The organism is Vibrio sp. 2017_1457_13 (assembly GCF_030851525.1).
Taxonomy (GTDB): Bacteria; Pseudomonadota; Gammaproteobacteria; order Enterobacterales; family Vibrionaceae; genus Vibrio; species Vibrio metschnikovii.
The window spans coordinates 1-115343 of the sequence record NZ_VHTA01000008.1 but is presented as its reverse complement, the minus strand read 5'-3'; the positions used below and the strand labels follow the sequence as shown (position 1 = coordinate 115343).

The 115343-nt window shown below is 46.2% G+C and carries 104 protein-coding genes, 1 tRNA gene and 1 rRNA gene (1 of these 106 running past the window's edge); 55 read left to right on the top strand and 51 right to left on the bottom strand.

Going from position 1 to position 115343, the window contains the following annotated elements:
• The 4 genes from gpsA to epmA all read right to left on the bottom strand — a co-directional run.
• Positions 1-705: the 5' portion of an NAD(P)H-dependent glycerol-3-phosphate dehydrogenase gene (gene gpsA, locus FKN88_RS12685; protein WP_158138968.1), read on the bottom strand. It extends 330 nt beyond the left edge of the window; only the first 705 of its 1035 coding nucleotides appear in the window; the start codon lies at positions 703-705; the stop codon falls past the left edge of the window.
• Between the two features lie 182 nt (positions 706-887).
• Complete coding sequence (gene secB / locus FKN88_RS12680) at positions 888-1355, bottom strand: protein-export chaperone SecB (RefSeq protein ID WP_004394468.1); 468 nt, start codon at positions 1353-1355, stop codon at positions 888-890.
• A 167-nt stretch (positions 1356-1522) separates the two neighbouring features.
• The gene (locus FKN88_RS12675; RefSeq protein WP_158138969.1) at positions 1523-1957 is read right to left on the bottom strand and encodes a rhodanese-like domain-containing protein; all 435 of its coding nucleotides are present in this window, start codon (positions 1955-1957) and stop codon (positions 1523-1525) included.
• 71 nt (positions 1958-2028) lie between these two features.
• Positions 2029-3003: an elongation factor P--(R)-beta-lysine ligase gene (epmA, locus tag FKN88_RS12670; protein WP_161426210.1), complete on the bottom strand. Its 975-nt coding sequence runs from the start codon at positions 3001-3003 to the stop codon at positions 2029-2031.
• 315 nt (positions 3004-3318) lie between these two features.
• On the opposite strand from epmA, the gene frdA reads away from it, so the two are divergent.
• From frdA to frdD, 4 genes are read left to right on the top strand one after another with little or no spacing between them, the layout of a single operon-like run.
• Positions 3319-5130 carry a fumarate reductase (quinol) flavoprotein subunit gene (gene frdA, locus FKN88_RS12665; protein ID WP_158144626.1) on the top strand — a complete coding sequence of 604 codons (1812 nt, stop codon included), beginning with the start codon at positions 3319-3321 and terminating at the stop codon, positions 5128-5130.
• Positions 5130-5888 carry a succinate dehydrogenase/fumarate reductase iron-sulfur subunit gene (locus FKN88_RS12660; RefSeq protein ID WP_004394462.1) on the top strand — a complete coding sequence of 253 codons (759 nt, stop codon included), beginning with the start codon at positions 5130-5132 and terminating at the stop codon, positions 5886-5888. The genes frdA and FKN88_RS12660 overlap by 1 nt, the downstream gene beginning before the upstream one ends.
• A 1-nt stretch (position 5889) precedes the next feature.
• Positions 5890-6273: a fumarate reductase subunit FrdC gene (frdC, locus tag FKN88_RS12655; protein ID WP_004394461.1), complete on the top strand. Its 384-nt coding sequence runs from the start codon at positions 5890-5892 to the stop codon at positions 6271-6273.
• Between the two features lie 10 nt (positions 6274-6283).
• Complete coding sequence (frdD, locus tag FKN88_RS12650; RefSeq protein ID WP_158144625.1) at positions 6284-6646, top strand: fumarate reductase subunit FrdD; 363 nt, start codon at positions 6284-6286, stop codon at positions 6644-6646.
• Positions 6647-6893: 247 nt separating this feature from the next.
• Here the strand turns inward: frdD and efp are convergent, their stop codons facing one another.
• Positions 6894-7460, bottom strand: coding sequence for an elongation factor P (gene efp / locus FKN88_RS12645; protein WP_004394459.1), 567 nt, complete (start codon positions 7458-7460; stop codon positions 6894-6896).
• A 32-nt stretch (positions 7461-7492) separates the two neighbouring features.
• Between efp and epmB the strand changes: the two genes are divergently transcribed.
• Both epmB and FKN88_RS12635 read left to right on the top strand, forming a co-directional pair.
• The gene (gene epmB, locus FKN88_RS12640) at positions 7493-8515 is read left to right on the top strand and encodes an EF-P beta-lysylation protein EpmB (protein WP_158138972.1); all 1023 of its coding nucleotides are present in this window, start codon (positions 7493-7495) and stop codon (positions 8513-8515) included.
• Between the two features lie 180 nt (positions 8516-8695).
• A complete protein-coding gene (locus FKN88_RS12635; RefSeq protein WP_158138973.1) occupies positions 8696-9166 on the top strand; it encodes an MgtC/SapB family protein in 471 nt (156 codons plus the stop codon).
• An 82-nt stretch (positions 9167-9248) separates the two neighbouring features.
• Here FKN88_RS12635 and groL read toward each other — a convergent pair whose 3' ends face one another.
• Positions 9249-10886 (bottom strand): chaperonin GroEL, encoded by a 1638-nt coding sequence (groL, locus tag FKN88_RS12630; RefSeq protein WP_170904274.1) that lies wholly within the window; start codon positions 10884-10886, stop codon positions 9249-9251.
• Between the two features lie 75 nt (positions 10887-10961).
• On the bottom strand, positions 10962-11252 hold the full coding sequence (locus FKN88_RS12625) for a co-chaperone GroES (RefSeq protein ID WP_004394454.1): 291 nt from the start codon (positions 11250-11252) through the stop codon (positions 10962-10964).
• A 321-nt stretch (positions 11253-11573) separates the two neighbouring features.
• Between FKN88_RS12625 and FKN88_RS12620 the strand changes: the two genes are divergently transcribed.
• Both FKN88_RS12620 and FKN88_RS12615 read left to right on the top strand, forming a co-directional pair.
• Positions 11574-12203 carry a metalloregulator ArsR/SmtB family transcription factor gene (locus tag FKN88_RS12620; RefSeq protein ID WP_187985278.1) on the top strand — a complete coding sequence of 210 codons (630 nt, stop codon included), beginning with the start codon at positions 11574-11576 and terminating at the stop codon, positions 12201-12203.
• A 237-nt stretch (positions 12204-12440) separates the two neighbouring features.
• Positions 12441-12782 carry a DUF3135 domain-containing protein gene (locus FKN88_RS12615; RefSeq protein ID WP_154169973.1) on the top strand — a complete coding sequence of 114 codons (342 nt, stop codon included), beginning with the start codon at positions 12441-12443 and terminating at the stop codon, positions 12780-12782.
• Here FKN88_RS12615 and FKN88_RS12610 read toward each other — a convergent pair.
• Both FKN88_RS12610 and FKN88_RS12605 read right to left on the bottom strand, forming a co-directional pair.
• Positions 12779-13216: a DUF805 domain-containing protein gene (locus FKN88_RS12610; protein ID WP_158138977.1), complete on the bottom strand. Its 438-nt coding sequence runs from the start codon at positions 13214-13216 to the stop codon at positions 12779-12781. The two genes, FKN88_RS12615 and FKN88_RS12610, sit on opposite strands and share 4 nt — an antisense overlap.
• Before the next feature lie 11 nt (positions 13217-13227).
• Positions 13228-13575: a 5-carboxymethyl-2-hydroxymuconate Delta-isomerase gene (locus tag FKN88_RS12605; protein WP_154169969.1), complete on the bottom strand. Its 348-nt coding sequence runs from the start codon at positions 13573-13575 to the stop codon at positions 13228-13230.
• A gap of 212 nt (positions 13576-13787) precedes the next feature.
• On the opposite strand from FKN88_RS12605, the gene tpiA reads away from it, so the two are divergent.
• On the top strand, positions 13788-14561 hold the full coding sequence (gene tpiA / locus FKN88_RS12600) for a triose-phosphate isomerase (protein ID WP_004394450.1): 774 nt from the start codon (positions 13788-13790) through the stop codon (positions 14559-14561).
• 128 nt (positions 14562-14689) lie between these two features.
• Entirely contained in the window at positions 14690-16033 is a 1344-nt protein-coding gene (locus tag FKN88_RS12595; RefSeq protein WP_154169968.1) for an MATE family efflux transporter, read from the top strand.
• Positions 16034-16117: 84 nt separating this feature from the next.
• On the opposite strand, the gene rraA is transcribed toward FKN88_RS12595, so the two are convergent.
• The 7 genes from rraA to priA all read right to left on the bottom strand — a co-directional run bounded on the left by rraA (position 16118) and on the right by priA (position 24007).
• On the bottom strand, positions 16118-16636 hold the full coding sequence (rraA, locus tag FKN88_RS12590; protein WP_154169966.1) for a ribonuclease E activity regulator RraA: 519 nt from the start codon (positions 16634-16636) through the stop codon (positions 16118-16120).
• 75 nt (positions 16637-16711) lie between these two features.
• Positions 16712-17629, bottom strand: coding sequence for a 1,4-dihydroxy-2-naphthoate polyprenyltransferase (locus FKN88_RS12585; RefSeq protein WP_154169964.1), 918 nt, complete (start codon positions 17627-17629; stop codon positions 16712-16714).
• An 86-nt stretch (positions 17630-17715) separates the two neighbouring features.
• A complete protein-coding gene (gene hslU, locus FKN88_RS12580) occupies positions 17716-19047 on the bottom strand; it encodes an HslU--HslV peptidase ATPase subunit (protein WP_154170728.1) in 1332 nt (443 codons plus the stop codon).
• A 38-nt stretch (positions 19048-19085) separates the two neighbouring features.
• Complete coding sequence (hslV, locus tag FKN88_RS12575; protein WP_004394445.1) at positions 19086-19640, bottom strand: ATP-dependent protease subunit HslV; 555 nt, start codon at positions 19638-19640, stop codon at positions 19086-19088.
• A 188-nt stretch (positions 19641-19828) separates the two neighbouring features.
• Positions 19829-20371 (bottom strand): SPOR domain-containing protein, encoded by a 543-nt coding sequence (locus FKN88_RS12570; protein ID WP_040903920.1) that lies wholly within the window; start codon positions 20369-20371, stop codon positions 19829-19831.
• Positions 20372-20491: 120 nt separating this feature from the next.
• Complete coding sequence (gene cytR, locus FKN88_RS12565; protein WP_004394443.1) at positions 20492-21493, bottom strand: DNA-binding transcriptional regulator CytR; 1002 nt, start codon at positions 21491-21493, stop codon at positions 20492-20494.
• 312 nt (positions 21494-21805) lie between these two features.
• Positions 21806-24007 carry a primosomal protein N' gene (gene priA / locus FKN88_RS12560; RefSeq protein ID WP_306687525.1) on the bottom strand — a complete coding sequence of 734 codons (2202 nt, stop codon included), beginning with the start codon at positions 24005-24007 and terminating at the stop codon, positions 21806-21808.
• A gap of 245 nt (positions 24008-24252) precedes the next feature.
• Here priA and rpmE point away from each other — a divergent pair, with 245 nt between their 5' ends.
• Both rpmE and FKN88_RS12550 read left to right on the top strand, forming a co-directional pair.
• The gene (gene rpmE, locus FKN88_RS12555) at positions 24253-24471 is read left to right on the top strand and encodes a 50S ribosomal protein L31 (protein WP_004394441.1); all 219 of its coding nucleotides are present in this window, start codon (positions 24253-24255) and stop codon (positions 24469-24471) included.
• Positions 24472-24694: 223 nt separating this feature from the next.
• Positions 24695-25981: a malic enzyme-like NAD(P)-binding protein gene (locus FKN88_RS12550; protein ID WP_004394440.1), complete on the top strand. Its 1287-nt coding sequence runs from the start codon at positions 24695-24697 to the stop codon at positions 25979-25981.
• Between the two features lie 67 nt (positions 25982-26048).
• Here the strand turns inward: FKN88_RS12550 and metJ are convergent, their stop codons facing one another.
• On the bottom strand, positions 26049-26366 hold the full coding sequence (gene metJ / locus FKN88_RS12545) for a met regulon transcriptional regulator MetJ (protein ID WP_040903918.1): 318 nt from the start codon (positions 26364-26366) through the stop codon (positions 26049-26051).
• A gap of 198 nt (positions 26367-26564) precedes the next feature.
• Between metJ and FKN88_RS12540 the strand changes: the two genes are divergently transcribed.
• The 3 genes from FKN88_RS12540 to metF all read left to right on the top strand — a co-directional run bounded on the left by FKN88_RS12540 (position 26565) and on the right by metF (position 31288).
• Complete coding sequence (locus FKN88_RS12540; protein WP_154169960.1) at positions 26565-27731, top strand: O-succinylhomoserine (thiol)-lyase; 1167 nt, start codon at positions 26565-26567, stop codon at positions 27729-27731.
• Positions 27731-30136 carry a bifunctional aspartate kinase/homoserine dehydrogenase II gene (locus tag FKN88_RS12535; protein WP_158138982.1) on the top strand — a complete coding sequence of 802 codons (2406 nt, stop codon included), beginning with the start codon at positions 27731-27733 and terminating at the stop codon, positions 30134-30136. Before FKN88_RS12540 ends, FKN88_RS12535 begins: the two co-directional genes overlap by 1 nt.
• A 258-nt stretch (positions 30137-30394) precedes the next feature.
• Positions 30395-31288 carry a methylenetetrahydrofolate reductase gene (gene metF, locus FKN88_RS12530; RefSeq protein WP_154169958.1) on the top strand — a complete coding sequence of 298 codons (894 nt, stop codon included), beginning with the start codon at positions 30395-30397 and terminating at the stop codon, positions 31286-31288.
• A gap of 64 nt (positions 31289-31352) precedes the next feature.
• On the opposite strand, the gene zapB is transcribed toward metF, so the two are convergent.
• Positions 31353-31595 (bottom strand): cell division protein ZapB, encoded by a 243-nt coding sequence (gene zapB, locus FKN88_RS12525; RefSeq protein WP_154169956.1) that lies wholly within the window; start codon positions 31593-31595, stop codon positions 31353-31355.
• Between the two features lie 286 nt (positions 31596-31881).
• Between zapB and glpX the strand changes: the two genes are divergently transcribed.
• The gene (glpX, locus tag FKN88_RS12520; RefSeq protein ID WP_154169954.1) at positions 31882-32889 is read left to right on the top strand and encodes a class II fructose-bisphosphatase; all 1008 of its coding nucleotides are present in this window, start codon (positions 31882-31884) and stop codon (positions 32887-32889) included.
• Positions 32890-32989: 100 nt separating this feature from the next.
• On the opposite strand, the gene pfkA is transcribed toward glpX, so the two are convergent.
• The 3 genes from pfkA to FKN88_RS12505 form a co-directional block, all read right to left on the bottom strand.
• Positions 32990-33952 (bottom strand): 6-phosphofructokinase, encoded by a 963-nt coding sequence (gene pfkA / locus FKN88_RS12515; RefSeq protein WP_004394430.1) that lies wholly within the window; start codon positions 33950-33952, stop codon positions 32990-32992.
• 251 nt (positions 33953-34203) lie between these two features.
• On the bottom strand, positions 34204-35112 hold the full coding sequence (fieF, locus tag FKN88_RS12510; protein ID WP_154169952.1) for a CDF family cation-efflux transporter FieF: 909 nt from the start codon (positions 35110-35112) through the stop codon (positions 34204-34206).
• A gap of 172 nt (positions 35113-35284) precedes the next feature.
• Positions 35285-35806: a CpxP family protein gene (locus FKN88_RS12505; RefSeq protein ID WP_154170727.1), complete on the bottom strand. Its 522-nt coding sequence runs from the start codon at positions 35804-35806 to the stop codon at positions 35285-35287.
• A 230-nt stretch (positions 35807-36036) separates the two neighbouring features.
• On the opposite strand from FKN88_RS12505, the gene FKN88_RS12500 reads away from it, so the two are divergent.
• The 3 genes from FKN88_RS12500 (at position 36037) to FKN88_RS12490 (ending at position 38665) form a co-directional block, all read left to right on the top strand.
• A complete protein-coding gene (locus tag FKN88_RS12500) occupies positions 36037-36723 on the top strand; it encodes a response regulator (RefSeq protein ID WP_004394427.1) in 687 nt (228 codons plus the stop codon).
• Positions 36723-38102 carry an envelope stress sensor histidine kinase CpxA gene (gene cpxA, locus FKN88_RS12495; protein WP_154169950.1) on the top strand — a complete coding sequence of 460 codons (1380 nt, stop codon included), beginning with the start codon at positions 36723-36725 and terminating at the stop codon, positions 38100-38102. Before FKN88_RS12500 ends, cpxA begins: the two co-directional genes overlap by 1 nt.
• 89 nt (positions 38103-38191) lie before the next feature.
• Positions 38192-38665 (top strand): tRNA (cytidine(34)-2'-O)-methyltransferase, encoded by a 474-nt coding sequence (locus tag FKN88_RS12490; RefSeq protein WP_040903916.1) that lies wholly within the window; start codon positions 38192-38194, stop codon positions 38663-38665.
• Positions 38666-39008: 343 nt separating this feature from the next.
• Here the strand turns inward: FKN88_RS12490 and FKN88_RS12485 are convergent, their stop codons facing one another.
• Positions 39009-39221 (bottom strand): cold-shock protein, encoded by a 213-nt coding sequence (locus tag FKN88_RS12485; protein WP_004394424.1) that lies wholly within the window; start codon positions 39219-39221, stop codon positions 39009-39011.
• Positions 39222-39484: 263 nt separating this feature from the next.
• Entirely contained in the window at positions 39485-39976 is a 492-nt protein-coding gene (locus FKN88_RS12480) for an FxsA family protein (RefSeq protein ID WP_040903914.1), read from the bottom strand.
• A gap of 517 nt (positions 39977-40493) precedes the next feature.
• On the opposite strand from FKN88_RS12480, the gene aspA reads away from it, so the two are divergent.
• The 10 genes from aspA (at position 40494) to FKN88_RS12430 (ending at position 56892) form a co-directional block, all read left to right on the top strand.
• On the top strand, positions 40494-41942 hold the full coding sequence (gene aspA / locus FKN88_RS12475; protein WP_004394423.1) for an aspartate ammonia-lyase: 1449 nt from the start codon (positions 40494-40496) through the stop codon (positions 41940-41942).
• 219 nt (positions 41943-42161) lie between these two features.
• Complete coding sequence (locus tag FKN88_RS12470; protein ID WP_154169948.1) at positions 42162-43475, top strand: anaerobic C4-dicarboxylate transporter family protein; 1314 nt, start codon at positions 42162-42164, stop codon at positions 43473-43475.
• 496 nt (positions 43476-43971) lie between these two features.
• A complete protein-coding gene (locus FKN88_RS12465) occupies positions 43972-45417 on the top strand; it encodes a YfcC family protein (RefSeq protein ID WP_154169946.1) in 1446 nt (481 codons plus the stop codon).
• Positions 45418-46247: 830 nt separating this feature from the next.
• Positions 46248-47468: an arginine deiminase gene (arcA, locus tag FKN88_RS12460; protein WP_004394419.1), complete on the top strand. Its 1221-nt coding sequence runs from the start codon at positions 46248-46250 to the stop codon at positions 47466-47468.
• A gap of 60 nt (positions 47469-47528) precedes the next feature.
• Positions 47529-48443, top strand: a complete 915-nt coding sequence (arcC, locus tag FKN88_RS12455; protein WP_154169944.1) for a carbamate kinase — start codon at positions 47529-47531, stop codon at positions 48441-48443.
• Positions 48444-48560: 117 nt separating this feature from the next.
• Positions 48561-49571 (top strand): ornithine carbamoyltransferase, encoded by a 1011-nt coding sequence (locus FKN88_RS12450; RefSeq protein ID WP_004394417.1) that lies wholly within the window; start codon positions 48561-48563, stop codon positions 49569-49571.
• 210 nt (positions 49572-49781) lie between these two features.
• Positions 49782-50261 (top strand): arginine repressor, encoded by a 480-nt coding sequence (locus tag FKN88_RS12445; protein WP_004394416.1) that lies wholly within the window; start codon positions 49782-49784, stop codon positions 50259-50261.
• Positions 50262-50337: 76 nt separating this feature from the next.
• A complete protein-coding gene (locus FKN88_RS12440) occupies positions 50338-52101 on the top strand; it encodes a protein-disulfide reductase DsbD (RefSeq protein ID WP_373567182.1) in 1764 nt (587 codons plus the stop codon).
• A 414-nt stretch (positions 52102-52515) separates the two neighbouring features.
• Positions 52516-56076, top strand: coding sequence for a pullulanase-type alpha-1,6-glucosidase (pulA, locus tag FKN88_RS12435; protein ID WP_306687523.1), 3561 nt, complete (start codon positions 52516-52518; stop codon positions 56074-56076).
• A gap of 186 nt (positions 56077-56262) precedes the next feature.
• Positions 56263-56892: a response regulator transcription factor gene (locus FKN88_RS12430; protein ID WP_154169939.1), complete on the top strand. Its 630-nt coding sequence runs from the start codon at positions 56263-56265 to the stop codon at positions 56890-56892.
• 71 nt (positions 56893-56963) lie between these two features.
• Here FKN88_RS12430 and FKN88_RS12425 read toward each other — a convergent pair whose 3' ends face one another.
• Positions 56964-58703, bottom strand: coding sequence for a potassium/proton antiporter (locus tag FKN88_RS12425; protein WP_158137463.1), 1740 nt, complete (start codon positions 58701-58703; stop codon positions 56964-56966).
• 348 nt (positions 58704-59051) lie between these two features.
• Between FKN88_RS12425 and FKN88_RS12420 the strand changes: the two genes are divergently transcribed.
• The 3 genes from FKN88_RS12420 (at position 59052) to FKN88_RS12410 (ending at position 61732) form a co-directional block, all read left to right on the top strand.
• Complete coding sequence (locus FKN88_RS12420; RefSeq protein WP_154169935.1) at positions 59052-59312, top strand: DUF4212 domain-containing protein; 261 nt, start codon at positions 59052-59054, stop codon at positions 59310-59312.
• A 5-nt stretch (positions 59313-59317) separates the two neighbouring features.
• Positions 59318-61099: a sodium:solute symporter family protein gene (locus tag FKN88_RS12415; RefSeq protein WP_306687522.1), complete on the top strand. Its 1782-nt coding sequence runs from the start codon at positions 59318-59320 to the stop codon at positions 61097-61099.
• A gap of 111 nt (positions 61100-61210) precedes the next feature.
• Positions 61211-61732, top strand: coding sequence for a hypothetical protein (locus FKN88_RS12410; RefSeq protein ID WP_306687521.1), 522 nt, complete (start codon positions 61211-61213; stop codon positions 61730-61732).
• Between the two features lie 127 nt (positions 61733-61859).
• Here the strand turns inward: FKN88_RS12410 and FKN88_RS12405 are convergent, their stop codons facing one another.
• Positions 61860-62531, bottom strand: coding sequence for a 7-cyano-7-deazaguanine/7-aminomethyl-7-deazaguanine transporter (locus FKN88_RS12405; protein ID WP_004394408.1), 672 nt, complete (start codon positions 62529-62531; stop codon positions 61860-61862).
• Between the two features lie 395 nt (positions 62532-62926).
• Here FKN88_RS12405 and gmk point away from each other — a divergent pair, with 395 nt between their 5' ends.
• The 6 genes from gmk to FKN88_RS12375 all read left to right on the top strand — a co-directional run bounded on the left by gmk (position 62927) and on the right by FKN88_RS12375 (position 70758).
• Positions 62927-63550 (top strand): guanylate kinase, encoded by a 624-nt coding sequence (gene gmk / locus FKN88_RS12400; protein WP_040903908.1) that lies wholly within the window; start codon positions 62927-62929, stop codon positions 63548-63550.
• A gap of 156 nt (positions 63551-63706) precedes the next feature.
• Positions 63707-63979: a DNA-directed RNA polymerase subunit omega gene (gene rpoZ, locus FKN88_RS12395; protein WP_004394406.1), complete on the top strand. Its 273-nt coding sequence runs from the start codon at positions 63707-63709 to the stop codon at positions 63977-63979.
• Between the two features lie 38 nt (positions 63980-64017).
• Positions 64018-66138, top strand: coding sequence for a bifunctional GTP diphosphokinase/guanosine-3',5'-bis pyrophosphate 3'-pyrophosphohydrolase (spoT, locus tag FKN88_RS12390; protein ID WP_115152787.1), 2121 nt, complete (start codon positions 64018-64020; stop codon positions 66136-66138).
• A gap of 99 nt (positions 66139-66237) precedes the next feature.
• Positions 66238-66924, top strand: a complete 687-nt coding sequence (trmH, locus tag FKN88_RS12385) for a tRNA (guanosine(18)-2'-O)-methyltransferase TrmH (protein WP_154169929.1) — start codon at positions 66238-66240, stop codon at positions 66922-66924.
• A 69-nt stretch (positions 66925-66993) separates the two neighbouring features.
• Entirely contained in the window at positions 66994-69075 is a 2082-nt protein-coding gene (gene recG, locus FKN88_RS12380) for an ATP-dependent DNA helicase RecG (RefSeq protein ID WP_154169927.1), read from the top strand.
• Between the two features lie 288 nt (positions 69076-69363).
• Positions 69364-70758, top strand: coding sequence for a uracil-xanthine permease family protein (locus FKN88_RS12375; protein ID WP_004394402.1), 1395 nt, complete (start codon positions 69364-69366; stop codon positions 70756-70758).
• Between the two features lie 70 nt (positions 70759-70828).
• Here the strand turns inward: FKN88_RS12375 and envZ are convergent, their stop codons facing one another.
• The 4 genes from envZ to FKN88_RS12355 form a co-directional block, all read right to left on the bottom strand.
• Positions 70829-72130: a two-component system sensor histidine kinase EnvZ gene (gene envZ, locus FKN88_RS12370; RefSeq protein WP_154169925.1), complete on the bottom strand. Its 1302-nt coding sequence runs from the start codon at positions 72128-72130 to the stop codon at positions 70829-70831.
• Positions 72131-72214: 84 nt separating this feature from the next.
• Positions 72215-72937, bottom strand: coding sequence for a two-component system response regulator OmpR (ompR, locus tag FKN88_RS12365; RefSeq protein WP_072670575.1), 723 nt, complete (start codon positions 72935-72937; stop codon positions 72215-72217).
• Positions 72938-73224: 287 nt separating this feature from the next.
• Positions 73225-73830: a bifunctional 4-hydroxy-2-oxoglutarate aldolase/2-dehydro-3-deoxy-phosphogluconate aldolase gene (locus FKN88_RS12360; protein WP_170904288.1), complete on the bottom strand. Its 606-nt coding sequence runs from the start codon at positions 73828-73830 to the stop codon at positions 73225-73227.
• Between the two features lie 12 nt (positions 73831-73842).
• Positions 73843-75216 carry a GntP family permease gene (locus tag FKN88_RS12355; RefSeq protein WP_004394396.1) on the bottom strand — a complete coding sequence of 458 codons (1374 nt, stop codon included), beginning with the start codon at positions 75214-75216 and terminating at the stop codon, positions 73843-73845.
• Positions 75217-75374: 158 nt separating this feature from the next.
• On the opposite strand from FKN88_RS12355, the gene FKN88_RS12350 reads away from it, so the two are divergent.
• Both FKN88_RS12350 and edd read left to right on the top strand, forming a co-directional pair.
• Entirely contained in the window at positions 75375-75890 is a 516-nt protein-coding gene (locus FKN88_RS12350) for a gluconokinase (RefSeq protein WP_004394395.1), read from the top strand.
• A 2-nt stretch (positions 75891-75892) separates the two neighbouring features.
• Positions 75893-77695 carry a phosphogluconate dehydratase gene (edd, locus tag FKN88_RS12345; RefSeq protein ID WP_154169923.1) on the top strand — a complete coding sequence of 601 codons (1803 nt, stop codon included), beginning with the start codon at positions 75893-75895 and terminating at the stop codon, positions 77693-77695.
• 20 nt (positions 77696-77715) lie between these two features.
• On the opposite strand, the gene FKN88_RS12340 is transcribed toward edd, so the two are convergent.
• Positions 77716-78714, bottom strand: coding sequence for a LacI family DNA-binding transcriptional regulator (locus FKN88_RS12340; RefSeq protein ID WP_154169921.1), 999 nt, complete (start codon positions 78712-78714; stop codon positions 77716-77718).
• Positions 78715-78752: 38 nt separating this feature from the next.
• Positions 78753-79229 (bottom strand): transcription elongation factor GreB, encoded by a 477-nt coding sequence (greB, locus tag FKN88_RS12335; RefSeq protein WP_154169919.1) that lies wholly within the window; start codon positions 79227-79229, stop codon positions 78753-78755.
• Positions 79230-79364: 135 nt separating this feature from the next.
• Between greB and FKN88_RS12330 the strand changes: the two genes are divergently transcribed.
• Positions 79365-79982: a hypothetical protein gene (locus FKN88_RS12330; protein WP_170906651.1), complete on the top strand. Its 618-nt coding sequence runs from the start codon at positions 79365-79367 to the stop codon at positions 79980-79982.
• An 84-nt stretch (positions 79983-80066) separates the two neighbouring features.
• Complete coding sequence (locus tag FKN88_RS12325; RefSeq protein WP_154169915.1) at positions 80067-82388, top strand: Tex family protein; 2322 nt, start codon at positions 80067-80069, stop codon at positions 82386-82388.
• 294 nt (positions 82389-82682) lie between these two features.
• Here the strand turns inward: FKN88_RS12325 and FKN88_RS12320 are convergent, their stop codons facing one another.
• Positions 82683-83153, bottom strand: a complete 471-nt coding sequence (locus tag FKN88_RS12320; RefSeq protein ID WP_154169913.1) for an ATP-dependent Lon protease — start codon at positions 83151-83153, stop codon at positions 82683-82685.
• A gap of 121 nt (positions 83154-83274) precedes the next feature.
• Complete coding sequence (gene bioH / locus FKN88_RS12315; protein WP_154169911.1) at positions 83275-84051, bottom strand: pimeloyl-ACP methyl ester esterase BioH; 777 nt, start codon at positions 84049-84051, stop codon at positions 83275-83277.
• Positions 84052-84143: 92 nt separating this feature from the next.
• Here bioH and FKN88_RS12310 point away from each other — a divergent pair, with 92 nt between their 5' ends.
• From FKN88_RS12310 to cysQ, 4 genes are all read left to right on the top strand, one after another.
• Positions 84144-84863, top strand: a complete 720-nt coding sequence (locus FKN88_RS12310; protein ID WP_306687520.1) for a ComF family protein — start codon at positions 84144-84146, stop codon at positions 84861-84863.
• An 84-nt stretch (positions 84864-84947) separates the two neighbouring features.
• Positions 84948-85538 (top strand): Fe-S biogenesis protein NfuA, encoded by a 591-nt coding sequence (nfuA, locus tag FKN88_RS12305; RefSeq protein WP_170905304.1) that lies wholly within the window; start codon positions 84948-84950, stop codon positions 85536-85538.
• Positions 85539-85728: 190 nt separating this feature from the next.
• Positions 85729-86289, top strand: a complete 561-nt coding sequence (gene nudE, locus FKN88_RS12300; RefSeq protein WP_154169909.1) for an ADP compounds hydrolase NudE — start codon at positions 85729-85731, stop codon at positions 86287-86289.
• Positions 86290-86297: 8 nt separating this feature from the next.
• On the top strand, positions 86298-87125 hold the full coding sequence (cysQ, locus tag FKN88_RS12295) for a 3'(2'),5'-bisphosphate nucleotidase CysQ (RefSeq protein ID WP_004394385.1): 828 nt from the start codon (positions 86298-86300) through the stop codon (positions 87123-87125).
• A 50-nt stretch (positions 87126-87175) separates the two neighbouring features.
• Here cysQ and FKN88_RS12290 read toward each other — a convergent pair whose 3' ends face one another.
• The 12 genes from FKN88_RS12290 to gspC are packed head-to-tail and all read right to left on the bottom strand — an operon-like array spanning position 87176 to position 98379.
• A complete protein-coding gene (locus FKN88_RS12290) occupies positions 87176-87934 on the bottom strand; it encodes a type II secretion system protein N (RefSeq protein ID WP_154169907.1) in 759 nt (252 codons plus the stop codon).
• A gap of 1 nt (position 87935) precedes the next feature.
• Positions 87936-88430, bottom strand: a complete 495-nt coding sequence (locus FKN88_RS12285; RefSeq protein WP_040903895.1) for a type II secretion system protein M — start codon at positions 88428-88430, stop codon at positions 87936-87938.
• Positions 88430-89656, bottom strand: coding sequence for a type II secretion system protein GspL (gene gspL, locus FKN88_RS12280; protein WP_199244778.1), 1227 nt, complete (start codon positions 89654-89656; stop codon positions 88430-88432). The genes FKN88_RS12285 and gspL overlap by 1 nt, the downstream gene beginning before the upstream one ends.
• Positions 89625-90638, bottom strand: a complete 1014-nt coding sequence (gspK, locus tag FKN88_RS12275) for a type II secretion system minor pseudopilin GspK (protein ID WP_154169903.1) — start codon at positions 90636-90638, stop codon at positions 89625-89627. Before gspK ends, gspL begins: the two co-directional genes overlap by 32 nt.
• A complete protein-coding gene (gspJ, locus tag FKN88_RS12270; RefSeq protein WP_154169901.1) occupies positions 90625-91257 on the bottom strand; it encodes a type II secretion system minor pseudopilin GspJ in 633 nt (210 codons plus the stop codon). The genes gspK and gspJ overlap by 14 nt, the downstream gene beginning before the upstream one ends.
• On the bottom strand, positions 91244-91600 hold the full coding sequence (gene gspI / locus FKN88_RS12265; protein ID WP_154169899.1) for a type II secretion system minor pseudopilin GspI: 357 nt from the start codon (positions 91598-91600) through the stop codon (positions 91244-91246). Before gspI ends, gspJ begins: the two co-directional genes overlap by 14 nt.
• A complete protein-coding gene (gene gspH / locus FKN88_RS12260) occupies positions 91593-92168 on the bottom strand; it encodes a type II secretion system minor pseudopilin GspH (protein WP_040903887.1) in 576 nt (191 codons plus the stop codon). Before gspH ends, gspI begins: the two co-directional genes overlap by 8 nt.
• A gap of 52 nt (positions 92169-92220) precedes the next feature.
• Positions 92221-92664 (bottom strand): type II secretion system major pseudopilin GspG, encoded by a 444-nt coding sequence (gene gspG, locus FKN88_RS12255; RefSeq protein ID WP_040903885.1) that lies wholly within the window; start codon positions 92662-92664, stop codon positions 92221-92223.
• A gap of 35 nt (positions 92665-92699) precedes the next feature.
• Entirely contained in the window at positions 92700-93920 is a 1221-nt protein-coding gene (gene gspF / locus FKN88_RS12250) for a type II secretion system inner membrane protein GspF (protein WP_154169897.1), read from the bottom strand.
• Complete coding sequence (gene gspE, locus FKN88_RS12245; RefSeq protein WP_004394378.1) at positions 93921-95432, bottom strand: type II secretion system ATPase GspE; 1512 nt, start codon at positions 95430-95432, stop codon at positions 93921-93923.
• The gene (gspD, locus tag FKN88_RS12240; RefSeq protein ID WP_154169895.1) at positions 95432-97459 is read right to left on the bottom strand and encodes a type II secretion system secretin GspD; all 2028 of its coding nucleotides are present in this window, start codon (positions 97457-97459) and stop codon (positions 95432-95434) included. The genes gspE and gspD overlap by 1 nt, the downstream gene beginning before the upstream one ends.
• Before the next feature lie 35 nt (positions 97460-97494).
• The gene (gspC, locus tag FKN88_RS12235; RefSeq protein WP_154169893.1) at positions 97495-98379 is read right to left on the bottom strand and encodes a type II secretion system protein GspC; all 885 of its coding nucleotides are present in this window, start codon (positions 98377-98379) and stop codon (positions 97495-97497) included.
• A 264-nt stretch (positions 98380-98643) separates the two neighbouring features.
• Between gspC and hslR the strand changes: the two genes are divergently transcribed.
• The 4 genes from hslR (at position 98644) to FKN88_RS12215 (ending at position 103924) form a co-directional block, all read left to right on the top strand.
• Positions 98644-99030 (top strand): ribosome-associated heat shock protein Hsp15, encoded by a 387-nt coding sequence (hslR, locus tag FKN88_RS12230; protein WP_154169891.1) that lies wholly within the window; start codon positions 98644-98646, stop codon positions 99028-99030.
• Between the two features lie 19 nt (positions 99031-99049).
• Positions 99050-99940, top strand: a complete 891-nt coding sequence (hslO, locus tag FKN88_RS12225; protein ID WP_154169889.1) for an Hsp33 family molecular chaperone HslO — start codon at positions 99050-99052, stop codon at positions 99938-99940.
• Positions 99941-100279: 339 nt separating this feature from the next.
• Entirely contained in the window at positions 100280-101908 is a 1629-nt protein-coding gene (pckA, locus tag FKN88_RS12220) for a phosphoenolpyruvate carboxykinase (ATP) (RefSeq protein WP_154169888.1), read from the top strand.
• 105 nt (positions 101909-102013) lie between these two features.
• Positions 102014-103924 carry an AsmA family protein gene (locus tag FKN88_RS12215; RefSeq protein ID WP_233268187.1) on the top strand — a complete coding sequence of 637 codons (1911 nt, stop codon included), beginning with the start codon at positions 102014-102016 and terminating at the stop codon, positions 103922-103924.
• A 47-nt stretch (positions 103925-103971) separates the two neighbouring features.
• Here the strand turns inward: FKN88_RS12215 and FKN88_RS12210 are convergent, their stop codons facing one another.
• The 4 genes from FKN88_RS12210 to typA form a co-directional block, all read right to left on the bottom strand.
• On the bottom strand, positions 103972-104898 hold the full coding sequence (locus FKN88_RS12210) for a bifunctional GNAT family N-acetyltransferase/hotdog fold thioesterase (protein ID WP_004394369.1): 927 nt from the start codon (positions 104896-104898) through the stop codon (positions 103972-103974).
• Between the two features lie 33 nt (positions 104899-104931).
• A complete protein-coding gene (gene dtd, locus FKN88_RS12205; protein ID WP_154169886.1) occupies positions 104932-105366 on the bottom strand; it encodes a D-aminoacyl-tRNA deacylase in 435 nt (144 codons plus the stop codon).
• Positions 105338-106222, bottom strand: coding sequence for a virulence factor BrkB family protein (locus tag FKN88_RS12200; protein ID WP_233268215.1), 885 nt, complete (start codon positions 106220-106222; stop codon positions 105338-105340). Before FKN88_RS12200 ends, dtd begins: the two co-directional genes overlap by 29 nt.
• A 265-nt stretch (positions 106223-106487) precedes the next feature.
• Positions 106488-108311: a translational GTPase TypA gene (gene typA / locus FKN88_RS12195; protein ID WP_004394366.1), complete on the bottom strand. Its 1824-nt coding sequence runs from the start codon at positions 108309-108311 to the stop codon at positions 106488-106490.
• A 503-nt stretch (positions 108312-108814) separates the two neighbouring features.
• Between typA and glnA the strand changes: the two genes are divergently transcribed.
• The 5 genes from glnA to add all read left to right on the top strand — a co-directional run bounded on the left by glnA (position 108815) and on the right by add (position 114847).
• Positions 108815-110224, top strand: coding sequence for a glutamate--ammonia ligase (gene glnA, locus FKN88_RS12190; RefSeq protein ID WP_154169882.1), 1410 nt, complete (start codon positions 108815-108817; stop codon positions 110222-110224).
• A gap of 218 nt (positions 110225-110442) precedes the next feature.
• Positions 110443-110988, top strand: coding sequence for a DUF4124 domain-containing protein (locus tag FKN88_RS12185; protein WP_170905292.1), 546 nt, complete (start codon positions 110443-110445; stop codon positions 110986-110988).
• 236 nt (positions 110989-111224) lie between these two features.
• Positions 111225-112271 (top strand): nitrogen regulation protein NR(II), encoded by a 1047-nt coding sequence (gene glnL / locus FKN88_RS12180; RefSeq protein WP_004394361.1) that lies wholly within the window; start codon positions 111225-111227, stop codon positions 112269-112271.
• A gap of 38 nt (positions 112272-112309) precedes the next feature.
• A complete protein-coding gene (gene glnG, locus FKN88_RS12175) occupies positions 112310-113716 on the top strand; it encodes a nitrogen regulation protein NR(I) (RefSeq protein WP_004394360.1) in 1407 nt (468 codons plus the stop codon).
• A 126-nt stretch (positions 113717-113842) separates the two neighbouring features.
• Positions 113843-114847: an adenosine deaminase gene (gene add / locus FKN88_RS12170; protein WP_154169878.1), complete on the top strand. Its 1005-nt coding sequence runs from the start codon at positions 113843-113845 to the stop codon at positions 114845-114847.
• A 126-nt stretch (positions 114848-114973) separates the two neighbouring features.
• Here the strand turns inward: add and FKN88_RS12165 are convergent.
• Both FKN88_RS12165 and rrf read right to left on the bottom strand, forming a co-directional pair.
• Positions 114974-115064: transfer RNA gene (locus FKN88_RS12165), tRNA-Ser, on the bottom strand.
• 68 nt (positions 115065-115132) lie between these two features.
• Positions 115133-115248 (bottom strand): 5S ribosomal RNA (gene rrf / locus FKN88_RS12160).
• Positions 115249-115343: the final 95 nt, after the last annotated feature.

Sequence of the window (115343 nt, the reverse complement as noted above, 5' to 3'; positions counted from 1 at the left end):
AGACATCTCCGCTAAACCTCGAGTAATTAACGCCGTACGTGCATTAGCACCAAAACCAATCCCATCGGACATGCCTGCACCAATCGCAATCACGTTTTTCACTGCACCGCCCAGTTGCATGCCGATAAAATCATGGTTGGCATACACTCGAAAGGTTTTGTTGCAATGGATTTTTTCCTGCAAGTCGGCAACAAACTGAGCATCAGGCGAAGCCACCGCTATTGCCGTTGGCATACCCATAGCAAGCTCTTTTGCAAAGGTAGGGCCAGACAGTACCGCTAATGGCACACGACTGCCGAGAATGTCGAGGGCGACGTCTTGCAATAAACGTCCCGTTTCAGGTTCAAGACCTTTGGTTGCCCAGCAAAGACGACTGTCTTGACGCAGATGAGGTTGTAAGCTGCGTAATACTACCCCGAAGACATGGCTCGGAACGACAACCAGTAAATCTTGGCTGGCCTGCACCGCTTTCGACAAATCAGATTCAATAATTAAACTGTCTGGAAAGGCAATCCCGGGAAGAAACTCTTGGTTGGCACGATCAGACTGTAAACGAGCCATATGCTGAGGATCATGCCCCCATAGCACAATATTTGCTCCATTACGTGCTAGCGAAATAGCCAGAGAAGTACCGTAAGAACCAGCACCAATCACGGTCATGGTTATCGGTTTGGTACTGACATGCTGTGCTTTCGAATCGGTCATTTTTTTACCTAATGAATAGCGAATGAATGAATGGGTAACCTGAACGGCTCGTAACCGCTTATTAGATCGAGACTAAAAACAAAAATGCACATCGCTTAGCTCAATGAGCGGCTCTGTGCATTTTTCTACCTATTCCTAAGCGAGGTCAAGCAGTAAGGAATATAGACAGCCATTAAATCAAATTAAGCTTGCGCAGTTTCACCGGCAGCTTGCTGTTGTAGGTAGTTCATAAATAGAGCGTCGAAGTTGACTGGCGCTAGGTTTAACTGCGGGAAAGTACCTTTAACTACTAAGCTCGAAATAGTTTCACGCGCATAAGGGAAAAGAATATTTGGGCAGAATGCACCCAAACAATGAGCCAGTTGGCCCGCTTCCATTTGCTCTGCAGTAAAAATACCCGCTTGCTGAACTTCACACAGGAAGGCCGTTTCTTCAGCATTTTTTACCGTTACTGTCAAACGAAGCACGACTTCATAGACACCCTCACCCAACTCACGACTTTGCGTGTCTAGATCCAATTTAACATCTGGATTCCACTCTTTTTGAAACATCGTCGGAGAGTTTGGTGCTTCAAATGAAACGTCTTTGAGGAAGATACGTTGAATTGCGAAATTTTGTTGTGGTGCTTCTTGTTGTGCGGCTTCAGCCATGATTAAAATCCTTAATATCAAAAATAGTGGTCAGTCAACTGTCTTGAGACTAAACGAGTACCGATAAATCATCCAGAGGGCGTTGCCAATCAATGGCAACGATCACAACTCGAATCATTCAGCGCAGCTTGTGGCAAGCAACATTACTCAAAACGACACAGCAACGATTACTTTTTGCCACGAACCAAAGGTAACTTCGCTTCACTCCACGTTACTAAACCATTTTTAAGCAGACTGACATTTTCAAATCCTGCTTTGGCTAGATGTGTCGCGGCTTCACGAGAGTTATGGCCTGTTTTACATACGACTATGATGGGGTCAGCTTTATGTTTTTCAATAGCAGGGAAGTTACCCGCTTTGATCTCAGATGGTAAAATGTGAACTGCGTCAGTAATATGTCCCTGCTTATATTCATCTTTAGTACGAATATCAACCACAATCCCATTTTCACGGTTCATTAAATGGGTCACCTGAGCGGCACCGATCTCTTTATAGACGGCGGTGGAAGATTTATAAATATTTAAGATCAACGCGATAAACACCCCTACCCATGCGAGGGAGAGGATCATGTTCTGTTGAAAAAAGTCAATGTACTCTTGCATATCCTGTGCTCTTACAGTGGAAATTCAAAACAGTGATGGAGTATAACGGGCTTGCCAGCTTGACGCGAGTGCTAAGCGCGAGGAAAAGGAAAAGCCGTGACCTTATCGATGTGATCTTCATCCAGTGCCAACATGATCAAACGATCAATCCCTAACGCGACACCAGCGCAAGCAGGCAATCCCGCAGCCAAAGCCGCCAATAAATGCTCATCGATCGGCTGCGCAACAAGCCCCATCGCCACTCTTTTTTGGTTATCTTGTTCAAAGCGTTTGCGCTGCTCAGCCGCATCGTCTAATTCATGGAAACCATTCGCCAATTCGATGCCTTTAAAGTACACCTCAAAGCGATCCGCCACTCGTGGATCGTTTCGGTTTACCTTGGCTAATGCGGCTTGAGAAGCCGGAAAATCGTACACAAACACAGGTTTATGTTGCCCGATATGAGCTTCAACCCCAATGCTGAACAGCAATTGCAACAAAGTATCACGATCTTGCTCAGGCTCAGCGATATCACTGAGACCTAATTGAGCAGCCACCTGCTTAAGCTCGACGAGGCTAGCCTCAAGCGGACAAACGTTTAATACCTGCAAAAAAGCATCTTGATAAGTGATTCTCTCCGCGGTATCGGTAGAAAGTATCATCTGCAGTAAAGCATCCACCTCATCCATCAAATCATGATGATCAAAACCGACTCGATACCATTCGAGTAAGGTGAACTCGGGATTATGATAACGACCATTTTCTTCATTACGAAATGCTTTGTTGATTTGATAAATAGAGCCACTACCTGCCGCCAGTAAGCGTTTCATATGAAATTCAGGACTGGTCATCAGATACAAGGTTTTTCCTGCGGCATAATCCGGCCCAACAAATTGAGTTTGAAAGGTTTGCAGATGGATGTCAGTTACCGTCGCCTGACTCATGGCTGGAGTATCTACCTCTAGTACCTCACGCTCAGCAAAAAATTGGCGGATATTCTGTAATAAACGGGCACGCTGCTGTAATTGGGCAATTGATGCACTCGGCATCCACTGTGGCTGACTCATAAAAAATATCTGTTATTGAACAAAGAGCATCATTTTACTCTGAGAAACCAAAAAACCAAATAAACCACAGCACACACTCTGTACGTGATCGTTATCACACAAAGCACATTAAGTATGCTTGTACTTGCACTACCGAAGCAAAAACCCAACAGAATCAATTTTTTCTTCGCTCTGCTCTTCTACACTAGAGCCAGCACTTGAGTTCAAGTGTTGAGTAGCGAGAGCGGATCAAGAATCTTTCTAGCCGCATCACGCGCCACATAATAATCAGAGGCGATAACCAAGCCTCACAATACACTACACTGGAGGATAACTGTGCAAACGATTACCACAGATATCGCAGTCATCGGCGCTGGTGGCGCTGGTCTTCGTACTGCTATTGCAGCGGCTGAAGCTAACCCAAATTTAGAAGTTGCACTAATTTCTAAAGTTTACCCTATGCGTTCCCATACCGTTGCCGCTGAAGGTGGCTCCGCAGCAGTTATCAAGGAAGAAGACAGCCTAGACAATCACTTTAACGATACCGTTGGTGGTGGTGATTGGCTGTGTGAACAGGATGTTGTCGAATATTTCGTTGCTAATGCAACCCGTGAAATGATCCAAATGGAGCAATGGGGTTGTCCTTGGAGTCGTAAAGACAATGGGGAAGTCAACGTTCGTCGTTTTGGAGGCATGAAAGTCGAACGGACTTGGTTTGCCGCCGACAAAACCGGCTTTCATATGCTGCATACTCTCTTCCAAACTTCAATTAAATACCCACAAATCAAGCGTTTTGACGAATACTTTGTGGTCGATTTATTAGTCGTTGATGGTGAAGTGCAAGGCCTGATTGCCATTCATATGGCAGAAGGTGAGCTGGTCATTATTAAAGCAAAATCGGTAGTGCTCGCTACTGGCGGTGCTGGGCGTGTCTACCATTGCAATACCAACGGCGGTATTGTAACGGGTGATGGTATGGCGATGGCGTATCGTCATGGTGTGCCACTGCGTGATATGGAATTTGTCCAGTATCACCCAACCGGACTACCAGGTACCGGTATTTTAATGACCGAAGGCTGCCGAGGAGAAGGCGGTATCATCGTCAATAAACATGGTTACCGTTATTTACAAGATTACGGCATGGGCCCAGAAACCCCAGTTGGTCAGCCGAAAAATAAATACATGGAACTTGGACCACGTGACAAAGTGTCACAAGCTTTCTGGCACGAACAGCAAAAAGGCAACACCATTAAACATCCATTAGGTGATGTTGTCCTACTTGATTTGCGTCATCTTGGTGAAGAATATCTGCAAGAACGTTTACCGTTTATTTGCGAACTATCAAAAGCCTACGTTAACGTTGACCCAGCGAAAGAGCCTATTCCTATTCGTCCAACGGTCCATTACACCATGGGTGGTATCGAAACCAATGGTCAGTGTGAAACTCGCATTAAAGGCTTATTTGCGGTGGGTGAATGTGCCTCCGTTGGTCTACACGGGGCCAACCGTTTAGGCTCTAACTCATTAGCTGAATTTGTTGTCTTTGGCCGCGTCGCTGGTGAACATGCCGTGCAACGGGCGGAAAGCTTTAAAGGCTGGAACGACTCGGCGATTAACGAGCAAGTCAAGGCCGTTGAAGCACGGATTCAAGCATTGATGAATCAAGAGGGCGATGAAAACTGGGCGACGATCCGTACCGAAATGGGTCATACCATGGAAGCGGGTTGTGGAATCTATCGCCAAGAAGATCTGATGCAAACCACCATCGATAAGTTAGCTGAACTGAAAGAGCGTTATAAGCGCATCAGCATCAAAGATAAAGGTAAAGTCTTTAATACCGATCTACTGTATGCGATTGAAGTCGGTTATGGCTTAGAGGTGGCGCAAGCCATGGCACACTCAGCGATGCTACGTAAAGAATCGCGTGGTGCTCACCAGCGTCTTGATGAAGGCTGCACTGAACGTGATGATGTCAACTTCCTGAAACACTCATTGGCCTTTTATCAACCGGATAGCGCACCAAAGATTGATTACAGCGATGTAAAAATCACTAAGTCTCAACCTAAAGCGCGCCTCTACGGTGAAGCCGCTGATCAAGCCGCAGCCGCAGAAAAAGCCGCCGAGCAACGCGCAGAGGAGCAAAAATAATGGCCGCAGACCGTATTCAAAAAGTCGATATTTTACGTTACGACCCAGAGCAAGATGCAAAGCCTCATTTACAGGCGTTTGAGATACCGTTTGATGACACGATGTCGGTCCTCGATGCCCTCGGTTACATCAAAGATAATGTCGATAAAGATCTCGCCTATCGCTGGTCTTGTCGGATGGCGATTTGTGGCTCTTGCGGCATCATGGTCAATGGTGTGCCTAAGTTAGCCTGTAAAAGCTTCCTGCGTGACTATCCAAATGGTGTCAAGATTGAACCGCTCGCTAACTTCGCGATTGAGAAAGATTTAATCGTCGATATGACGCCGTTTATCGAACGACTAGAAGCGATTAAACCGTACATCATTGGCAATGATCGCACCCCTGAAGATGGTGCGAACTTACAAACGCCAGAGCAGATGGCTCGCTATAAGCAGTTTGCAGGCTGCATCAACTGTGGTCTGTGTTATGCCGCTTGCCCTCAATTTGGACTTAACTCTGAGTTTATCGGCCCGGCAGCACTGACCTTGGCGCACCGTTATAATTTGGATAGCCGAGATAACGGTAAAGCCGAGCGCATGAAACTGATCAACGGTGATAACGGCGCTTGGGGCTGTACTTTCGTTGGCTACTGCTCAGAAGTCTGCCCAAAACATGTTGATCCGGCTGCAGCCGTTAACCAAGGCAAAATCGAGTCCTCCATGGATTTTGTGATTGCCATGTTGAAACCTGACGGTTCACCTAAAAAAGTGGAGGCATAGAATGAGTAATCGTAAACCTTACGTTCGTGAAATGACCCGTACGTGGTGGAAGGATGATCCTTTCTATCGTCTTTATATGGTACGCGAAGCAACCGTACTGCCACTCATTCTATTCACGCTATTTTTGACTATCGGGCTGGGATCTTTAGTCAAAGGTCCCGAGGCTTGGCAGAGTTGGTTAGCGTTTATGGCGAATCCACTGGTTGTAGCGATTAACATCGTTGCTCTAGCGGGGAGCTTATTTCATGCACACACCTTTTTTGGCATGATGCCGCAAGTTATGCCGATTCGCATTAAAGGTAAGTTGCTGGATAAAAAGATCATTGTCTTAACTCAGTGGGCGGCAGTGGCTGTCATTTCACTGATCGTTCTCATTGTGGTGTAAGGAGCTTATTGTGGTGAATACCAATCCAAAACGTTCAGACGAACCCATCTGGTGGAGCCTATTTGGTGCTGGTGGTACTTGGTTTGCGATGATTACTCCGGTCACGGTACTCGTGCTTGGGATCATGGTTCCACTGGGTATGATTGATGCGCAAGCCATGAGTTATGAGCGAGTCACTGCTTTCGCGACCAGCATTATTGGTGCTTTATTTATTATAGGTACCCTTGCTTTGCCGATGTGGCATGCCATGCACCGTCTACATCATGGTATGCACGATCTGAAATTTCACACTGGCTTGGCGGGAAAAATTGCTTGTTACGCATTTGCGGCGCTGATTTCTGTGTTAGCCGTTGTGTTTATTTTTCTAATCTAGTTACGCAAGCTGATTTAACCATTCAACCTTCCATCGATGCTCACCCCTGATGGAAGGACACTAAACGTAAGAGCCAGCGCATTGCGCTGGCTCTTTTATCTCTATTTGATGAGATATGCCCAAACGAGTTGAAGATGCAGGTAGGCGGCAAGTGAGTAAATCCCCATGAGCATAGGCAAACTATGTGATTGAGGTGAACAAACGTAGCCAATACCGCTGCAGCTTCAAGTAGGAAGGGGATAGAAGCTTATTTCACGCGTCCAACATACTCGCCACTGCGGGTATCGACTTTAATCACTTCACCAATAGCGATAAATAAAGGTACGCGAACCACAGCGCCAGTAGCTAAAGTCGCAGGTTTGCCACCAGTACCTTGCGTATCGCCTTTTAGGCCAGGATCGGTTTCGGTGACTTCTAATTCAACGAAGTTTGGTGGCGTGACCGAGATTGGGTTACCATTCCATAATGTCAAAGTGCAACTGGTGTTTTCAACCAACCATTTCGCGCTATCACCGACTGATTTTACATCCGCGGCAATTTGCTCAAACGTTTCGTTGTTCATAAAATGATAGAATTCACCATCGCTGTACAAGTAATCCAGATCGATATCGATCACATCAGCCACTTCGGCAGAATCACCTGACTTGAAGGTTTTCTCTAACACTTTACCAGAAAGCAATTTACGGATACGTACACGGTTAAATGCTTGACCTTTACCTGGCTTCACATACTCGTTTTCGAGAATGACACAAGGCTCATTATCAAGCATAATTTTCAGACCGCCTTTAAATTCGTTCGTGCTAACAGTAGCCATTTTTTCCTCTTACCTTCTTCGAGTTAAATTCAATGCCAAATATAATAACCCGAAAACACCAATCTGTTGAGCAAAACTGGCTGCAACAGCTAGCGAATGGGATCTCCGATCCCGAGCAGTTACTCACACAGTTAGCCATCGATCCATCGCCTTGGCAATCTGGCTTTAAAGCCAGAGCGCTTTTTGCGCAGCGAGTACCCCAGAGTTTTGTTGAGCGGATGGAAAAAGGTAATCCTCACGATCCCCTTTTGCGCCAAGTGCTACCATTGAGTGACGAATTTATTATTCACCCTGGCTACTCGACGGATCCACTCGAAGAACAAAATAACTCGACGCCGGGGTTATTGCATAAATACCGTAATCGCTGCTTACTGATCGTCAAAGGTGGCTGCGCGATCAATTGTCGCTACTGTTTTCGACGCCATTTCCCTTATCAAGATAATAAAGGCAATAAATTGGTGTGGCAGCAAAGCCTCGACTACATCGCCCAACATCGACAGCTCAATGAAGTAATCCTTTCCGGTGGCGATCCACTCATGGCAAAAGATCATGAGCTGAGCTGGCTCATCGAACAGATTGCCGCTATCCCACACATTAAGCGATTACGGATTCATTCTCGCTTACCCGTGGTGATCCCCGCTCGCATTACCGATGAACTAGTAAGCTTATGCGCCGAAACTCGTTTGCAGGTGATCCTCGTAACCCATATTAATCACGCTAATGAAATTAATGCTGAACTGAGCCAACAACTGGCTCGCTTAAGGGCCGAAAAAGTAACGCTACTCAATCAAAGCGTGCTCTTAAAAGGCGTCAACGATTCAGTACCGGCACAAGTCGCATTAAGTGAAGCATTATTTGATGCTGGAGTTTTGCCCTATTACTTGCATGTACTAGATAAAGTGCAAGGCGCGGCGCATTTTTATGTTAGTGATGAGCAAGCTAGAGCGATTATCGCAGGGCTGATCGAGCAAGTGTCTGGTTACTTAGTTCCCAAGTTAACCAGAGAAATTGGTGGACGACCGAGCAAAACGCCCTTAGATCTCCACCTCGAATGATTCGCTAACTCTATCGGTCATCATACCACCGTCAAACGTTACCACTGAGGTGATTGTGGTCGATGATGATAAAAAGAGTATAAACATTTTTTATCAAAACCAATAAAGTCTATGATTTAACTAATCAAACAAGATCACGCATACTGACGCCTTTGTCGCGCGCTCACATTTGGAGACAACATGTTCACTTTAGACACCCTACTTGATCTAGGGCCGTTCAGCTGGTATGCACTGTTTTGTTGTGCGGTTAATGGATTGCTGGTCGGTATTGAGCGACAAACTCGTGGCAAACCCGTTGGGATTAGAACCTCGATTTTGATCATCTCCGGAACCTATTTTTTTATGGCGATGGCAGTGTCTTTGTCGCCGAATACCTTAGATCAAGCGCGCGTACTAGGACAAATTATTACTGGGGTGGGTTTTTTAGGGGCCGGCGTAATGATGACTCAAGACGGTAAAATTCATGGCGTAACCTCTGCCGCGGTAATTTGGGTGCTCGCAGCACTCGGTTTAATGATCGGCTTAGGCTATTGGGTACAATCGGTGGTGATTACCCTGCTGGTTTTGTTAGTGCTCTATGGTGTTGATAAAGTGGAGAATACTTTTCAAAGTTTACGCCGTGGTGTTCATCAACGATTTCGTGGCCGTTAATTGCATCATTTCACTCTCGATAAATATAAAAAAACCGGAGTTTTCACTCCGGTTTTTTACTAATTAGCGCATTAGGCTAGCATCACATCATGCCGCCCATACCACCCATGCCGCCCATATCAGGCATTGCTGGGCCATCTTTCTTTGGTAGCTCAGTCACCATTGCTTCCGTAGTGATCATCAGACCTGCAACTGAAGCAGCGAATTGTAGTGCACTACGAGTAACTTTAGTTGGATCCAAGATACCCATCTCGATCATATCGCCATATTCACCCGTTGCAGCGTTGTAACCGTAGTTACCTTCACCAGCACGAACATTATTAGCAACCACCGAATCTTCTTCGCCAGCATTTTTAACGATTTGACGAATAGGGGCTTCCATTGCACGAAGCGCAAGGCGGATACCGACGGTTTGATCTTCATTGTCACCTTCAAGGCCCGCTACTTTAGCGGCAGCACGAATTAGTGCAACACCACCACCCGCAACAACACCTTCTTCAACCGCAGCGCGAGTCGCGTGTAGCGCATCTTCTACGCGGTCTTTCTTCTCTTTCATTTCAACTTCAGTGGTTGCGCCGACTTTGATTACTGCTACACCGCCAGCCAATTTAGCAACGCGCTCTTGCAGTTTCTCTTTGTCGTAATCTGATGTTGCATCTTCAATTTGTTGACGAATTTGCACTACGCGGCCTTTGATAGCTCCTTCTTCACCAGCACCATCAATAATGGTGGTGTTTTCTTTGGTGATAGAAATACGTTTTGCTTGGCCAAGATCTTCCAGCGTCACTTTTTCAAGTTCAAGACCAATCTCTTCAGAGATAACGGTACCACCAGTTAGAATAGCAATGTCTTGTAGCATTGATTTACGACGGTCACCAAAACCAGGCGCTTTAACCGCAGCAACTTTAACGATACCACGCATATTGTTAACAACGAGAGTGGCTAACGCTTCGCCTTCGACATCTTCCGCAACAATCAGTAATGGACGAGACGCTTTGGCGACGCCTTCAAGCGCAGGCAGTAATTCACGGATGTTAGAAATTTTCTTATCAACCAACAGAATGAATGGGTTGTCTAAGTCAACGCTACCCGCTTCTTGGTTGTTAATGAAGTAAGGAGATAGGTAACCGCGATCAAATTGCATACCTTCCACAACATCAAGCTCATCTTGTAGACCTTGACCTTCTTCAACCGTAATAACGCCATCACGGCCAACTTTTTCCATTGCTTCAGCAATGATATTACCCACGCTTGAATCAGAGTTTGCAGAAATAGTACCCACTTGAGCGATGGCTTTGGTGTCTGCACATGGTGCTGATAGGTTTTTCAACGCTTCAACGGCAGCAACAACGGCTTTATCAATACCGCGTTTCAAATCCATTGGATTCATACCCGCAGCGACAGCTTTCAAGCCTTCAGTAATGATCGCTTGTGCTAATACGGTTGCGGTTGTCGTACCGTCACCAGAAGCATCATTGGCTTGTGAAGCGACTTCTTTTAGCATTTGTGCGCCCATGTTCTGGAATTTGTCTTCCAGTTCAATTTCACGCGCAACGGACACACCATCTTTAGTGATAACTGGAGCACCAAACGATTTGTCTAATACTACGTTACGACCTTTAGGGCCAAGAGTCACTTTTACCGCGTCAGCGAGAACATTAACGCCTTCAAGCATTTTAATGCGTGCATCGTTACCAAATTTAACGTCTTTAGCAGCCATGTTTCATTTCCTTTTCTTAATTCTGTTTTAATCAATCGTTTTTGAATCAGAGCAAAAATTACTCAATGCTTACTCTTACTCGACAATCGCCATGATGTCGTTTTCAGATAGAATCAACACTTCTTTGCCATCGATCTTTTCTGTTTTGGTACCGTAACCTTCAGAGAAGATAACAGTATCACCCACTTTTACATCCAGCGCTTGAACCGAACCATTCTCAAGGATACGGCCTTTACCCACAGCTAATACTTTGCCACGAGTGGATTTTTCTGCCGCTGAGCCCGTTAGAACAATGCCACCAGCAGACTTAGATTCAACTTCTTGGCGTTCAACGATAACTCGGTCGTGTAATGGACGAATGTTCATCGGTCGTCTCTCCTGATTTTATTTTCTATGAGGTTAATGAAAAGGCTGATTACTCAGCTTGTGACTGTTATGTGGGGGAGAAAGCCAACAATCCCAAGGGGGAAGAATAAAAAAAACGTGATTTAGTTAACAAATTTATCGAGAAAAGATTCAACGCCCAAGGAAACGATCGATCAACAACGATCCATAGGATCAAGAATTGCAGACTCAACGGTCATCCAGCGCGACGTTCAGTGAGGATTCTATTCTCAGGTGATTGTAAATCCTTTGCTTTATTAAGAGGCTTATCCATAATAGACAGAGTAATTAAAGAGGAAAACCATGAAGACCATCGAGCGGATTTTACACACCATCAAACGAGAAGGTGCTGTCACAGCAAAACAAGTGGCAAATGATCTGCACATTACCACCATGGGCGCTCGACAGCATTTACAAAGCTTAGAAGATGAGGGGATCCTGATTTTCTATGATGTCAAAGTCAAAGTCGGTCGCCCAACTCGTCATTGGTCGCTAACCAAAAAAGGACATGATCAGTTTGCGGACCGACATGGTGAGCTAACGATTCAAATGATCGACGCGGTTGAGCATCTATTTGGTCAAGATGGCTTAGCCAAAGTCACCGCTGAACGAGAAGCGCATACACTGCAACATTACCAACAAGCATTAATAGCCTGTAATGATTTAGCAACTAAATTACATACCTTAGTCAAATTGCGTGAGCAAGAAGGCTATATGGCTGAACTAGAACGTACAGAATGGGGCTATTTATTGATTGAAAATCACTGCCCTATCTGTCGAGCGGCTAAACGCTGCCCCGCTCTCTGCGTCTCCGAACTCAATGTGTTTAAGCAGCTACTTGGCACAGAGTGTCATATCGAACGTAGCGAGCACATTATTGAAGGCCAGCACCGCTGCGCTTATCGTATCCAACCTTTCTCAGCACATCCTTGAGCGCCGTAGCCTATTTTCTGTTTCAATAATGAGAATGGCGTGATTCTCTTCTCATTATTTTGATCTGTTATCTATACTGATCATTAAGTCATTAGGAGGCATGGCCTGTAACAAGTAAACACGTGGTGAGCTTCAACCAACCAACAAGTTCAGCAACGCTATTTGCTTTCGGGTCATCTCTTCATCCGCCATGATTTACCTTATGGCATGGTACTCATAGAAGATAAGGTGCACTCAATGTCTCGATCACCCAGTCCTATCCAAGTTCTCCCCTCTTTTGATGAGTTAGTATTGCTAGCAGAGCAAAATCCTGAAGCGTTTAGCTCGTTGAAACAATCGCTCTGTGATGAATTGATTGATTCTGCTTCCGTTATCATGCAAGAGCGATTACGCGCCCAGCAAAACCATATTGATCGCATACTGAGCCGCTGTAAAAATCCTCACCATGCAAATGTCAAACTGATGCAGGAACTGAGTGTACAAATGATCAAGTTTCGAGGTGCTTTAGAAGGAGATAGCCAACCAACCACCTCGGCACAAATTATCCCTTTTCAAGCTCGCCACGATGATTGGCGCTAGGAATTCGTTGTATGGGGGGATTTGCCAAAACGATTATCGGTCACTTTACCCGCAAGAAAACCACATTCGACTAAAATCCAACTTCCGCAGCCTAATGCAAGTAACGCAAGGGCGGTTTCCCACCAATTGGGAGTGGTCGCCATCGTCGTTTCCCCAACAGGCATACCCATTCGCCCGACCAACAACGGTAAATTCAATAACAACCACCAACTCGACTTATCGCGATCATGCCAGCGCTTAGCGGTTACCGCTAAATCTGGCAATAAGAGCCCAAGCAGTAATAATGGCCAAAGATAGGCCGCAAAGCTCGGCAACCAGCGACTCACTGTTAACATGAAAACAATAATGGTCAAATAATAACCGAGATTCCATAACCAATAGGTTTGGCGACCAATCCGGCCATGGAAAGAAAACAACAATTGGGTTAATGGCATTACTTACTCACTCAATAAATAATTTTCTGAAAACTATCTTTGTCCATATCACGCACATTGATCGTTAATGAATGAACCTGACTCGCTTGCTCAGCGAGTACGGCCATTAACTGGCGAGAAAGCTCACGTTTTTGTTGGCCACTGCGTCCATCGAGTAATTCAAAGCTGAGATGGATAAAGTCGACACTATCGCCCTGTTCACCAATCAACCAATGATGACAACGCAAAGTGCGAGATTTGATCGAGGCGGTTTCAAATAACCCACTGTCTATCGCTACTTGATGTAAATCTTCCAGTAATCCTTGGATGTTGACTCGTTCCTCAACAGAATTTGAATACTCTAAGACTAAATTTGGCATGAAAACTCCCTGTCTATCACTCTCGATGATTCATTTGCCACGATAGCAAAAATGATTCCCCTTAATATCACTCTCGTCAGCTTAACGCACTATGGGCAAGACAGAAAAGAGGATCCAAGAAAGTCATGACCCTAATCATGATCTATGCGCTTTTATCTGTTATATTCTTTGCCAGTCGTTCTTTTTTTATCAATTAAATTGGAGATATTCCTATGCGTCGTCCTGTTGTGATGGGTAACTGGAAACTTAACGGTAGCAAAACTATGGTGACTGAGCTACTGAATGGCCTGAATGCTGAGCTAGAAGGTGTAAACGGTGTTGATGTGGCTGTCGCTCCACCAGCGCTATACCTCGATCTTGCTGAGCGTTTAATCAAACAAGGTGGCAACAAAATCATTCTTGGTGCACAAAATACTGACCTAAATAACAGCGGTGCTTTTACCGGTGATATGTCTCCAGCGATGTTAAAAGACTTCGGCGCCACTCACATCATCATTGGTCACTCTGAGCGTCGTCAATACCATCATGAATCTGACGAATTTGTCGCTAAGAAATTTGCATTCTTAAAAGAGAACGGTCTAACACCAGTGTTCTGTATCGGTGAATCAGAAGCACAAAATGAAGCAGGCGAAACCGAAGCGGTTTGTGCGCGCCAAATTGATGCCGTGATCAATGCTTACGGCGTAGAAGCACTAAACGATGCGATCATCGCTTATGAACCCATCTGGGCAATCGGTACTGGTAAAGCAGCAACAGCGGATGACGCACAGCGTATCCATGCTTCTATTCGTGCTCACATCGCCGCGAAAAGCCCTGCCGTTGCCGAGCAGGTGATCATTCAATACGGTGGCTCAGTGAAAGCAGAAAATGCAGAAGCTTACTTCTCACAACCAGACATTGATGGCGCTTTAGTTGGCGGTGCGGCACTGGATGCGAAGAGCTTTGCTGCAATCGCGAAAGCAGCCGCTAAAATGAAAAATGCTTAATCATTATCAATAAGTTATCTCAAGGCCAGCCATGCTGGCCTTATTTTTATCGCCAAGTTCATCGCTAGTACCCGATCCTGATATAGAGTATCCTAGCTCCTCTTGCACTTTCTATTCGCTGATTCACCATGCACGATAAACACGGCTTGTTGTCCGCCCCTATCCCCCAAGTACTGCGCCAAATGACGCTGCCAATGACGGTAGGGATGATCGCTATCTTACTGTTTAACTTAGTCGATACCTTTTTTATTTCGTTGCTCGGTACTCAAGCACTAGCCGCCATCAGCTACACCTTTCCGGTCACCTTCGCCGTCAACTGTATCACCATGGGGATTGGCGTTGGACTCTCTACCTGTATTGGCCGTTTATTAGGTCAAGGAGAAACCAAGCAAGCGGCGCGCCTGACTAGTCATGGTTTGTTATTGGCCGTGGTCCTGGTACTGTGCGCCTCCTTCATCGGTGTTCTTACTATCGACCCACTATTTCGTTTACTCGGCGCACAAGCTGAACTGCTCCCCCTGATTAACCAGTATATGCAAATTTGGTATCTGACCATTCCTTTACTGGTGATCCCCATGGCGGGCAATAGCGCCATTCGCGCTACCGGAGACACTAAAACTCCCGCCAAAATCATGTTATTGGCGGGAGTCATCAATGGCGTACTCGATCCATTATTGATTTTTGGCTATGGCCCCTTTCCAGAATTAGGCATACAAGGGGCAGCTATTGCCAGCGCCTGCTCTTGGCTCGGCGCGCTAATCGGCTCACTGTATATTTTGGCTCGACGTGACAAGCTGCTTGCTCGAGCTAATTTGAAAATGCTTAATCGTGACTGGCGACAAATTTTAACCATTGGCACCCCAGCGGCGCTATCGAGTGCGATGAATCCATTATGTGGTGCCGTGTTAATGATCATGCTTTCCCAACATGGCACCGAAGCCGTCGCGGCTTATGGTGCCGCACAGCGTATTGAATCGATTTTAATCTTGGTATTAATGTCGCTCACTTCTGCCTTAACGCCATTCATGGCACAAAACTTAGGGGCCGATAATCCACAGCGCAGCTTTGAAGGGTTATTTGTTGGCCTGCGTTTTGCCGTGGTTTTTCAGTTCTTGATTTTTATCATGATGGTGCCACTGAGCATTCCGCTAGCGGCATTGTTTTCACAAGAGCAAAGCGTGCGTGACTTACTGTGGTACTACTTACTGATTGTCCCTATCAGTTATGGCTTTCAAGGTATCGTGATGATGTTGGTTTCGGCGTTGAACGCCCTTCATCAACCGCTAAAAGCATTTCAATGGAGCGTAATGCGTCTTTTCATCTTTACTTTACCTGCGGCTTGGCTTGGGGCGTATTGGTATGGTGTGATCGGATTGTTTATCGGCATCGCTTTAGGCAATATTATGGGCGGTTTGCTTGGCTACCTATATGCGTTACGGCTACGTCAACGAATACTGTCGATAACAAACTAGATACCAAGACAAGTTTTATGGCAACAAAAAACCGAAGCTTTTGACTTCGGTTCTGCTTCAGATTATCCAATCGGCACGCGAAAGTTAGATCTCTTCGAGCTCGTCGTCTTCAACGTCTAAATCGACGTTTAACGGCTCAGGTGATAAAATCACCCCTGTGTTATCGGCGTAGAGATAATCTTCAGGTAGGAAGGTTACCCCACCAAAGTTCACCGCAACATCAATTTCACCGATACCCAGTGACACCGCGCCAACAGGAATAGAAGCCAGCGCTTGAATACCCACGCTCATCTCTTCCAGTTCATCGACTTCTCGAACGCAGCCATAAACGACAATGCCTTCCCACTCGTTTTCTTCAGCAATCGCAGCGAGCTCGGCATCAATCAGCGCTCGACGTAACGAACCACCACCATCGATCAACAGCACTCGGCCGACACCGTCTTGTTCAAGAGTTTCGCGAATCAACCCATTATCTTCAAAACATTTAATGGTCGTCACTTGACCAGCAAAGGATGCTCGGCCTCCAAAGTTACTGAACATCGGTTCTAGTACATCGACTTGCTCGAGATAGATATCGCACAGCGCAGAGGTGTTGTATTCCATAGCTTTACTCTCTTAACGAACCATTATCCCACGAGTATATAGTGTCAGTAAGTCAATGCAATGACAGAACGCAAATTAACGTAGGATTGTTTGAGCGATGACGACCGAAATAAACAATACATTGGTAACTAAAGCGCATTTAACTGCATTGGGTAACAAAGGCGCCATCTGTACCGGTTGCGAAGTTCGATACACGGCTCGCCCATGATTAATCAATACCATCAGGCTGAACAAAAAAGGAGCGCTAAGCCAAGCTGAGCGGTCTTGAATCAATAAGTAACTGGCAAAGGCACATAGGGCCCCGGCTAATAACAACAGATGATACACCTTGGCACGCAGCTGCCCTAAACGTACCACTACCGTACGTTTACCACATAAGGCATCGTTTTCAATATCTCGCATATTATTAATATTGAGCACCGATACCGCTAATAACCCACAACCAACAGAGGGCAATAACAACCGCCATTCGATCTGGCCTGTATGTAAAAAATAACTGCCAGAGACACCAAGTAAACCGAAAAAGATGAAGACGGATAAATCCCCCAACCCCACATAGCCATAGGGTTTATTGCCAACGGTATAGGCAATCGCAGCGAGAATGGCGACTACGCCCAGCGCCAAAAAGGCAGCAATACTTTGGGCACTGTCTAACGCATAAAAAACCAAGGCTAATCCAGAGACGATCGTTAATAGCACGTTAATGATCATCGCTTGTTTCATATCGGCTAATGAAACCGCACCTGATTGAATCGCCCGCATCGGTCCAAGACGCTGTTCGTTATCCGTCCCTTTCAGCGCATCACCGTAGTCATTGGCTAAATTGGAGAGAATTTGCAATAAAGTTGCGGTCAGTAACGCTAAACCGGTGACTGGCCAAGACCACGAACCGACAGAAAACGCCAGTACACTCCCCGTAAGAATAGAGACCAAGGCAAGAGGGAGAGTTTTCGGTCGCGCCGCATCGACCCAAATACGTAAAGAGTTATTCATAATAAATAGCAATGACAAAACAGTGCGCTGAGTATACGCGCAAACGAGGGCGATAAAAAAGCCCACCAGTGCGGTGGGCTAGTAATTTATAAGATAAAGCGGCTAAGATCCTCGTCTTCCACCAATTCACTGAGACGGCCACGTACATAGTCGCCATCGATGACCATTTGACTACCCGGGCGCTCTGTCGCTTCATAAGAGATCTCATCCATCAAACGCTCCATCACCGTATGCAAACGTCGTGCACCAATATTTTCTGTGCTTTCATTGACTTGCCACGCGGCTTCGGCAATTTGTTTAATGCCATCTTCAGTAAAGCTGATATCGACCTGTTCGGTCTTCATCAACGCGATATATTGCTCAGTTAAAGACGCTTTCGGTTCGGTAAGAATACGTTTGAAATCATGACTCGATAACGCTTCTAACTCAACACGAATCGGTAAACGACCTTGCAGCTCTGGAATTAAATCCGAAGGTTTAGCCACTTGGAAGGCACCCGAAGCGATAAACAAAATATGATCGGTTCTTACCATACCGTGCTTAGTTGAAACGGTACTTCCTTCAATCAGTGGTAATAAATCACGCTGTACCCCTTCACGAGACACATCCGGACCAGAGCTTTCACCACGCTTACAAATTTTATCAATTTCATCGATAAACACGATGCCGTTGTTCTCAACGTTGTAAATAGCTTGCTCTTTCAACTCTTCTTGATTAACCAGTTTCGCCGCTTCTTCTTCAACCAAGGCTTTTAACGCTTCTTTGATTTTCAGTTTACGCTTTTTCTTGGTATCACCTGCGAGATTTTGAAACAACCCTTGCAGCTGATTGGTCATCTCTTCCATACCTGGAGGAGCCATAATCTCAACGCCCATTTGCGGTACGGCAACGTTAATTTCAATCTCTTTATCGTCTAACTGGCCTTCACGAAGTTTTTTACGAAACACTTGGCGAGTGGTCGATGACTGCTCGGTTTTTTCTGACTCTCCCCACGCATCGCGCGCAGGAGGCAAAAGGGCGTCAAGTACCCTTTCTTCGGCCAATTCTTCAGCACGAAACTTAACCTTTTCCATCGCCTGTTGATGGGTTAATTTAACCGCCACATCGGTCAAATCACGGATAATACTTTCGACTTCTTTACCAACATAACCCACTTCGGTAAATTTCGTCGCTTCTACTTTGATAAACGGTGCATTGGCTAGCTTAGCTAAGCGGCGAGCAATTTCTGTTTTACCCACCCCTGTTGGGCCGATCATCAGAATGTTTTTCGGTGTCACTTCGACCCGTAAACTTTCTTCAAGTTGCATACGGCGCCAGCGGTTACGTAATGCAATCGCTACAGCACGTTTGGCTTTCTCTTGACCGATAATATGGCGGTTTAGTTCGTGAACAATTTCACGAGGCGTCATTTCAGACATCATCAATTCCTTACATTCAGTACAGAGTTCACACCAGATTATGCGTTCTTTTCAGGCAATAATGCGGCTGGTATTTCTAGTTCTTCAATGGTGTGATGGTGGTTGGTAAATACACAAATATTGCCAGCAATATTTAACGCTTTTTCAGCAATTTCACGCGCGTCTAATTGAGTGTTTTCCAACAACGCGAGTGCTGCGGCTTGAGCATAATTACCACCAGAACCAATCGCAATCAGATCGTGTTCTGGCTGCACCACATCGCCATTACCAGTAATGATCAACGATGTGGTTTCATCAGCAACCGCTAAAATCGCTTCCAAACGACGCAAAGCACGATCACTACGCCAATCTTTCGCAAGCTCAACCGCTGCTTTGGTCAAATGACCTTGGTGCATTTGCAACTTACTTTCAAAACGCTCGAATAGCGTGAAGGCATCTGCGGTACCACCAGCGAATCCGGCCAGAACTTTATTGTTGTATAAACGACGAACCTTGCGCGCATTACCCTTCATTACGGTATTGCCAAGCGAGACTTGGCCGTCTCCGGCAATCACAACTTTATTATCACGACGTACAGATACAATGGTAGTCACGTGAGGACCTCTTTATTATTTCACTAGGGTGTTTAAGGTATATGAGGATGCGGAAAAACGATTTCAAGGTAAGGAGAAACGGAATGCAGAAAAAAGGCCAACGCGGCCGTTTTCTCTCCTCTTACGAAGAAGAGCGAGAGAAAGTGACTCGTTAGCCATCTTGAAAGGTTGAATCGCCTAAATTCTGTTTATTGTGATTCTTTCCATATCGCACAAGGCTCAATTTTAGCGCGTTGTAAACGGTGGCGATCTCGCTCAGCATCTCGTTTTAATGGATATGGTCCTAACACCACTCGAAACCAACTGCTATTTTCAGTTTTGCGGATGTTGCTCTTCAGCCCTTGAAAAGCAATCTCGACCTTACGCGCTTCCGCTTGTTGCAAGGTTTTAAATGCCCCACACTGCATGATGTACGGGATCTCCGACAGTTGCTGCTCTTTAGCGGTGACTTCAATTTCACGCTGAGGCAGACTCTGCACATAGTCCCACTTTTCCGTCGGTGGTGGCGGGATCACTCGCGCAGGTGGCGTCGCAGGTTTAACCGGAGAAACGGTTTTGACTGGTGGTGCGGGCGGCTCAGGTTTCTGGTTGAGCCAATACAATCCATAAACAAACCCACTGAGGAGGATTAACGCGATCAATCCACTGCGCCAAGGTTTTCGGCGCGTTGTTGTTTTTGCGGTCGGCTTCTTTGGACTACGACCCCTTCTTACATAATCTTTATTAGCCACGATTCAATTCAAACGCTGACAATTGTAGCTCCATGGTAAAGGAGTTTGCCGTCGGATAACAGCGTCAATATGTAAGCAACGCTGGTTATCTTCTGCAAACCCGCTCAGTCAGGGCAATATTTACCTTGGCGGCGCGGCGCTGGATCTCACTACCAGATGAGTTTCTAACAACCGTGATCCGGCCTGAACATCTCGACCTCGCAGTAATTCAAGCATCATCAACATCGTTTGTCGGCCAATTTCATAGCGTGGCTGGCAAATCGTCGTTAACGGTGGATCGCAATACTGAGCAAACTGAATATCATCAAACCCCACAACGGATAAATCTTGCGGAACTCGTAAACCTAAGCGTTTCGCCTCTTGCATTGCCCCAATCGCCATCGCGTCATTATGACAAAAAATCGCACTTGGTGGCTCAGATAGTGCTAATAACTGTCGTACCGCTTTAGCACCGGATTCAAAAGAGAAGTCACCAACAACGGTATAGGTTGGGTTTTTCACCAATCCAGCTCTACGCAGTGCTTGCTGGTAACCTTGCTGACGAAATTCACACAACACAGCACCTACTGGCCCGCTGATTTGAGCAATTTTTTTATGTCCCATCTGAGTGAGGTAGTTCACCGCCTCAAATGCTGAGGTAAGGTTATCAATATGTACCGTCGGCAGTTCTAACTCTGGAGCATATTCACAGGCCATCACCATCGGTGGCAGATTTTTCTGTTCCGCTTTACTGACATCAAACGGCAGATCAGCACCAAGCAATAACATACCGTCGGCTTGCTTGGTGAAGACTAAGTTCACAAACGAGCTTTCACGCTTCTTTTGTTGACCACTGTCACCCAGCAGCACCAAATACCCATGCTCCATCGCCACATCTTCGATACCACGAATGATCTCGGTGTAATAAGGGTCACAAATATCGGGCACGATCACCACAATGGTTTTTGATTCATTACGGCGCAGATTTCGCGCTAAAGAGTTGGGGGAGTAGCCAGCTTCAAGTACAGCTTCTTCCACTCGTTTACGAGTGGTGGTGGATACTTTCTCAGGATTCATCAACGCACGAGATACCGTCGCGGTAGAGACACCTGCCAACTGGGCAACGTCCTTCATTGTCGCCATAAATTCTTAACCCTCTCTATTTTCTCTCAATACCTAAGCCGAATAAACGTTGTCGGTAAAACGACTCCCTTCGTCGTAAAGTCATAACATGGTCGACGAAAACGATTCACTGAACGTATAGTGCCCCTAGTTTATTTCTTTCCATAGAGAAAGTTACGGCTTAAGTAACATTTTTTGCATTACAAATATGACATCGATCACAGCAAGTGATTTTAGTTGCGCAAATAAAACTCACTGCTATTTAGAACCCCTAAAAAACAGCGCTTAGTCAGCCCTACTTTCAATAAGCATCAAGCGAGTGAGGGGAGAAATTTAACTCAAATCTTGCGGCTCAATATCCAAAGACCAACGCACTTTATTGGCTAAAGGCAACAACTGAATAGCCGTTTTTGAACTGGTTAATATCGCCTGCATCGTGCTACGTGAAGGGGTTTGTAGTAACAGTTGCCAACGGTGCTTACCCGCTCGCTTAGCCAATGGTGCTGGCGTTGGCCCAAGTACCACGCAGGCTTGATCAAACAACGGATGAACTTGTAAGGTTTGCCGAACTTGCCTTAAGAAGGTTTCTACCACCGATGATTGATTCGCTTCAGCGCGAAACAGCGTTAAATAGGTGTAGGGCGGAAGTTGAGCGACGTGCCGCTCAGCAAGAGCGGTTCGAGCAAAATGATCGTATCCCTTATGCAGTAGCGCTTGTAATAAGCTGTGCTCAGGATGATGAGTTTGCAAAACCACTTCCCCTGGCTTACTTGCCCTTCCCGCGCGGCCAGCAACTTGAATGAATAACTGTGCCAAGCGCTCTGGGGCACGAAAATCACTGCTGTACAAAGAACCATCCACATCCAACAGCGCGACTAAGGTTACATTGGGAAAATGGTGCCCTTTGGCCAACATTTGCGTACCAATCAAAATTTGATACTGATTATTGTGGATAGCGGTCAACGCGGCTTCTAAACTGCCTTTACGCCTAGTGCTGTCTCGATCAATACGAATGGTGCGATAATCAGAAAATAACTGAGCAAGCTGCTGCTCAAGTTTCTCAGTCCCAACGCCAACGGTCACTAATTGATGTGAGCCACAACTTTGACAGTGCTGAATCACCGGACGTTGCGAGCCACAATGATGACAACGGACCTCGTTACTGTGTTGATGATAGGTGTAATAAGCATCACAGCGCTGACAATCGGCAATCCAACCACATTCATGGCACATCAAGGCGGGAGAAAAACCACGTCGATTAAGAAACAACAAGACTTGATTGCCTTGCTGTAAATGACGACGCATTTCGGCTATCAACGGCGCAGAGAGTCCGCTCTCTAAATACTCACCTTTAATATCCAGCACTCGATTTTTCGTGGGTACGGCGTGCCCCGCTCGCTCAGTCAGTTGCAGATGATAATATTTTCCGCTCAACGCATTATGCAGCGTTTCTAAAGCCGGAGTTGCCGAGCCGAGGACAATCGCCACTTGCTCAAGATTGGCTCGCATGACCGCGACATCGCGCGCGTGATAACGCAAGCTATCTTGCTGCTTATAAGAAGTATCATGTTCTTCATCAACAATAATAATCCCGAGATCAGCAAAAGGGGTCAATAAAGCTGAACGAGTACCAATAATAATCCCCGCCGCTTTATCCCGTGCTGCTAACCAAGCATTAAGACGCTCCGTGTCATTTAATCCCGAGTGAATCACGACCACGGGCACGGTAAAACGTTGACGAAAACGTTGAATCGTTTGTGGCGTCAAGCCAATTTCTGGCACTAACACTAAGGCCTGTTTGCCTTGTTCTAAAACAGGCTTGATCAAATTTAAGTACACTTCGGTCTTACCTGACCCCGTGACGCCTTGCAACAAGTAGCATCCAAAGCCCGGCTGACTGTTCACCGTCGCAATCGCAATCGCCTGCTCTGGGTTTAATTTCGGTTTATCAACCCGAGCTTCAACATCAGAAGGCCAAGGTACGATCTGCGGAGCTTGCTCAAGCACTTCTATCCATTGCTTATCAAGCAGAGTATTTAGCGTGCTACTTGATACCGCTTCATCCAACATGGTCTGATGAGAAACGGGCCCCGCTTGCAATAACTGCATAACCTTGGCCTGCTTGATGGCACGACCAAAGCCTTGGAGTAGTTGATTGCGCCCTTGCTCAGTCAGTCGCCACTCCTTAGTCACCGCAAATTGCGCCACTTTGCCTTTACGCAACGCACTTGGCATCGCGTTAGCTAGGGTTTCTCCCAGAGGGTAATGGTAATATTGACTGCACCACTGCAATAACCCATAGAGTGTTTCTGGCCATAACGGCTGTGTATCTAATACCGCATGCAGCGATTTCAATTGATGCAAAGGAAAATCGGATTCAGACACGAGAGCAATGACAATCCCCACTAAGGTTTGGCGACCAAACGGAACCGAAACCCGTCCGCCAACCACAGGACACACACCGTCAGCAATCAAATAATCGAAGGATTTATCAAGAGGAACCGGTAAAGCAACACGAGCAATAGTGGGGCGCATAACCATCCGTTAGCAATAAAAAGGAGCAGAAAACACAGTCTACTGGATGACAACCAGAAATTCGACCAACAAAAGTGGTGAAAATAGCGCCGAAAGCAGTTGATCCCATGGCGTGGATTCATTAATATATCGCGCCTTAAAGATGCTTGGCAAATCGGTTTAGCATCTGCATATTATCATTAACATTACGTGTGGTGTCCGGCATTGATCCGGATAGCGACGCGGCCTACATTTGAGGTTATCCCATGAAAGCTGGTATCCACCCAGAATACAAAGAAGTCAGCGCAACTTGCTCTTGCGGCAATGCTTTCACATTTAAGTCAACGCTTGCTAAAGAAAGCATCTACCTTGACGTATGTGACAAATGCCACCCATTCTACACTGGTAAGCAACGTATCGTTGATACCGGTGGCCGCGTTGACCGCTTCAACAAGCGTTTCGGTGCTCTATCCAGCAAGAAGTAATCCTTACTTCACGCGAAGATTATTAAAAGAGAACGCTCCGGCGTTCTTTTTTTATGTGTTCATGTTATTGCTCTCTGCTTTGTCTTATTTGACGCTCAGCTGGTCTTATCAGTCTTCATCTTACCGATTTGATGGTTTGTGATCGCAATCCCACCTAGGCAGCTCAATCGACATCCTTTAGAATCATAGTTTCGTTGATAACATTATAAGAGAAGCCCCCCCTATGTCTGATGATCATCGCCAAGACCTCTCGCCACAAGAAGCATTTCGCCAACGCGCTCTTGATTACCATGCACTACCGACTCCAGGTAAAATTGGCATTGCCTTAACCAAGCCGGCTGATTCAGCCAGTGACCTTGCGCTTGCCTATAGCCCAGGCGTGGCAGAACCGGTACGTGAAATCGCCCAACAGCCTGATAACGTGTACAAGTACACCGCCAAAGGCAATACGGTTGCCGTCATTTCGAATGGCACCGCAATTCTTGGTTTAGGTAATCTTGGTCCGATGGCATCAAAGCCGGTAATGGAAGGTAAAGCGCTACTCTTTAAACGCTTTGCTGGTCTTGATTCGATCGACATCGAAGTCAAACATCGTACTATCGATGAGTTTGTCGATACCGTTGCCAACATCGCCGACACCTTTGGCGGGATCAATTTAGAAGATATTAAAGCGCCAGATTGCTTTGAAATTGAACGCCGCCTCATCGAGCGCTGTGATATCCCTGTCTTCCATGATGATCAACACGGCACCGCGATTGTAACGGCCGCAGGAATGCTCAACGCGATTGAGCTGCAAGGCAAACAACTCAATGAATGTATTATTGTTTGTCTGGGTGCGGGCGCCGCAGCGGTCGCTTGTATGGAACTGTTGATTAAATGCGGGGCGATGCGTGAAAAAATTTACATGCTGGATCGCCAAGGCGTCATTCATACCCGCCGTGACGATTTAAACGAATACAAACAATTGTTTGCCAACAATACCGATAAGCGCACTTTGGAAGATGTGATTGCCGGTGCCGATTTATTCCTTGGGGTTTCTGGCCCGAATTTATTACCACCAGAAGCCCTGGCATTAATGGCCGATAAACCCGTTGTTTTTGCTTGCTCCAACCCCGATCCGGAAATTAAACCTGAATTGGCTCATCAGGTGAGAAACGATTTAATCCTCGGTACTGGGCGCAGCGATTACCCTAACCAAGTGAATAATGTGCTGTGTTTCCCATTTATTTTCCGTGGTGCATTGGACGTTCGCGCCAGCGAAATTAATGATGCAATGAAACTTGCCGCTGTCGATGCAATTCGTCAATTAGCCAAAGAGCCGATCCCAAGTGAAGTACTCAAAGCGGCTGGGGTTGAAAAGCTTAGCTATGGTACTGATTATATTATTCCAAAACCAATGGACCCACGCTTACTACCACGAGTCGCCAAAGCGGTCGCTCAAGCCGCCGTCGAGTCAGGTGTTGCCCGTATCGACATGCCAGAAAATTATATGGCAGAAAATAGTCGTTAATGATGACCTTATAGCGACCCTTGATCTAAAAAAACCTAGCGTGGCTAGGTTTTTTTATGGGCATCATTCAGTCATCGTACGCTTCAAACTCAATACCCATTGCGGTCATCAAGGCTTTAGCTTCACTTGGAATATCATCCGGCCTGTCTTTACGTAAATCCTCATCGGTCGGTAACGGCTGTCCCGTATACGCATGCAGAAAAGCTTCACACAATAATTCACTGTTGGTAGCGTGACGTAAATTGTTGATTTGTCGGCGAGTTCTTTCATCAGTAAGCACTTTGAGCACCTTCAACGGAATGGATACCGTGATTTTTTTTACCTGCTCACTCTTTTTACCATGCTCCGCGTAGGGGCTAATATAATCGCCATTCCAGTCTGCCATTGCGCACCTTCGTTGTGTGAATTTGAGTCTACTAATCAAAGTCCCTAATTTTAGCGGGATTTACTGCCATAAGCAAAGACATATAGACATCTAGATGTGTTGACGTCTTCTTTTTTGATCAGTAAAGTGTGACTCTATTGACGATGAGATCCCCTCTGCCGTTAGCCCATTTATTGTAGATTCAGAAAGGAAGCCACTATGACCACTCGCCAACCCGCCACCATTGCGGTTCGCACAGGAATAGAATCGGACAGCCAATATCATGCGGTGGTACCACCGATCTATCTATCGACTAACTTTGGTTTTCCTGCCTTCGGTGAAGTGCCTACCTATGATTACACCCGCTCTGGTAACCCAAACCGTAGCTTACTGGAGCAAACCCTAGCGGATCTCGAAGGGGGGCAAGCGGCGATTGTCACCAACTGTGGAACCTCAGCTATCAATCTGTGGATTTCGACCTTTTTGTCTCCTCAAGAGTGGATTGTTGCTCCTCATGACTGTTATGGCGGTACCTATCGACTGCTCAACTCACGAGCGAAAAAAGGCGATTTCAAAGTCTTGTTTATTGATCAATCCGATCCGACTGCGGTGAGTGAGGCGTTAACGCTCAAGCCCAAACTGCTGCTGATCGAAACCCCTTCTAACCCTTTAGTACGAGTGGTCGATATTCAGCAGCTCTGCCAACAAGCCAAAGCAGCTAATACATTGGTTGCGGTAGACAATACGTTTTTAACTCCTATTTATCAGCAACCTATCGCCTTAGGGGCGGATTTTGTCATTCACTCCACCACCAAGTATCTCAATGGGCATTCTGATGTGATTGGTGGGGTCATCATCAGCCGAGCAGCGGAACACGGTGAGCAGTTGGCGTGGTGGGGAAATTGCCTTGGTTCAACCGGCACACCGTTTGATAGTTATATGACCTTGCGTGGCTTACGAACTTTATCAGCCCGGATGCGCGTTCACGAAGAGAGCGCACAACAAGTACTCGCTTACCTACAAACTCAACCTCTGGTTGGGCAAATTTATCACCCTAGCTTGGTCAGCCATCCCGGCCATGAGATTGCGAAACAACAGCAAAGTGGCTTTGGTGCCATGCTCAGTTTTGAATTTGCAGGCACCTTTGAACAACTCAAACACTTTGTCGGTGCATTAGGTCTGTTTTCGCTAGCGGAATCGTTAGGTGGCGTCGAAAGCTTAATTTGCCACCCAGCCTCAATGACTCATCGAGCTATGGGGGAGATTGCCCTTGCCGAAGCTGGCGTCGGCCAACAACTGCTGCGCCTCTCTGTCGGATTGGAAGCGGCTTGCGATCTGATTGCTGACCTTGAACAAGCCTTCCATCAAGCACAGGAAAAAAATTAATGAAGCAGCAGTTACATAAATTTGGCGGTAGTAGCCTAGCCGATGGTGATTGCTACCGAAATGTGGTGGATATTTTACAGCAGTATTCGCAGCAGCACGATCTGGTAGTGGTCTCTGCCGCTGGCAAAACCACCAATCAATTGATTGATTTTGTCAGTCACCTTGAAAAAGATAGTCTAACGGCACATCAACAACTGCAAGCTATCCGTCAGTATCAAACTCAACTGATTGAGGAATTACTGAACGGCGATATCGCCGACCATCTTATGAGTCAGCTCAATCAAGAGTGCTCACAACTGGCCGCACTCACCCCGCCACTAAACTACGCCCAACAATCCGCAGTGCTGGCGCATGGTGAGGTATGGTCGGCGCGCTTATTGGCAGCACTACTCAATCAGCAACAATTACCCGCTATTGCACAAGACGCACGTGCTTTCCTACGTGCCGAAACTGGGCCACAACCTGAGGTTGATCGCACTCGTTCCGCGCCTTTACTCAAAGAGATTCTCGCTCAGCACCCGCAGCAGCGCGTCATCATTACTGGCTTCATTGCACAAAATAGCGCAATGGAAACCGTTCTGCTTGGGCGTAATGGCTCCGATTATTCTGCAACCATGATTGGCGCTTTAGCGGACGTTGAACGAGTCACCATTTGGAGTGATGTCGCGGGTGTATATAGTGCGGATCCAAGAGTGGTGGATGACGCTTGTTTATTGCCACTGCTGCGCTTAGATGAAGCCAATGAACTGGCTCGATTGGCAGCTCCCGTGCTGCATAGCCGCACTTTACAGCCGGTCGTACACAGCACCATGGAACTGCATTTACGATCCAGTCACCAGCCAGAATCGGGATCGACACGCATTGAGCGTATTCTCGCCTCTGGGCGAGGAGCAAAAATCATCACCTCTTTGGAGGATGTGCTGCTGATTGAATTGACGTTAGCTGCCGGACAAGATTTCCAACGCCTACAGCACACGGTATTAGCACACCTCAAACGGGCCCAACTGGAGCCATTGGCATTTGAAGTGCAAGCCGATCAGCATCAACTTCGTCTTGCCTATACCCGAGAGATGGCCAGTGATGTATTCAGTTATCTACAGGACTCGGCACTCGCCACAGAGAGTAAACTCAAAGAAGGTTATTCACTATTAGCCGCGGTAGGTGCAGGTGTAACACGTAACGCGCAGCACAATCACGGTTTTTACCAGCAACTGAAAACCTGCCCAGTTGAGTTTATCTGCACAGCGGAATCCGAGCTCAGCTTAGTGGCAGTGTTAAGACAAAATACGTTAACCGAAAGGGTGATTGGCTTACATAAGCAGCTGTTTCAAGCCCAAAAACGCGTGGCCTTAGCGCTCTGTGGTAAAGGTAACATTGGTAGCAGTTGGTTAAAGCTGTTTGCAGAGCAGCAAACCGAATTAGAAAAACGCTACGGCATGCAATTTTCATTAGTCGCGATTATCGATAGCCAAACCTTTTGGTTTGATGAGGCTGGCATCAATCCAAGCCAAGTTGCGGCTCGATATCAAGATGAAGCACAACCCAATGATGGTCAGCGCTGGCTGCAACAGCTCGGTGAACTGCGTAACTATGATGAGGCCATTGTCTTAGACGTAACGGCCAGCGAACATTTAGCGCAGCAATATTTAGCGATGGCGCAGCATGGTTTGCATTTGATCAGTGCCAATAAAGTCGCCGGATCGGCAGAGGGTGAGTACTATCATCAAGTCAAACACGCTTTCAGTAAAATTGGCCGTCATTGGTTATACAATGCTACGGTTGGAGCGGGCCTACCCATTAATCATACTGTACGTGATCTGCGTGAAAGTGGCGATGATATCACCGCTTTATCAGGAATTTTCTCGGGTACACTGTCGTGGCTATTTCAACAATACGACGGCTCGACGCCATTTAGCGAACTGGTTGAGTTAGCTTGGCAACAAGGACTGACGGAACCGGATCCACGCCATGATCTCGATGGTTCCGATGTGATGCGTAAACTGGTTATTCTGGCAAGGGAATCTGGTCTGAACATTGAACCTCAACACGTCAAGGTCGAGTCTTTGGTGCCAGAGGCACTGCGTCACTTATCTTTGGATGATTTTCTTGATCAAAGCCACCTGCTCAATCAAAGTCTTGCTGAGCGCTTAGCTCGCGCCCAAAAAGAACATAAGGTGATCCGTTATGTCGCTCGCTTAGAGAAAAATGGCCAAGCCTCGGTTGGCGTAGAGGCCGTAGAACTCGACCACCCACTGGCTAACTTGCGCCCTTGCGATAATATTTTTGCCATTGAAAGCAAATGGTACCGAGATAACCCTCTGGTCATTCGCGGTCCAGGAGCTGGACGTGAAGTTACCGCTGGCGCCATTCAATCGGATCTGAACCGACTCGCCAGCCTGTTATGAGCGAGCATTAACACACCTTACCTCTGCTTGCCTGCTCCTCATTCAACACGTCTCTCCTTTACAACAGGGAGAGACGCTTCGGCCTCGCTCAATTTCTCTTCAGTTAAATCTGTGAATTTTACTCAGCATCAACATGAAAAACCTTCATACTAGTAATGTTGACATTAAAATCGATTCATTACATTCTGTAGACATATGGACGTCTATACGTAAAGAATGTTGTGTTTGCGTTGTGGTCGTTAGCACAGGGAGAGAAAAATGGGATACACGCACGCCAGTCATATCGACGCTTTAAATCAAAGCATCGCTGAAGTTTCAGATATCAATGTCTCGTTTGAGTTTTTTCCACCGAGTACACCGCAAATGGAAGAAACCTTGTGGAGCTCGGTGCATCGCTTAAAAGAACTCAAACCCAAATTCGTTTCCGTGACCTACGGGGCAAACTCTGGTGAGCGTGATAGAACCCATTCGATCATTAAAGCCATCAAAGATCAAACCGGATTGATCGCGGCACCGCATCTGACCTGTATTGATGCCAGCCGCGAAGAATTAATCACTATCGCCGATGACTACTGGCACAACGGCATTGAAAGTATTGTCGCCCTACGTGGTGATATTCCACCGGGTGGTGGCAAGCCGGAAATGTACGCCGCTGACTTAGTTGCTCTACTCAAATCTCGCCACGATTTTGATATTTCCGTGGCCGCGTTTCCCGAAGTGCATCCAGAAGCGAAAAGTGCCCAAGCCGATCTGCTCAATTTAAAACGTAAAGTCGAAGCGGGAGCCAACCGAGCCATCACTCAGTTCTTTTTTGATATTGAGAGCTATCTACGCTTTCGAGATCGCTGCGTTGCCGCCGGAATCGATGCCGAAATCATTCCCGGTATTTTACCCGTTTCAAACTTTAAACAAGCCGCACGCTTTGCCGCGCAAAACCACGTTAAAGTGCCGCAGTGGATGGCCAAGCAGTTTGCAGGATTAGATGATGATCCGGTCACTCGACAATTAGTTGGGGCGAGTCAGGCTATTGATATGATTAGAGTCCTGAGCCGCGAGGGGGTAAAAGATTTTCACTTCTACACCTTGAACCGCGCCGAAATGACCTACGCGCTTTGTCATACCCTTGGTGTACGCCCGATTGCAGTGGCTTAACCAACGTATATAACAATAACGCCGAACAAAGTTCGGCGTTATTAGCAATCAGCGTAGGTAGAGATTACTCAACCTCTTCCATCTTACCTAACAGGCTACGGATACGCGTTTGCCATGCTGCATGCTCTTGTTCCATTTCTTGGGCTTTTTGCTCAAGCTCTGCACGGCTGGCTTTTAATTCATCCGCTTCTTGCATGAGCTGTTGTTTCTCTTCTTTCAGCTCTTCCACTTCCATTTGCAGTAAGGCGATGGTATCAACCGCAGTTTGAATTTTTGCTTCGAGTTGTTCTAGTACTTCAAAAGACATGTGACTTACCCTTGTTTATTCCGTGATATGAATTCAATTCACTCTATTTAACCATTCTACTCAGCCATGCGCAGAGAAACACTTACTATATTCGATCTTGTTCGCTATTCGGTCAAAAAAACAACGCAATTGACGCTATCTTTACTTCTCTCGCTTAAAGCGCCCTTAAAAGACAAAGTTTTGATCCACTACAAGGCTTGCAACGCTAAATAGCAAACGTTTACTTATGAATGTGCTAGAATCCGCGCAACTTTTTTATCCTCTTTAATTTGTGGTTGGAGTAAGCATGAAACGCGATTTAGCAATGGCTTTTTCTCGGGTAACCGAAGGTGCTGCACTGGCAGGTTACCAATGGCTTGGCCGAGGTGATAAAAACGCGGCTGACGGCGCAGCCGTAGAAGTAATGCGGATTTTATTGAATAAGACAGAAATCAATGGCGAAATTGTTATTGGTGAAGGAGAGATCGATCAAGCTCCGATGCTCTATATCGGGGAACAGGTCGGCTTAGGTGGTGACGATGTCGATATCGCTGTCGATCCCATTGAAGGGACACGAATGACCGCGATGGGTCAATCCAATGCATTAGCGGTATTGGCAGCGGGAGAAAAAGGCAGTTTTCTCAAAGCACCGGACATGTACATGGAAAAACTCGTCGTCGGTCCTGGAGCCAAAGGCTGCATCGATTTAAATAAGCCATTAGCCGATAACTTACAGGCCATCGCCACCGCACTGGATAAAGCGTTACACCAACTGACGGTAGTGACTCTGGCGAAGCCGCGTCATGATGCCGTGATACGCGAGATGCAGCAACTGGGTGTACGGGTCTTTGCGGTGCCGGATGGCGATGTGGCCGCATCGATTCTTACTTGCATGCCAGATAGCGAAGTTGATGCTATGTACTGTATTGGGGGTGCTCCTGAAGGGGTGATTTCTGCGGCGGCGATTCGGGCCTTGGATGGCGATATGCAAGGTCGCTTATTAGCGCGCCATCAAGTCAAAGGCGATAATGAGGATAATCGTATTTGGGGAGCCAAAGAGTTGGCTCGCTGTGCCCAAATGGGCGTACAAGCTAACCAAGTACTGGCACTCCATGATATGGCACGCAGTGATAATGTCATTTTCTCAGCCACGGGGATCACCAAAGGCGATTTATTGGAAGGCATTAGCCGACAAGGTAATATCGCGACGACCGAAACGCTGTTGATCCGTGGCCGCTGCCGAACCATCCGACGAATTAAATCCATCCATTACTTAGAGCGTAAAGATAGCGATGTGTTACCGATGATCCTTTAAGGCATGGTACTCGATTCAACGTTACGAAGAAAAAAGACCGCAATGCGGTCTTTTTTGATTGGTGATTATTTTCTTCACTCAGGTTGAATAACCCGCGTTCTTAAAATAACTCTTCAGCCACTTTGTACAAATCTTGGCGCACCGGACGCTTCATGGTTTCAATCGCTTCAATGATATCATGATGAACCAGTTCTTCTTTTTGGATACCAACGCAACGACCACCATGTCCTTCTAGCAACATATGCACCGCATAGTTACCCATGCGTGAAGCTAAAATACGGTCAAATGCGGTTGGTCGACCACCACGTTGAATATGCCCCAGTACTGTTGCACGAGTTTCACGGCCAGTTGATTTCTCAATCTCTTTTGCCAACTGGTTGGCGTCGGTCATCAGTTCCGTTAACGCAATGATCGCGTGTTTTTTGCCTTTTTTGATCCCGTCTTGGATATTAGAAATCAGTTGCTGCATATCCAGACCCGTTTCCGGCGTAATGATGTACTCACAGCCACCAGCAATCGCTGACATCAGGGTTAAATCACCACAGTGACGGCCCATGATTTCCACAATGGAAATACGCTGATGTGAAGAAGACGTATCACGCAAACGGTCGATCGCATCGATAACGGTATTAATCGCCGATAAATAACCGATGGTGTAATCAGTACCCGCAATATCGTTATCGATCGTGCCTGGTAAACCAATGCAAGGGAAGCCCATTTCGGTGAGCTTTTTCGCGCCCATGTAAGAACCATCACCACCGATCACAACTAAAGCATCAATATTGTGCTGCTTTAAATTCTCAATCGCTTTTAAACGCACTTCTTCATTACGAAACTCAGGGAAACGCGCTGAACCTAAAAAGGTACCGCCTTTGTTGATCACATCAGAGACGCTGTAGCGATCCAGTTGCTTAATGTTCCCTTCATAGAGTCCAAGATAACCATCATAGATACCATAGACACCTAAACCTTCACCTAATGCAGTACGAACAACGCCACGAATCGCTGCGTTCATGCCGGGCGCATCACCACCACTTGTCAAAACACCGATATTTTTAATCATGCTCACCCTCGATTTTTTGAGAATTCAAAACTCATTTTTAGTTGTGCTCATTCAGATAAAACAAGCAACAAAATTGTGCGTTATGTTACCTCGCCCTATAAGGAATACTACTGTTATTTGAGCGTTTTTTTGTAACTTTATTACTTATGTAAGAGTATTACAGCTTTATCCTATCGCTTCGTTGATTCATATCAGGATACTGTTTTTTAATTAAACTGACTGAAATATAGTCAAGTTGAGCGCACTTTGCCTTACCACGTCGATAATTTTTGTTTACGTTCCACATTAAACACTACGGAGTAAGGATCTTGGTGAATAATCACATCCGCACCGGGAAATAGGTGGCGTAGTTTTTCTTCAACTTGATCAGAAATGCGATGGGCTTCAATCAGCGGAATATGATCATCTAATTCGAGATGCAATTGAATGAATCTTACCGGCCCCGCCATGCGCGTTCGCAATTGATGAACCCCTAACACACCATTGACCGACAAACAGGCGGCCCGAATCTGTGCCAGCTCGTCATCAGGGAGTTTTCTATCCAGCAGCGTTTGCACCGCCTGATAAGCCATGCCAATCGCACTGTATAAAATGTATAAGCCTATCCCAATAGCAAAAATCGCATCGGCTTGTTTAAAACCCAACCAACTCAAACCCAGAGCCAAAATAATCGCCGCATTCATGTATAAATCGGTTTGGTAATGCAAAGAATCGGCGGCAATTGCTTGGCTGTTGGTTTTTTTGACCACATAACGCTGAAACGAGACTAAAGCAAAGGTCACCAATAAGGCAAACACGCTGACATAAATCCCGTATTCTGGCGATTGAAGTTCGTGAGGACGGAAAAAACGCTCAACGCCATTGAGGAGTAAGAAGCAGGCTGAACCGGAAATAAACATCGCTTGCGCTAAGGCTGCTAAAGATTCGGCCTTACCATGACCAAAGGTATGTTCTCGATCGGCAGGTTGCAGGGCATAACGTATGACAATTAAATTAACCACAGAGGCGGCAATGTCGAGTAAAGAATCCACCACAGAGGCAAGTAGGCTGACCGATCCGGTCACCCACCATGCGGCTATTTTAACGATTAATAGACCACTGGCGACAATGGTGGCGGTCCAGGCAGCCAGTGTTACTAAGCGAGCGTACTCTTGTTTCATTACTTTTAACCATAACGTAATAGACCCATGCACAGGATATAGCGTGGTGCTGAGCGATAAAATGGCCTACCCTTGCTTCGTTATTTTGTAACACAAGGAGTGAAATTAACCACCCTACACCAGCATCTCAATTGCATCAAGTCAGTAAAGTAACACCCGCTGTTGACTTTAGTTATCCTCGGCCTTTGTTTTTACTTCCGTGTTTATGCCCACGTGGCTCACCACCCTCTCGATGATGCTTTTCCATACACTCTTGCTGTAAAGTTTGTAGCTGGGTCTTTTGCTCATTGGTTAAAATACTCATCATTTGATGACGTTTTTCGAGCATGTTTATTCGGCGTTCAACCTGTTTATCCACCATCTGTTTAGCCAGCTCGTTAGCCGCGGCGCGATCAAAATCAGCAGAGAGCACTAACGCTCGCTCTTGTTCACGCAAGGTTCTCATTTCATCACGCGAGCCACGACCACGCTGATCTTGCATGGCTTGGCGATGCTCTTCGCGCAAGGCTTTTAGCTGGCTCTGCTGTTCTGTGGTTAAGTTCAGTTGACTGACGATACCTCTTTCACCATGTAAACCACATCGTTGCTGTTGATGCTCCGTGTGCTTACCCTTTCCATAAGCCAGTACACTGGCACTACCGATAACCAAAGGTAAGGCGACTGCAGCGAGAATCATTGTCTTGGTCATATTCATCATTATTTCCTCTCTCAATAGTTATCGTTGATAAGCTTTAGCCTTCCAAGCTTGTTACGATGGGATAGCTGCACAAGCAGCGCTTAATCAAACAATACAAGTTGACGAGTAAAGTGGCGTGTAGAGAGCGTAAAGAATCGTAAATAGTCACTAATAGCCCATTATCCAAGCCAATTTCGCAGTAAACTATCCTCATTGACTAGGAAAGTAATATCGGTAACGAGGCACCAATGGCACATATTCTTCTGATTGACGATGACACCGAACTCACCAATCTACTTAAAGAAGTCCTCAGTTATGAGGGGTTTGACGTCTCTGAAGCCAATGACGGTCAATCGGGGTTGGCGGCGCTTAACGATGAGATTGATCTGATTCTATTGGATGTCATGATGCCTAAACTCAATGGCATGGAAACCTTGAAGAGACTGCGTGAAAACTGGACAACCCCAGTACTGATGCTAACTGCAAAAGGCGAAGAGATTGATCGCGTAATTGGTCTCGAATTAGGGGCCGATGATTACCTTCCCAAACCATTTAGTGATCGTGAATTACTCGCCAGAATTCGAGCCATTTTACGCCGCACACAGCATCAATCCGTACATAAACCGTCGGATGTGATTGAGTGTCAAGACATACAAGTTTACCCAGGCAAACAAGAAGCCTATTGCCAAGGGCAACTCCTCGACCTAACCACTACCGAGTTTGCTCTATTAGGCCATTTTGCCCAAAATCCAGGGGAAACCCTCACCAAAGAGATGCTCAGCCTCGATGTATTAGGTAAACGACTGGCCGCTTTCGATCGAGCCATTGATATGCATGTCTCGAATTTACGCAAAAAATTACCCGAACGGGTCGATGGCAAGCCTCGAATTAAAACCTTACGTGGCCGTGGCTACTTAATGGTGGCGGAAGAGTAATGCGCTTACCTAAATTCAATAGCCTGTATGGCCGTATCTTTGCCATTTTCTGGCTAACCATGCTACTGGTGGTGATTGCGGTGCTATCTTTACCACATCTCGATCCGCGTAAATCACGCGATCTTCCATCTGAAAGCTTGCAAAGAATGCTCGACTATCAGCAACTTTTGGAAAAACGTTTCATCCAACAAAATAACCTTTCGCGGATCATTACCGAACTAGAATCAGGCAGTCACCATAGTTCGCGGCCGCGTTTTTTTGTTACCGATCAAGAGGGCAATATCCTCACCACGAAACGGCATGAAAATTTTCAATTAAAGGCATTAAAGAACTTTACCACCAGTATTGAGTCGGTTGATAAACCGCAACAACGTTTGTATGGTCGTTATATGATTTCTGGCCCAGTCTCAATTCGATTGGCTGATCAGGATCTATTACTATTCATGGGCATGCGTTGGGATCAGCCGCCACCATTTCTACTGAGATTATTTGATAAACCGCTGCATCTACTGTTGTCGGTTATGTTAGTCAGCACTCCTTTGTTGCTATGGCTCGCTTGGGCATTGAGTCAACCCGCTCAGCGGCTCGCGCTCGCCGCTCAACGTGTTGCTCGGGGCGAGTTTATCGTCGACCCTGAACTGGAAAAAGGCACTACAGAATTTCGTCAAGCCGGACGTAGTTTTAATCGCATGGTACAGGCGGTTAACCAGATGATCTCCGGCCAACAGCGCTTATTATCAGACATCTCCCATGAATTACGCTCACCGCTGACTCGCCTAAGAATGGCCAATGCCTTAGCCAGCCGTAAGCAAGGAGAGAGTAAAGAATTAGAAAGAATCGATACCGAAGCCCAACGTTTAGAACGAATGATCGGTGAGCTACTTGAACTGTCTCGCATGCAGACCAATAGTCATTTAAGTCGCGAAATACAGCCGTTGTCTAGCTTATGGGAAGCGTTGCTCGATGATGCACAGTTTGAGGCCGAGCAAATGCAAAAACAACTGCTCCTCGACCCGATTCCTGATCAATACATTTCTGGTAATCCACAATTATTGATGAGTGCGTTAGAAAATGTCGTCCGCAATGCAATTAACTATAGTCAGGATCGGATTCAAGTTAGCTTTCGTTGTGTGGCACAACAAATCATCATCACCGTTGAAGATGACGGACCTGGCGTTCCGGACAGCGAGCTGAATGAAATATTTCGACCATTTTACCGAGTATCAACCGCAAGAGACAGAGACAGCGGAGGAACGGGGCTCGGGTTAGCAATCACGGAAAGTGCCATTCGTCAGCATAGTGGTCAGGTTAGCGCGAGCCGAAGTGATCTTGGCGGCTTAAAAGTGCAAATCACCTTACCGATTCAACGGGATCAATGAGCGATGACGGTAAACCCATTCGATAAGATAAACATCTAAGCTTCGGTGCAGTATACTGATGCGCTCTATTGATAAGGAACCGTTCAACCATGTTTGACATCGCCCTCTATGAACCTGAAATCGCCCCTAATACGGGGAATATTATTCGCTTATCCGCTAATTGCGGCGCGAACTTACATTTAATAGAACCTTTAGGGTTTGATTTTGAGGAGAAAAAACTGCGCAGAGCCGGTTTAGATTATCATGACCTCACCCGAGTCACTCGCCATCAAAATTATCAAGCCTTTCTCGACTACTTAACGGCTCGTGGTGAATTTCGACTCTTTGCCTGCACCACAAAAACCACAGGACATCATGTTGATGCACAGTTTCAAGTTGGGGACGTATTACTGTTTGGCCCAGAAACGCGCGGCTTACCCGCCGACCTGATCCATAGCTTACCGATGAATCAACGCATTCGTATTCCAATGATGCCCAATGCTCGCAGTCTAAACTTATCCAATGCGGTAGCCATCATTGCCTTTGAAGCTTGGCGTCAATTGGGTTTTTCGGGAGCTCAATAAGCTACCCACCGAGTATTTAAGGAGAGGCGATCGATATTAACGCGTTTTCCATGCGTAATCTGAGATGATCAATCCGCCTCAACCTTAAGTGATACTAAAGGTGAAGTATGCTCACGATTCCGACAGCCAGAAACTACAAACCGACACTTTTGCAAACAAGCGATACGAAGAGCAGAGTAGAGCAGATAGCTTTAGACATAGACTGGATCGACAATAGACATTAACGCAGGAGAGAGCAATCACGACCAAGCCATGAAAAGATCAATGACAGCCATTAAAAAAATGACAGACAGCAAAAAGGCCGCCTAGGCGACCTTTAAATATTCTGATGAGTATCAGTAAATTATAGAGTTACAACTTGAGCAGCTTGTAAACCTTTTTGGCCGTTTTCAACGACGAATGATACTTTTTGACCTTCGATAAGAGTTTTGAAACCCTCAGAAGCGATTGCGTTGAAGTGTACAAACACATCCGCGCCGCCGTTGTCTTGAGATAGGAAACCAAAACCTTTAGTTTCGTTGAACCACTTTACTGTACCAGTTGCTTTGTTAGACATAATTTGTCCCTTATATAGAATTCATTGGATTACTGCGCAAATGCGCAAGGTGCTGAAGCATGAATTATTTAATGTAGCTAATCATGTAAGGGAAATATTAGGATAACAACTTTTACGATGGGATTCTAAGAATTTACTTTTACTTTTGATTTTCATTAATAACTCTTAACTATAGAGCCAGATAACTATAAGGGTTTCCTTCTCATTAAGCAAACGTTTTATTCAAAAATAACCAAATAAAATCGAATCTCCAGACAGATCAATCAATTGAGTCGATTCGAGTCGTCCCGCGGATGATCCTTTTGTTCTTTATACTCATACTCACCATCAAACGTCTCCCCCTCGGCGTTCGGTCGAGATTGTGATGATTGATGGGAAAACGAGTCAGGACCACTCATGGTATTCACAACCAAATAGCCCATTAAGTAATGAGCCAAACGCGCCCTTGGAATAGGCAGCAAAACGAGCATGCCTATTCCATCTGTAATAAATCCAGGCGTCAGTAATAAAACACCGGCGACAGCTAACAACATACCTTCGATGATTTGCTGTGCCGGCACTTCACCCCGTTGAAGGCGCTGCTGGACGGACAGAAACGTCAAGACACCTTGACTACGCACCAGTATCGCCCCAACCAAAGCTGTAAATAGGATTAAAGCAAGCGTTGGCCATAAGCCTAACAAACCACCGAGCTGAATCAGCACCGCAATTTCAATGATTGGCAAAGCAATAAATAAACATAATAAAATAAGCAACCTAGCTTCTCCTTAACTGAGCCCGACTTTACCTGACTGCACTGCTCAGCCGTTTGTTGATGAGCCAATGGGAATCCTCGTTCACCACTGAACGTTTTTCAAATTAACGTGATGACCACGGAACTGCAACCTTGTTAGGTCATCAGCCGGTCATTTCTCATCACCCATCAGACTATTCTAACCATCTATGGTTGATGAATCATACGATTACGAGGTTCACCCAACACCACTCTCGATTAGGCCAACAAACATTCCATAAAATAATTCTTATTTTCAATATCTTAACTTTCTATTAAACCAATTCACTCAAACCGTGAGATCTTAGCTAAAGATCCTAAACCTCTCCGGAGTTATGCACCGGAAAGGTGATCCAGTTCCTATTTTTTATCTACTGGTCAAGTATGATTAGCGAAGAAGTCAGGACAGATTTTCCCAGCCAACCATTCTGGTGAACGGATTCTTAAGACAGAGATGGCTAAGTGTGACTAATCAGAACAATTATCTTAAGGATCCTGTGATGGCTACCCTATCTGAAACCCCTATTACCAACCAAGCAACCCGCATCGAAGAAGACCTGCTCGGCGAACGCCATGTTCCTGCTGATGCTTATTATGGTATCCATACCCTGCGGGCGATAGAAAACTTCAATATTTCTAATGTTACGATCTCAGATGTCCCTGAATTTGTTCGTGGCATGGTCATGACCAAAAAAGCGGCCACGCTCGCTAATAAAGAGCAAGGCGTGATCCCTAAAGATGTCGCTAACTATATTATTCAAGCGTGTGATCTGATTTTGGAAACCGGCAAGTGTATGGATCAATTCCCTTCCGACGTTTTCCAAGGTGGCGCAGGCACTTCAGTCAATATGAACACCAATGAAGTGATTGCTAACGTAGCCCTTGAACTGATGGGTAAAGAAAAAGGTCAATACCAATTTATTAACCCCAATGATCACGTTAATAAAAGTCAATCCACCAACTGTGCGTATCCAACCGGATTCCGAATCGCCGTTTACAACAGTATTCTCAAACTGATTGAATCGATTGAATACATCAAAGGTGCTTTTGAACTTAAAGCCGTTGAGTTTAAACAGATTCTCAAAATGGGGCGTACTCAGCTCCAAGACGCCGTACCGATGACCGTTGGTCAAGAGTTCCATGCGTGGGCCGTGACGCTGAACGAAGAGATCCGCGCTCTGCAATACACCTCTAAGTTATTATTAGAAGTTAACCTTGGTGCGACGGCCATCGGCACCGGTTTAAATACCGCTCCAGGCTATCAAGCATTAGCAATAAAATATTTAGGCGAAGTCACTGGCCTAGAAGTGGTACCTGCTGAAGACTTAATTGAAGCAACGTCCGACTGCGGTGCTTACGTAATGACTCATGGCGCGCTGAAACGCTTAGCAATGAAGCTTTCGAAAATCTGTAACGATTTGCGCTTGCTCTCTTCTGGCCCTCGTGCGGGTTTCAATGAACTGAACTTACCTGAATTACAAGCGGGTTCATCGATCATGCCGGCCAAAGTTAACCCGGTTATCCCTGAAGTGGTTAACCAAGTGTGCTTTAAAGTCTTCGGTAATGACAACACCATTACTTATGCCGCTGAAGCGGGTCAATTACAGCTTAACGTAATGGAGCCAGTGATTGCTCAAGCGATGTTTGAGTCTATCTCCTTGCTTTCTAACGCGTGCGTTAACCTGCGTGATAAGTGTGTCGATGGCATTACGGTCAACAAAGAGGTTTGTGAAGGCTATGTGTTTAACTCGATCGGCATCGTCACTTACCTTAACCCTTACATCGGCCACCATGAAGGTGACATCGTTGGTAAAATCTGTGCCGAAACGGGCAAAAGCGTCCGTGAGGTCGTACTGGAGCGTGGCTTGCTCACTGAAGAAGAGTTGGACGATATTTTCTCAGTCGACAACTTGATGTACCCTAAATACAAGGCAAAACGTTACGAGTAATTCGATTTACTCTACAAGAAGGCTCTGATTCAGAGCCTTCTTGGTTTTTGCCAGATGGAAAGTCGCCAAAACTTATTCTAAATCATGGTAATTAATTAAAAGCGTTGGCTACCTTCCATTGATACTAAAAAATAAGATAAACCTATGAATTCACAGCCTTGCGTTAGCTTAACACTGGGCGGTAAAGCGGATTTTCCCATAATCTTTTAGGAGTATAAGATGTTCATAATTGAGTTCCTTATCGTATTAGGATGTATCCTAATCGGGGCAAGGATTGGTGGTATCGGACTGGGTGTCATGGGGGGGATTGGTCTTGCCATTCTCAGTTTTGTGTTTGGTATGCGTCCAACCAGTCCACCGATTGATGTGATGCTGATGATCATGGCGGTGGTGGCAGCGGCGGCTTCCATGCAAGCCGCCGGCGGCTTAGATTACTTAATCAAAATCGCCAGTAACATCTTGCGCAAAAATCCTCGTCATATCACTTTCATCGCCCCATTAGTCACTTACTTTTTTACCATGATGGCTGGAACTGGACACGTAGCCTACTCGGTATTACCCGTGATCGCAGAAGTCAGTCGTCGTAGTGGTATTCGCCCAGAGCGTCCGCTTGGTATGGCAGTCATCGCATCACAGTTTGCGATTGTGGCTAGCCCTATCGCGGCCGCCGTCGTGGCATTAGTGGCCTTCTTAGAACCGCAAGGGATCACCTTGGGTAACGTATTGATCGTCACCATTCCAAGTACTTTCCTTGGCCTTGCCTGTGCTTGTATTTTTGTCAATAAAATCGGTAAAGAGCTGAAAGACGATCCAGAATATCAACGTCGTCTACAAGACCCTGAGTTCCGTGCAGAAATGGAACAAGAGATGAAAGTGGAAGATATTCAAATCACGCCACAGGCCAAAACATCGGTTTCTCTGTTCCTATTTGGTGCGATTATCGTGGTCTTTATGGGCGCGATTCCTAGCTTGCGTCCGCACTTTGATGGCTCACCAATGGGCATGGCACATACGATTGAAATCGTGATGCTATCCATTGCAGCCCTGATCATCCTGATTTGTAAACCGGACGGCAATACCATTACTCAAGGCTCTGTATTCCATGCCGGGATGCGCGCAATCGTGGCCATTTTCGGTATCGCTTGGCTAGGTGATACCTTCATCGCGGGTCACGGCGATATGGTGAAAGAAGCGGTATCTGGTCTGGTTGAAGTTGCGCCATGGACCTTTGCTTTTGCCCTATTTGGACTATCGGTGATGGTCAATAGCCAAGGAGCCACCACAGCAGTATTGGTGCCGGTTGCGATTACCTTAGGCTTACCACCTGCAATCATCATTGCGGTGTTCGTCGCGGTTAACGGATATTTCTTTATTCCGAACTACGGCCCGATCATTGCGTCGATTGACTTTGACCGCACAGGGACAACGCGGATCGGTAAGTACATCTTTAACCACAGCTTTATGCTGCCGGGTTTATTGAGCATGATCTTCAGTATCGGTTTTGGTTTAGTCTTAGCGAATATTTTCCTCTAATTTTCATACTAACCATCATCAAAGGGAGCTCAGGCTCCCTTATTATTTTTGATATAAATCAAACAAACTTCGATTAATTCAACTGATCATACCCATTATCAAAAGTGCATAATATTTCTTCCTGAACGTTCTAAATAATCAATCCTGTAGCGCAAGCTTACTGTTTAGGCACAACTGACCAAGATGAGTCTAAAAATAGAGTAGTCTTTGAGAATATTATTTCATTATTCATAAACAAATACCCTAAAAAAAATAATCAACATTCTCTCGCCTTTTATATCTAAGAATATTATGTGAAGCAAAGCCAAGATAATAAAACTTACTATCTTTAAAATAAAACCCATTAAAGCATCCGTCTAAAAACCTCACTCAACATTTTAATATCATATATTTCATTTAATTCACTGATTAATAAAAGCCATGCTGTTTGATTAAAAAGTGAATATTAGCCACCAAGCACATTTAGGCCAGATTATCTAAATGTAAGGAGAACGCTATGACAAGCCAAACTTTACCAACGGACCATAAGAAAGGCTTTTTTGCTAACTTAAAGTTTCCCTCTGCCTATACCATTTTATTTTTACTGATTGCCTTTGTGGCATTACTCACGTGGATAGTCCCTGCTGGTCAATATGAACGAACCATGAATGCCGAGCTCGGTAAAGAAGTGCCGATTGCGGGCACTTATGCTCCAACCGAAGGTAATCCACAGGGTGTGATTGATGTACTTCTCGCTCCCATTGATGGTTTTTATGATCATACGACTTACGAAGCGGCGGCGATTGATGTTTCGTTATTTATCCTCATCATCGGCGGTTTTCTTGGCTTGGTGACTAAAACGGGAGCGATTGACGCAGGTATTGAACGAGTCACCTCGCGCTTACAAGGGCGAGAGGAATTAATGATCCCCATCCTGATGGCACTCTTTGCCGCGGGAGGCACCATCTACGGCATGGCAGAAGAGTCACTCCCCTTCTATACCCTATTAGTGCCAGTGATGATGGCAGCTCGTTTTGACCCAGTGGTCGCAGCGGCAACCGTATTACTAGGGGCTGGCATTGGTACTTTAGGTTCCACCATTAACCCCTTCGCGACCGTGATTGCCGCCAACGCAGCGGGGATTCCTTTTACCGACGGCATTTTCCTGCGTCTTGCGATTTTATTAGTCGGCTGGATCATCTGTGTCATGTACGTGATGCGCTATGCGAAAATGGTTCGTGCCGATCAAAGTAAGTCGATTGTTTACGATAAATATGAAGAAAACCAAGCACACTTTTTAGGTAACCGTAGCGGAGAAAGCTTAGTTTTTACTACCACTCGCAAAATTATTTTAGCTATTTTTGCCCTCTCCTTTGCCGTGATGATTTACGGTGTATCCGTCGCCGGCTGGTGGATGGCCGAAATATCGGCGATGTTCTTGGGTTCAACGATTCTGATTGGTCTTGTAGCCAGAATGAGCGAAGAAGAATTCACCACTAGCTTTATTGATGGTGCACGTGATTTGCTTGGCGTCGCGTTAATCATCGGGATTGCGCGTGGTATTGTCGTGGTGATGGACCGGGGCATGATCACTGATACGATACTCAATTCAGCTGAGCATATCGTGACTGGATTATCGTCAGTGATGTTTATTAACGTGATGTACTGGCTAGAGATTTTATTGTCGTTCTTAGTGCCATCGTCTTCTGGTCTAGCCGTGTTAACCATGCCAATCATGGCGCCACTGGCCGATTTTGCCGGCGTCAGTCGCGATCTGGTAGTGACGGCATACCAATCTGCATCAGGGATAGTTAACCTCGTCACACCAACGTCTGCAGTGGTGATGGGCGGCTTAGCCATTGCCCGCGTTCCTTATATACGCTGGATAAAATGGGTCGCGCCATTACTGGGGATTTTGTGTGTATTGATTATGATTATGCTCAGCATTGGTGTGTTACTTTAAAGGTTCACGTGAACGCCGCTTAATCAACGTCATCCTAGCCATAACAAAACAATAAAATCATTGCTTGATAATATTCTTACTCTGCAAAGCCGCACGCTATCTGGTGCGGCTTTTTGCTTTCCTACTATCCCCTATCGTCATGTTGCCAACAACGATCTGACTTGCGATTAATTATACCCTTCCTATTTGAAGCTGCAGCGGTGTTGGCTACGTCCGTTCACCCCAATCACATAGTTTGCCTATGCTTATGGGGATTCACTCACTTGCCACCTACCTGCAATTTCAACTCGTTTGGGTATAGTTTTATTTATCAAACCATGAATTAAATTAATCCATTAATTCTAGACTCCCGTAAATCACCAGCAATTTACAATTGTTCTAGATCAATCTTTCCTCGCTTATTTTGTTAACATTAGGGAAAATAAAACCATAAAAACCGTTACCTAATCCCGAATAGTGAATAAATTCGCCACTCTAATACCACCCAACACTTTTATGGTTTGCATAATATTTCCAAATCAAATGCTATCAGACTGAAAACTGGCTGATGAACAATAATAAAAAGCATTTTATTCCATAAAAAACCATTAAAAAACCGCCGATTTAAACGTTATCAAATGAATAATATTTGTTAATAACTCATCTAAAATGGCAAATTAATATAAAAAGTAAACTGTGAGCCACATCCAAGAAAGAACATCCACACAAGGTAATATAAAACACAGAACAAAGAGATGAATTTAAATATAAATTTCAATCTCCCTCATACACCCTACAAAATAATTATACCTTTAGTTAATTAAGGTATACAAAATAAGAGAGATACGATTATGAGTAAGTTATACGTAGGTTCTGAAGTAGGTCAATTACGCCGCGTTTTAATTCATCGTCCACGACGTGCATTAACTCATTTAACCCCCTCTAACTGTCACGACTTATTATTTGATGATGTGTTAGATATTGAACGTGCAGGTAAAGAGCACGATATTTTTGCACAAACCCTCCGCGATCAAGGTGTTGAGGTTTTGCTGCTAACGAATTTGCTTGCCGAAACCCTCGATGTCAGTGAAGCCAAAGAGTGGCTGTTGCATACGCAAATCTCAGATAATCGTTTTGGACCAACGTTTGCCAACGATGTTCGCTGCTTCCTTAATGATTTACCGCATATTGAATTAGCTAAAATCCTAACCGGTGGCTTGTCTTACGGCCAGTTCCCGATGCAATCATCGTCTATCTTACAATCGATGCATAAAGCCGATGATTTCATTATTAAACCACTACCTAACCATTTATTTACTCGCGATACCTCGTGCTGGGTATACGGTGGCGTCTCCATTAACCCGATGGCGAAAGTCGCTCGTCAGCGTGAAACTAACCATCTCAGAGCAATCTATCGCTGGCACCCAACCTTCGCTGGCCAAGACTTCATCAAATATTTCGGTGATGAACAACGCAACTACGATAAGTCTACCATCGAAGGCGGCGACGTTTTAGTCATCGGACGCGGCGCGGTGTTAATCGGCATGTCAGAGCGCACTACGCCACAAGGGGTGGAACAACTGGCTTCAGCACTGTTTAAACACGGTCAAGCCAAACAAGTGATTGCCCTTGAGTTACCTCAAGAACGCTCTTGTATGCATCTCGATACCGTCATGACTCACATGCGTGAAGATACCTTCTCTGTCTATCCAAATGTGATTCCAGATGATGTGAAATGTTGGAGCTTAACCGGCGATGCTTCTGGCAAAGTTAAAGCCACTCAACAAGCCTCTTACATTCATACCATCGAGCGCGCACTGGGTGTTGATAAGTTACAAATGATCACCACCGGCGGCGATAGCTTCGAAGCAGAACGCGAGCAATGGAACGACGCCAACAACGTACTAACGGTTCGCCCAGGCGTCGTTATTGGTTATGAGCGCAATACTTACACCAATGAGAAATACGATAAAGCAGGCATCACCGTGCTGCCTATCCCAGGTGATGAATTAGGTCGTGGCCGTGGTGGCGCTCGCTGCATGAGCTGCCCTATTGAACGTGATGACATCTAAGTTAGGGCGAGTGATATGGAAGGAGATTTCTCCTTCCATCCATCAACGAGAGAAATGACCATGACAAAACAAACTGTTGTCGTCGCCTTAGGAGGCAATGCCTTACTTCGTCGCGGCGAGCCATTAGAAGCGGATGTTCAACGCCACAATATTCAGATTGCCGCGCAAGCCATCGCGAAAGTGGCCGAGCACTACAATGTGGTACTGGTGCACGGTAATGGCCCACAAGTCGGATTATTAGCACTACAAGGGCTAGAGTACAAAAAAGTTAACCCGTATCCACTTGACGTATTGGGCAGTGAAACTCAAGGCATGATTGGTTATATGCTGATGCAAGAGTTTAAAAACCTACTTCCAGAACGCAACGTGACTTGTATGTTGACTCAAATGACCGTTGATGCCAATGACCCTGCGTTTGCCAATCCAACCAAACCGATTGGCCCGGTTTATCAAGCCGAAGAAGCGCGAGCTTTGGCAGAAAAATACCATTGGACAGTAAAACCTGATGGCCAGTATTTCCGCCGTGTGGTGCCAAGCCCACTACCAACGGGGATTGTTGAACATCAAGCCATCAATACCTTGATTGCCGATGGACATTTAGTGATTTGTACCGGCGGTGGCGGCATTCCAGTTAAGTACCAGCAAGGCAAACTAGTGGGCGTTGAAGCGGTGATCGATAAAGACATGTCAGCCGCCTTTCTCGCCAAACAAATTGGCGCCGATGCATTGCTTATTTTAACCGATGCCGATGCGGTTTATCTCGACTGGGGAAGCCCAACTCAACATGCTTTGCGTCAAGCAACGCCAAGTGAATTAGCGGCTTATCAATTTGACGAAGGGTCTATGGGACCGAAAATTCAAGCTTCCTGTGAATTTATTAAACAAGGTGGCCGTCTGGTAGGCATTGGAGCTCTGGAAGACGCGGTAGCCATTTTAGAAGGTCAAGCGGGGACCAATATCATTCGTGACCATTAAACACTAGGTTTCAGGCTGGATGACAACCTCCCACCAATCTAGGTTGTCACCACGTCAATCAGCGAAATACTCAGCGCTCGCACACATCATGCTAGCGCCTAAAACGAGGATAACATCATGGCTTTTAATTTACGTAACCGTAACTTCCTAAAACTGCTTGATTTCACACCAAGAGAGATCCAGCATCTATTAGATTTATCGATTGAGCTGAAAAAAGCCAAATACAATGGCTATGAACAGCCTCGCCTGAAAGGCAAAAATATTGCCTTAATTTTCGAAAAAACCTCGACCCGCACTCGCTGCGCCTTTGAAGTCGCGGCTTTTGATCAAGGCGCGCAAGTCTCCTACCTTGGCCCTTCTGGCTCACAGATTGGCCACAAAGAATCGATGAAAGACACCGCTCGCGTACTAGGTCGGATGTATGATGGGATTGAGTACCGTGGTTTTGGCCAAGAGATTGTCGAAGAACTCGGCCAATACGCTGGCGTTCCGGTATGGAATGGCCTAACCGATGAGTTCCACCCAACGCAAATTCTTGCTGACTTTATGACCATGCTCGAACACGGCCGTGGTAAAGCACTGCATCAAATCAAATTTGCTTATTTAGGCGATGCGCGCAATAACATGGGTAACTCGTTAATGGTCGGCGCTGCGAAAATGGGCATGGACATTCGCCTCGTCGCGCCAAAAGCATTCTGGCCAACAGAATCACTGGTTGCTACTTGCCGCGCAATTGCTGAAGAAACGGGAGCAAAAATCACCCTAACTGAAGATGTGCAAGAAGGCGTCATGGGTTGTGATTTCCTCTACACCGATGTTTGGGTCTCGATGGGCGAAGCCAAAGAAGCGTGGGCCGAGCGCATCCAGTTAATGCTGCCTTATCAAGTCAATATGGACATGCTTAAAGCTACAGGTAATCCGCATGTCAAATTCATGCACTGTTTACCGGCATTCCACGGTGAAGATACCACGGTCGGCAAAGAGTTGGCCCAAGCTTACCCAGAGCTAAAACAAGGGGTTGAAGTCACTAATGAAGTGATCGAATCAGAACATTCGATTGTGTTTGACGAAGCAGAAAACCGGATGCACACCATTAAAGCGGTGATGGTAGCCACCCTCGGTGACTGATCGATAACCCTTTATCTTCCTCTCACTACATCACGAGCCGAAGTCCGGCTCGTGATTTTCCCTACCTCGTTGTTCATCCATTTAAACAACTAACTAATCATCATAATGCAGTTTTTTATTTGGTGATCTGCCGCAATAAGCCGTAAATCAATAAGTGATATGCTCAACTCCAGAATGATGTTTGCTTAATCGTTAAACGAGGGCACGACCGTGAACCGAACCATCCCTGACATTGATGCTGATGAACGCTCATTAACCGCGGCCTGCAAGAGGCTGCTACAACAGCAAAGCTTCGCCAATCAACATGAATTACGCGAGCGCTTAGTTGAACTGGGGTTTGAAGGCGTAAGCCAATCAACCGTATCACGCTTACTTTCTCAGCTCGGCGTGGTCAAAATCCGTAATGCTTGTGGCAAAAAAGTTTATTGCATCACGGTAGAAACCGCACCAGTACGCGTTGAATCTTCGATTGCTTCGCAAATTGAATTTATTACTCACAACCAATCCGTCGTGGTGGTCAAGACCCATCCGGGCAGCGCTCAGTTAGTTGCTCGTTTGGTTGATATCGATCCGCACAGCGAAATCATTGGTACCGTGGGCGGTAATGATACCGTACTCGTGATTCCGCGCGACGCCAATCGTGTCGAAGCCTGTGAGCGGATTGTCAAAAGTCGCTTAGGGGTGGCTTAAGCCCAGCGCTGCACTGTATCTTCCAACCCGTTGTCTATATAGTAAAGCCAATCGTGTTTTGGATATTGTAGTGATGATGCGTCTATTTATTTCTCTTTTACTGCTGCTGAGTACGGCAATCAGTACGCCGGCATTGGCCACATTGACCGTTAATCCCTCATTTGAGTTAAACGGAGCATCGCGCTTTGCTCCGGTCGATCAAGCCTTTCCGCTGTCTTTTTTCCAACAAGCTGATCAACTATTTTTAGATTGGCAGATCAAGCCAGGGTACTATTTATATCAAAGTAGCCTAACCATTGAGGCTAAAAACGCCCAGTTGGCCGATTACGTGTTGCCGCAAGCACAGCCGTATCATGATGAATTTTTTGGCGATGTGATGATTTATGATACGCCACTGTCGATAAACGTATCACTGAACAATGCCCAATCTGGTGCTACATTGACCGTGCGCTATCAAGGCTGCGCCGCCGCAGGTTTTTGTTACCCACCTGAAACTCGGGTTATTGATCTGGAACCCGTCATCGCCCAAGCATCCAGCGAATCTATCTCTAGCTCAACCGTTAACGAAACCAACCTTGCCACTTCACAACAAGATTCTTTAGCGAATCGATTAGCCCACAGTGCTTGGACTCCGCTACTGTTTTTATTACTCGGTATTGGCTTGGCTTTTACCCCATGCGTATTACCCATGTACCCAATTTTAACCAGTATCGTACTTGGTGGCGGAGCTATCTCACAACGCCGCGCATTGCTGCTAAGTGTGGTCTATGTGCAAGGGATGGCGTTGACCTACACCTTATTGGGTTTAGTGGTAGCTTCTGCGGGTTTACAATTTCAAGCCGCTTTGCAGCACCCTTATGTCCTGATGACATTGAGTGTCTTATTTGTCGCCTTAGCGTTATCGATGTTTGGTTTATACAGTTTGCAACTGCCAAGTAGCGTGCAAACTTGGCTAAGTAGCTTAAGTCAGCGCCAACAAGGTGGACGGCTTGGCGGCGTGTTTATGATGGGCGCAATTTCGGGTTTAGTCTGCTCTCCTTGCACCACAGCTCCTTTATCGGGAGCCTTGCTCTACGTGGCACAAAGTGGTGATTTGGTCACGGGGGGCGTCGCGCTCTACGCATTGGCCTTAGGCATGGGAATTCCCTTAATCGCTGTCGCCGTATTCGGTAACCAGTTATTGCCGAAAGCAGGGGATTGGATGAATCGCATCAAGATCTTGTTTGGTTTTGTGCTGCTCGCTGCACCCATTTTCCTACTGGAGAGAATTATCCCTAGCTTATGGAGCACGGTCTTATGGTCGGCGTTAGGACTAAGCGCATTCGGTTGGCTCTATCATGCAAAAAACAGCTTACCTTTTGCAGGTTGGAAACAAAGCCTGATAGGGATCATCGCTATCCTCGGCTTATTATTCTCAGCTCAACCACTGCTGAGTTATTGGCTGAATCCCAATCATTACAGCGCTCAGCAAGCTAACATTCAGTTTCAACCGATTAAAACCGTCGAACAGCTTAATCAAGCTTTGCTCGACGCTAAAACAGCTGGAAAACCGGTGATGCTCGATTTTTACGCTGACTGGTGTGTCGCGTGTAAAGAATTTGAGCGTTATACCTTTCACCAGCCCGCCGTTGAAGCGCAGCTAAAAAACTTTGTATTACTGCAAGTGGATGTCACCCGCAGTGAGCCGGAAGATTTTGAACTCTTACAGCATCTACAAGTACTTGGTTTGCCGACTATCGATTTCTGGGATGGACAAGGAAACCGACTACCTCAAGCGCGTATTACCGGCTTTATGGCCGAACATCCTTTTCTTGCTCACCTAGAAAAGTTTCAACGCTAATCGGCTTGGCAGATAAATCATCGTTGATTTATCTGCCATCTTTATTTCCCTAATTAAATATCTCTCCCTTTTTTGTGATACCACACGCCGTTTACGATAATCATAACCAGAGAGCAACTTTCAACATCCAAGCATTTCCTTGGCCAATAAGACTATTGCTGTAAATTTTCTTCAGCTCATCCCCCTTGCTCATCCTGCAAAGTGTGCGCTTATCGAACGCCATTCAACCTACCAAACGTGATAATGGTTCGTAGACGGTGATTTTTATCGCTCTAAAAAATCTTTACCGCGGTAGCTCACATTTTGTAGAGGTTACTTATCCCTAGCATATCCAGTGAACTCATAACCTCACTAATTCTATGAAATTTTTAATTAATTTTTTATAGATTAGATAGAAAACTAGGGACTTAGAACGTGAACAAACCTAACTTTTCGGCATTAAGTAAAGCCATACTGCCCATTTTGGCAGGCGGCTTACTGGTCGGTTGTAACTCGTCATCGGATGATAATATCGCCGCAGAAGCACAAACGGTCACCGTTTTTTATAAAGCTGACCCCACATTACGCAGTCAAACTAGCGATAACGATCTTTATCAGGGGCTCACTCTCCACGTATGGAACGATAACCATTGTCGAGCCTATGCAGGAAGCAATACCGAGTGGAACAATAGTCTCGTTCCTAATGGGATTGATGCCACCTTCGGAGCTTACTGGCACCTACCCTACAGGCAAGATGCTTCGCAATGCATCAATATGATCCCTCACTTTGGTAACGATAAACCACTGGGTGAACTTGATACGAAAATTGACTTAACCCAACTAGGGGAAAATGCCAGCGTCTATACTCAACAAGGAGTAGCTGCCGTTTACCCTGAGTTAATTGCTAGAAGTCACTTAAAACAAGATACATTACGTATTTACCTTAATAGCCAAGATGGTGACGAAAGCGATTTTACACTACATGTTTGGAACGCCGGCGAATGCAGCAGTTACGATGCCGGAGACACAAGCTGGCCGGGACTCCGCCCTTCTGGATTCAGTCCAACCTATGGCGCTTATTGGGACTTACCCATCAACAACAATGGTGATTGTATAAACCTTATCGCCAATACTAACGGCAATGGCGATTATCAAACCGATAACTTAAAGTTTGAGTTTGCTCAACAAGGGGTGATTGGAGCGATTGGGATGCTATTTAAAGGCACCAATAAAGTCTTTTATCAACCATTAGCACGCTTGCCACAAGGCCAAGTGGATGTCATCGGTGCCAGTGCTATATTTGCTGACGCTAAGACTTTGTTAGTCGGCAATAAAGAGGCAACCTCAGTAACACTCTATCATTCAGCGCAAGGTGAGCTTAGTTTTGATTCCGCCAATAAATCGGTAACTGGTTTTGATAGCAAGTTCACCTCTAAGCTTAGAGCCGCCCATGATTGGACATCAGATAAACCACATCTCAAAGATGACTTTGTTGGTTTTAGTTTTGACTATAGCGAAGAGCAATTGAAACAATTAGTCAAAGGTCAGCTCTGGTTAGTCGCCAGTGATAATCAAGGAGTAATTCAAGTCACAGAAGTGCAACCCGCCAGTGCCTTAGATGCTCTCTATGCCGATGAGGCTGTCAAGTTGCCATACGGCGCACTAACGAATGGCAATACAACCACTTTCCGTCTCTGGGCGCCAACCGCTCAATCCGTCAAGCTGCTCCCTTATGGTGCTGATAAAAAAGCCCAAACGCCTATAAAAATGGAATTTGATGCTAAATCCGGCAGTTGGTCAGTAGAAGACACCAACCTCAAGCATGGCGATTTTTATCGCTATCAAGTAACGGTTTATCATCCAGCCACGGATAAAGTGGAAAGCTATGAAGTTACGGACCCGTATTCACTTAGCTTGGCGATGAACTCACAATATAGCCAAGTGGTGGATCTCTATCATCCTGACCTTAAACCTGCCGGTTGGGATGACTTAAAAGCGCCTCATCCGCAAGCTAACCCTGCTCAGTTTGTGCTTTATGAAGCCCATGTGCGCGATTTCTCCGCTTTAGATGACAGCACACCGAAAGCCCACCGTGGTAAATATACGGCTTTTGCTCAGCCAGACACCGTACCGGTTAAGCATTTAAAGGCGTTAGTGGACTCAGGCGTTACTCACCTGCACCTATTACCTGTGTTTGATATTGCTACCATTAATGAAGACCCAACCAAAGTAGCCGATATTGATCAGCCATTTAGCAAACTGTGTCAATTACAGCCCGCGGTGCAAAACGATCGTGATTTTGGTAGTTATTGTAGCGGTAACATGACCATTTCGGCAGTATTCCATCAGTTAAAAGGCGATGACCATAAACAAAACCCTGTGGTGCAACGCCTCAATGGCTTTGTGCGCGATGTCGATAGCTTTAACTGGGGGTATGATCCTTTCCACTTTACCGTTCCCGAAGGCTCATACTCAACCAACCCTGATGGCACAACGCGCATTAAAGAGTTCCGTCAGATGGTGATGGCGGTGAAACGAGACATTGGTATGAACATGGTTATGGATGTTGCCTATAACCACACCAATGAAGCTGGCGTCTCAGATAAGTCGGTACTCGATAAAATTGTCCCTTGGTATTACCAGCGCTTGAACGAGTTTTCTGGTCAAGTAGAAACCTCTACCTGCTGCTCGAATACCGCGCCAGAAAATCGGATGTTTGCGAAATTAATTGATGATTCGATTTATACCTGGACCAAAGCATACAAAATTGATGCCTTCCGTTGGGATTTAATGGGCCATCATCCACTTACGCAAATTGTCCATACGTTAGAAGTGGCACGAGAGGTCAACCCTGATGTCTACTTCTATGGTGAAGGTTGGAATTTTGGTGAAGTGGCCAATGATCGCCAATTCAAGCAAGCCAGCCAAGCTAACTTAGCCGGTACGGGGATCGGTTCATTCTCGGATCGGCTACGGGATGCCGTGCGTGGCGGCGGTCCCTTTGATAGTCAAGATTCCCTACGTAGTAACCAAGGCTTTGGTAATGGCATCTATGTTCTGCCCAATGATCTAGCGGCAAGCGATAACCGTGCCACCGCACTACATTTGGCGGATACTGTACGGGTCGGTATGGCTGGTAACTTAAAAGCGTTTCCCTTTATTGACCGTCACGATAACTTGATTACAGGTCATGATCTTAATTACAACGGCCAGCCCACAGGCTATGCGCAAGATGCTTGGGAAATCCAGAACTACGTTTCCAAACATGATAATCAAACCTTATGGGACAATAACCAATTCAAGATTGCCTATACCGTTACCACCGCCGATCGCGTGCGCATGCAGGCGGTGAGCTTATCCACGGCGATATTAGGCCAAGGGGTACCGTTTATTCATATGGGTAGCGAGATCTTGCGCTCTAAATCGATGCAGCGTGACTCTTACGACTCTGGTGATTGGTATAACCGCGTCGATTTTACTATGGAAAGCCACAACTGGAATATCGGCTTACCACGTGAAGATAAAGATGGCGAGAACTGGTCGATGATTGAAGCGGTGATAACCGGAGCAGGCACTAACGCTCAGCCAGATAAAGCTGATATGGAAACCATGCAAGGTTATTTCCATGAGCTGGTTCAATTACGTGCTTCATCCGGCCTGTTCACTCTGGGTAAAGGGGAAACCATTATCGATAGAGTTCAATTCCACAACACGGGTAGTGAGCAGATTGCAGGTGTGATTGTCATGAGCATGGATAATAGTGGTGAGCGTTTTGATGGTGCGATTGATGCCGAGCGTCAAGGTTTGGTGGTGGTGATTAACGCCTCGCCAGAAGCTTTAGCACACTTTGCCAACTTTGACGCTACTGGCTATCAGCAGCACAGCATTCAGCAAGATGCTGGCGCGAAATCGATTGGTGCGGGAGCCAATGTCAATAACGGTAAGTTATCGGTTCCGGCTTGGTCTGTGGCGGTATTTGAGAAACTGGCCAGCTAATAGGCTAAAAAAGTAGCTCGTAAACGAAGCCTATTATTAAGCGTCAAGTGCTTACCCATTTGACGCTTTTTTCATTGAGCACAATAAAAAGGCGATACAGTTCAGACTTTTAGTTCATCGCCATTGTGACTATCAACAAACAAGACAATAATTTCTGTAACTAAATGTTCAAAAGTAATTAACGTCATGGATTCGACCTACACCATTATTATCGCTGATGATCACCCATTGTTTCGTAATGCGCTGTTTCAATCCGTGCATATGGCGATCAGCGGGGCTCATTTGCTTGAAGCAGATTCATTAGACGCTTTATTGAGCTTATTAAGCCAGCAAGCGGATGTTGACCTACTGCTGCTCGACCTGAAAATGCCCGGAGCTAATGGCATGTCAGGCTTGATTCAATTGCGCGCGCTTTACCCTGAGTTACCCATCGTGGTTATTTCTGCCAGTGACGAATCAGCGATAGTCTCTCAAGTCAAACATCATGGTGCGTTTGGTTTTATTCCTAAATCGAGCGATATGCGCAGCTTGATCAGCGCCCTTAATCAGGTACTCAATGGCGAACCTTATTTCCCCGCAGGATTAGCGGATATGCCTAATCAAGGCAATGATTTAGCCGAGAAAATAGCCACCCTCACCCCTCAACAATACAAAGTGCTCGGTATGCTATCGGATGGTTTACTCAACAAACAAATTGCCTACGAACTCAATGTCTCCGAAGCCACCATCAAAGCGCATATGACGGCCATTTTTCGCAAGCTCAACGTTACGAATCGCACCCAGGCCGTCATTTTACTGAAGCAATTAGATAACTAAGCCAGTGATAAAATAGCCCCTTGCTACTGGAAGCCGCTGGGGTGTTGGCGACGGCTCACATAACTAGGCAGTTAATTTTCAGCTAAGCTCTCTTCTGGCGGTAACCGCAGGCCAACTTTAGTCACTTGCCAATCGACCACATCCGCGACTACCCACTGCAAACCGTACCATTCAAAATAGTCCCCCAATACAGGGCTGTTACCTAACTGCTCAGCAACCAGCTCTTTCAACGTCAGACTTGCCGATTGCTCACCTAAATCTAAACCGTACAACAAGGCGACATCGACCAACTTGGTATTAATGTCCAAGAAAAAATCACCAAAAAAGCGAGCTAACGAGGCTTTTTCTGGCGCTTCGCTAAACAATTGGCTTAAGGCTGGAAGATCCCTCTCTTGTCCTAACACACAAAGCGTATCTGCTTCTTGTAATGTTGTGCTCCCAGATGGGTGAAGCAGTTGTTGATCGCGAAACACTGCGACTATTCGAGTACCTTTAGGCATAAACAAGTTACGTAGCGGTTCACCGATACACCATTTATCTTCTTTGAGTTTATAGACAAACAGTTCCCATTGACTGGTAGGGAATACTTCAACTCCTGTACGATAGATAGGCTCAGGTTTAGGAGGCAGTTCAACCTTGGCTAAGCTCATGGCTTTAGTTAACGAACCACCCTGCACAATCAGCGACACCATAACCACGAAAAATGCGAGGTTAAAATACAGCTGAGCGTCTGGTAATCCGGCCATCATCGGAAATACCGCCAAAATAATCGGCACCGCACCGCGTAAGCCAACCCAAGAAACAAACCACTTTTCACGCGCAGTAAAACTTTTAAAGGGCAGTAAGCTTATCCATACCGAAAGTGGCCGCGCAAAGACAATCATCCCAAACGCTAAAGCCAAACCCGGCAGAGCAATATCAATCAAGTTGGTCGGTGTAACTAATAACCCTAAGACTAAGAACATCGCGATTTGCGCCAGCCAAGTCATACCATCCAAAACATTTAAAATCGATTGGCGGCTTCGGGTCGGACGATTACCAAGTAATAGACCAACCAAGTAAATCGACAAAATACCGCTGCCCCCTAGTGCATTCGATAGCGCAAAAATAATCAAGCCACCACTGACGGTTAAAATCGAATATAGCCCCTCTGGAAGTTGAGTATGATTAATCAACTTCCACAATAGCCAACCTCCGATCAAGCCCATCAACGCACCAACACCAAATTGCTGAACAAAACTCAGCGCTAAAAATCCAGCACTTAAATCTAGGCCTTGATTACCCAATACAGCAATCAGAGTCACAGTAAGAAATATCGCCATTGGATCGTTGGTGCCCGATTCAATCTCCAGTGTCGCCCCTACCCGTTCATTTAGGCTGCGACCTTTAAGTAACGAGAAAACGGCCGCCGCATCCGTAGAACCAACAATGGCACCGACTAAGATCCCTTGTAATAAACTCAGGTCAAAGAGCCACATGGCCATCAAGCCTGTCAGCATGGTGGTAATCGCCACCCCAAAAGTGGCTAAGGAGATCGACGGCCACAGAGCAACACGGAAGGTCGCCACCCGAGTGCGCATCCCACCATCGAGCAAAATGATCGCTAACGCTAAGTTACTGACTAAATACGCTAAAGGGTAATTATCAAAGACAATTCCCCCTAAACCATCTTCCCCAGCCAACATTCCGACCGCAAGAAAAACCAATAAAATCGGAATGCCTAATTTGGATGATACGGGACTGAGCAACACACTTAATGCAATCAGTAATGCTCCAATCATAAAAAAACTATTAATGGTAACTGCGTCCACGCATCCTCCTATCATCGATTAATGATATCGCCCTAAGCCATTGTCTCTGGGCTATATTGTGCACTATTTTATGTCACAATAGCGAAAATTTTATGTAAACAAATGACGATTTAGACAAAATAGATCCAGCAAAGACGCCTCACTGAGCGAATAGCGCTTATTATACCTTTGGCTAATCTCTTCGCTCTACTCACTAAAAAAACCGCTAAAAACAAAAATAAACCATTATAAATCAAGCAAATAAAACAGCCCCCATCACGACTAAAGTTGCACAGATCGCCAGCATAAAGCCTGCTAACCTTCAAGAGTAACAATAATTTAACATTACAGGGAAGAAGGGACACAACTATGGCTGATCATGACAACAACGCCGCTGCTTACTGGAGCGCTAACCTGCGCTACATAACAATTAGCCTGATCGTTTGGGCCTTAGTATCTTATGGATTTGCAATCTTGCTGCGCCCGATGCTCGCTGGCATTCATATTGGCGGGACGGATCTGGGCTTCTGGTTTGCACAACAAGGTTCAATTATTACCTTTATCGCGATCATTTTTATCTATGCATGGAAAATGAACAAGTTAGATAAAAAATTTGGTGTAGAGGAGTAATTTTCATGAGTCAATTTGCAATCAACTTACTGTTTGTTGGTGCCTCTTTTGCACTCTACATCGGTATCGCCATTTGGGCCCGCGCTGGGTCAACGAAAGAGTTTTACGTCGCCGGTGGTGGTGTTAATCCGATTACTAACGGTATGGCAACCGCCGCCGACTGGATGTCTGCTGCTTCATTTATCTCGATGGCGGGTTTGCTGGCTGCCGGTGGTTATGCCAACTCTTCTTTCTTAATGGGCTGGACGGGAGGGTATGTCCTTTTAGCCATGCTGTTAGCACCCTACCTACGTAAATTCGGTAAATTTACCGTGCCTGATTTTATCGGTGATCGCTTTTACAGCAAAGGCGCTCGTATCACGGCAGTTGTTTGTTTAATTATCATGTCCGTGACCTATGTTATCGGTCAAATGACCGGCGCAGGTGTCGCTTTCTCCCGCTTCCTAGAAGTCAGCTCTTCTACGGGGATCTGGATCGCTGCTGCTGTGGTATTTATTTACGCCGTATTCGGCGGTATGAAAGGCATTACTTACACCCAAGTTGCTCAATATGTAGTGTTAATTATTGCCTATACCATTCCTGCGGTTTTTATTTCATTACAGCTAACCAATAATCCGATTCCTATGTTCGGTATGTTTAGTACTCACACTGAATCAGGCCTACCACTGCTGGTGAAATTAAACGAAATTGTCAGTGAACTTGGCTTCCAAGATTACACCGCTGACGTCAGTAATAAACTGAATATGGTACTGTTTACCTTATCATTAATGATAGGTACGGCAGGCTTACCACACGTTATTATCCGTTTCTTCACGGTACCGAAAGTGGCGGATGCACGTTGGTCGGCTGGCTGGACCTTAGTGTTTATCGCCTTACTGTATTTAACTGCTCCAGCGGTTGCCTCTATGGCACGTTTAAACCTATTAACCACCCTTTATCCTGATGGTCCTAGTGCGCCTGCGCTTAATTACGCAGAACGTCCTGACTGGATTCAAACTTGGGAGCAAACTGGCTTAATTCGCTGGGATGATAAAAACAATGATGGCCGAATCCAAATGTACAACGACACTCCTGCTTTTGCTGAAAAAGCGGCAGAGCGCGGCTGGGCTGGCAATGAGTTAACGGTAAATAATGATATCTTAGTATTAGCCAACCCTGAGATTGCCAATTTACCAAGTTGGGTTATCGGCTTAATCGCCGCCGGTGGTATTGCCGCTGCATTATCAACCGCCGCAGGCTTGTTACTAGCCATCTCATCAGCCATTAGTCATGACTTAATCAAAAATATTATTAATCCACGCATCAGTGAAAAAGGAGAAATGTTAGCCGCTCGGATCTCCATGGCCGGTGCTATCTTGTTAGCGACCTATTTGGGGCTCAATCCGCCTGGGTTTGCTGCACAGGTGGTGGCCCTTGCTTTTGGCATTGCAGCGGCAACCTTATTCCCAGCATTGATGATGGGAATATTCTCTAAGCGTATTAACAGCGCTGGTGCCATTGCCGGTATGCTAACAGGTTTAATTGTGACTCTACTCTATATCTTTACTTATTTAGGTTGGTTCTTTATCCCGGGCACGAATATGCTGCCCAATACACCGGATAACTGGCTATTTGGCTCATTCGGTTATGGTATTTCACCGCTATCATTCGGTGCTGTGGGTGCCATGATTAACTTTACTGTTGCCTTTGCAGTATCCGCGGTTACTGCGCCACCACCAAAAGAAATCCAGGACTTGGTAGAAAGTGTTCGTTATCCAAAAGGCGCTGGTGTTGCGATTGACCATTAATCAATCGCAACCAAGGTGACCAGATTAACATCAACTCACCACTGTACACTCGGGCTTTCAACTGAAAGCCCGAATTTTTAGCAAGACACTATGTTTGAGTAGGATGACCGTATGTTTTGGGAATTAATTGCCACCTTTTCCGCTGGTTTAGGCGCCGCAGGCATCGCCTTGTTATTGAGAGCGATCACCCTGAAAAAACTACCTAATTGGATTATTCCGGTATTTGCCGGAGCTGGCATGTTGGGTTTTCAGGTTTACTCAGAATACACCTGGTTTAGCCATCAACGCAGTCTATTACCTGCTGGCGTTGAAGTGATACGCACAGCGCAAGAAAGTTCAGGCTGGCGACCTTGGAGTTATCTTTACCCACAAACACTGCGCTTTGTTGCCGCTGATATTAATAATGCCAGCGTTAATCAACGCTACTCTGCATTAGTTCTGGTTGACTTATATTTTTTTGAACGACGAATGCATGCCAGACGCGTACCTCAAGTCGTGGATTGTGAGGCCGGTGCCCGCGCAGATTTTAGCGAAGATTTACAGATCCCTGCGACAGAAGAAAACTTAACAGCCGGTTGGTACAAGCTAGCAGCCGATGATCGATTATTGCTTTTATTGTGTCAGCGAAACTAACCCAACGTTAAAAATAAGCTTAGTGATTATCAGCGTTTTGTTGTCTCGAGTAAGGCATGACTGGCTAACATTAAACGGTCCGTCGCTTTAAGTGCAATTCAGCCCAGCATTATGCTGGGCTGATTATTCATATCTTGATCGGCTTACCTGACGTTTCGGGTTTAACCAAGGTCAATTTATTAATTAAATAATTCAGTAGCACCCCATACATCGGAACAAATAGACCTAAGCTGATCAAGAGCTTCAAACCATAATCGACCAAAGCAATCTCAGTCCAATGCTCAGCCATGAACGGATCTGGACTTTGGTAAAAAGCAATTGCAAAAAAGGCTACTGTATCCAGTGCATTACCGAATAGGGTTGACGCGGTTGGCGCTACCCACCATTGTTTCATCTGTCTTAGGCGATTAAAGACATGCACATCTAAGATCTGCCCCAGCAAATAAGCCATAAAACTCGCTACCGCAATACGCGCAACAAACAAGTTAAATTCACTGAGTGGTGTGAAACCTTGGAACTGGCCTTCAAAGAAAATCACCGATAACAAATAGGAAACCGCAAGCGCAGGAAGCATCACCCAAAAGATGATTCTACGCGCTAAACCAGCACCAAAAATACGTACCGTTAAATCGGTGGCAAGGAAGATAAAAGGAAACGTAAACGCGCCCCACGTGGTGTGAAAACCAAACAGTGTGAACGGTAGTTGAACAAGGTAATTACTTGACGCAATAATCACCAAATGAAATAACACTAAATACACCAGCGCTTTGCGCAACTGAGCAGGAGTAAACGGACTCATATTGGACCTTTTTAGTTTGGTTTGGGGGCGAGGGAACCCAAAGGGAAGCCGCAGCTTCAGTTAATAATGTTACTTAATCGAACAACAATTGCTGAATTAAGGGCGGCGATTATACGCAAACAGGATAAGCTCGCAAGGGTTACTTATTAAGCAATCGTTATCTTCAATAAGAAATTTTTCTGTACACAGATTAGCCTATCGAGATAGCCACAGCTTTTACTTGAGCCGATCCGCTGGATCATGCTACTCTTCGCGTCCATTTTTCTGACCGAAATTGCCACTTTCTAAACGGCATTACACTGGGTCAGTGCTAGTCTTAAGATAAAACTAGCGTTAATTTACAATGATAAAATAGCGTTTCTCTCATCTTCCAACTCAAACGTGGAACCGAATAAATGGGCAAAGGTACTCTGTATATTGTCTCTGCACCTAGTGGCGCAGGAAAATCTAGCCTAATTGCAGGACTATTGGAACGAAACCCAACCTATGCGATGAAGGTTTCCGTCTCACATACCACTCGTGGAATGCGGCCTGGAGAGCAAGATGGCGTGCATTATCACTTTGTGCAAAAAGAACAATTTGAAGCACTGATTGAGCAAGGTGAATTCCTTGAATACGCCGAAGTGTTCGGTAATTACTACGGAACCTCGCGAGTCTGGATCGAAGATACGCTAGAGAAAGGCATTGATGTTTTCCTAGATATTGATTGGCAAGGCGCGCAACAAATTCGCCAGCAAATGCCTCACGCAAAAAGCGTATTTATTCTACCGCCCTCCAAAGAAGAGCTAGAGCGCCGGTTGAATACACGTGGACAAGACAGCGTAGCCGTGATTGCTAAACGTATGAGCGAAGCTCGCTCTGAGATCTCTCACTATTGTGAATACGACTATGTGATCGTCAATGACGACTTCGATGTCGCTTTGATGGACTTTAAAGCCATCTTACGCGCAGAAAGATTAAAGCAAGATAAACAAGCCGCTAAATATCAATCGATGATCGCGGCTTTATTGGCGGAATAACCCCGCTTTGTCCACCAACGAAAGTCGCCATCACTAACACGGCTGACTTGCGTTGGATGACGATGTAATTTGGGCATCGCCTGTCGCTAGTATCTGTTAGCGTTAGGCTGTATACTTTACAATCAACCCTATTTTAGTTAACTATTTGGAGTTCTCATGGCACGCGTAACTGTTCAAGACGCTGTTGAAAAAGTTGGCAACCGTTTCGACTTAGTTCTGATTGCGGCTCGCCGCGCTCGTCAAATTCAAACTGGCGGTAAAGACGCTCTAGTGCCGGAAGAGAACGATAAGACCACGGTTATCGCTCTACGCGAAATCGAAGAAGGTCTGATCACGAAAGATGTACTTGATAATCGTGAGCGTCAAGAGCAACAAGAGCAAGAAGCAGCAGAATTAGCCGCGGTAAGCAGCATCGTTCATAACCGCTAATTCTGTATCAGCAAGGATTCAACTGACGGGCCTGAAATTTGTATCTATTCGATAGCCTCAAAAGTGTTGTCCAAGAATATCTCACAGAGCCTCAAATAGAGGCTCTGCGCCAATCTTACCTAGTGGCAAGAGATGCTCATGAAGGGCAAACCCGCTCAAGCGGGGAACCGTATATTATCCACCCTGTTGCAGTGGCTCGAATCCTAGCAGAAATGCGTTTGGATTTAGAAACACTTCAAGCGGCCTTGCTGCACGATGTTATCGAAGATACCTCTGCCACTAAAGCACAACTGGAAGCCCAATTTGGGAGCGCTGTCGCCGAACTGGTCGATGGTGTGTCTAAACTGGATAAACTCAAGTTTCGCGATCGTAAAGAAGCCCAAGCGGAAAATTTTCGCAAAATGGTGCTAGCGATGGTGCAAGACATTCGAGTCATCTTGATCAAACTCTCTGACCGTACGCACAACATGCGTACGCTCGGTGCGTTGCGTCCCGATAAAAAACGGCGAATTGCCCGTGAAACATTAGAGATCTATGCCCCTCTCGCTCACCGCTTAGGTATCCATAATATTAAAACCGAGCTCGAAGAGCTCGGTTTTGAAGCCTTATATCCGAATCGCTTTCGGGTCCTCAAAGAAGTGGTCAAAGCGGCTCGTGGTAATCGCAAAGAGATGATTCAACGCATCCATAGTGAAATTGAAGATCGCTTACGAGAAGTCAATCTCTCAGCACGAGTGGTTGGCCGAGAGAAAAATCTTTATTCCATCTATAACAAGATGAAGACTAAAGAACAGCGCTTTCACACCATTATGGATATCTACGCCTTTCGAGTGATTGTCGATTCGGCCGATACCTGTTATCGCGTATTGGGCCAAGTCCATAGCCTGTATAAACCACGCCCAGGGCGAGTGAAAGATTACATCGCGGTCCCTAAAGCCAACGGCTATCAATCGTTACATACCTCCATGGTCGGCCCACATGGCGTCCCTGTCGAAGTGCAAATTCGCACCGAAGATATGGATCAAATGGCCGACAAAGGGGTTGCCGCTCATTGGTCTTATAAAGCTAATGGCGAACGAGGAGGCACCACGGCGCAAGTCAAAGCCCAGCGTTGGATGCAAAGTTTACTTGAGCTACAACAAAGCGCGGGTAACTCGTTTGAATTTATTGAAAACGTAAAATCGGATCTCTTCCCCGATGAAATCTACGTCTTTACTCCAAAAGGGCGCATCGTGGAACTGCCGATGGGCGCTACCGCGGTCGATTTTGCTTACGCGGTCCATACTGATGTGGGTAATACTTGCGTGGGTTCACGAGTCGATCGCAACCCTTACCCGCTGAGCAAACCACTTAAAAATGGTCAAACCGTTGAGATTATCAGTGCGCCCGGCGCAAGACCAAACGCCGCTTGGCTCAACTATGTGGTGACCTCTCGGGCGCGAACTAAAATTCGCCAAGTGCTGAAAACCATGCGCCGCGAAGAGTCCATCACCTTAGGTCGCCGACTGCTCAACCACGCCCTCGGTGAACGCTCACTGGCCGACATCAGCCCAGAAAATTTTGCCCATGTATTAAGTGAACTTAAAATCGCTAACGAGCAAGATTTACTCGCCGCGATTGGTTTGGGTGAACTAATGAGTATCGTCATCGCACGTCGCTTACTGGGCAATGCCGATGAGCTCAACGAAACAGAAAACCCTGACGGCTCGGCGAAGAAAAAATTGCCTATCCGCGGCGCAGAAGGCATTTTATTAACCTTCGCTAATTGCTGCCATCCAATCCCTGATGATTCGATTATTGCTCATGTTTCTCCGGGACGCGGCTTGGTTGTACACCGTGAAACCTGTCCAAATGTACGCGGCTACCAACGAGAGCCCGATAAATACATGGCGGTGGAATGGACCAAAGATTACGACCAAGACTTTATCGCTGAACTGACGGTGGATATGCATAATCGTCAAGGTGCGCTGGCCGATTTAACCAATGTTATTTCCAATACCGGTTCAAACATTCACGGCCTCTCTACCGAAGAGCGCGATGGCCGTTTGTATACCGTGACGGTACTGTTAAGCACCAAAGACCGAGTCCACTTAGCGGGGATCATGCGAAAAATCCGCGTGATGCCAAACGCCTTAAAAGTGCGGCGTAGAAAGTACTAACCCATTAACGCACAGAAAGCCCTGAATCAGGGCTTTTTTATTAGCAATAGACTGACTAAGAAAAGGTGTGCAGCACAACGCGAGCACATAAATAGATTTATGAATTTAGAACGTTATCAACGCATTCAAGATGTGCTTAAAGCCCGTCAAACCGATTTAACCGTCTGTTTGGAAGAAGTCCACAAACCGAATAATGTCTCTGCAGTGATCCGCACCGCCGATGCGGTTGGGTTACACCAAATTCATGCTGTATGGCCAAACGAACAAATGCGTACCTTAAGCCACACATCGGCAGGGGCGCGCAATTGGGTTGAAGTCCAGACTCACAACAGCACGCTAGAGGCCGTCAGTCACTTAAAAGAGACCGGCATGCAAATATTGGTGACCAATTTATCCGAGCACGCTATCGATTTTCGAGCGATTGATTATACCAAACCCACCGCCATCATTTTCGGCAGTGAAAAGTCAGGCATCTCGCCACAGGCCTTGCAATTAGCCGATCATGATATTGTTATTCCCATGGTGGGCATGGTCCAATCCTTGAATGTTTCGGTGGCTAGTGCGCTGATCTTATATGAAGCGCAGCGCCAGCGTCAGCAAGCCGGGATGTATGATCGCGAGCAAAGCGCCCTATCCCAAGCAACGATTCAACGTATTTTGTTTGAACGCGGTCATCCGGTTCTGGCTAAAGTCGCCAAACGTAAAGGATTGGCATACCCATTACTGGACGATCAAGGGCAGATCATCGCTGATAAAAAGTGGTGGGACGCGATGCAGCGCGCATAATTTAACTGTACAAATACACAGCTCAATGATTGAATAACACGTACCATTTCTGATTAACTGGTTGATATTATGTCGCAGCTTCTGTCCGCAATACCATTAACATCGCTATCGGGTGTCGGCGCTAAAGTCGCGGAAAAGCTTGTTAAAGTTGGCTTAAGCAATGTACAGGATTTGCTGTTTCATCTTCCACTGCGTTATGAAGACCGCTCACGCATCTATCCGATGGTCAAGCTACATCCAGGCTTATGGGCAGCAGTTCAAGGTAAAATAACCGCCACTGATACCCATTTTGGGCGGCGGAAAATGCTCACCGTAAAGATCAGTGATGGTAATGGATCTCTCACGCTACGTTTTTTCAATTTTACTGCAGCGATGAAAAATAGCTTTGCGATTGGTAAGGTGATTTATGCGTTTGGCGAGATCAAACCCGGAAATCACGGACTGGAGATCATCCATCCCGATTATCAGCTTTATACTCAGCCACAAGACACACAACCAGAAGAGGCAACCCTGACCCCTGTTTATCCAACCACGGAAGGCCTAAGGCAAAGCACACTGCGCAGCTTAACCGAACAAGCTCTTGCGCTACTCGATAAAGCCGCGGTACAAGAACTGATGCCTGATGGATTGTACGATAAACAGATCAGCCTCGCTCAAGCGCTGCATATTTTGCATCGCCCGCCTACTGATATCGACCTGAGCCAATTTGATGAAGGGCGTCATCCCGCTCAAGTTCGCCTGATCATCGAGGAGTTATTAGCGCAAAACCTCTCCATGCTCGCGGTGCGTAGCAAAGGTCAACAAGACGCGGCGCTGCCTCTCATCACTCAAGGCCAACTCAAAAAACAATTTCTTGCCCTGCTGCCGTTTCAACCAACTCAAGCACAAACACGAGTCGTAGAAGAGATTGAAACCGATCTTAGCCAAGCCCATCCAATGATGCGCCTAGTGCAAGGAGATGTCGGTTCCGGTAAAACGTTAGTCGCCGCTTTAGCCGCACTCAGAGCCATTGAACACGGTTATCAAGTGGCGCTGATGGCCCCAACCGAATTACTGGCCGAACAACATGCGGCAAACTTCGCCAACTGGTTTGCTCCGTTAGGAATTCAAGTCGCTTGGCTTGCCGGTAAACTAAAAGGCAAAGCTCGGCAAACTGAATTAACGCAGATTGCCAGTGGCACCGCGAAAATGGTCGTTGGCACCCACGCGCTTTTTCAAGAGCAGGTTGAGTTTGATCATCTTGCGTTAGTCATTATTGATGAACAGCATCGCTTTGGCGTACATCAACGTTTAGAGCTACGTGAAAAAGGCGTAAAACAAGGTGCTTATCCACACCAGTTAATTATGACTGCGACCCCGATCCCACGTACTCTTGCCATGACCGCCTATGCGGATTTAGAAACTTCAATTATTGATGAACTGCCTCCCGGACGAACGCCCATCCAAACCGTGGCGATTCCGGATACCAAGCGCAGTGATATCATCGAACGGGTTCGTCATGCTTGCCTGCATGAGCATAAACAAGCTTATTGGGTCTGTACTTTAATTGATGAATCTGAAGTGCTGGAGGCGCAAGCTGCGGCCGATACCGCTGAAGAACTACAGCGCCAGTTGACTGAACTTAAGATTGGCTTGGTCCATGGGCGCATGAAACCCGCGGAAAAACTGCAGGTGATGCAAGCCTTTAAAGACAATCAATTGCACCTGTTAGTGGCAACCACCGTCATTGAAGTCGGCGTCGATGTACCGAACGCTAGCTTGATGATCATTGAAAATCCAGAGCGATTAGGTTTAGCACAATTGCATCAATTGCGTGGCCGAGTCGGTCGAGGCTCTGTCGCCAGTCACTGTGTGCTGCTGTACCGTTCACCCTTATCGAAAACCGCGCAAAAACGTTTGGCTGTATTAAGGGAAAGCAACGATGGTTTTGTGATTGCTCAGCGCGATCTAGAAATTCGTGGTCCGGGTGAATTATTGGGCACGAAACAAACCGGATTAGCTGATTTCAAAATTGCCGATCTGGTCCGTGATCAACGCTTGATACCAGAAGTACAAAGAATGGCACGGCACATTCATGATCACTACCCCACTCATGCTGATGCGATTATTGAACGCTGGCTCGGTGAGCGCGAAGTCTACGCCAAAGCATAATATTCACCACATTCTCGTTTTCGTGTTACTTGAACGTACAATGATGTCTGTTACCTCTTATTGATACATTGAAAAGCAAACGTTTGCTTTTTCTGATTAAGGCTCTATAATCCTCGCCCAAAATCACCAAGATGACGATTTCTCTACTAGCACTGGACTATAGCAAGCAGAGAATCCGGCTTGGTCAACTCAGAGTTGAGCCTGATTAACAGCAATCACAGGCGATAAAAACTCAACGGTGACGGCCCATTCAGCGCACGTCATCGACTGTCATTTTAGGATACCATCATGAGTCACCAACACGATACGCGTCCCTCTGAATTGATCTATCAATTAAATGAGCGCCCGCCTTTGCCCCAAACTTTATTCGCCGCGATCCAGCATTTACTGGCGATGTTCGTTGCCGTCATCACACCGTCATTGATCATTTGCCAAGCGTTAGGGGTTCCGGCCGATCAAACCAATACCATTATTAGTATGTCGCTGTTTGCCTCTGGTCTTTCATCTTTTATTCAGATCCGAACCTTCGGGCCGATTGGCTCGGGACTGCTCTCGATTCAAGGCACCAGCTTTAACTTTCTGGGGCCAATCATTGGCGCGGGCCTCGCGCTGAAAGCGGGCGGAGCGGATATCGCCACTATGATGGCGGCGATTTTTGGTACCATTTTAGTCGCTTCTTTTGCTGAAATTTTACTATCACGTGTGCTGCAGTTTGCCCAGCGGATCATTACCCCTTTAGTTTCTGGTATCGTAGTAACGTTAATCGGTTTGACCTTAGTCCAAGTCGGCTTAGTCTCTATCGGAGGCGGCTACAGCGCACTGAGTGATGGTAGCTTTGGTAGCCTTGATAAACTCGCTTTAGCAGGCACCGTATTAGCGCTTATCGTGATCCTTAACCGAGCTCGCAATCCGTATATTCGCGTTGCCTCTATCGTCATCGCTATGCTGGTCGGTTATATCATGGCTTACTTACTCGGCATGGTCGATACCACACAGCGCCCTCAAAGCAGTCTCATCGCCCTGCCTATCCCAATGCAATATGGGCTAAGCTTTGATTGGTCTTTATTCATTCCATTAGTGTTGATTTTTTTGATCACGGCGTTAGAAGCGATTGGCGATATCACTGCGACCTCGGAAGTCTCAGGAGAACCGGTCAAAGGCCCAGTCTATATGAAGCGTATCAAAGGAGGCGTACTGGCTGATGGGATTAACTCCGCTCTCGCCGCACTGCTGAATAGTTTCCCTAACTCAACCTTTAGCCAAAATAATGGGGTGATATTATTAACTGGCGTTGCCAGCCGTTATGTCGGTTATTTCATCGCGGCGATGCTGATGTTACTTGGGCTATTTCCCGGTGTAGCAAGCTTTGTGCAGTTAATTCCAGAGCCGGTACTGGGTGGCGCAACGATTGTCATGTTCGGTACGATTGCCGCCGCTGGGGTACGAATCATTTCACGAGTTGAGCTTGATCGCCGAGCGATTTTAATCATGGCACTGTCTTTCTCGATGGGATTAGGCATTGCGCAAAAACCTGAAATTCTGCAATTTATGCCAGAAATCATCAAAAGTATTTTCTCTTCTGGTGTTGCCGCAGGTGGCATTACCGCGATTCTACTCAATCTCTTATTGCCGGAGCACTCGACTCGCCAAGAGTCAGAAACCACAGTCACAGAGCAACCATAAGCGAGTTCAAATAATTAAGCCGGTTGGCGATACGCTAACCGGCTTAATCCCTAACTGACGACTACCACGCTTACTTGGTTGGAAAACTGAGCTGAATTTTCAAACCACCTTCGCTACGATTATTCAATACTACCGCTCCATGGTGCTGACCAACGATACGTTTTACGATCGCCAACCCAAGGCCAGTACCTTCACTGCCTCGCGCAGTATCGCCTCGAATGAAGGGCTCAAAAACCTTTTGCACTTGGCTCGGATCAATCCCTGGACCATTGTCTTCAACACAGACCCAAGCCATACGTTTATCCGCCGTTACCCCAGTACTGATTTTCACCCAGCCATTGCCATAACGTAACGCGTTCACTACTAAGTTACTCACCGCCCGTTTAATGGCAATCGGATTACCAAATACCGGTTCAATCGACGCTTGAAAATCCGTTTCAATGTGCAGCTCATAACCACCTTCGGAACTGGCAATGTCTCCGCCAATCTCATTGAGATCGACGGCTTGGAAGGTTTGTTTATCGACCGGTTTTAAGTAGTCCATAAACTGGCTGATGATCTCGTTACACTCCTCGGTGTCGCTAATGATCCCTTCAGCGAGATAACTGTCTTGAGGAGACATCATTTCGGTTGCTAAGCGGATTCGCGTTAGTGGCGTTCGCAGATCATGACTGATTCCCGCCATCAGTAAAGCGCGATCTTCTTCCAGCGCTTGAATGCCTTGTGACATTTGATTAAATGCGCGAGTTACCGCGCGAATTTCACTGGCCCCACTCTCTACAATTGGCGGCGGGATCTCCCCTCGTCCTACTGCCAACGCGGCTCTTTCTAATGCAATCAAAGGACGATTTTGCAAACGAATGAATAACCATCCTCCGACCAAGATCAGTACGGCGACAAAAATACTGTTACGAAACAGGGGAGCAAAATCATCTTCCCGTAATTCAGTCAGCGGAATACGTAAGATTTGCTCAGGTAACTGTTCGATTTTCATCCATAAAATATAACTTTCTGCTCCAACGCCCATGCGTACTTCCGTCGGAGAGCCCAGTTCTTCGCTCATTTTATCACTCATCAAATCGATACTGATCGCGCGTTGAAACTCATCCGCCGCCGGACCATCATCACTAAAGATCTCAACCCCAAGCTTTTCCAACACCCGCAAACGTAGCGATCTGTCTAAATTAGGCTCAGCATCGGTAAAACTATCATCCAACATCAAACTGATTTCATGGCTGAGAATTTTATTGAACTGCTGCAAGCTTGGGATCAGCGCATAATTAATCAGCGCAAAATAGGAATACGCTTGACTGGCAACCAAGAGGGTAAAAAACAGCAGAATCGTTTGGGTAAATGAACTACGGATTCGCATAGTGCACCTAAGGTGTGAGAATAATGGAGGGATAAAACGATAACAGCCAGTGAACCTATTGAACACTGGCTGCAGACAATAATCTTAACTGGCGGCTTTACCATCAGGCACAAAGACGTAACCTAGGCCCCACACCGTTTGAATATAACGTGGTTTGCTTGGGTCAACTTCCAACATACGGCGCAAACGAGAAATTTGCACATCGATAGAACGCTCCATCGCTGAGTATTCTCGACCACGAGCCATATTCATTAATTTGTCACGTGACAAAGGCTCACGAGCATTGGTCACTAAAGCTTTTAATACCGCAAACTCACCAGAAGTCAGTGGCATCGCTTCATCACCACGAAACATTTCTCGCGTGCCCAGATTTAAACGAAACTCACCAAATTCGACAATCGTATCTTCAGCACTCGGCGCGCCGGGCGCTTCGATTACTTGGCGACGTAATACGGCTTTAATCCGCGCCAGCAGTTCACGAGGGTTAAAGGGTTTCGGCAAATAATCATCCGCCCCCACTTCTAAACCTACGATGCGATCAATCTCATCGCCTTTTGCCGTCAGCATTAAAATCGGAATAAGATTATTGGCATTTCTTAGGCGACGACAAATCGATAAGCCATCTTCGCCCGGCAGCATCAGATCGAGCACCATCAAATGGAAAGTTTCACGGGTTAACAGCCGATCCATTTGCTCGCTATTGGCAACGCTACGAACTTGGAAACCTTGTTCAGATAAGTAACGCTCGAGCAATGCACGCAAACGCGCATCATCATCAACCACTAAAATTTTATAGTTTTCTTGCATGTCCACTGATCCCACTAAAAAGAGATGACACCCGCACAGATGAGGGCAAACAAAATGTAACACTGTTGCACGGTGAGCAATTTAAAGAATTGTTAGCATTTATTACCTGTTTTCGACCGACTACTCATCATAACGGATAATCGAAGCCAAAAAAGCCCCTTATTTCAAGCTTTAACGCTTACGTATCGCTAGAAAAGATAAAATAAGGCATCGATTGATCAAGAAAGCCAACCATCACGGTTGGCTTAGACATTTATCTCTGCATGGTGCCAAGGACCGATAAAACGTTACAGCTCGCGTACCAACTTAGCAATCGCTGGCCAATCACCTTTATCCATCAGGTCTGTCGGCACCATCCAAGTGCCACCACAAGCCACGACCGATGGTAAATCCAAATAGTGCTGCACATTAGCCGCACTGATGCCCCCCGTTGGCATAAATTTGACCGGATAAACGGCGCTGAGCGCTTTGAGCATGGCGACGCCGCCAGAAGGCTCGGCAGGGAAAAACTTCAACGTGCGCAAACCAAGTTCCATCGCTTGCTCGACTAAGCTGGGGTTATTCACCCCTGGCACAATGGCGATGCCACGTTGCTGACAATATTTCACTGTGGTGGGATTGAGTCCTGGGCTGACAATGAAATCCGCTCCCGCTTGCTGAGCTTGATCGACTTGCGCCGTGGTTAGCACCGTCCCAGCGCCAATCAACATCTCAGGATACGCGTCGCGCATCAGACGAATAGCCTCTTGCGCTGCCTCTGTACGAAAAGTGATTTCCGCGCACGGCAGGCCATTTTCCATCAATACTTTGGCCAGCGGTAGCGCTTGCTGAGCATGGTTAATCGCAATCACAGGAACAATTTTTATCTGCGCCAAGCGCTGTTCAAGAGTCATCATACCTAAACCTTATAGAAGATAGCTGAGAGTGGCGACAATAATAAACGCAATACTACCCAGTAGCGTTTCCATTACCGTCCACGTTTTGAGCGTAGTTTTTTCATCCATTTCCAGCAAGCGAGAGACCAACCAGAAACCAGAATCATTAAAGTGAGACAGCACCGTCGCGCCACCAGCAATAGCAATCACGATAAAGCATAAGTCTAACTCTGACAAACCTGTGGTTTGCGCAACAATCGGTGCCATCAGCGCCGCCGTGGTGGTTAAGGCAACCGTGGCTGAGCCTTGCGCAACCCGTAAGCACGTCGAAATCACAAAAGCAGCGACAATCACTGGCATGCCAGTATGGGCTAATACATCGGCTAGGGCTTGGCCAATACCACTAGAACGTAATACGCCACCAAACATACCGCCTGCACCAGTGACTAAAATAACGGCACAGATCGGGGCTAACGCATCGGTACACAATTTTTCTAGCTTACTCATGCCATATTTACCAGCAAAGGTGAATAAACACACCAATAGCGTGATAAGTAACGCAATCGGCGTTTTTCCTAGCATGCGTAAAAATTCAATCCAAGGCTGCTGACCGTCCAGCACACCAGCCACCGCTAACGTATTTAACCCGGTATCCAAGAAGATCAACAATACAGGTAGAACCAAAATAAACAGTACGGTAGAAAATTTCGGTAAATCCGCTTTGTCTTTAAACATTACTTCGGCATTTAAAAAGGCTTTAGAGAGCGGTAAGTTAAATTTTTCACCGCAATAAAGACCAAACAAATACGAGCCAAGATACCAAGTCGGGATCGCCACCAGTAAACCCACCACTAACAGCAGACCAATATCAGCGCCAAGTAACTCAGCGGCAGCAACTGGGCCGGGATGCGGAGGAACAAACGCATGCATCACCGCAAACGCACCCGCCGCTGGCAAAGCGTATTTGAGTGTTGAACCGCCAAAGCGTTTCGCGACGCTAAACAAAATCGGCATCATGACGATTAAGCCGGCATCAAAAAAGATCGGAAAACCAAACAATAATGAGGCAACACCGAGGGCCAGAGGCGCACGCTGTTCTCCGAACCGACCGATTAGGGTATCAGCTAAGACTTTTGCCCCGCCCGTCACTTCTAAAATCTTACCAATCATGGCTCCTAAACCAACCAGTAAAGCAACAGAAGCGAGCGTGCCGCCGAATCCAGACATCATGCTCGGCACCACTTGATTGGCTGGAATGCCAGCGGCCAGTGCGGTGCCGAAACTGACTAACGTTAATGAAGCAAAAGCATGGACTTTTAACTTCATGATCAAAAACAGTAGAGCAACGATCGCCGCAAGGGCGAGCAACAACAGATAGGTAGGGCTATGTGCTATTTGGTCCATTTCGTTCACCTTTATCAAGAATGGGATGTTTGTGTTTCGGTTCACAAATCTATAAGTTACGGGTAACATGTTACCGATAACAAGATTAAGATAAAGCCAATTCGTTAGGCAAAGTTAAAAATTGGGATCTCGCTCAGATCTCGGACTAAGGAGTCGATATGACTGGTAAAAGCATTATTGTGATGGGTGTCAGTGGCTGTGGAAAAAGCACCATTGGGGCACGCATTGCTGAACGTCTGCAAGCAAAATTTATCGATGGTGATGATTTGCATCCTCGCGCCAACATTGAAAAAATGCGCCAAGGTCAGCCACTCAATGACCACGACCGCGCCCCTTGGTTAGAACGGATTCGTGACGCGGCTTTTAGCTTAGAAAATAAGAGTGAGCAAGGCATCATCGTCTGTTCGGCTCTGAAAAAAAGCTATCGCGATCAAATTCGCGATGGCAATCAACAGGTGACGTTTCTGTTTCTGGACGGTGATAAAGCACTGATTATAGAACGGATGCAAGCGCGGCAGGGTCACTTTATGAAAACCAGCATGCTCGATAGCCAATTTGCTACCTTAGAACGCCCCAGCGAAACAGAACACGATGTTCTCACCATCAGTATTGACGGTGACATTGAGGAAGTGGTCAATCAAGCGATCCTCGCCCTACAAGCTCGGGAGGAATAACCATGACTCAGCCGCTCCTCTTGCAAGTCACCGAACGAATTGCACAGCGCAGTCGTGAACTTCGTCACGCATTTTTAACCAGAACCGCTCAACAACTCGCCGCAGGAAAAGGCAAAGCCAGTTTATCATGCGGTAACTTAGCTCATGCGATTGCGGCCTCTTGTCAAAGCGAAAAATCACATATTCTTGATTTAACCAAATCAAACCTTGCGATCATCACCGCTTATAATGACATGCTCAGTGCCCATCAAGTATATCTTGATTACCCTGCGCGCATCAAAGCCGCGTTACAGACCAGTGGACACACGGCGCAAGTCGCCGGTGGCGTACCGGCGATGTGCGATGGCGTGACTCAAGGTCAGCCAGGGATGGATATGTCGCTGTTCTCCCGAGACATGATAGCCCAAGCCACCGCGATGTCGCTCAGTCACAACATGTTTGATGGCACTTTACTGCTTGGTATCTGCGATAAAATTGCCCCGGGACAATTAATCGGCGCGCTCAGTTATGCTCACCTACCGACCGCTTTTATTCCCGCTGGCCCAATGGGCACTGGAATCAGTAATGAACAAAAAGTCGAGATTCGCCAGCAATACAGCGCGGGGCAAGTCGGCCGCGAAGCACTGCTCGATATGGAGTGTCATTCTTATCACTCCCCCGGTACGTGTACCTTTTACGGCACCGCCAACACCAATCAATTGGTGTTTGAAGCCATGGGTTTGATGTTACCTGGGTCTGCTTTTGTTGCACCGAATAATCCATTACGTCATGCCTTAACCGCCTATGCGGCCAACGCGATTGCAGCGATGGCTCCGGGCACACCGAATTACCGACCACTGAGTACAGTGATCAACGAGAAAAGTTTGGTCAATGGCCTTGTCGCCTTACTGGCTTCGGGTGGCAGTACCAATCACACCATTCACATGCTCGCGGTTGCACGAGCCGCTGGGCTGCTCTTAACTTGGCAAGACATCAGCGATTTATCGCAAATCGTGCCGTTATTAACCAATATTTATCCGAATGGTAGCGCTGATATTAATGCTTTTGAAGCGGCGGGAGGAGTACCGATGCTGCTCACCCGTCTCAATGAGCGAAATCTGCTGCATACCGATGTCACGCCCGCTTTCGGTCAGTTTGCCGATCAATTAACTCGCCCAGTGTTAACCGAGGGGCAACTCAGTTGGCAAGCTTGCGATGAGACGCTGGATGCGAGCGTGATCGCCGCTCAGCATCAGCAATTTCAATCAACCGGAGGGATTAAGGTACTGAGCGGTAACCTTGGCCAAGCGGTGATCAAAGTCTCGGCAGTCAAACCCTCTCATCATATCGTTGAGGCTCCCGCTAAAGTGTTTAATTCACAACATGACGTGGAAACGGCTTATCAACGCGGCGAGCTGAATCAAGATTGCATTGTGGTGGTTCGTTACAGCGGCCCAGCGGCCAATGGAATGCCTGAACTGCATAAATTGATGCCAATCCTCGGCAATGTACAAAAGGCCGGCTTTAAAATCGCATTAGTGACCGATGGTCGCTTATCTGGCGCTTCAGGAAAAATCCCCGCCGCGATCCACGTCTCTCCTGAAGCACTGCGCGGGGGCGCGATAGGATTACTGCGCGATGGTGATTTACTGAGATTGGATGCCACCAAGGGTGAGCTCACCTGTTTAGACGATTTAAGTCAACGCGTGGCGCAGCCAGCGCTGACTGAACAGGATCAACAGAGTTGGGGGCGAGAACTATTCACCCTCGCTCGCCAACACGTGACTTCGGCGGATCAAGGCGCGAGCTTTTTATTCACCCGTTAATCGCTAGACAGCGCAAGCAATTACCAGCTTTCGCCATGGGTTAATCGATAGCCTAAATCATAAACCTTCGGCTCGACAGCTTGACCAGAGAGTGCCGCCAGCAATAGCTCGGCACTTTTTTTACCAATCGCCAAACGGGGCGTTTCCACACTGGTTAAACGCGGCACAATTGCCTGCCCGATATCCAACGCATTGTACCCCACGACGGCAATCTGCTGTGGGACCGCAATACGATGGTGATGACAATACATCATCGCCCCGACCGCTAAATCATCATTGGTGCAAAAAATACCATCCAGCGCTGGGTACTGTTGCAACGCCTGTTGTAGCAAAATACCGCCCAAGGTAAAACTGGAATGCTCACCAGTCGACACCTGCATCGGCTGAAGACCCGCTTCACGCATGGCTCGCTCATAACCTTGCTGACGCAGTTGAGTTCGCGTGTCTAACCGAGCGCCAAGATAGATAACCTGCTGTCGACCACGGGCGATCATCTGCTGCACGACCTGATACGAAATTTGTTCGTGATCTAACCCAACAGCCATGTCAATCGGTTGGGTCGGGATTTCCATCGTTTCAACCACCGGAATCCCCGCGGATTTGAGCATTTGCCGACTGCGTTCAGTATGATTGGTTTCGGTTAAAATTAATCCATCCACCCGATAAGAAAGAAACGCGGCAATTTTGTTTTCTTCAACTTGGGGGTTATAACCGGTGTGGGCAATTAAGGTATCGTAGCCTGCGGCCTGAGTAACCTCTTCGATGCCTTGCACCAAATGAGCAAACACTTGGTTAGAGAGCGAAGGCAATATGATCCCAATGGCCCGACTGGACGATTTAGACATAATTGCAGGAACACGGTTATGGATATAACCAAGCTGCTCAACCACCGCGGCAATTTTTTGTTGGGTGACTTTTGCCACGGAATTAGGATCGCGCATGTAACGCGAGACGGTCATTTTGGTAATGCCGACTTGATCAGCAATATCTTGCAGAGTCGGTCTGTTTTTTTTGTGCATATTTTTCCTAGCCCCAACTTGACGAACCAATGGGGTAACTATTTTTCGTAACGAATGGTATTAATGAACCAGAGTTTATCACCGGTTGGGGTTTTTACGGTGACTTCTTCATCGACTTGTTTTTTCAACAAGGCGCGCGCCATCGGTGAATCGATAGAAATGTAGTTTTTAGCGTCACCATAAATCTCTTCTGGTCCGACAATGCGTAACGTTTTTCGCTCGCCCGCTTCATTTTCAATCTCAACCCAAGCACCAAAAAACACTTTACCCTCTTGCTGTGGCGAGTAATCAACAATCTTCAGCTCTGGTAATAATTTACGCAAATAGCGCACCCGACGGTCGATCTGACGCAACAAACGCTTATTGAAGGTGTAATCGGCATTTTCAGAGCGGTCGCCTAGGCTGGCCGCCCAAGTGACAATCTTGGTAATTTCCGGGCGTTTTTCATGCCATAGATGATCATGCTCTTGCTTAAGCTTTTCATAACCAGCACGTGTAATCAGTTTCGTTTTCACTATCTACCTCAATGACAAGATAATTACAAAAATTAAAATAATTTATTTTCGTGACAAGAGTCACGTAAAAACTTGAAATTAAAAACAGTGTTCATATAATATATTAACCATTTCCCCCATAACTAGGATATCCCAATGAGACAGCTTACCGCTTGGCAGACGGTTCAACGACACATTCTCGAAGCTCTATTACTGACTTTCTTAACGTTACTGGCTCCCATCATGGTCTATGTGGATCTCAACATTTTCCAACACGGTGTACCAGAAATTGGAGCTACCGAAATTACCCAAGAACTGTTTGCTCTAATCAGTGCACTATTATTTGCAAAACTGGCCTACAAATTACCACAAGCCCGTGGTTTCTATACCCTTGTGGCAGGTTTTTTCTTATGCATTGTGATTCGTGAACTTGACCAGTTTTTTGATCTTCTTTGGCATGGCTTTTGGGTTATTCCCGCATTATTTTGTGCACTATTATCCATCGGTTATGCCAAATTTCGTTGCCAAGGTACAGTACTGAAACCGATGGCCGATTTTACTCAAACCAAAGCCTATCCCTTTTTGTTAATTGGCCTGTTAATTCTGCTTATCTTTAGCCGAGTGTTTGGCAGTGGCAATCTATTTTGGATCGGAATCATGGGGGATTCCTATGAGCACGGCTTCAAAAATGCCCTACAAGAAGGGTTAGAGCTTCTGGGTTACGGCTTTATTTTTTACTCCGCTTGTCTGAGTTTCGTTAAAAATCGTTCGTAATACTAAGCAATGGCATAAAAGACGTTGCAGCAGATAATTGGCTACGTACAATCCGTATATCATTGATAGACAGAGAGACCACGGATGAGCCACGCTATCTGCCAACAGATTGCCAACGAGCTGAATGTCAGCCCTACACAAATTATCGCCGCCGTTAGCTTAATTGATGACGGCAACACAGTGCCATTTATTGCTCGCTACCGCAAAGAGGTAACGGGAGGATTAGATGATACGCAACTGCGTCACTTAGATACCCGTTTAAGTTATTTGCGAGAAATGGATGAGCGCCGTCAGACGATTCTTAAATCGATTCAAGAGCAAGGTAAGCTCACTCCAGAGCTCGAACAAGCGATTCTTGCCGCTGACAACAAAACTCGCTTAGAAGATCTCTACCTACCTTATAAGCCGAAACGACGCACCAAAGGTCAAATCGCCATTGAAGCCGGTCTTGAACCGTTAGCGGATCGCTTGTGGTTACAAGGGGATATCGAACCAGAGCAAGCCGCTTTAGCTTATATCGACGTCAATAAAGGTGTTGCCGATAGTAAAGCGGCATTGGATGGCGCACGAGCGATCATCATGGAGCGCATCGCTGAAGATGCCGACCTATTAGCCAAAATACGCCACTATTTAACCCGTCACGCGGAGATTGTTGCTCAAGTCGTGGCAGGTAAAGAGCAAGCGGGTGAAAAGTTTAAAGACTATTTTGATCACCGAGAGCTGATCAGTAAAACACCATCACATCGTGCTTTAGCCATGCTGCGTGGCCGTAACGAAGGCTTCTTAACTCTGAGCTTAAATGCCGACCCTCAGCAAGATGAGAGCCTACGCCACTCGTATTGCGAAACCTTAATCGCCGAGCATTATCAGTTGCATCTCAGTCAAGCTCCCGCAGATCAATGGCGTCAGCAAGTGATCAGTTGGGCGTGGCGAATTAAAGTCTCGATGCACATGGAGACTGAGCTGATGGCCGCGATGAAAGAACGTGCGGAGATTGAGGCTATCGATGTGTTTGCTAATAACCTCAAAGATCTCCTCATGGCAGCGCCAGCTGGCCCTCGTGCAACATTGGGGCTCGATCCGGGGCTGCGGACGGGCTGTAAAGTCGCCGTCGTCGATGCAACCGGAAAAGTACTCGCCACCGACACCATTTATCCGCATGTACCACAAAATCAATACGAGCGAGCGATGCAAACCGTCGCAGCATTGGTCAACAAACATCAGGTGGATCTGATTGCCATCGGTAACGGTACCGCCTCACGTGAAACCGATACTTTTGTTGCCGACTTAATTAAACGCGGCAATCTTAAGGTACAAAAAATCATCGTCAGCGAAGCGGGGGCCTCGGTGTATTCTGCCTCTGAACTGGCCGCGAAAGAGTTTCCCAATATGGACGTCTCACTGCGCGGTGCCGTATCCATTGCTCGTCGTTTGCAAGATCCATTGGCAGAATTGGTCAAAATTGATCCTAAATCGATTGGTGTAGGTCAATACCAACACGATGTCAGCCAAACGTTGCTCGCCAAGCGTCTTGATGCGGTGGTCGAAGACTGTGTGAACGCCGTTGGGGTCGATGTCAATACCGCCTCGGCTGCACTCCTGACTCGCGTTGCTGGCTTATCTGCAGCATTAGCACAAAATATTGTTCAATATCGTGATGAGCATGGCCGCTTTGAAGGACGAACCAGCTTGAAAAAAGTACCGCGTCTTGGCCCCAAAGCCTTTGAGCAATGTGCGGGGTTCTTGCGGATTATGGCGGGGAAAAATCCACTCGACGCCTCTGCGGTCCACCCTGAAGCTTATCCGGTGGTCAAAGCGATTGCTGAGAAAAACCAGCAAGATATTAAATCATTGATTGGTAACAGTACCTTTTTGCGCTCGCTACGCGCGGTCGATTATACCGATGAGCATTTTGGCCTACCAACCATTACCGACATCATTAAAGAGCTGGATAAACCGGGACGCGATCCTCGCCCGGAATTCAAAACGGCGACCTTTGCTGATGGAGTCAATGAGATGAAAGATCTCGAAGTGGGGATGATTTTGGAAGGCGTGGTGTCTAACGTAGCGAATTTTGGCGCTTTCGTTGATATTGGTGTGCATCAAGATGGTTTAGTGCACATCTCCGCTCTAACCGACCGTTTCATCGCTGACCCACGCGACGTGGTGAAAGCGGGTGACATCGTCAAGGTCAAAGTCATGGAAGTCGACGTACAACGTAAGCGGATTGCACTATCTATGCGTTTAAACGACGAGCCGGGACAAGATAGCCGCGGACAACGCCCGTCATCCACCACTCAAGCGCGTCAGCAAACTTCGCCGCCTCCTCGTCGCCGAGATGAACCAGCGCAAAATGGCGCGATGGGCGGTGCCTTTGCGGCCGCCTTTGCTAAAGCGAAAAAATAACGCCAACGCATACCCCAACAACTTGGCGTTACAGGTAGAAGGCAAGTGAGTGACCTATTTGAACAGCCGTAGGCTAGCTTTGAGGGAGAGTCAAGGACGGCTCTCATCATCCCGATGAGCATAAACAGGCGATGTGATTGGGGTGAACGAACGTAGCTAACACCCCTGCAACTTCAAGTAGGAAGGGGATATCAACACATCGTCAATACTCTACTTGGTAAAAACAAATCCCCGCAGCATTGGCTGTGGGGATTTTTTATTCACCTTATCATTCCAGCTTATGCTCAATGATAACTACAGGATCGCTATCACTTCTGATGGCGTATTAGGCGCTACAGAATGACCGTAATGAAATTTAATCACTGTCCGTCGTTTCGCCATTTTGCCTTCAGTTATTGCCGCATCAATGATCCGCTTTGGCAACCGAAAACGCATTGTATAGCCTTTACCTTGCTCCTCACTGTAAGAAGACAGTGCTAATAAATCAAACAACCGATCCAATTCACTGCGTAGTGCTTCACGCTGTCGTCGTTTAGACTCTTGATCACTCTCTTGCTCATAGTTAGGATGCTCTGCAGGATCCCAAGCGGATTGTTTACGCCGCTTGTCCTCTGCTTTGGTTTTACGCTCAGCTTGGCTTTTGGTGAGCTCTACCGGTGCCGTAACAGGCGCACGTATCCGATTATCTCGTGACGCTTGCTCTGTTTGCACGTTCACTGACGGGGCGATAAGTGGCACGCTAACATTAGTCGGTGACACGATCATAACCGAGTCCTCCTCAGTGTCGCACCCCCTTCGATTAAGCTACCGTTAGGGATAACTTATGTATCGACCAATCGTGGCGGTTTTTTAGCGCTTATTCACTAATCGGCAACAAAATTTACTGTTATTTTGCAAAGCTGAGCAATTGCTGACAAAAGGCGTCTTGCTCGGTCATAAAAGGCGCATGCGAAGAGGCTTGGAAAATAGAGGTCTGACTATTGGTTTGCAGTTGATGCACAGCCTCTGCAACACGCAGTGGGACTAATCCATCCAATCGACCATACATACGCAGCACTGGCATGGTTAACTGAGTCAGTTGCTGACGCATATCGGTCTCGGAAAGCAGTTGTAATCCGGTTAATAACGCTTGGTGAGTCGGCATTGGCCGTGCTAATACCGCTTGCTTAAGCGCTTTAATTTCTTGACGCGCACTCGGGCTACCCATGGCTTGTAAAGCAATAAACCGCTCAATCATCAAGGGTAAATCGGTTAACAACTGGTCGGTAAAGGTATCCAATACCTGTGGTTTGATTCCCCGCCATACTGGCGTCTCTTGCTCGCTGGCGGTAAATTTAGGTGACGAAGCAACCGTGACTAACTGGGTAACTCGTTGCGGGTAATGCAGCGCGATATGGGTAGCAATTAATCCCCCTAAAGACCATCCCACCCAGATCGCCTGCGACGGTGCTTGGTCCAATACCACTTGAGCGATCTCGGCTAAACTCGCTGCTGACGATTGAGCGCTATAACCATAACCGGGCAAATCCAGGATATGGACACGAAACTGGGTTTGTAACCGTTGACTGGTTTGCTGCCACACAGCACCATTCATTCCCCATCCGTGAATCAGCACCAGATCAGGCCCTTCGCCTATCACTTGCCAGTACAGCTTTTCGGTCATGTTCACATTTTCTCCTACTAAAACCCGCCTCTTAAGGCGACTATCTTCGCCATACTTTACCTCAATCTCTATCGCATCATCCGAGGTTTATTATGTCAATGTGGCGAGATCGGATATCGACTATCACCCACGCTTGGCTCACGCCAACCTGCAGCTTATGCCATCTGCCTTTAGAGCCTCAAGCGCAGCATGGTACTTGCCACGCCTGCCAAGCTTGGTATGCTCCCACCCTTCGTTGCCAGCGCTGTGGTTTACCTTGCCTAACCATCACTCCCCAATGTGGTCAATGCTTACGTTCCCCTCCCCCTTGGCAACGGCTGTTTTGCATCGGTGACTACCGATTCCCATTGAGTCACGCCATTCATCAACTTAAATATCAGCGTCAGTTTTGGCAAGCACGTCATTTAGCCGCTCGACTCTCTGAATGCATCACTGAGCCAGCTCCGCTGATCACTTGCGTCCCATTACACTGGCGCAGACAATGGCAAAGAGGGTTTAATCAAAGCGAGCGTCTTGCTCGCCCCCTTGCCAAGCACGTAGGTAGCCAGTTTGACCCGCATCTGTTTACCCGCACTCGCTCCACTCCCGCTCAACAACAATTAACCAAATCACAGCGTGAGAAAAATTTATCTGGTGCATTTCAACGTCTATCGATTCCACACGTTAACCATGTCGCTATCGTCGACGATGTGGTCACTACCGGTAGCACTATCCGACAATTATGTGATTTACTGCTTGAAGTTGGCATCGAAAGGATTGATATTTATTGCTTATGCCGCACTCCTGAGCCGAGCGATGCATTCCAGCCATAATCGAAGTAAAAAAGGGCTGGATCCTCGGCGCGACTGGAGTAGAATGGCTAGCAAATAACCTACAAAATTACTCAGGTATTCGTCGTGTCAACAACTACTATCGTTATTACTGAATCCGCTCAGTCTCATTTTGCCAAACTCTTGGCACAGCAACCCGAAGGAACGAACATTCGTGTGTTTGTGGTTAATCCCGGAACACAAAATGCCGAGTGTGGCGTCTCTTATTGTCCACCAGAAGCAGTAGAAAAAACCGATACCGTGATCCCTTTCACTGATTTTTCTGCGTATGTCGATGAACTCAGCTTACCGTTCCTCGAAAACGCTGAAATTGATTTTGTGACCGATAAAATGGGCTCACAACTTACCCTTAAAGCGCCAAACGCTAAAATGCGCAAAGTAGACGATGATGCCCCATTAATGGCGCGCGTTGAGTATGCGATTCAAACTCAAGTTAACCCTCAACTTGCTGGGCATGGCGGTCACGTGAGCTTAGTGAACATTACCGATGAGGGTATCGCTTTACTGCAATTTGGTGGTGGTTGTAATGGCTGCTCGATGGTCGATGTCACTCTAAAAGAAGGCATTGAGAAAGAACTATTGGCCCAATTTGCTGGCGAGCTAACCGCGGTACGTGATGCAACGGAACATGATCGCGGCGACCACTCTTACTACTAAATCAGAGACAAACAGCGCAGGCGTGACTTACGCTGTTTGTGTATTCCCCCTTCTCGCGGGTTGAACGTTCAGCACGATTGATGGCGTCAATATGATCCGTACGGCCAATACAGCAAGTAAAAGGGAGATATTTCCACCTATCTCATTTTCTTATATAGTAAGAATAGTTTGCCTGCCAAGGAGTTAGTGGATGTCCTCGAAAACAGCACCAGAAATTTTAGCGCAACGCGCCGTCGCCCAATCTAAACTGTTTACGATTGAAGCTCTCGACCTCCGCTTCTCGAATGGCGAACAGCGTACCTATGAGCGTATGAAGCCCAGTGGGCGTCATGCCGTCATGATGGTACCGATCACCGCTCAAGGCGATTTGTTGCTGGTTCGGGAATACGCAGCAGGCACAGAGCGCTATGAACTCGGCTTTCCCAAAGGTTTGATCGATGCTGGAGAATCCGCAGAACAAGCTGCTGTTCGCGAATTAAAAGAAGAGATTGGTATGGGAGCCGATCGTTTAATTCCGCTCAAAGAAGTGGTGCTTGCCCCCTCCTACTTCTCCAGTCGAATGACACTTTTTATTGCACAAGACCTATACTCAGATCAGTTAATTGGTGATGAACCGGAGCCACTCGAAGTCATACGCTGGCCTTTAGCACAAGCCGAAGAGTTATTAACCCATCTTGATTTTAGTGAAGCTCGCAGTATTACCGCTTTATTGCTGGCTCTTCGTCACTTGTCTATTGCCGCAAACGAATAGGAAGTATCATGCCCACAGCCAAAGATCTCTCTCATCTTTTACCTGATGTGATCAGCATTGCCCGCTCTGCAGGCCAACTGATTCTTGATATATACGAGAATAAATCTTACGAATCGTTTGTAAAAAGTGATGAAACGCCAGTCACCAGCGCCGATCTCGCCGCCCACAAATTAGTCACTGAACGGTTAATGGAACTCACTCCAGACATTCCGGTTCTTTCTGAAGAAGCCGCGAATATTGGTTTAGAAACCCGTGAAACGTGGCAGCGCTACTGGCTGGTTGACCCTCTCGATGGTACCCAAGAGTTTATTGCGCGCAGCGGAGACTTCGCGACTGTGATTGCCTTAGTGGAACATAACCGACCAGTGATGGGGGTGGTGTATGGACCCGTTTCTGGCGTCACTTATTATGCTTATCAGGGCAAAGGGGCATGGAAAATTCCCGATATGTCAGAAAGTCTGCGTATTTATAGTCATAAGCATGAGTTAGCCGGTCAATCAATCGCTATCGCCATCAGTCGCCGACAAGACATTAATCGCATCACTCAGCGTTTAAGCCATCAATGGAATTACGATTTAATCCCGCTTGGTTCAGCGGCGCTCAAAGCGTGTTTAGTCGCTGAAGGTGCGGTTGATTGTTATCTACGCCTAGGACCAACCGGAGAATGGGATACCGCCGCGACACAATGCATTGTCGAAGAGGCCGGTGGGCGGATCTTAAATACTCAACTCGATCCCCTGTCGTACAATGAACGAGATACCCTAGAGAATCCGAATTTCATCGTGTTAGGCGATGCCGATTTGCCTTGGGATGAAATATTAAAGATAAAAGATTAGCAACGTGCAGGGCATCCCCTGCACGTCCCTCTTAAACCTTCATGACCACTTTACAGACGTCCTTGTTGACTAAACGAGTAACGACCTTGGCTATCTGGACTGGGTAAATAATCTAACTGCTGAGCCAGCGATGCGGGAAATTGTGCGCCCGGCTTAAACCAAGCTTGAGCTGCAAAGCTTCGATCTGCCTGAAGCCGTAACGAAAACTCACTGCTTACTTGCTCCGTCTGTTGACCGCCCGTTATTTCAAACACACTCTGCTGACAAGTAAAATCAGCAACCACCGCTCCTAACGCTAGCTCACCAAGTGGTGAACCAACTTGACCTTGATCCCAAGTCATCACGCCTTGCGCTGTGTCACACCAAGGAGTACGGTAGCGATAATCACGTAAAGTCAGCTCCACTTGTCCTTCAAGGGTCAGAGGAATAGGTAAGGTTAAATAAGGTTGTAGCTGCTTGGCCGGTAAGGAGATCACCAGATGTTCAGCAAAAGGGCCCGACCAACCATAACCAACCACACCACGTCCTTGCCACTGTACATCACTACCCCGTCCAAAACGCACCGCTAGCCGTGCTTGGGCTTTTAACAGCGCCGACCATTGCCACTGCCATTGAATCGCCCCCGCATTCTGTTGCTGCCAACGAACTTGACTCGCGCTGCCGTTCCAAATAGTCCCTTTAACACCTTGCAAAGCTAAACCTGAAGGTAATGGAAGGTGCTTAATCACGACATGAGCGGGAAGGTGAAGCAGCGCACTAACGAAAGCGACCGAGATAAATAGACTCAAATAGCCAATAATACGCTTCATGTTATCCGACCCGCTTAAACTGTAGACGTCTGACTTCTACCATGCCCGAAACTTTACCGCGTTCGAGATCCATAAACTCAACCTCAATCCCTTGCCGCTCTTTTAAATGAGCCAACCAAGCAACCAACTGGGTAAATGGTACTGGTTGAATCCATACTTGCATACGGTCGCCACGCGGCTGCACTCTGACCAACTCAATATTGAATTGCCCAGTCGATGCGGCGATCACTTGGTTTAACGGTTGAGCAGAGCGCACCACACCGCCTTGCTGACGTAGAGCGCTAATTTGATCGGCCGTATTTTCAACCCATTGTAATAATTGGCGTTCACTTTGAATGCGAGTTTTTGCTTCCTGACTACGTTGATTGAGCGGTGCAATTGCCCCCCAATAGACGAACCCGAGCACCAAACAGAGCACCGCGACCGATAATAAGCGTTGCTCACGCTGACTAATACTTTGCCACCATAGATAAAGTGGAGTTAATTTATCTTTCATTACTCACTCCCTTCCTTAGGTTTCAAAACAAACGATCCAGATACCCGTTGCTCATTACGGCTGAGCTGACCTTGCTCGACCGAAAAGTACTCCGCTAACTTGACTCTCGCTTGTTCAAACGATTGAAAATCACTACTAGTGACATCAAGACGCACTTCACTGCGATTGCCGTCAAAACGTAAACTTTGCACTTGCATATCAGTTACACTACCAATCGTCTCTGGTAATCGGCTGAACCAACTTAGGACATCTTCACCTTGCGCTGAACCAGAGAGCGCCGTTAACTCATCCGTCATCTGTCGTCTCAAATAACTGACGGTTGGAATACGCTGCTTATCAGGAAAAATCTCTCTAAAAATACGTTCACTTTCATCACGATAGCTTTGCGCGAGCTGCGTATCTTTATGAACTTGTAAACCATAACTGGTCATCAATACCACCAGCAAAAACAGACCAGCGATAACGGCCTTACGCCAAATCAACCAATATTTATTCCAAGAGGATTTGGGCTTAAAAGGCCCAGTCAGCAAATTTATTTTATGTGTGAGCACTTGCTCAGTGAGCAGCACCAACAACGACGGGCAAGCCATCGACTGCCAGGATTGTTGCTCACTCAAGGGAAGTTCAGGTAAAGGAGTATAAGCCGTGAGAGGTAAATACTCGGTCTGATTCTTAACCCAGTCCGACGCACAAAACCACGTTAACCAGTCCTTATCAACCGATAATCCGCTATATTCGCCTTTACGTACCAGCCATTGCTCACCCATTTGACCAGCGCTTAACCCCTCATCATGCACTGGCAAAGCTAACACATCGGGGACCACTCGCTTAACGTCTAGTCCTAACGTTTGTAACTGCTCCAGCATGGTCTGTAACCAGGCACGATCAACGCCAGCAACAAAGGCTTGATCGCCTTGTTTACCTAATACGCTAAAATGCAGTTCATCAACATCTTGCGCGATCTCTTCTTCTAAAAGATAGGGAAGCATGGCGGCAAACTGCCGACTGCCTCCTGCAGGGATCGTGACTTGAGTTAACAGTAAGTCGCTGGTTGATAGCAAAACTATCGTTGAACGCTGAACCGCGTGTGGGGTCAGTTGTTCGAGTTGTTGTCCATTGCTTAGTTCACCACTGGCGATCACTTGTTGCTGAGTCGATGACCAAACTAACCAAGGGATAACTGCATTTTGTTGACTACTCAGCCGAACGATCAAGCTTTCGCTCACTGACTCCTCCATAGCGACGGCTAACTACCGTAGCATCCTTTTTATTACTACTGTAAAACAGACTACGAACACGTACTCGGGACGTATCCACCATCACCTGTGCATCCAATTCAAAATAGTGACTATCGACACTTAAATACGCCCGAGCCTCTTCACGACGCGCATTATCGACGGCCGCGATCGCAGGCTCGGCGAGAAAACTCGCCACGCTATCCCAACCATCAAAGGGGCGAGATTCTAACACAGACTTAGCGTTGGCCTCATTTAAATACGGGCTAAACATGGCCACCAATAATGGCGCTTTTTCTGGTGGTAAGGTATTGATATTTAAACGCCAATCTTGAGTCGGTAGTGCACAGACATACGATGACAACTGATGCATTGCTTCGCCACTCACTTGATACACTGCCCGCAATTCACTGGCATCGGCCAATAAACCATTTGGCGGTAAATACGCTGGTGTCATCGATTCATACAAGCTATCTTCTGCACCATTGGAGCGATTAACCCGATCATCGGCATCAATAAAATCCCATGTCGCATCAGCAATCGTTTCGGCTTGAAAATTATCAATCTCTACTTCATCCAACAACGCGCGCCATACTCGATAGAGATAAGGTGGCGTTGGTTCGTTGCTGGGCAGCAAACCAGCAAATGCATTAAGATTAAAACAAGCTTGGGCATCAACTAAACTACCCGTTACCACGCCATAATCTAGCGGATAAGTTTGATGTTGTTGAGACCAAGGCTGATTCAAACTGATCACATCACTGTCTTGATAACTCTGTTCAATCGCCGCTTTGGCTAACGCCTCCACCCCCAATGTATACCAATACGCTTGCTGATAGCCCAGTTGGTGATTAGCACGTTGAAACTGACTAAACATACGCTGCGACATCGTCGCAGCAATCGAAACCATCACCGCCAGCAGCAGCAGCACAACGATTAACGCGACACCGCGCTGGGCATTAGGACGCACCATCGGCTTCTCCTAATGAAGCGCCAGTTAATAAATAGACTCGCTCAATCTCACCATAATCTTTCAGTATTAAGCGCACGCTCACCGCTTCAGGCAACCGACGCTCCGATTCCCATTGCTCTGACCACTCTCCCCGTTGATAAAAGCGCATCGACCAGCTCTCAACCTCGCTCAACACAGGCGCAATGACTGGCTCTTGTGCAACGGGGGTATCAGGATAACGCCACCAGACTCTTTCTAGGACATGATCTTTTAAACGATAACCGACTTTAAGTACTTCACCACGCGGAAACTGTTGCTGGGGGTTATGCCAACCTAAGCGGGTAAATAACACGCCTTTTTCATCTGAATCGAGCAAATAATCTCGCCACTGGACAAGGAGTCCGGTCGGAGCTTCACCATTAGTACGAAAAGCGCGTGCCGCCATTTGTCGAAAGTCGGCGTCCATCATCACCATCGCGCGCTGTAGCTCACTCAATCGGGCTTCTCGTTGCGCAGAAACTTGATTACTCAGTTGGACCTGATAAAGCACCTGATAAGCTGCAATACTTAAACTGGCAAAAATCGCTATCGCTACCAAGACTTCGATTAAGGTAAATCCGCGTGCTTTATTTGCTGACATAGCTTCTGACCGTGACCAAAGGTTGGCCTTTTTCTGTGCTGGCAACACTGACATCAAAGGCGGATAACACTGGCGCCGTGGTCGCAATCGGCGCAACGCGCCAGTACCAAGTGCGACCAGCAAGTTCCTCTTTGCCTTCTTTTGCCGCGAGTGAAGCAGGAGTTAACATGACCTTGGCCATCTGATTATCGGCTACCATTGCCGCGAACATTTTATCTTCCAGATAACCAATCGTATTGACGTGCTGAGTCACCGCTCGAATCACACTGATCGCCGCGGTAGCAAAAATCGCTAACGCGACCAAAACTTCCAACAGCGTAAAACCGCGCTTCCTTTTACTCATCACTCTCTCCTGGTGCGAATAGGCGAATATGCCCATTATCTTCGACCACGACTTGCCAAGCTTGTTCGACGCTCTCCTGATGAGGGTAAAGCAATAAACGAAACGGGGTGATTTCACCACTAGAGAGAATAAATACTTGTGGCGCAGGTTCGCTTTGCTGTTCTTTGTACTCAGCAAACCTCTCCTCATCAAACAAAGATCCTGGGGTGAAGAGTCGGTTTTTATCCTGCCAAACGCCGCTACCGAGAACAAAATCGAGATTGAGTGAATCGGCTAAGCTAAGTTGAGCAGCAAAACCAATTTTATCGATCTTTTGCCAGCCTTTCTCGGTCAGTTGTACAAAAGTAAAACGTTTATTGGGCTCATCAATCCGTAAGCCAAAATCAAAACCACTGAGCAGTGCCTCTTCATTGAGTAACTGTAAACGCTGAAACAAGCTCTGCGCAGCCACATTAGCCTGATCATTTTGTCGAGCTGGCAACGTGGCGATCACCGCTACCGCACTGATTGAAATCAGTACCAATACGAGCATGATTTCAAGTAGCGTAAAGCCTCGGGTAAATTTCATTACTGATGACTGCTCAATGGGTTATCGGTAAGCAACAGGAATGTCACGGGATTTATTGAAAATCCTGCAAATTCCAGTTACCAATCACGGCGTTCGAACCTTCGCCACCTTCTTGACCATCCGCCCCTAAAGTAAAGACATCAATCCGACCATGATCGCCAGGGCTTAAATATTGATAATCATTGCCCCAAGGATCTTTCGGTAGACGACGAATGTATCCACCGTCACGATAATTACGCGGTTCAGGGTTTGATGGCTTAGTCACCAACGCCTCTAAACCTTGATCCGTCGTTGGGTAAACATTGTTATCCAAGCGATACATATCCAAGGCATTTTCTAAGGCAACAATATCGGTAATGGCTTTTTGTTGATCGGCTTTCTCTTTGTTACCTAATAAGTTAGGCACAACGAAACTGGCCAAAATTCCTAAAATTACCACCACCACCATCACTTCCAGTAAGGTAAAACCTGACTGTTTACTCGCTCTTCTATTCATAGTTACTCCATTTCGATCCAAGCATCGTACACCGATTAACGGCTCATTAAATTATTCATTTCTAAAATCGGCATCAAGGTTGCCATGACAATAAACAGTACCAATCCAGCCATTAACGCAATTAACGCAGGGGTAAAAATCCCCAGTGCGATATTCACCGTCGATTCAAAGTTGGCATCCTGATTATCGGCAGCACGGGTCAACATACTCTCTAATTCACCACTTTGTTCACCACTGGCAATCATGTGCAACATCATGGGCGGGAACAACTTGGTTTGAGATAAGGCTTTACGCAAGCTAGAGCCTTCACGTACGTTATCGGCCGCCAGTAAGACTTGCTGCTTAACGTATTGATTGGTCATCACATCAACCGCCACTCGCATGCCATCGAGGATCGGAATCGCACTGGAAGTACAAATCGATAGCGTGCGCGCAAAACGCGACGTGTTCAGTCCTTTGGCAATTTTGCCAATCATCGGCATAAACAGTAGCTTTTTATGCCAGTACAAACGAACGTTAGGTTTACGCAGTAACCATTTGATAAAGTAAATACTCACTAACACACTTGCTAGCAAGGTTAATCCCCACTGCTGAACAAAATCACTTGAAGAGAGCAAAAATTGGGTCGATGCAGGCAGCGCCTGTCCCATCTGTACAAATTGACCGACAATTTTCGGCACCACCGCAGCAAGTAGAAAAGCCACGATTCCAACAGCAAACACCACTAAGACAATCGGATACAACAAGGCTTGCATCAACTTAGAACGCATTTTTTGTCGGTTTTCAGCGTAATCCGCTAATCGCTCTAAAATCGCATCCAAATGCCCAGATTTTTCACCCGCAGCGACCATTGAACGAAACAGATCATCAAAGATATGTGGATAGTCGGCCAAGCTATCGGCTAACGTATAGCCTTCGGTGACTTTAGCCCGCACTGCAGCCAGCATATTACGGATCCGTGGTTTTTCCGATTGTTCAGACACGGCGCGTAAGCACTCTTCTAACGGCATCCCTGACTGAACCAACGTCGACAGCTGACGAGTCAATAAAGCCAGATCGGGTGTACTAATGCCGCGAGGTTTGACCCAACTGCTTTGTTGAGCTTTAGCTGCTTTGGCTTGCGTCTCCACCACTTCAATCGGCAGCAAACCTTGCTCTTTTAAACGTTGACGGACTTGACGAGCATTATCACCTTCGAGAATGCCTTTTTTTTTCCGGCCTTTGGCATCCAGTGCTCGATATTCAAACGCTGCCATTTACGACTCCTTGGTCACGCGCAACACCTCTTCTAATGAGGTGATCCCTTGGCGGACTTTATCCAATCCATCATCGCGAATGCTTGGCGTTTGTTCACGAATCGCTTGTTCTATCGCTTGCTCCCCCGCTTCACGGTGGATCAGCGCTTGAACCTTATCATCCACCAACATCAGTTCATGAATCCCCGTTCGTCCGCGGTATCCCTTAAAGTTGCATTTCTCACAACCTGCGGCGCGATAAAGGGTTAATGGCTCTTTTTTACTGACCGAAAACAGCTTACGCTGCTCTTTATCCGCCTCGTATGGCTGCTTACAATCTGGGCATAAAGTACGTACCAAACGCTGTGCCAGCACGCCCAACAACGAAGAGGAAATTAAAAAAGGTTCGATACCCATGTCACGTAAACGAGTAATCGCACCAATTGCGGTATTGGTATGCAACGTCGACATCACTAAGTGACCGGTCAAAGAAGCTTGCACCGCTATTTGCGCCGTTTCCAAATCACGAATTTCTCCGACCATCACCACATCCGGATCTTGACGTAAAATCGCCCGCAGACCACGAGCAAAGGTCATATCGACTTTGGGGTTAACTTGCGTCTGGCCAATACCGTCAATATCAAACTCTATCGGGTCTTCTACCGTGAGGATATTCCGTTCACTGCTATTCAGTTCTTGCAGTCCGGCATATAACGTAGTCGATTTCCCCGACCCCGTCGGTCCAGTGACCAATAAAATACCGTGTGGCCGAGCAATTAACTGGCGGAAATTATCGTGGTTGGCTTTGGTCATGCCTAAACTGTATAAATCTAACCGAGTGGCATTTTTATCCAACAAACGCATCACGACTCGCTCACCATGAGAAGAAGGCATAGTAGAAACACGCACGTCGACTGCCCGCCCGCCGATACGCAGAGAAATCCGCCCATCTTGAGGAACGCGTTTCTCGGCAATATCCAGTTTAGCCATCACCTTTACCCGTGAAATAAGCAGGGGCGATAATTTACGGCTCGGTGATAGCACTTCACGCAGCACCCCATCGACACGGAAGCGAATCGACAGTACTTTCTCAAAGGTTTCAATATGAATATCCGATGCGCCTTCTTTGATCGCCTCACCCAACATGGCATTGATCAATTTAATGATCGGCGCATCATCTTCTGACTCTAATAAATCTTCACTTTGCGGCAGCTCTTCGGCGAGAGAAAAGAAATCATCGCTATCGGCACCAATGTCTTCCATTAACTGACGCGCTTCAGATGAGTCTCGTTGGTAAACCTGGGTGATTTTGGCTTCAAATGCCTCAGCGCTGATCTCACTCAACGCAAACGGCTGTTTGATTACGCGTTTAATTTCAACCAGAGCAGGGATCGACAGTGGCGCAACGCAATACACCGTGGCATGGTGTTGCGCTTCATCCCACTCTAAAACTAACTTATGGCGCTGAGCAAAACTGAACGGTAAGCGACGAATCCGCTGCAACCCCTGCGTATCAATCACATCCACACTCATTAGTTATTATCCATTTGATCAAGAAAAGCTTGCAATTCAGCAGGGTGACGACGAGATTCACCATATTTCGGTAATACAGGAATATTGTTATTATCCATTAACTTGAGCCCCTGATCGGCTTTAAATAGCTGCTCAGCTCGAATATAGTTGTACTTGCGCTGAGTGATACCATCCGCGGTCATACCATCACGAATAATGGTTGGCTTAATAAACACCATTAGGTTTTTCTTTTCTACCGTGGTATTGGTCGAACGGAATAGATAACCTAATAATGGAATATCACCAAGGATCGGCACCTTGGATTCACTCTCTGCGGTACGCTCATCGATCAACCCGCCAAGCACCAGCATTTGTCCATCTTGCACCATCACCGTGGTATTCAACTGACGCTTAGCAAAACGCACATCGACCGCGCCCTGAGCACCAAGCACGTTGGAAACTTCTTGTTCAATCGAGAGCTGAACGGAATCACCTTCGTTAATTTGTGGCACGACTTTCAGTTTGATACCGACTTCTTTGCGCTCTACGGTTTGGAATGGATTATCGTTATTCGAACCAGCGGTTGAACCGGTTAATACTGGCACTTCTTCACCAACAATAAACGAGGCTTCACCGTTATCCATTACCGTAATGCTCGGTGATGATAAGATATTGGTGCTGGAGGTGCTCGATACCGCGCTGATCAGCGCCGTCCAGTCACCCATCATTACTCCAAGCGCGGCACCATTGACTCCTGATAAAGCCGAAGCAAGTGTTGAGTAGTCACCTTTTTTTGTGGTTGTCTCATTTCTTAAAAAATTACCATCTCGATCATAAACCGCTCTCGATTCAGTAGTATCTTTCGCTTGCTCTAATCCAACCATAACCTGGCCCACTTGCGCACCACTATTGCCGTATTGAATTACCGCACCGTCTTTTAATGAGCCCCATTGTACGCCGAGATTAATCCCATCACCTTCAGCCATTTCAACAATCAAAGCTTCGATCAGCACTTGAGCGCGGCGAATATCCAGTTGAGAAATCACGTCCAGCAAAGAGTTCATGATATCTTGCGGCGCAGTGATCACCAGCGAGTTGGTATCGGTATGCGCGGAAATCATCACGCTGCTACGTGATGAACTTGCACTACGCTGGCCACCTTGTTTTTCGGCCTGGAGATTTTCAGACACATCTTTCAAAACGGTAACTAAATCAGCGGCTTTGGCGTATTTCAGATAGACCACGCGGTTATTGCCTCGCGTAGCCATTTCAACATCTAACTGATTAATCAAACGTTTAATCCGCTCACGTACTTTCGGATCACCCGAAATCAAAATCGAATTGGTACGATCATCGGCAACAAATTTAGGTTGTAAAAACTCAGGTGCATTTTGAGTATTGTTAGCACGGCTCAGCGCTTCGACGATCCGCACCATTTCAGAAGCAGAAGCATTGCGCAGCTCGACCACTTCAATGTCAGTATCGCCAGCCTGATCAACGCGATGAATAATATTGGCTAAGCGATTGACCACCGCAGCATGGCCCGTAATCAAAATGATATTCGCCGGATCATAGTGCACTACGTTGCCCGCGCCCGCGTTATCAATCAACTGACGCAATAGCGGAGATAGCTCACGAACAGAAACATTCTTCACGGTCACCACTTGAGTGACGACACTGTCACCAAAAGCACGATCATCATTGCCCAGTACCGGAATAGCCGAGGTTTTAGCATCTTTAGAGCGAATCACCTTCAGTACACCGTTATCCATCTCCACCACGGCAAATCCATACACTTCAAGGACATTCAAAAAGAAGCTGTAGTACTGCTCTTCATTGAGGGTGTCGTAGCTGCGTACGTCAATTTTTCCGCGTACCGAAGGATCAACGATGATGGTTTTTTCAAGATTTCGTCCAACGATAGTAATAAACTCTTGAATATCGGTGCCTTTGAAGCTGACACTGAAGGTTTGATTCGCCTGTGCTAATGGCGCTGCAATTAGGCTTGCCACTAAAAGCCAGCTACTTTTCTTAAGCCAATGCTTCACACAATACTCCCTTAATGATTACCGCCAATTGGCTGTTAAAACTGAATATAAATATCATGCTGTTGTCCATCCCGCTCTACTGTCAGATTCAGCTCAGTCAGATCAGAAATGGACTCAAACACTTGCGTCATTGCACTCGGGTCGGTTAAATCGAGTCCATTCAGCTGCACCGCGATATCCCCATTTTGTAAACCAACGGCTTCAAAAAGCGCAGGATCTCGCCCAGCACTAACGCGATAACCTACAATGCGATCATCTTGTTTGACTTGCGACAAACTCACGTACTGAAATACCTCACGGGGATTTTGACTGATCGCCGAACGAATAGCAGCCAGCTTGTCTTCTACTACCGCTTGTGCGGCAGGCGCTGCGCGCTGAGCGACATTGTTGGCGCTCGGCTTACCATAATCGAGCCCTTCTAGCATTAGCGTTTCATCCCGACCAGCATTATCAATAATAACTCGGTCAGCCATTACCGCCTTTAACGTCACGCGGGTGCCTTCTATTTGTTCATTCAATCCGTAAGTGGCTTGCTGGCCTCGGTTAGCAATAACCGCCAAACTGCGCTCAAGCTCATTACTGGCAACGACACCAACTAAGGTTAAATTAAGACGCGTGGGCGGCGCATCGACTTGAACGGGAGCCACGACAACAGGAGCCGCTTGAGGATTATAAACGCCAAACAGATGACTATTTTGCAACGGACGAATATCCGTTCTCGCCGTCGCCACTTGGCTACTGATTGGTTTCGCCACCCAAGGTACAATCGAGCTATCTTGCTTTGGTAACAACCACACCAGTTGGCCAATGATCCAAGCGGAAAAGACAAGGCAAGTTAAAGTGAGAATGAGACTCAACGGATTCTGCCAACGAAGAACCTGCGCCATGCGCTCGCTAAAAGTCTGTTGATTAAATTCCATTGATTATTTCAATCCTTGCTGATTCATCATCCAAAGCGTTCACTAGTTATTGAGTCAGTTAATATACATCAGCTCGATAATCGGTGCGACTGACGACGTTATTTTATGATGATTATTTACCGCTTCGCTTGAAAATCTGGGAGCTTGTCTCCATAGTTTGTTGATAAATCCACTCCGAAAGCTGTGCTATCTTTACAAGATAAACACCAAAGGCGTAGCGCGAAACCGCAGACAGCGTGACTACCTTAGAGGCCACTAATAATCATGAGTTCCCCTGAACAAGCAGTTCGCTTGGATAAATGGCTTTGGGCCGCTCGATTTTATAAAACACGCGCATTAGCCCGAGAGATGGTTGAAGGGGGCAAAGTTCACTATAATGGTCAGCGGAGTAAACCCAGTAAAGCGGTGGAAATCGGTGCGATGATTACCTTACGTCAAGGTAATGAAGAAAAAACCGTTGTCATTGAACAGATTGCTCAGCAACGACGTGGCGCGGCCGAAGCACAGGCTTTGTATAGCGAAACTGCAGAGAGTATCGTAAAACGAGAACGCCAAGCGTTGCTTCGTAAGCTCAATGCTCACAACCCAAGTCCAGAACGGCGTCCAGATAAGAAACAGCGCCGTGATCTTCTCAAATTCAAACATCAATAAATTAGTCGGATCATTCACTATGACAACACAAGTAACCCCCAACAATCTATTACATCGCTATCTGTTTGAAGACTTATCGGTGCGTGGTGAATTGGTACAACTCAATGATGTTTACCAACGAATAATCACCAGTAAAGATTACCCCGTACCAATTCAACACTTACTCGGTGAGCTATTGGTCGCCACCAGCTTACTAACGGCGACGTTAAAGTTTGAAGGGTCGATCACCATGCAACTGCAAGGTGATGGTCCCGTTTCATTAGTCGTGATCAATGGCGATAATCAACAAAAGATGCGCGGTGTCGCTCGCTGGGATGGGCACATTGCCCCGGATGCCACTCTGCATCAATTAGTCGGTAACGGTTATTTAGTCATCACGATTGAACCTAAAAAAGGTGAGCGTTACCAAGGTGTCGTCGGGCTTGAAGGAGATAACCTAGCACAAGTGCTCGAAGGTTATTTCTTGCGCTCAGAGCAATTAAAAACACGCTTATGGATCCGCACTGGTGAACACGATGGCAAACCTCATGCCGCAGGCATGTTGTTACAAGTGATGCCTGATGGTACCGGTTCTGAAGAGGACTTTGAGCATCTAGAACAGTTGACGAATACTGTTAAAGATAGTGAGTTATTTGGTCTAGAAGCGACGGAGCTTCTCTATCGCCTTTATAACCAAGAAAAGGTGCAACTCTTTACACCACAAATCGTTGAGTTTGTTTGTGGCTGCTCTCGAGAACGCAGCGCCGCCGCGATCATCACTATCGCCCAAGACGAAGTAAACAGTATTCTCGCCGAAGAGGGTCAAGTCTCCTTGCACTGTGATTATTGTGGAACGACTTACTCTTTTGATAGCGCCCAAGTCAGTGAACTCTTTGCTCAGAGCGCCCCCAACAATCCAACGGTGCATTAATTTTCATCGCTCAACAAGCACGATAAAATCACCTTACAGCCAGCATTTTGCTGGCTTTTTTTGTGCGTAAACCGCCTATAAATCAAGTAAAAACCATACCGTACAGCATACTTATTTTCTTTTGAATATTAATCATTTACGCTAGCGCAAAGGTTTGCGTACACGATAGAATAGGTAATGCCAGTATCTGTGACGGGTTGCTTATAATCTTCGAAAAGGCATGGGTAATATTTGACCTAGCTCCCTGTTTTTTCGGTACCCCGTTGTTAGCATGGTAAACAGATAACAATTACAAAAAGTTACATAAAATCCCTACAAAATCCTTATAAGGAGCACCTAATGACCGTTATGGAACATACCAAGGCTGCACAATTAGATCTTACCCAATATGGAATTACCAACGCGACAGAAGTGATCCGTAACCCCAGTTACGAGCTGTTGTTCGCGGAAGAAACTCGCTCAGATTTGACTGGCTATGAAAAAGGCATCGTGACAGAGCTGGGAGCCGTCGCTGTTGATACGGGTATTTTCACTGGCCGATCACCAAAAGATAAATTTATTGTCAATGACGATACTACCCGCGATACCTTATGGTGGACTTCAGAGCACGCCAAAAATGATAACAAACCGATCAATCAAGCGGTTTGGAATGACCTAAAATCTCTTGTTACTAAACAGCTATCAGGCAAACGTCTATTCGTTATTGACGGCTATTGTGGTGCTAACCCAGATACTCGCCTTAATATTCGCGTGATTACTGAAGTTGCTTGGCAAGCTCACTTCGTGAAAAATATGTTTATTCGCCCAAGTGAAGAAGAGTTAGCGACCTTTAAAGCTGACTTTGTGGTGATGAACGGCGCGAAATGCACCAATGATAAATGGCAACAACAGGGATTAAATTCAGAAAACTTTACCGTATTTAATCTCACCGAGAAAATGCAGCTGATCGGCGGCACTTGGTACGGCGGTGAGATGAAGAAAGGTATGTTCGCGATGATGAACTACTTCCTTCCATTACAAGGTATCGCCTCAATGCACTGCTCAGCCAATATGGGTAAAGACGGCGATGTGGCGATTTTCTTCGGTCTATCCGGCACTGGCAAAACCACGCTCTCTACCGATCCGAAACGTGCTTTGATCGGTGATGATGAACATGGCTGGGATGATGACGGCGTATTTAACTTTGAAGGTGGCTGCTACGCTAAAACCATTAAACTGTCCAAAGAAGCCGAACCCGACATTTATAATGCGATTCGTCGTGATGCATTACTAGAAAACGTCACTGTGCGCGGTGATGGCTCGATCGATTTTGATGACGGTTCTAAAACTGAGAACACCCGTGTCTCTTACCCCATTTACCATATAGAAAATATTGTTAAGCCGGTCTCTAAAGGTGGTCATGCCAATAAAGTGATCTTCCTTTCCGCCGATGCTTTTGGCGTACTGCCTCCAGTATCGAAACTGACCCCTGAGCAGACCAAGTATCACTTCCTATCTGGGTTTACCGCTAAACTAGCGGGTACCGAACGTGGGATAACCGAACCAACCCCTACTTTCTCGGCGTGTTTTGGTGCGGCATTCCTGACCTTACACCCAACTCAGTACGCCGAAGTACTCGTTAAACGTATGGAACAAGCTGGCGCAGAAGCCTATCTGGTCAATACTGGTTGGAACGGTTCTGGTAAACGTATCTCAATTAAAGATACTCGTGCAATCATTGATGCGATTCTGGATGGTTCGATTGAGCAAGCACAAACCAAATCGATTCCCATCTTTAATCTAGAAATCCCGACCGCTTTACCTGGGGTTGATCCTGCGATTTTGGACCCTCGTGACACTTACGTCGATCCATTACAGTGGGAAAGCAAAGCCAAAGATCTTGCGGCTCGCTTTATCAACAACTTTGCTAAGTATACAGACAACGCGGAAGGCAAAGCATTAGTGAGCGCAGGCCCACAGCTTGATTAAGCGATTATAACTAGACTAGCCCCTCGCAATGAGGGGCTATTTTTGGCTTGAACCGCTACGCAAGATACGCCAAGCTATGCATTCGCATAATGACAGTATGAGAGAATGATGAAAAAACTGCTGACCCTGGGTATCGCGAGTCTTCTTGTCATGACCAGTGGTGTATTATTGCTCTTCGCTCTACTGCATACTCGCTACCTGACCCCTTGCGCACAATGGTTCGTTAATCAGCTATGGCCACAAACCGTCACTTTCCATCAACTCGAGTATACTTATCCACTGCACTTTCGTTTCATCAATCCAACGCTTTATCTCTCATCCAACCCTTTTCACGCCCAACAAGTAGATATTTGGCTCAACCCCCGTTTACGAAAACAGGGGCAGTGGCAAATTGATAGCCTATTAATCGATGGAGCAAATCTCTCTTCTGGACTACCGAGTTATCAATGGCCTAAGCAGTGGGCACTGCATCAGTTAGCGATACGCAATATTGATTATGTACACCATGATTGGATCATCCGCGGCCTAAGCGGTCAAATAGAGCAACCGCAATGGCCAGCAACGACCCACTCATTACCTTACGGTAAACTGCAGTTATCTGCGGAACAGGTTTATTGGCAAGGTGAAGCGTTAAGTCAATTATTGATTGACGCCGATCATCGAGCGCAACAGAGCACCATTTACGGCTTTTCCTTTGCTTGGCGACAGGCGCTTTTTTCTGGCCAAGCGGAACAGTATCCACAAGGTTGGTCATTAGTGAATGCCACCATCAATCGCTTAAATATCACCCCAAACTCACCATTACCTCCGCTGGCTTGGCGAGAGCTTATTGAAAAGCATCTATTTCATATTAATAGCTTAGATGTTCTTAATAGCGATATTCAGCAAGGTGACCTTACCTTGCATAACGTGAGTTTTTCTCTCGAGAATCTATTACTTACCCCATCTTGGTGGCAGCAAGAAAATGGCTATCTCTCCCTTAATGCCGATAGTCTGCTCTGGCAAAATCAGCAATGGAACGAACCCACGTTTAAACTGGAATTGACCCCAAAAAAAATTACGATCACTGAATTTACCGCCGACTGGCTTGATGGGCATGTTCAATTTAATGGCTTTGTTACCCCAGATGAGCTCTATCTACATCGACTGGCCATCAGCCGAAGTCGCTGGATTCAAGAGCAAATTGGTCAGTTTTCATTACCCAGTCATGCCCTCTCTACCTTAAAAAACTTACACATTGAACAGTTGAACTTAAATAACTTACAACTGATTCAGTTAGCTGACTCCCCCCATTGGCAACTCTCTGGATTCAACGCTGCTGGGCAAGGGCTGGAATTGAAGCGTCATGGACGATGGGGATTATGGAACGGGCAACTGACTTTAAGTGCGAATAATGCCAGTATTGAACAAACACTAACCTCACAAGCGATTGTCGAGGTTAGTAGCCACAATGGCTTTGGGCATATCACTCGAGCTTTTTTCCCTCTCGAACAAGGGTATCTTGATGCGACAGCACGTTGGGATACCACAACAGCCAGTGCGCCTTGGCAACTCGAATTGCATGCCGATGGCCTACCACTGCAGCTTTTTAAGCATTGGATTCCACTGCCATTAAACGTCGATGCTTTAGCTGAGTTTACTGTTACCGCACAAGGGCTGGCGGGTGATTACCCGATGTTCAGCCACTCCTTAACTGGGCAACTTAATGGCTACTTGCGTCAAGGAATCTTTACTTATCAACATCATGATACACTGGTGGTTCAACCTTTTGAATCAGATGCCATTCAGCTAACGGCTGACCGAGGACGATTACAACTACCACCAATCTCACTATCCGGTCCTAAATTGAACGCCAAGCTTGATGGGCAGTTGGATCTATTAACCCCCGACCAAGCCAAGCTTGAACTTCATTTATGGCAAGATTGCACTGAGCATCACTTCGATCTATTACGAGAACAACAGACGACACAAGTTAACGCACCATGCCGATCAACGGCGAATCCATCGACAAGATAAGTAATCTCACTGATATGGATAGATCACCATGCTTAAACAAGGAACCATTAAGCCCGAGCGTTATCAATGATCGTCAAATAATCGGGGATGAGCATATAGGTGCCAATAAATTCTACCGCATCTTTAGTACCACTACTGATATCCACTTTGACCACAATACGTGCTTTTCTCCCTGAAGCCAGACGATCAAGATCACCGCTGATCCCATCTAATGAGGTCGATGCAACGGGATTATGTACCACGGGATGCCGATAACGAATACGGCTATCAACCAGCACAATGTCCCCTTGCAGATTACGCTCACGCATTAATAACCAAGCCATTCCCCACCCCGTCAGAGTGGCCAAAGTGAACGCCGAACCAGCGAATAACGTATTGTGAGGATTTAAATTAGGGTTAAGCTGCGCACTGCATTGAAACTGATACCCGGTATACTGTTGGACTTTAATGCCCATCTTGTCACTGATCGGAATATGTGTCGCCCAGCGTTCTTGTAACTCTGTACACCACTCTGGTTTACGCAATACATCGGCCATCGGATCTAGCGGTTTAACCATTTGCTGATGACGCACCGGGCCTCGCTCATCCGTTAAAGGTCCTCGTCGCTCAAAGCCATTTTGTGCATAAAAAGCAATCGCATCTTCGCGAGCATTACACACTAAACGCTTCGCTCCTTCCTGACGAGCTAAAGACTCAAGTGCCACTAACAACAAGGATCCCATGCCTTTATTACGCGCACTAGACTTCACCGCCATGTAGCGAATTTGCCCTTCACTGTCAGGAGTGATATAGACCCGACCAATCGCAATCGGTCGTCCTCGTCCATCGACAATCATTCGATGATGACTCATGGGATCGTATTCATCACGCTCTGAACCTAAGGGCATTCGCCACGGCTCACGCAGCATCTGCCAACGAAAATGGTAATACTTGTTGAGCTGGTTTTCCGTCTTGGGAGTGATAAGCTTAAACATTGATTCCCTTCCTAAAGCGCTATTTCGCTCAGATTAAGTCTGTAACCAAAAAGTCACTGGACCGTCGTTAATAAGTGAGACTTGCATATCCTTCGCAAAACGTCCTCTCTGCGTCGGTAAAATGGTCGCACATAGATCTGAAAAATAATCGTACAGGCGTTCCGCGTCTTGTGGTGCAGCCCCACGTGAGAAACCGGCTCGGGTGCCTTTTTTGGTATCAGCGGGCAGCGTAAACTGTGAAACGACCAAAACACTACCACCAACATCTTGCACGCTAAGGTTCATTTTACCGGCTTCATCTTCAAAAACGCGATACTGCGTGACCCGCTCAACCAAACGCTTCGCCTTAGCCTCATCATCATCACGCTCGACTCCCAGTAACACCAATAAACCGCGCTCAATTTGTCCGACGACGTCACCATCGACGCGAACCGCAGCTTCACTCACCCGTTGAATTAAAGCGATCACTTGGATCTCCTTGTGGTTTCTCTGCTAATTTATCTAATCGAGTGGTTGAGTCTACCACGTTAGGCTCGCGCTTCCATTGCTCACTTTCACCTAAAGCGGCAGTAAACTCGGCACCAATCAGTACAATCAACCAACATAAATATACCCAGACGAATAAAATCGGTATCGCTGCGAGTGCTCCATAAATCAATTGATAAGACGGAAATTGGGTAATATAAGCGGCAAAGGCTTTTTTGCTTAACTCAAACAACAGAGCGGCAACAAATGCTCCGGATAGAGCGTGAACGAGGCGAACTTTTTTATTGGGCACCAAAACATACAAACCCACAAAGGCAAAGAAGGACAATAAAAAAGGCAAACGGCTTAAAAACAGTCGAAAAGCACCGCTAAACGCTTCACTTTCCACTAATTTCAAAGACGTTACATAGGAGGTCACAGCAATGCTCGTGCCGACAAGAATCGGCCCCAAGGTCAAAATCATCCAATACATAGAAAATGAAAAGACGACTCGCCGCTTATTGCGTACTCGCCATATAAAATTCATATTTTTATCGATATTTGAGATCAGCATTAACGCGGCGATAAATAAGAAAGCCCCACCAACAGCAGTCATTTTTCCCGTATTAGCAACAAACTGCAGTAAAGCGTTACTCACCGCATCGCCGGCCGCAGGAACAAAGTGAGTGATGACAAACTCTTGGATAATTTCCCCTACATTATCAAAAATGGCAAACGAGGAAAGAATGGATAACAGCACCGTTAACATCGGCACAAGCGACAATAAAGTAATATAAGCTAAATAGCCGGCATTAATGTTGATTCGGTCATGATTCATTCGATTGAGCAAGTAACGCATAAACTGCACACTTTGCTTAAATAACGTCTCTAATGCCACAATGTGACTCCTAGTTGGTCCTGTTCGATATAATCTAGTGTACTGAAAAATTGACGCTATTACCTCTCCACCAGCACAACATCTTATGTCAGGATATCCTTAAACGCATCATCCAACGCTTCATCCCCCTTGATTAGACATCACTCTCACACCAAGCCAACTCGCGATATAAAAAAACCCTTAGCCTTTACAGGATAAGGGTTTTCACTGCCATCATGACCATTAATTAGCCACGAGAGGCACGTTTACGCTCGTTTTCGGTTAGGTGTTTCTTACGAATACGAATGCTCTTTGGCGTCACTTCAACCAATTCATCATCATCAATGAACTCAAGTGCTTGCTCAAGAGTAAATTTAATCGCAGGGGTTAGCACCTGAGCTTCATCCGTACCAGAAGCACGTACGTTAGTCAGCTGCTTGCCTTTTAGACAGTTTACGGTGAGATCGTTAGAACGATTATGAATACCAATCACTTGACCTTCGTAGACTTCGTCAGCATGCTCAGTAAATAAGCGACCACGCTCTTGCAAGTTAAACAATGCGTAAGTTAATGCCTTACCCGTTGCATTAGAAATCAGCACGCCATTGACTCGCTGACCAATATCACCACCTTTGTGAGGGCCATAATGATCAAACGTATGATAAAGCAAACCTGAACCTGACGTTAATGTCATAAACTCAGTTTGGAAACCAATCAGTCCACGAGAAGGCATCACAAAGTCTAAACGAACTCGGCCTTTACCGTCTGGCGACATATCTTTCATCTCGCCTTTACGTAGACCAATTTTCTCCATGATCCCGCCTTGATGCTCTTCCATCACGTCGATAGTCACGGTCTCAAACGGTTCCATTAACTGGCCATTTTCTTCTTTAAGAATAACTTCTGGGCGTGAAACCGCTAATTCAAAGCCTTCGCGACGCATGTTTTCGATCAAGATAGAAAGGTGTAATTCACCACGACCAGAAACACGGAATTTATCGGGATCTTCGGTTTGCTCTACACGAAGTGCCACGTTATGCACTAACTCTTTCTCAAGACGCTCAAGAATATTACGTGAAGTAACGAACTTACCTTCTTTACCGGCAAAAGGAGAAGTATTTACTTGGAAAGTCATGGTCACTGTAGGCTCATCAACGCTCAATGGTGGTAATGCTTCAACGGCATTAACATCACAAATCGTATCCGATATCTTCAGCTCACCCAATCCAGTAACCGCGACGATATCACCAGCAGTGGCCAGTTCGGTTTCCGTACGTTGTAAACCAAGGTATCCGAGTACAGTACCGACTTTACCGTTGCGTTTTTTACCATCAGCAGAAATAACCGTTACTTGTTGGTTAGCTTTTACGCTACCACGAGTCACACGGCCCACACCGATAACGCCAACGTACGAGCTATAATCAAGTTGTGAAATTTGCATCTGTAATGGACCAGAAAGATCCACTTGTGGAGGCTCCACATTATCGACGATGGCTTGGAACAATGGTTCCATGTTTTCACCAATAACACCTTCTTCTAAGGTCGCCCAACCGTTCAGTGCTGAAGCATAAACCACTTGGAAATCCAACTGTTCATCACTTGCACCTAGATTATCAAACAAGTCAAACACTTGATCCATTACCCAGTCAGGGCGAGCACCTGGACGGTCAATTTTATTGATAACGACAATCGGCTTTAAGCCATGAGCAAAAGCTTTTTGAGTCACAAAGCGTGTTTGTGGCATAGGACCATCAACAGCATCGACAATCAAGCAAACACAATCAACCATAGACATAATACGCTCAACTTCACCACCGAAGTCAGCGTGTCCAGGGGTGTCTACGATGTTAATACGGTAATCGTGCCAATTGATCGCGGTATTTTTGGCAAGAATCGTAATACCACGTTCTTTTTCAATATCGTTCGAGTCCATGACTCGCTCTTCAGCGTCACCGCGAGACTCTAAGGTACCCGACTGCTGGAGTAGTTTATCCACCAAGGTCGTTTTGCCGTGGTCAACGTGCGCGATGATCGCGATGTTTCTTAGTTTTTCAATTTGTGGAGTAGCCATGGAGTTTTGCTTCACTTATTTTACACAGATAGCTCGTTTCTACGGGAGTGCACAAACGTAGCCAAAATTTTCGTTAAAAAAATGGTCAATAATGTACCAGATTTTGGCGAAAAACCTAGAAAAATGTGATCTATCACGCTCAATATTGTCCCATTACATCCTAGTCGTCGTTCCAGCTTAATTCAAACCCGATCCCCACACAGAAATGAAGATTGACAAAGCCATGAATAATCGGCTGAATGAACAAGCTTTGTTAGCCGTAGTGAGCAACGCTACCGTATTGCACCACAAAAGTGCAATACGTGATCTTTTTGGTGCAACAATACGCACCAAACTCACCCATCAAAACACAAGCAATTGATTTTATGGACAATAAAAACTGGCACGATTATCGCTTAGATAAATACAGTACGGATTAAGCTTGATGAAAAAACATTAATCTGTGCTGATTTCATTTTGATTCGAGCCCAAACCGCTTTATTTAACACTGGAGGTTATCCAAGATGTCAGTAGAAAACGTACTATCGCTGATCCAAGAAAACGAAGTTAAGTTTGTTGACTTACGCTTTACCGATACAAAAGGTAAAGAGCAACATATCTCTATTCCTGCTCACCAAATCGACGCAGACTTCTTCGAAGAAGGTAAGATGTTCGATGGTTCATCAGTTGCTGGCTGGAAAGGAATCAATGAATCTGACATGGTGATGATGCCTGACGCATCCAGTGCCGTGCTTGACCCATTTACCGATGATGTCACTCTCAATATTCGTTGTGACATTCTTGAACCAGCCACGATGCAAGGCTACGACCGTGACCCACGCTCTATTGCTAAGCGTGCCGAAGATTATATGCGTTCAACCGGTATCGCAGATACCGTTCTTGTCGGCCCAGAGCCAGAATTTTTCCTCTTTGATGACGTAAAATATACCAACAACATGTCTGGTGCGTCATTCAAGATTGACGATATCGAAGCGGCTTGGAATACAGGTGCAGAAATTGAAGGTGGTAACAAAGGTCACCGTCCAGGCGTAAAAGGCGGTTACTTCCCTGTTGCTCCAGTCGATTCATCACAAAACATCCGCTCTGCGATGTGCTTGATCATGGAAGAAATGGGCTTAGTCGTTGAAGCACATCACCATGAAGTGGCCACCGCAGGTCAAAACGAAATCGCGACTCGATTTAACACGTTGACCACAAAAGCAGACGAGATCCAAATTTACAAATACGTTGTACATAACGTTGCTCATGCGTTTGGCAAAACCGCGACCTTTATGCCTAAACCTCTCGTTGGTGATAATGGGTCAGGTATGCACGTACACCAATCACTAGCAAAAGATGGCGTCAATTTATTTGCGGGTGACAAATACGGCGGTCTCTCTGATCTTGCCCTGTATTATATTGGCGGTATTATCAAACACGCCCGTGCTATTAACGCTTTCGCTAACCCATCAACTAACTCGTACAAACGTCTTGTTCCAGGGTTTGAAGCACCAGTTATGCTTGCTTATTCAGCGCGTAACCGCTCTGCATCGATCCGTATCCCTGTCGTGCCAAGCCCGAAAGCGCGTCGTATCGAAGCTCGCTTCCCAGACCCAGCAGCAAACCCATACCTTGCGTTCGCTGCACTGCTAATGGCAGGCCTTGATGGTATCAAAAATAAAATTCATCCTGGTGAAGCAATGGATAAAGATTTGTACGACTTACCAGCAGAAGAAGCCGCTGAGATTCCCAAAGTCGCCGAATCTTTAGAAGTCGCGCTAAAAGCACTTGACGAAGATCGTGAGTTCCTGACCGTAGGTGGCGTGTTCTCTGATGATTTCATTAACTCTTATATTGCTCTGAAATCAAAAGATGTTGAGCGTGTCAACATGGCCGTTCATCCACTTGAGTTTGAACTTTATTATTCGGTGTAATCAGCACCTAATGTAAATCTCAGCTTATTTTGCAACGTAATTCTAGGCTCGCCTCGCAGGCGGGCCTTTTGTTTATTTGGCTTTCTTTCTATTCACTTTAACATCGTCATCGTCTAACCAAACAGGAGCATAACCGTCAAACCTAATACCTAATTCGGTGCTCACTAGCTCCATTGCACCATTTCTGAGCAAATAAGCCGTAAAATATGAGGTAAAAAATGAATCCGATATTTATCGTGTGTTTACTGATCTACAGCGTGCTGTTGCCAATCACCTGTCATGCACAAACGGCGTACGTTTGGGAAGATGAACACGGGATTGTTCATTTTAGTGATTTTGCTCAGAGCCCACATGCTCAATTAATTACCTTATCAGTCGACGATCATCTTGCTCCCGAGCCTCAATTTAGTGAAGCAATACCAATCGATGACCCCCTACCAAGTAAAACCTCTCAACCTAGCCGCTCCGAGTTGCCAGCCTTAGCACTACAGATAATCTCGCCACTTGATCAACAAACGATTCGTGATAACCAAGGACGAATTAAAGTTGTCGTTGAGTTAAGTCACCCTTTGACAACCCATCAGCACCTACAACTGATGCTTAATAACCAAGCCTATGGTGCGCCTAATACGCAAAATTATTGGGAGTTAAAAAATATCGATCGAGGTGAACATCGTTTGATGATTCAAGCAATTGAAAACGGCAAGGTTATTGCATCAACTAAGTCAGTAACGGTTTATTTACATCGAGCTGCGCGGCATTAATCGGTCATTGTATGATCTCATACTGAGTGAACAAACCATAGCAAGCTGATATCTCATGCTTTATCAATGCAAAAGGGTGACAACACCTCGTCAGCCAATGCCGCGATAACTGGCAGCCATGAGAAATGAAGACTCTCGCTCTTATTTAAGCTTTTGCTTTTTATTCCGTTGCGCCATACTGAACTATCGGCCGCACCAAACTGGTGCAATGTATCAATGGGTAATAGGATGCCGCTGTGAATCTAGACCGAAGTGAAGCGATATTAAATAATCTCGTCACCGCAACGTTGTTACTCGATGAGAACTTATCTGTTCGTTATGCTAACCCTGCGGCGGAGCAACTCTTCTCGCAAAGTGCTAAACGTATTCTTCATCAATCATTGTCTGCACTCGTACAACATGCCTCGCTTGATCTCGCTTTATTAACTCAACCATTACAAAGCGGACAAAGTATTACCGACAGTGACGTCACGTTTGTAGTGGATGGCAAACCACTGATGCTAGAAGTCACGGTAAGCCCTTTCTCATGGCAAAAAGAGCTCATGCTATTGGTTGAAATGAGGAAGATTGGTCAACAGCGACGTTTAACACAAGAACTCAACCAACATGCTCAGCAACAAGCAGCAAAGTTATTGGTGCGAAGTTTGGCCCATGAAATTAAAAATCCGTTAGGAGGATTACGCGGCGCAGCGCAACTACTCGAGAGAATGCTTCCTAATCGTGAACTAACTGAATATACGCAAATCATTATTGAACAAGCCGATCGTTTAAGAACGCTAGTCGACAGGCTACTTGGCCCCCAAAAACCTGGAAAAAAAACGCATGAGAATTTACATGTTATTCTAGAAAAAGTAAGGCAATTGATTGAATTGGAAACAACCCACTCAATCACCATTGAAAGAGATTATGATCCGAGTCTACCTGAGCTATTGATGGATACCGATCAAATTGAACAAGCACTATTAAATATTGTTAGTAACGCTGCGCAAATTCTCGCTCACCAACCTTATGGAATGATTACGCTGCGTACCAGAACCGTGCATCAAGCCAATATTCACGGTCATCGTCATAAATTGGCCGCTAAAATTGAAATCATCGACAATGGTCCTGGCATCCCTCTTGAATTACAAGATACCTTATTTTATCCCATGGTGAGTGGCCGAGAAGGAGGAACAGGACTAGGACTGTCCATCTCACAAAACCTCATTGATCAACACAATGGAAAAATTGACGTTGAAAGCTGGCCAGGGCGTACCGCATTTACCATTTATTTACCCATTTAACCTGACCAGGATCCGGTCGAATAAAAAGGAGAACAAACATGAGCAAAGGATACGTCTGGGTGGTTGATGATGATAGCTCAATCCGCTGGGTTCTCGAAAAAACCTTAGCCGCAGCCAATATAAAATGTGAAACTTTTTCTGATGCAGAAAGTGTCCTAATGGCGTTAGAAAGAGAAACACCAGATGCACTGATCTCTGATATTCGAATGCCTGGCATGGATGGTATTGAGCTACTTAACCAAGTCCATTCTCGTACGCCTGAATTACCGATCATTATTATGACGGCTCATTCTGATTTAGATGCAGCCGTGAATGCGTATCAGAAAGGCGCTTTTGAATATCTCGCCAAACCTTTTGACGTCGATGAAGCCGTTACCTTAGTCGAACGAGCGATGGCACACGGACAAGAGCAGCGCACGACTCAAGTACAGCACACAATCTCAACCTATAGATCACCTGAAATTATTGGCGAAGCACCGGCGATGCAAGAGGTGTTTCGAGCGATTGGCCGACTTTCCCGTTCCTCCATCTCGGTACTGATTAATGGAGAGTCAGGAACAGGTAAAGAATTGGTCGCTCATGCTTTACATCGTCATAGTCCTAGAGCACAAAAACCATTTATCGCCCTTAATATGGCTGCCATTCCGAAGGACTTGATTGAATCCGAACTGTTTGGACACGAAAAAGGGGCTTTCACTGGAGCAAATAGTGTTCGTCAAGGGCGCTTTGAACAGGCCAACGGGGGAACTCTCTTCCTTGACGAAATTGGTGATATGCCACTTGATATACAAACACGATTATTACGAGTCCTTTCTGACGGACAATTTTATCGCGTTGGTGGACACCTAGCTTTAAAAGTTGATGTTCGCATTGTGGCTGCAACCCATCAACACTTAGAAAAATTAGTTCAACAAGGAAAATTTCGTGAAGACTTATTTCATCGCCTTAATGTGATCCGAATTCACATTCCGGCTTTACGTGAACGGCGACAAGATATTGAAAAACTGACTAAACATTTTTTAGCATTAGCAGCAAAAGAGCTCAGTGTAGAAATGAAAACATTGCATCCTAAGAGTGTTGAAATTCTTAATCGCTTGGATTGGCCAGGTAATGTAAGGCAACTAGAAAATATGTGCCGATGGCTGACAGTAATGGCCAGCGGCAGTGAAGTTTTGCCAAGCGACTTTCCGCCAGAGCTACTCCAACAACGTAAAGCAGTAGAAACAACAACGGATATACATTGGCAAGCTCAGCTTGAGGTCTGGGCAAGATCCGCATTAGCGGCTGGTGAAACCGATCTTTTAACCCATGCTCAACCAGAATTTGAACGTATCCTATTAGAGGTAGCGCTCGATCATACTCACGGCCATAAACAAGAGGCAGCTAAAGTATTAGGCTGGGGACGCAACACCTTAACGCGTAAATTAAAAGAGCTTTACTCGTAAGCTATCAACACTTTCAGTAAACAATAACAAAATAAAGATGAATTGTGCAGATTCCCAAGCTCGTCTTACTGACAGACATGCGTTTGGTTTTTATACTTGATTGACAATATGACTTGGAAAAATGCCATGATAACCAAAAACTTCCCTCTTACCGATTTACATCGCCATTTAGATGGCAACATACGCACTCAAACCATTCTTGACCTAGGTCGTAAGTTTAATATCGCACTGCCTGCCAATACGGTAGAAGGCTTAACACCTTATGTACAAATCGTTGAAGCAGAGCCTTCGTTAGTCGCTTTCCTATCCAAATTGGACTGGGGAGTTGCGGTACTAGGTGATTTAGAGGCATGCCGTAGAGTCGCCTATGAGAATGTAGAAGATGCTTTACGTGCTCAGATTGATTATACCGAATTACGATTTTCACCTTACTACATGGCCATGAAACATAATCTTCCTATTGCTGGTGTCGTTGAAGCCGTCGTGGATGGTGTACAAGCTGGGGTTCGCGACTTCGGGATTCAAGCTAATCTGATTGGTATTATGAGCCGAACTTTCGGAACCGATGCATGCCAGAAAGAATTAGAGGCGATTCTTAGCCAAAAAGATCATATTGTCGCAGTCGATCTTGCTGGTGATGAATTAGGACAACCTGGAGAGCGCTTTGTCCAACATTTTAAACAAGTTAAAGATGCAGGGTTACATGTCACAGTACACGCTGGAGAAGCCGCTGGTCCTGAAAGTATGTGGCAGGCGATTAAAGAATTAGGGGCTACACGTATTGGCCATGGCGTCAAAGCGATTAACGATCCCAAGCTGATGGATTATCTGGCAAAACATCATATTGGTATTGAATCTTGTCTAACATCTAATATTCAAACCAGTACGGTTGAAAGCTTAGAGAAACACCCAATTAAACTCTTTTTAAATCACGGTATCTTGGCTTGCCTTAACACAGATGACCCTGCTGTAGAAGGTATAGAACTTCCTCACGAATATCTGATCGCGGCGCCTAAAGCGGGCCTTAGTAACGAACAGATTTATCAGGCACAGAAGAATGGTGTAACACTTGCCTTCTTATCTGAAAGTGAAAAACAGACGTTAATAAACAAAGTCGCCGCACGCCACTAGGCCAATATAAAAAAGGCCAATAATATAAAAAATAAAAAAGATCGAAACATTCGATCTTTTTTATTGAAATTTAATCAGGTGCGTAACGCAAAAAAGCCGCTAATAAATTAGCGGCTTTTCAAATAGTGGCGGAGAGATAGGGATTTGAACCCTAGGATAGCTATTAACCATCGCCGGTTTTCAAGACCGGTGCTTTCAACCACTCAGCCATCTCTCCACAATTTTTAATCCACAAGAAAATAATATTTGCTCATGGTCGGCCGCTTATTAAGCGGCAAAATTAAAGCCTGGCGATGTTCTACTCTCACATGGGGAGACCCCACACTACCATCGACGCTGTTTCGTTTCACTTCTGAGTTCGGCATGGAATCAGGTGGGTCCAAAACGCTATGGTCGCCAAGCAAATTTGGTTAATTCGGAAAGCTGTTTTTCATTCTCTACACATTCAATGCACTTCTTTGAGTCCACCAAAACCCCTTGGGTGTTGTATGGTTAA

Bases quoted from the DNA above. Each gene is read 5' to 3' on its own strand.
- secB (WP_004394468.1), bottom strand. From the start codon at position 1,355: ATGGCTGAAGCCGCACAACAAGAAGCACCACAACAAAATTTCGCAATT.
- FKN88_RS12675 (WP_158138969.1), bottom strand. From the start codon at position 1,957: ATGCAAGAGTACATTGACTTTTTTCAACAGAACATGATCCTCTCCCTC.
- epmA (WP_161426210.1), bottom strand. From the start codon at position 3,003: ATGAGTCAGCCACAGTGGATGCCGAGTGCATCAATTGCCCAATTACAG.
- FKN88_RS12660 (WP_004394462.1), top strand. From the start codon at position 5,130: ATGGCCGCAGACCGTATTCAAAAAGTCGATATTTTACGTTACGACCCA.
- frdC (WP_004394461.1), top strand. From the start codon at position 5,890: ATGAGTAATCGTAAACCTTACGTTCGTGAAATGACCCGTACGTGGTGG.
- efp (WP_004394459.1), bottom strand. From the start codon at position 7,460: ATGGCTACTGTTAGCACGAACGAATTTAAAGGCGGTCTGAAAATTATG.
- epmB (WP_158138972.1), top strand. From the start codon at position 7,493: ATGCCAAATATAATAACCCGAAAACACCAATCTGTTGAGCAAAACTGG.
- FKN88_RS12635 (WP_158138973.1), top strand. From the start codon at position 8,696: ATGTTCACTTTAGACACCCTACTTGATCTAGGGCCGTTCAGCTGGTAT.
- groL (WP_170904274.1), bottom strand. From the start codon at position 10,886: ATGGCTGCTAAAGACGTTAAATTTGGTAACGATGCACGCATTAAAATG.
- FKN88_RS12625 (WP_004394454.1), bottom strand. From the start codon at position 11,252: ATGAACATTCGTCCATTACACGACCGAGTTATCGTTGAACGCCAAGAA.
- FKN88_RS12620 (WP_187985278.1), top strand. From the start codon at position 11,574: ATGAAGACCATCGAGCGGATTTTACACACCATCAAACGAGAAGGTGCT.
- FKN88_RS12615 (WP_154169973.1), top strand. From the start codon at position 12,441: ATGTCTCGATCACCCAGTCCTATCCAAGTTCTCCCCTCTTTTGATGAG.
- FKN88_RS12610 (WP_158138977.1), bottom strand. From the start codon at position 13,216: ATGCCATTAACCCAATTGTTGTTTTCTTTCCATGGCCGGATTGGTCGC.
- FKN88_RS12605 (WP_154169969.1), bottom strand. From the start codon at position 13,575: ATGCCAAATTTAGTCTTAGAGTATTCAAATTCTGTTGAGGAACGAGTC.
- tpiA (WP_004394450.1), top strand. From the start codon at position 13,788: ATGCGTCGTCCTGTTGTGATGGGTAACTGGAAACTTAACGGTAGCAAA.
- FKN88_RS12595 (WP_154169968.1), top strand. From the start codon at position 14,690: ATGCACGATAAACACGGCTTGTTGTCCGCCCCTATCCCCCAAGTACTG.
- rraA (WP_154169966.1), bottom strand. From the start codon at position 16,636: ATGGAATACAACACCTCTGCGCTGTGCGATATCTATCTCGAGCAAGTC.
- FKN88_RS12585 (WP_154169964.1), bottom strand. From the start codon at position 17,629: ATGAATAACTCTTTACGTATTTGGGTCGATGCGGCGCGACCGAAAACT.
- hslU (WP_154170728.1), bottom strand. From the start codon at position 19,047: ATGTCTGAAATGACGCCTCGTGAAATTGTTCACGAACTAAACCGCCAT.
- cytR (WP_004394443.1), bottom strand. From the start codon at position 21,493: ATGGCGACAATGAAGGACGTTGCCCAGTTGGCAGGTGTCTCTACCGCG.
- priA (WP_306687525.1), bottom strand. From the start codon at position 24,007: ATGCGCCCCACTATTGCTCGTGTTGCTTTACCGGTTCCTCTTGATAAA.
- rpmE (WP_004394441.1), top strand. From the start codon at position 24,253: ATGAAAGCTGGTATCCACCCAGAATACAAAGAAGTCAGCGCAACTTGC.
- FKN88_RS12550 (WP_004394440.1), top strand. From the start codon at position 24,695: ATGTCTGATGATCATCGCCAAGACCTCTCGCCACAAGAAGCATTTCGC.
- metJ (WP_040903918.1), bottom strand. From the start codon at position 26,366: ATGGCAGACTGGAATGGCGATTATATTAGCCCCTACGCGGAGCATGGT.
- FKN88_RS12540 (WP_154169960.1), top strand. From the start codon at position 26,565: ATGACCACTCGCCAACCCGCCACCATTGCGGTTCGCACAGGAATAGAA.
- FKN88_RS12535 (WP_158138982.1), top strand. From the start codon at position 27,731: ATGAAGCAGCAGTTACATAAATTTGGCGGTAGTAGCCTAGCCGATGGT.
- metF (WP_154169958.1), top strand. From the start codon at position 30,395: ATGGGATACACGCACGCCAGTCATATCGACGCTTTAAATCAAAGCATC.
- zapB (WP_154169956.1), bottom strand. From the start codon at position 31,595: ATGTCTTTTGAAGTACTAGAACAACTCGAAGCAAAAATTCAAACTGCG.
- glpX (WP_154169954.1), top strand. From the start codon at position 31,882: ATGAAACGCGATTTAGCAATGGCTTTTTCTCGGGTAACCGAAGGTGCT.
- pfkA (WP_004394430.1), bottom strand. From the start codon at position 33,952: ATGATTAAAAATATCGGTGTTTTGACAAGTGGTGGTGATGCGCCCGGC.
- fieF (WP_154169952.1), bottom strand. From the start codon at position 35,112: ATGAAACAAGAGTACGCTCGCTTAGTAACACTGGCTGCCTGGACCGCC.
- FKN88_RS12505 (WP_154170727.1), bottom strand. From the start codon at position 35,806: ATGAATATGACCAAGACAATGATTCTCGCTGCAGTCGCCTTACCTTTG.
- FKN88_RS12500 (WP_004394427.1), top strand. From the start codon at position 36,037: ATGGCACATATTCTTCTGATTGACGATGACACCGAACTCACCAATCTA.
- cpxA (WP_154169950.1), top strand. From the start codon at position 36,723: ATGCGCTTACCTAAATTCAATAGCCTGTATGGCCGTATCTTTGCCATT.
- FKN88_RS12490 (WP_040903916.1), top strand. From the start codon at position 38,192: ATGTTTGACATCGCCCTCTATGAACCTGAAATCGCCCCTAATACGGGG.
- FKN88_RS12485 (WP_004394424.1), bottom strand. From the start codon at position 39,221: ATGTCTAACAAAGCAACTGGTACAGTAAAGTGGTTCAACGAAACTAAA.
- aspA (WP_004394423.1), top strand. From the start codon at position 40,494: ATGGCTACCCTATCTGAAACCCCTATTACCAACCAAGCAACCCGCATC.
- FKN88_RS12470 (WP_154169948.1), top strand. From the start codon at position 42,162: ATGTTCATAATTGAGTTCCTTATCGTATTAGGATGTATCCTAATCGGG.
- FKN88_RS12465 (WP_154169946.1), top strand. From the start codon at position 43,972: ATGACAAGCCAAACTTTACCAACGGACCATAAGAAAGGCTTTTTTGCT.
- arcA (WP_004394419.1), top strand. From the start codon at position 46,248: ATGAGTAAGTTATACGTAGGTTCTGAAGTAGGTCAATTACGCCGCGTT.
- arcC (WP_154169944.1), top strand. From the start codon at position 47,529: ATGACAAAACAAACTGTTGTCGTCGCCTTAGGAGGCAATGCCTTACTT.
- FKN88_RS12450 (WP_004394417.1), top strand. From the start codon at position 48,561: ATGGCTTTTAATTTACGTAACCGTAACTTCCTAAAACTGCTTGATTTC.
- FKN88_RS12440 (WP_373567182.1), top strand. From the start codon at position 50,338: ATGCGTCTATTTATTTCTCTTTTACTGCTGCTGAGTACGGCAATCAGT.
- FKN88_RS12430 (WP_154169939.1), top strand. From the start codon at position 56,263: ATGGATTCGACCTACACCATTATTATCGCTGATGATCACCCATTGTTT.
- FKN88_RS12420 (WP_154169935.1), top strand. From the start codon at position 59,052: ATGGCTGATCATGACAACAACGCCGCTGCTTACTGGAGCGCTAACCTG.
- FKN88_RS12415 (WP_306687522.1), top strand. From the start codon at position 59,318: ATGAGTCAATTTGCAATCAACTTACTGTTTGTTGGTGCCTCTTTTGCA.
- FKN88_RS12410 (WP_306687521.1), top strand. From the start codon at position 61,211: ATGTTTTGGGAATTAATTGCCACCTTTTCCGCTGGTTTAGGCGCCGCA.
- FKN88_RS12405 (WP_004394408.1), bottom strand. From the start codon at position 62,531: ATGAGTCCGTTTACTCCTGCTCAGTTGCGCAAAGCGCTGGTGTATTTA.
- gmk (WP_040903908.1), top strand. From the start codon at position 62,927: ATGGGCAAAGGTACTCTGTATATTGTCTCTGCACCTAGTGGCGCAGGA.
- rpoZ (WP_004394406.1), top strand. From the start codon at position 63,707: ATGGCACGCGTAACTGTTCAAGACGCTGTTGAAAAAGTTGGCAACCGT.
- trmH (WP_154169929.1), top strand. From the start codon at position 66,238: ATGAATTTAGAACGTTATCAACGCATTCAAGATGTGCTTAAAGCCCGT.
- recG (WP_154169927.1), top strand. From the start codon at position 66,994: ATGTCGCAGCTTCTGTCCGCAATACCATTAACATCGCTATCGGGTGTC.
- FKN88_RS12375 (WP_004394402.1), top strand. From the start codon at position 69,364: ATGAGTCACCAACACGATACGCGTCCCTCTGAATTGATCTATCAATTA.
- envZ (WP_154169925.1), bottom strand. From the start codon at position 72,130: ATGCGAATCCGTAGTTCATTTACCCAAACGATTCTGCTGTTTTTTACC.
- ompR (WP_072670575.1), bottom strand. From the start codon at position 72,937: ATGCAAGAAAACTATAAAATTTTAGTGGTTGATGATGATGCGCGTTTG.
- FKN88_RS12360 (WP_170904288.1), bottom strand. From the start codon at position 73,830: ATGACTCTTGAACAGCGCTTGGCGCAGATAAAAATTGTTCCTGTGATT.
- FKN88_RS12355 (WP_004394396.1), bottom strand. From the start codon at position 75,216: ATGGACCAAATAGCACATAGCCCTACCTATCTGTTGTTGCTCGCCCTT.
- FKN88_RS12350 (WP_004394395.1), top strand. From the start codon at position 75,375: ATGACTGGTAAAAGCATTATTGTGATGGGTGTCAGTGGCTGTGGAAAA.
- edd (WP_154169923.1), top strand. From the start codon at position 75,893: ATGACTCAGCCGCTCCTCTTGCAAGTCACCGAACGAATTGCACAGCGC.
- FKN88_RS12340 (WP_154169921.1), bottom strand. From the start codon at position 78,714: ATGCACAAAAAAAACAGACCGACTCTGCAAGATATTGCTGATCAAGTC.
- FKN88_RS12330 (WP_170906651.1), top strand. From the start codon at position 79,365: ATGAGACAGCTTACCGCTTGGCAGACGGTTCAACGACACATTCTCGAA.
- FKN88_RS12325 (WP_154169915.1), top strand. From the start codon at position 80,067: ATGAGCCACGCTATCTGCCAACAGATTGCCAACGAGCTGAATGTCAGC.
- FKN88_RS12320 (WP_154169913.1), bottom strand. From the start codon at position 83,153: ATGATCGTGTCACCGACTAATGTTAGCGTGCCACTTATCGCCCCGTCA.
- bioH (WP_154169911.1), bottom strand. From the start codon at position 84,051: ATGACCGAAAAGCTGTACTGGCAAGTGATAGGCGAAGGGCCTGATCTG.
- FKN88_RS12310 (WP_306687520.1), top strand. From the start codon at position 84,144: ATGTCAATGTGGCGAGATCGGATATCGACTATCACCCACGCTTGGCTC.
- nudE (WP_154169909.1), top strand. From the start codon at position 85,729: ATGTCCTCGAAAACAGCACCAGAAATTTTAGCGCAACGCGCCGTCGCC.
- cysQ (WP_004394385.1), top strand. From the start codon at position 86,298: ATGCCCACAGCCAAAGATCTCTCTCATCTTTTACCTGATGTGATCAGC.
- FKN88_RS12290 (WP_154169907.1), bottom strand. From the start codon at position 87,934: ATGAAGCGTATTATTGGCTATTTGAGTCTATTTATCTCGGTCGCTTTC.
- FKN88_RS12285 (WP_040903895.1), bottom strand. From the start codon at position 88,430: ATGAAAGATAAATTAACTCCACTTTATCTATGGTGGCAAAGTATTAGT.
- gspK (WP_154169903.1), bottom strand. From the start codon at position 90,638: ATGGTGCGTCCTAATGCCCAGCGCGGTGTCGCGTTAATCGTTGTGCTG.
- gspJ (WP_154169901.1), bottom strand. From the start codon at position 91,257: ATGTCAGCAAATAAAGCACGCGGATTTACCTTAATCGAAGTCTTGGTA.
- gspI (WP_154169899.1), bottom strand. From the start codon at position 91,600: ATGAGTAAAAGGAAGCGCGGTTTTACGCTGTTGGAAGTTTTGGTCGCG.
- gspH (WP_040903887.1), bottom strand. From the start codon at position 92,168: ATGAAATTTACCCGAGGCTTTACGCTACTTGAAATCATGCTCGTATTG.
- gspG (WP_040903885.1), bottom strand. From the start codon at position 92,664: ATGAATAGAAGAGCGAGTAAACAGTCAGGTTTTACCTTACTGGAAGTG.
- gspF (WP_154169897.1), bottom strand. From the start codon at position 93,920: ATGGCAGCGTTTGAATATCGAGCACTGGATGCCAAAGGCCGGAAAAAA.
- gspE (WP_004394378.1), bottom strand. From the start codon at position 95,432: ATGAGTGTGGATGTGATTGATACGCAGGGGTTGCAGCGGATTCGTCGC.
- gspC (WP_154169893.1), bottom strand. From the start codon at position 98,379: ATGGAATTTAATCAACAGACTTTTAGCGAGCGCATGGCGCAGGTTCTT.
- hslR (WP_154169891.1), top strand. From the start codon at position 98,644: ATGAGTTCCCCTGAACAAGCAGTTCGCTTGGATAAATGGCTTTGGGCC.
- hslO (WP_154169889.1), top strand. From the start codon at position 99,050: ATGACAACACAAGTAACCCCCAACAATCTATTACATCGCTATCTGTTT.
- pckA (WP_154169888.1), top strand. From the start codon at position 100,280: ATGACCGTTATGGAACATACCAAGGCTGCACAATTAGATCTTACCCAA.
- FKN88_RS12215 (WP_233268187.1), top strand. From the start codon at position 102,014: ATGATGAAAAAACTGCTGACCCTGGGTATCGCGAGTCTTCTTGTCATG.
- FKN88_RS12210 (WP_004394369.1), bottom strand. From the start codon at position 104,898: ATGTTTAAGCTTATCACTCCCAAGACGGAAAACCAGCTCAACAAGTAT.
- FKN88_RS12200 (WP_233268215.1), bottom strand. From the start codon at position 106,222: ATGCGTTACTTGCTCAATCGAATGAATCATGACCGAATCAACATTAAT.
- typA (WP_004394366.1), bottom strand. From the start codon at position 108,311: ATGGCTACTCCACAAATTGAAAAACTAAGAAACATCGCGATCATCGCG.
- glnA (WP_154169882.1), top strand. From the start codon at position 108,815: ATGTCAGTAGAAAACGTACTATCGCTGATCCAAGAAAACGAAGTTAAG.
- FKN88_RS12185 (WP_170905292.1), top strand. From the start codon at position 110,443: ATGAATCCGATATTTATCGTGTGTTTACTGATCTACAGCGTGCTGTTG.
- glnG (WP_004394360.1), top strand. From the start codon at position 112,310: ATGAGCAAAGGATACGTCTGGGTGGTTGATGATGATAGCTCAATCCGC.
- add (WP_154169878.1), top strand. From the start codon at position 113,843: ATGATAACCAAAAACTTCCCTCTTACCGATTTACATCGCCATTTAGAT.